At 43.2% G+C, this 115,343-nt stretch carries 90 protein-coding genes and 1 tRNA gene (2 of these 91 cut by a window edge); 32 read left to right on the top strand and 59 right to left on the bottom strand.

Features of this window, described 5'->3' with window-relative positions; genetic code table 11:
- Positions 1–916: the 3' portion of an AI-2E family transporter gene (locus AC07NA_RS20970; protein WP_494899492.1), read on the top strand. It extends 179 nt beyond the left edge of the window; 916 of the gene's 1,095 nt are visible here — the last part of the coding sequence; its start codon lies off the left edge, out of view; it ends in the stop codon at positions 914–916.
- A gap of 55 nt (positions 917–971) precedes the next feature.
- The gene (locus AC07NA_RS20965) at positions 972–1,919 is read left to right on the top strand and encodes an MBL fold metallo-hydrolase (RefSeq protein WP_494899490.1); all 948 of its coding nucleotides are present in this window, start codon (positions 972–974) and stop codon (positions 1,917–1,919) included.
- Between the two features lie 16 nt (positions 1,920–1,935).
- Here the strand turns inward: AC07NA_RS20965 and AC07NA_RS20960 are convergent, their stop codons facing one another.
- Both AC07NA_RS20960 and AC07NA_RS20955 read right to left on the bottom strand, forming a co-directional pair.
- A complete protein-coding gene (locus AC07NA_RS20960; protein ID WP_494899488.1) occupies positions 1,936–4,023 on the bottom strand; it encodes a T9SS type B sorting domain-containing protein in 2,088 nt (695 codons plus the stop codon).
- A gap of 153 nt (positions 4,024–4,176) precedes the next feature.
- The gene (locus AC07NA_RS20955) at positions 4,177–5,385 is read right to left on the bottom strand and encodes a glycosyltransferase family 87 protein (protein ID WP_494899486.1); all 1,209 of its coding nucleotides are present in this window, start codon (positions 5,383–5,385) and stop codon (positions 4,177–4,179) included.
- Between the two features lie 119 nt (positions 5,386–5,504).
- On the opposite strand from AC07NA_RS20955, the gene AC07NA_RS20950 reads away from it, so the two are divergent.
- On the top strand, positions 5,505–6,458 hold the full coding sequence (locus AC07NA_RS20950; RefSeq protein WP_494899484.1) for a glycosyltransferase family 2 protein: 954 nt from the start codon (positions 5,505–5,507) through the stop codon (positions 6,456–6,458).
- Entirely contained in the window at positions 6,439–7,227 is a 789-nt protein-coding gene (locus AC07NA_RS20945) for a polysaccharide deacetylase family protein (RefSeq protein ID WP_494899482.1), read from the top strand. The genes AC07NA_RS20950 and AC07NA_RS20945 overlap by 20 nt, the downstream gene beginning before the upstream one ends.
- Positions 7,228–7,237: 10 nt before the next feature.
- On the opposite strand, the gene AC07NA_RS20940 is transcribed toward AC07NA_RS20945, so the two are convergent.
- From AC07NA_RS20940 to AC07NA_RS20910, 7 genes are all read right to left on the bottom strand, one after another.
- A complete protein-coding gene (locus AC07NA_RS20940; protein ID WP_494899480.1) occupies positions 7,238–7,828 on the bottom strand; it encodes a tetratricopeptide repeat protein in 591 nt (196 codons plus the stop codon).
- Positions 7,829–7,891: 63 nt separating this feature from the next.
- The gene (locus AC07NA_RS20935; RefSeq protein ID WP_494899478.1) at positions 7,892–8,791 is read right to left on the bottom strand and encodes an LB_356 family protein; all 900 of its coding nucleotides are present in this window, start codon (positions 8,789–8,791) and stop codon (positions 7,892–7,894) included.
- 6 nt (positions 8,792–8,797) lie between these two features.
- Positions 8,798–10,243 carry an MBOAT family O-acyltransferase gene (locus AC07NA_RS20930; protein ID WP_494899476.1) on the bottom strand — a complete coding sequence of 482 codons (1,446 nt, stop codon included), beginning with the start codon at positions 10,241–10,243 and terminating at the stop codon, positions 8,798–8,800.
- 190 nt (positions 10,244–10,433) lie between these two features.
- The gene (locus tag AC07NA_RS20925; protein WP_494899474.1) at positions 10,434–11,141 is read right to left on the bottom strand and encodes a 2OG-Fe(II) oxygenase; all 708 of its coding nucleotides are present in this window, start codon (positions 11,139–11,141) and stop codon (positions 10,434–10,436) included.
- Between the two features lie 5 nt (positions 11,142–11,146).
- Positions 11,147–12,004, bottom strand: a complete 858-nt coding sequence (locus tag AC07NA_RS20920; RefSeq protein ID WP_494899472.1) for a methylated-DNA--[protein]-cysteine S-methyltransferase — start codon at positions 12,002–12,004, stop codon at positions 11,147–11,149.
- 299 nt (positions 12,005–12,303) lie between these two features.
- On the bottom strand, positions 12,304–12,957 hold the full coding sequence (locus AC07NA_RS20915; protein ID WP_494899471.1) for a C39 family peptidase: 654 nt from the start codon (positions 12,955–12,957) through the stop codon (positions 12,304–12,306).
- Between the two features lie 225 nt (positions 12,958–13,182).
- Positions 13,183–13,581: a hypothetical protein gene (locus AC07NA_RS20910; protein WP_494899469.1), complete on the bottom strand. Its 399-nt coding sequence runs from the start codon at positions 13,579–13,581 to the stop codon at positions 13,183–13,185.
- A 787-nt stretch (positions 13,582–14,368) separates the two neighbouring features.
- Between AC07NA_RS20910 and AC07NA_RS20905 the strand changes: the two genes are divergently transcribed.
- The 4 genes from AC07NA_RS20905 (at position 14,369) to AC07NA_RS20890 (ending at position 18,684) form a co-directional block, all read left to right on the top strand.
- The gene (locus AC07NA_RS20905; protein WP_494899467.1) at positions 14,369–14,560 is read left to right on the top strand and encodes a hypothetical protein; all 192 of its coding nucleotides are present in this window, start codon (positions 14,369–14,371) and stop codon (positions 14,558–14,560) included.
- A gap of 197 nt (positions 14,561–14,757) precedes the next feature.
- The gene (gene guaA / locus AC07NA_RS20900; RefSeq protein ID WP_494899466.1) at positions 14,758–16,287 is read left to right on the top strand and encodes a glutamine-hydrolyzing GMP synthase; all 1,530 of its coding nucleotides are present in this window, start codon (positions 14,758–14,760) and stop codon (positions 16,285–16,287) included.
- The gene (locus tag AC07NA_RS20895; RefSeq protein WP_494899464.1) at positions 16,244–17,524 is read left to right on the top strand and encodes an ABC transporter substrate-binding protein; all 1,281 of its coding nucleotides are present in this window, start codon (positions 16,244–16,246) and stop codon (positions 17,522–17,524) included. The genes guaA and AC07NA_RS20895 overlap by 44 nt, the downstream gene beginning before the upstream one ends.
- Entirely contained in the window at positions 17,521–18,684 is a 1,164-nt protein-coding gene (locus AC07NA_RS20890) for an RsmB/NOP family class I SAM-dependent RNA methyltransferase (RefSeq protein ID WP_494899462.1), read from the top strand. The genes AC07NA_RS20895 and AC07NA_RS20890 overlap by 4 nt, the downstream gene beginning before the upstream one ends.
- 71 nt (positions 18,685–18,755) lie before the next feature.
- Here the strand turns inward: AC07NA_RS20890 and AC07NA_RS20885 are convergent, their stop codons facing one another.
- The gene (locus AC07NA_RS20885; RefSeq protein WP_494899460.1) at positions 18,756–19,322 is read right to left on the bottom strand and encodes a hypothetical protein; all 567 of its coding nucleotides are present in this window, start codon (positions 19,320–19,322) and stop codon (positions 18,756–18,758) included.
- Positions 19,323–19,477: 155 nt separating this feature from the next.
- Positions 19,478–19,810, bottom strand: coding sequence for a hypothetical protein (locus AC07NA_RS20880; RefSeq protein WP_494899458.1), 333 nt, complete (start codon positions 19,808–19,810; stop codon positions 19,478–19,480).
- 213 nt (positions 19,811–20,023) lie between these two features.
- Here AC07NA_RS20880 and AC07NA_RS20875 point away from each other — a divergent pair, with 213 nt between their 5' ends.
- Positions 20,024–20,938, top strand: coding sequence for a helix-turn-helix domain-containing protein (locus AC07NA_RS20875; protein ID WP_494899456.1), 915 nt, complete (start codon positions 20,024–20,026; stop codon positions 20,936–20,938).
- A 25-nt stretch (positions 20,939–20,963) separates the two neighbouring features.
- On the opposite strand, the gene AC07NA_RS20870 is transcribed toward AC07NA_RS20875, so the two are convergent.
- Entirely contained in the window at positions 20,964–22,154 is a 1,191-nt protein-coding gene (locus tag AC07NA_RS20870; RefSeq protein ID WP_494899455.1) for an acetyltransferase domain-containing protein, read from the bottom strand.
- Positions 22,155–22,282: 128 nt separating this feature from the next.
- Between AC07NA_RS20870 and AC07NA_RS20865 the strand changes: the two genes are divergently transcribed.
- From AC07NA_RS20865 to AC07NA_RS20840, 6 genes are all read left to right on the top strand, one after another.
- The gene (locus AC07NA_RS20865; protein ID WP_494899453.1) at positions 22,283–23,248 is read left to right on the top strand and encodes an N-acetylmuramoyl-L-alanine amidase; all 966 of its coding nucleotides are present in this window, start codon (positions 22,283–22,285) and stop codon (positions 23,246–23,248) included.
- A 122-nt stretch (positions 23,249–23,370) separates the two neighbouring features.
- Positions 23,371–24,258 (top strand): dienelactone hydrolase family protein, encoded by an 888-nt coding sequence (locus tag AC07NA_RS20860; protein ID WP_494899451.1) that lies wholly within the window; start codon positions 23,371–23,373, stop codon positions 24,256–24,258.
- Positions 24,259–24,535: 277 nt separating this feature from the next.
- A complete protein-coding gene (locus tag AC07NA_RS20855) occupies positions 24,536–25,438 on the top strand; it encodes a VOC family protein (protein WP_494899449.1) in 903 nt (300 codons plus the stop codon).
- A gap of 144 nt (positions 25,439–25,582) precedes the next feature.
- On the top strand, positions 25,583–26,863 hold the full coding sequence (locus tag AC07NA_RS20850) for an MFS transporter (protein ID WP_494899447.1): 1,281 nt from the start codon (positions 25,583–25,585) through the stop codon (positions 26,861–26,863).
- Positions 26,864–26,893: 30 nt separating this feature from the next.
- Complete coding sequence (locus tag AC07NA_RS20845; RefSeq protein ID WP_494899445.1) at positions 26,894–27,823, top strand: AraC family transcriptional regulator; 930 nt, start codon at positions 26,894–26,896, stop codon at positions 27,821–27,823.
- A gap of 91 nt (positions 27,824–27,914) precedes the next feature.
- The gene (locus AC07NA_RS20840; RefSeq protein ID WP_494899443.1) at positions 27,915–28,754 is read left to right on the top strand and encodes an SDR family NAD(P)-dependent oxidoreductase; all 840 of its coding nucleotides are present in this window, start codon (positions 27,915–27,917) and stop codon (positions 28,752–28,754) included.
- Between the two features lie 74 nt (positions 28,755–28,828).
- Here AC07NA_RS20840 and AC07NA_RS20835 read toward each other — a convergent pair whose 3' ends face one another.
- Positions 28,829–29,725: a helix-turn-helix domain-containing protein gene (locus AC07NA_RS20835; protein WP_494899441.1), complete on the bottom strand. Its 897-nt coding sequence runs from the start codon at positions 29,723–29,725 to the stop codon at positions 28,829–28,831.
- Positions 29,726–29,766: 41 nt separating this feature from the next.
- Positions 29,767–30,768, bottom strand: coding sequence for an aldo/keto reductase (locus tag AC07NA_RS20830; protein ID WP_494899439.1), 1,002 nt, complete (start codon positions 30,766–30,768; stop codon positions 29,767–29,769).
- A gap of 193 nt (positions 30,769–30,961) precedes the next feature.
- On the opposite strand from AC07NA_RS20830, the gene AC07NA_RS20825 reads away from it, so the two are divergent.
- The 4 genes from AC07NA_RS20825 (at position 30,962) to AC07NA_RS20810 (ending at position 36,877) form a co-directional block, all read left to right on the top strand.
- Complete coding sequence (locus AC07NA_RS20825; RefSeq protein ID WP_494899437.1) at positions 30,962–33,316, top strand: alpha-L-rhamnosidase-related protein; 2,355 nt, start codon at positions 30,962–30,964, stop codon at positions 33,314–33,316.
- Between the two features lie 113 nt (positions 33,317–33,429).
- Positions 33,430–34,515 carry a sulfatase-like hydrolase/transferase gene (locus tag AC07NA_RS20820; RefSeq protein ID WP_494899435.1) on the top strand — a complete coding sequence of 362 codons (1,086 nt, stop codon included), beginning with the start codon at positions 33,430–33,432 and terminating at the stop codon, positions 34,513–34,515.
- Between the two features lie 52 nt (positions 34,516–34,567).
- Entirely contained in the window at positions 34,568–35,521 is a 954-nt protein-coding gene (locus AC07NA_RS20815; RefSeq protein ID WP_494899433.1) for a metallophosphoesterase family protein, read from the top strand.
- A 195-nt stretch (positions 35,522–35,716) separates the two neighbouring features.
- On the top strand, positions 35,717–36,877 hold the full coding sequence (locus AC07NA_RS20810; RefSeq protein ID WP_494899431.1) for a carboxypeptidase-like regulatory domain-containing protein: 1,161 nt from the start codon (positions 35,717–35,719) through the stop codon (positions 36,875–36,877).
- A gap of 59 nt (positions 36,878–36,936) precedes the next feature.
- On the opposite strand, the gene AC07NA_RS20805 is transcribed toward AC07NA_RS20810, so the two are convergent.
- Entirely contained in the window at positions 36,937–37,503 is a 567-nt protein-coding gene (locus AC07NA_RS20805; protein WP_494899429.1) for a dihydrofolate reductase family protein, read from the bottom strand.
- 80 nt (positions 37,504–37,583) lie between these two features.
- On the bottom strand, positions 37,584–37,925 hold the full coding sequence (locus AC07NA_RS20800; RefSeq protein ID WP_494899427.1) for a winged helix-turn-helix transcriptional regulator: 342 nt from the start codon (positions 37,923–37,925) through the stop codon (positions 37,584–37,586).
- 103 nt (positions 37,926–38,028) lie between these two features.
- Between AC07NA_RS20800 and AC07NA_RS20795 the strand changes: the two genes are divergently transcribed.
- Positions 38,029–38,772, top strand: coding sequence for an SDR family oxidoreductase (locus AC07NA_RS20795; RefSeq protein WP_494899426.1), 744 nt, complete (start codon positions 38,029–38,031; stop codon positions 38,770–38,772).
- Between the two features lie 132 nt (positions 38,773–38,904).
- On the opposite strand, the gene AC07NA_RS20790 is transcribed toward AC07NA_RS20795, so the two are convergent.
- Positions 38,905–41,151 carry a S41 family peptidase gene (locus AC07NA_RS20790; RefSeq protein ID WP_494899424.1) on the bottom strand — a complete coding sequence of 749 codons (2,247 nt, stop codon included), beginning with the start codon at positions 41,149–41,151 and terminating at the stop codon, positions 38,905–38,907.
- Positions 41,152–41,458: 307 nt separating this feature from the next.
- Complete coding sequence (gene yiaA / locus AC07NA_RS20785; RefSeq protein WP_494899423.1) at positions 41,459–41,926, bottom strand: inner membrane protein YiaA; 468 nt, start codon at positions 41,924–41,926, stop codon at positions 41,459–41,461.
- A gap of 131 nt (positions 41,927–42,057) precedes the next feature.
- Here yiaA and AC07NA_RS20780 point away from each other — a divergent pair, with 131 nt between their 5' ends.
- Positions 42,058–43,578 (top strand): hypothetical protein, encoded by a 1,521-nt coding sequence (locus AC07NA_RS20780; protein WP_494899422.1) that lies wholly within the window; start codon positions 42,058–42,060, stop codon positions 43,576–43,578.
- Between the two features lie 70 nt (positions 43,579–43,648).
- On the opposite strand, the gene darG is transcribed toward AC07NA_RS20780, so the two are convergent.
- From darG to AC07NA_RS20705, 15 genes are all read right to left on the bottom strand, one after another.
- Positions 43,649–44,686 carry a type II toxin-antitoxin system antitoxin DNA ADP-ribosyl glycohydrolase DarG gene (darG, locus tag AC07NA_RS20775; RefSeq protein ID WP_494899421.1) on the bottom strand — a complete coding sequence of 346 codons (1,038 nt, stop codon included), beginning with the start codon at positions 44,684–44,686 and terminating at the stop codon, positions 43,649–43,651.
- Entirely contained in the window at positions 44,686–45,288 is a 603-nt protein-coding gene (darT, locus tag AC07NA_RS20770) for a type II toxin-antitoxin system toxin DNA ADP-ribosyl transferase DarT (protein WP_494899420.1), read from the bottom strand. The genes darG and darT overlap by 1 nt, the downstream gene beginning before the upstream one ends.
- A gap of 133 nt (positions 45,289–45,421) precedes the next feature.
- A tRNA-Met gene (locus tag AC07NA_RS20765) sits at positions 45,422–45,494 on the bottom strand.
- A 146-nt stretch (positions 45,495–45,640) separates the two neighbouring features.
- Positions 45,641–46,456 (bottom strand): hypothetical protein, encoded by an 816-nt coding sequence (locus tag AC07NA_RS20760; protein ID WP_494899418.1) that lies wholly within the window; start codon positions 46,454–46,456, stop codon positions 45,641–45,643.
- A 129-nt stretch (positions 46,457–46,585) separates the two neighbouring features.
- Complete coding sequence (locus AC07NA_RS20755; protein WP_494899417.1) at positions 46,586–47,566, bottom strand: purple acid phosphatase family protein; 981 nt, start codon at positions 47,564–47,566, stop codon at positions 46,586–46,588.
- A 103-nt stretch (positions 47,567–47,669) separates the two neighbouring features.
- Positions 47,670–51,863 carry a hybrid sensor histidine kinase/response regulator gene (locus AC07NA_RS20750; RefSeq protein ID WP_494899415.1) on the bottom strand — a complete coding sequence of 1,398 codons (4,194 nt, stop codon included), beginning with the start codon at positions 51,861–51,863 and terminating at the stop codon, positions 47,670–47,672.
- A gap of 245 nt (positions 51,864–52,108) precedes the next feature.
- Positions 52,109–52,678 carry a MarC family protein gene (locus AC07NA_RS20745; RefSeq protein ID WP_345213303.1) on the bottom strand — a complete coding sequence of 190 codons (570 nt, stop codon included), beginning with the start codon at positions 52,676–52,678 and terminating at the stop codon, positions 52,109–52,111.
- 9 nt (positions 52,679–52,687) lie between these two features.
- Positions 52,688–53,848 (bottom strand): MFS transporter, encoded by a 1,161-nt coding sequence (locus tag AC07NA_RS20740; RefSeq protein ID WP_494899414.1) that lies wholly within the window; start codon positions 53,846–53,848, stop codon positions 52,688–52,690.
- Positions 53,849–53,939: 91 nt separating this feature from the next.
- Positions 53,940–55,499: an amino acid permease gene (locus tag AC07NA_RS20735; RefSeq protein WP_494899413.1), complete on the bottom strand. Its 1,560-nt coding sequence runs from the start codon at positions 55,497–55,499 to the stop codon at positions 53,940–53,942.
- 275 nt (positions 55,500–55,774) lie between these two features.
- Positions 55,775–56,947, bottom strand: coding sequence for a formylglycine-generating enzyme family protein (locus tag AC07NA_RS20730; protein WP_494899412.1), 1,173 nt, complete (start codon positions 56,945–56,947; stop codon positions 55,775–55,777).
- Positions 56,948–56,958: 11 nt separating this feature from the next.
- Complete coding sequence (locus AC07NA_RS20725) at positions 56,959–58,641, bottom strand: arylsulfatase (protein ID WP_494899410.1); 1,683 nt, start codon at positions 58,639–58,641, stop codon at positions 56,959–56,961.
- A 144-nt stretch (positions 58,642–58,785) separates the two neighbouring features.
- Positions 58,786–59,064, bottom strand: coding sequence for a nucleotidyltransferase domain-containing protein (locus tag AC07NA_RS20720; protein ID WP_494899409.1), 279 nt, complete (start codon positions 59,062–59,064; stop codon positions 58,786–58,788).
- The gene (locus AC07NA_RS20715) at positions 59,061–59,711 is read right to left on the bottom strand and encodes a hypothetical protein (RefSeq protein WP_494899408.1); all 651 of its coding nucleotides are present in this window, start codon (positions 59,709–59,711) and stop codon (positions 59,061–59,063) included. The genes AC07NA_RS20720 and AC07NA_RS20715 overlap by 4 nt, the downstream gene beginning before the upstream one ends.
- Position 59,712: 1 nt before the next feature.
- Positions 59,713–60,414 (bottom strand): hypothetical protein, encoded by a 702-nt coding sequence (locus AC07NA_RS20710; RefSeq protein WP_494899407.1) that lies wholly within the window; start codon positions 60,412–60,414, stop codon positions 59,713–59,715.
- Positions 60,415–60,482: 68 nt separating this feature from the next.
- Entirely contained in the window at positions 60,483–62,264 is a 1,782-nt protein-coding gene (locus tag AC07NA_RS20705) for an NPCBM/NEW2 domain-containing protein (RefSeq protein ID WP_494899405.1), read from the bottom strand.
- Positions 62,265–62,689: 425 nt separating this feature from the next.
- Here AC07NA_RS20705 and AC07NA_RS20700 point away from each other — a divergent pair, with 425 nt between their 5' ends.
- Positions 62,690–63,589 (top strand): hypothetical protein, encoded by a 900-nt coding sequence (locus tag AC07NA_RS20700; RefSeq protein ID WP_494899403.1) that lies wholly within the window; start codon positions 62,690–62,692, stop codon positions 63,587–63,589.
- A gap of 159 nt (positions 63,590–63,748) precedes the next feature.
- Here the strand turns inward: AC07NA_RS20700 and AC07NA_RS20695 are convergent, their stop codons facing one another.
- Positions 63,749–65,449, bottom strand: a complete 1,701-nt coding sequence (locus AC07NA_RS20695) for a hypothetical protein (protein ID WP_494899401.1) — start codon at positions 65,447–65,449, stop codon at positions 63,749–63,751.
- A gap of 190 nt (positions 65,450–65,639) precedes the next feature.
- On the opposite strand from AC07NA_RS20695, the gene AC07NA_RS20690 reads away from it, so the two are divergent.
- Both AC07NA_RS20690 and AC07NA_RS20685 read left to right on the top strand, forming a co-directional pair.
- Entirely contained in the window at positions 65,640–66,692 is a 1,053-nt protein-coding gene (locus AC07NA_RS20690) for an endonuclease/exonuclease/phosphatase family protein (protein ID WP_494899399.1), read from the top strand.
- A 98-nt stretch (positions 66,693–66,790) separates the two neighbouring features.
- Complete coding sequence (locus AC07NA_RS20685; RefSeq protein WP_494899397.1) at positions 66,791–67,354, top strand: porin family protein; 564 nt, start codon at positions 66,791–66,793, stop codon at positions 67,352–67,354.
- A gap of 77 nt (positions 67,355–67,431) precedes the next feature.
- On the opposite strand, the gene AC07NA_RS20680 is transcribed toward AC07NA_RS20685, so the two are convergent.
- Positions 67,432–69,666 (bottom strand): sodium-translocating pyrophosphatase, encoded by a 2,235-nt coding sequence (locus tag AC07NA_RS20680; protein ID WP_494899395.1) that lies wholly within the window; start codon positions 69,664–69,666, stop codon positions 67,432–67,434.
- A 188-nt stretch (positions 69,667–69,854) separates the two neighbouring features.
- Here AC07NA_RS20680 and AC07NA_RS20675 point away from each other — a divergent pair, with 188 nt between their 5' ends.
- The 3 genes from AC07NA_RS20675 to AC07NA_RS20665 are packed head-to-tail and all read left to right on the top strand — an operon-like array spanning position 69,855 to position 75,167.
- The gene (locus tag AC07NA_RS20675) at positions 69,855–71,315 is read left to right on the top strand and encodes an APC family permease (RefSeq protein ID WP_345212750.1); all 1,461 of its coding nucleotides are present in this window, start codon (positions 69,855–69,857) and stop codon (positions 71,313–71,315) included.
- A complete protein-coding gene (gene dacB, locus AC07NA_RS20670) occupies positions 71,287–72,699 on the top strand; it encodes a D-alanyl-D-alanine carboxypeptidase/D-alanyl-D-alanine endopeptidase (protein WP_494899393.1) in 1,413 nt (470 codons plus the stop codon). The genes AC07NA_RS20675 and dacB overlap by 29 nt, the downstream gene beginning before the upstream one ends.
- Positions 72,696–75,167 carry a hypothetical protein gene (locus tag AC07NA_RS20665; protein ID WP_494899391.1) on the top strand — a complete coding sequence of 824 codons (2,472 nt, stop codon included), beginning with the start codon at positions 72,696–72,698 and terminating at the stop codon, positions 75,165–75,167. The genes dacB and AC07NA_RS20665 overlap by 4 nt, the downstream gene beginning before the upstream one ends.
- Positions 75,168–75,271: 104 nt before the next feature.
- Here the strand turns inward: AC07NA_RS20665 and AC07NA_RS20660 are convergent, their stop codons facing one another.
- Positions 75,272–76,531: a glycosyltransferase gene (locus AC07NA_RS20660; protein ID WP_494899390.1), complete on the bottom strand. Its 1,260-nt coding sequence runs from the start codon at positions 76,529–76,531 to the stop codon at positions 75,272–75,274.
- Positions 76,532–77,549: 1,018 nt separating this feature from the next.
- Between AC07NA_RS20660 and AC07NA_RS20655 the strand changes: the two genes are divergently transcribed.
- Together AC07NA_RS20655 and AC07NA_RS20650 are read left to right on the top strand one after the other, a co-directional pair.
- A complete protein-coding gene (locus AC07NA_RS20655; protein WP_494899389.1) occupies positions 77,550–82,880 on the top strand; it encodes an Ig-like domain-containing protein in 5,331 nt (1,776 codons plus the stop codon).
- 147 nt (positions 82,881–83,027) lie between these two features.
- On the top strand, positions 83,028–84,764 hold the full coding sequence (locus AC07NA_RS20650) for a phospho-sugar mutase (protein WP_494899388.1): 1,737 nt from the start codon (positions 83,028–83,030) through the stop codon (positions 84,762–84,764).
- A 177-nt stretch (positions 84,765–84,941) separates the two neighbouring features.
- Here the strand turns inward: AC07NA_RS20650 and AC07NA_RS20645 are convergent, their stop codons facing one another.
- The 3 genes from AC07NA_RS20645 to AC07NA_RS20635 all read right to left on the bottom strand — a co-directional run bounded on the left by AC07NA_RS20645 (position 84,942) and on the right by AC07NA_RS20635 (position 88,972).
- Positions 84,942–85,406 carry a hypothetical protein gene (locus AC07NA_RS20645; protein WP_494899387.1) on the bottom strand — a complete coding sequence of 155 codons (465 nt, stop codon included), beginning with the start codon at positions 85,404–85,406 and terminating at the stop codon, positions 84,942–84,944.
- Positions 85,407–85,619: 213 nt separating this feature from the next.
- A complete protein-coding gene (locus AC07NA_RS20640) occupies positions 85,620–87,458 on the bottom strand; it encodes a UbiD family decarboxylase (RefSeq protein ID WP_494899385.1) in 1,839 nt (612 codons plus the stop codon).
- A 533-nt stretch (positions 87,459–87,991) separates the two neighbouring features.
- A complete protein-coding gene (locus AC07NA_RS20635; RefSeq protein WP_494899384.1) occupies positions 87,992–88,972 on the bottom strand; it encodes a UDP-glucuronic acid decarboxylase family protein in 981 nt (326 codons plus the stop codon).
- A gap of 295 nt (positions 88,973–89,267) precedes the next feature.
- Between AC07NA_RS20635 and AC07NA_RS20630 the strand changes: the two genes are divergently transcribed.
- The 3 genes from AC07NA_RS20630 (at position 89,268) to AC07NA_RS20620 (ending at position 92,611) form a co-directional block, all read left to right on the top strand.
- Positions 89,268–90,008, top strand: coding sequence for a tyrosine-protein phosphatase (locus tag AC07NA_RS20630; RefSeq protein WP_494899383.1), 741 nt, complete (start codon positions 89,268–89,270; stop codon positions 90,006–90,008).
- Positions 90,009–90,066: 58 nt separating this feature from the next.
- Positions 90,067–90,378 (top strand): DUF3467 domain-containing protein, encoded by a 312-nt coding sequence (locus tag AC07NA_RS20625; RefSeq protein ID WP_494899382.1) that lies wholly within the window; start codon positions 90,067–90,069, stop codon positions 90,376–90,378.
- Positions 90,379–90,718: 340 nt separating this feature from the next.
- A complete protein-coding gene (locus AC07NA_RS20620; RefSeq protein WP_494899380.1) occupies positions 90,719–92,611 on the top strand; it encodes a putative phage tail protein in 1,893 nt (630 codons plus the stop codon).
- 21 nt (positions 92,612–92,632) lie between these two features.
- Here the strand turns inward: AC07NA_RS20620 and AC07NA_RS20615 are convergent, their stop codons facing one another.
- From AC07NA_RS20615 to AC07NA_RS20520, 20 genes are all read right to left on the bottom strand, one after another.
- The gene (locus AC07NA_RS20615) at positions 92,633–93,769 is read right to left on the bottom strand and encodes a glycosyltransferase family 4 protein (RefSeq protein WP_494899378.1); all 1,137 of its coding nucleotides are present in this window, start codon (positions 93,767–93,769) and stop codon (positions 92,633–92,635) included.
- A 3-nt stretch (positions 93,770–93,772) separates the two neighbouring features.
- A complete protein-coding gene (locus tag AC07NA_RS20610; RefSeq protein WP_494899376.1) occupies positions 93,773–94,948 on the bottom strand; it encodes a glycosyltransferase in 1,176 nt (391 codons plus the stop codon).
- A 3-nt stretch (positions 94,949–94,951) separates the two neighbouring features.
- Entirely contained in the window at positions 94,952–95,608 is a 657-nt protein-coding gene (locus AC07NA_RS20605; protein ID WP_494899375.1) for a hypothetical protein, read from the bottom strand.
- Positions 95,568–96,179: an SGNH/GDSL hydrolase family protein gene (locus AC07NA_RS20600; protein ID WP_494899373.1), complete on the bottom strand. Its 612-nt coding sequence runs from the start codon at positions 96,177–96,179 to the stop codon at positions 95,568–95,570. The genes AC07NA_RS20605 and AC07NA_RS20600 overlap by 41 nt, the downstream gene beginning before the upstream one ends.
- Entirely contained in the window at positions 96,160–97,209 is a 1,050-nt protein-coding gene (locus tag AC07NA_RS20595; protein WP_494899371.1) for an acyltransferase family protein, read from the bottom strand. The genes AC07NA_RS20600 and AC07NA_RS20595 overlap by 20 nt, the downstream gene beginning before the upstream one ends.
- Positions 97,210–97,275: 66 nt before the next feature.
- On the bottom strand, positions 97,276–98,397 hold the full coding sequence (locus AC07NA_RS20590) for a glycosyltransferase (protein ID WP_494899369.1): 1,122 nt from the start codon (positions 98,395–98,397) through the stop codon (positions 97,276–97,278).
- A 31-nt stretch (positions 98,398–98,428) separates the two neighbouring features.
- Positions 98,429–99,601: a glycosyltransferase family 4 protein gene (locus tag AC07NA_RS20585; RefSeq protein ID WP_494899367.1), complete on the bottom strand. Its 1,173-nt coding sequence runs from the start codon at positions 99,599–99,601 to the stop codon at positions 98,429–98,431.
- A gap of 19 nt (positions 99,602–99,620) precedes the next feature.
- The gene (locus AC07NA_RS20580) at positions 99,621–100,811 is read right to left on the bottom strand and encodes an acyltransferase family protein (protein ID WP_494899366.1); all 1,191 of its coding nucleotides are present in this window, start codon (positions 100,809–100,811) and stop codon (positions 99,621–99,623) included.
- A 42-nt stretch (positions 100,812–100,853) separates the two neighbouring features.
- Complete coding sequence (locus AC07NA_RS20575) at positions 100,854–102,272, bottom strand: hypothetical protein (RefSeq protein WP_494899365.1); 1,419 nt, start codon at positions 102,270–102,272, stop codon at positions 100,854–100,856.
- A 52-nt stretch (positions 102,273–102,324) separates the two neighbouring features.
- Positions 102,325–102,894 carry an acyltransferase gene (locus AC07NA_RS20570; protein ID WP_494899364.1) on the bottom strand — a complete coding sequence of 190 codons (570 nt, stop codon included), beginning with the start codon at positions 102,892–102,894 and terminating at the stop codon, positions 102,325–102,327.
- Positions 102,891–104,033: a glycosyltransferase gene (locus tag AC07NA_RS20565; RefSeq protein WP_494899363.1), complete on the bottom strand. Its 1,143-nt coding sequence runs from the start codon at positions 104,031–104,033 to the stop codon at positions 102,891–102,893. The genes AC07NA_RS20570 and AC07NA_RS20565 overlap by 4 nt, the downstream gene beginning before the upstream one ends.
- Before the next feature lie 16 nt (positions 104,034–104,049).
- Positions 104,050–105,399, bottom strand: coding sequence for a surface carbohydrate biosynthesis protein (locus AC07NA_RS20560; RefSeq protein WP_494899362.1), 1,350 nt, complete (start codon positions 105,397–105,399; stop codon positions 104,050–104,052).
- Positions 105,400–105,409: 10 nt separating this feature from the next.
- Entirely contained in the window at positions 105,410–106,543 is a 1,134-nt protein-coding gene (locus tag AC07NA_RS20555) for a polysaccharide pyruvyl transferase family protein (protein WP_494899361.1), read from the bottom strand.
- Between the two features lie 18 nt (positions 106,544–106,561).
- Complete coding sequence (locus tag AC07NA_RS20550; RefSeq protein WP_494899360.1) at positions 106,562–107,755, bottom strand: cytidylyltransferase domain-containing protein; 1,194 nt, start codon at positions 107,753–107,755, stop codon at positions 106,562–106,564.
- Between the two features lie 4 nt (positions 107,756–107,759).
- Positions 107,760–108,593 carry an N-acetylneuraminate synthase family protein gene (locus AC07NA_RS20545; protein ID WP_494899359.1) on the bottom strand — a complete coding sequence of 278 codons (834 nt, stop codon included), beginning with the start codon at positions 108,591–108,593 and terminating at the stop codon, positions 107,760–107,762.
- 108 nt (positions 108,594–108,701) lie between these two features.
- Positions 108,702–110,492 (bottom strand): ABC transporter ATP-binding protein, encoded by a 1,791-nt coding sequence (locus tag AC07NA_RS20540; RefSeq protein WP_494899358.1) that lies wholly within the window; start codon positions 110,490–110,492, stop codon positions 108,702–108,704.
- Positions 110,476–111,537, bottom strand: coding sequence for an NAD-dependent epimerase (locus AC07NA_RS20535; protein ID WP_494899357.1), 1,062 nt, complete (start codon positions 111,535–111,537; stop codon positions 110,476–110,478). Before AC07NA_RS20535 ends, AC07NA_RS20540 begins: the two co-directional genes overlap by 17 nt.
- Positions 111,538–111,589: 52 nt before the next feature.
- Positions 111,590–112,153 carry an ArsR family transcriptional regulator gene (locus tag AC07NA_RS20530; RefSeq protein WP_494899356.1) on the bottom strand — a complete coding sequence of 188 codons (564 nt, stop codon included), beginning with the start codon at positions 112,151–112,153 and terminating at the stop codon, positions 111,590–111,592.
- Positions 112,154–112,505: 352 nt separating this feature from the next.
- Entirely contained in the window at positions 112,506–114,911 is a 2,406-nt protein-coding gene (locus AC07NA_RS20525) for a GumC family protein (protein ID WP_494899355.1), read from the bottom strand.
- 28 nt (positions 114,912–114,939) lie between these two features.
- Positions 114,940–115,343: the 3' portion of a polysaccharide biosynthesis/export family protein gene (locus AC07NA_RS20520; protein ID WP_494899354.1), read on the bottom strand. 379 nt of this gene lie beyond the right edge of the window; the window shows 404 of its 783 coding nt (coding positions 380–783); its start codon lies beyond the right edge, outside the window; it ends in the stop codon at positions 114,940–114,942.

The following is a 115,343-nucleotide window of genomic DNA, read 5'->3' as shown; positions in this document are numbered from 1 at the left end:
GCTGCCGCGCAGCGCTGCCTCCTTCCTATCTATCATCGTTTTTGTGGGCGTAATAGGCGGCTTACTTTATTTGGTGGGCTCGCAAATATCATCGCTGGCCAACGACTGGCCTATGCTGAAAACACAGGTTACGCAATCGCTCACCAGCATACAAGATTGGATAGAACTTACCTTCCATATCAACGCCAACAAACAACTCAACTACGTACACGAAACCACGCAGAAAATAATGGAATCGGGCACTGCGGTACTGGGCACTACCTTTGGCGCGGTGTCGTCTCTCCTGTTGTTCTATATTTTTATATTGATATTCACCTTCTTCATCCTGTTTTACCGCACGTTGCTGTTCCGCTTTATTATGTGGGTATTTGACAAAGAATACTCAAAAACGGTATTTGATATTGTGGAGAATATACAAAGCATTTTGCGCCAGTATATTTTAGGTTTACTGCTGGAGATGATCGTGGTGGCATTTATAGCCTGTACGGCATTCTGGCTTATCGGTATTAAGTATGCTGTGCTATTGGGCATTATTGTAGGGTTGTTCAACATCATCCCGTACATAGGGATATTTACCGCGTTGCTGCTAAGCTGCATCATCACTTTTGCCACAGGTACTATTCCACATACGGTTACAGTGGGTATTGCCGTGGTAGTGATCCACGCGGTTGATGCTAATTTTTTGTTGCCGGTTATTGTGGGCTCAAAGGTGCGGCTCAACGCGCTCATTACCTTTATCGGCATTATCGTCGGCGAAATGATATGGGGGCTTTCGGGCATGTTCCTTTCCATACCTATGATCGCCATTATGAAGATCATATTCGACCGGGTAGAAACCCTCAAACCGTGGGGCTATATCCTCGGGGGCGATTACGAGTATAAAGAAAAGGCCCAGGAAGAAATGAAAACCGAATAGTTACCTGCTTAAACGTACAGGAATACTATTTTTGCAACTCATTAAACTAACAAAGATGCGCCTGCTATATACATTTTTATCGCTGCTGTTATTACCGTTATTAGGCATTGCGCAAGGCAAGCAGGCTCCTGCATTCCGGATAGTACCCTTGGGTGTGAAGGGCGGCATTGATGAGAGTAACTTATCAGCCTATATGGTAGCTGCCAAAGGCAGCGATAATTACATATGCCTTGATGCCGGTACATTGCATTTTGGCATTGAAAAAGCAGTAAAAAAACATGCCTTTAACATAAGCGGGGATAAGGTACTGAAGCAATATATTAAAGGTTATTTTATATCACACGCGCATCTCGATCATATTTCTGGCTTGATCATCAACTCTCCTGAAGACAGCGTGAAGAATATTTACGGTTTGCAAAGCACGCTCGAAACCATTAAAAAAGATTATTTTACCTGGGAGAGCTGGGCAAACTTCGCCAACGAGGGCGAGAAGCCAACGTTAAAGAAATATACCTACAAACCTTTAGAACCGGGTATTGAAACAAATATTGATAATACCAACTTGCAGGTAAAAGCATTCCCGCTGAGCCATTCCAACCTTACCAGCACCGCGTTTTTAGTAAAAAGCAATGAAGCGTACCTGCTTTACCTTGGCGATACCGGGGCCGATGAAACGGAGAAAAGCGATAAACTGCAAGCACTTTGGCAGGCTATAGCACCCCTGATAAAAAGCAAACAGTTAAGGGCGATCATGATAGAGGTATCCTTCCCGAATGAGCAGCCTGACAAAACCCTGTTTGGCCATTTTACACCCAACTGGCTAATGAAAGAGATGCAGGCATTGGCCAAAGTAGCAGGCAATCTGCAAGGCGTTAACGTGATAATCACCCACGTAAAACCACCTGAAGCCAGCATTAAAAAGATAAAGGAACAGTTGAAAGCCAACAATCCGCTTGGTTTAAAGCTCACCTACCCGCAACAGGGGAAAAGTATCGAATTTTAGCGCGTTTGCTATTCAACTAACGCAAAATACTTATATACCCTTTACGCCGCTGAATATTATCGGCTTCAATGATGTAATAATAAGTACCGGCGGGGAGCTCCTTTCCGTTATAGGTTCCATTCCAGTTATTTGAATAATTACGGAAAGATCTGAGCAACACCCCATAACGGTTATAAATGTAAAGCCGGTTGTTTTGTGTAGTTTCGATATTTGTTATTACCCAAACATCATTTACACCATCGCCATTTGGCGTAAAAGCATTGGGTATACTTAAAGGTTTATAAGCACAAGCTTTAATATTGATAGTATCGCGCTGCACACGGTTACCGTATTTATTAGTAATTTCCACCCAATATGTACCGGGTTCAGTTACAGTAATAGACGACTCCGTACTGCCGGTTGACCAAATGTATGTAGCCCCCGGAAGCTCAGGGTTTAGCACTATGGTTTGCCCGTTGCAAATTTCGGCGTCTGATGGCAACCTTACATCAATAAGCTGATCATAGGTTACGGTAATAGCATCTTCAACCACGCATTTATCGCCGTTATAAACCTTTACATTATAAGTTCCCGGGTCGGTAACTATTTTCTTTTGCGTACGGGTACCATCGTTCCATAAAAATGAACTTTGCGGATTGCCTGCATCAAGTGTTAAAGTTTGCCCATAAAATAACGTAACGTCACTGCCGAGGTCAACCTTCGGAAAATCGTTAATGAGCACATCTATCGTATACACGGCTGACTGCTCCGGCAAAAAAGGCCTTTCTTTGTAATAGTAGGTAACCTTAACCGTATAATTGCCCGGTGTAGAGTAATAATGCTCAGGGTTTCGTTCGGTTGAAGTGTTTTGCGGCCCCGATTGCGGGTCACCAAAATCCCATACCTGCTTTGTAATATCAATACCGGTATTTATAGTGAACTGCGAAACGTCGCCTATACATGCACCGGATTGCGCAACTCCAAACCTGTTGAAAAAAGTTTGAATAAAAGTGGGAAGCCCAAGCGCGCTTTTAGCCAATAAATGAATACTGTTCAATGTAAAATGACAGTCGGGTCCTTCTTTATCGGGTTCATCAATACTATGCAGGTAATCACCATTATTTTGCGCTACATATATTTTTCCATTACTGGCCAGTTGCAGTGCTCCATAAATATAACCTTCAGTAATTTTAATACCCTTATCAGGTAAATCACCACGGGTAACGGGCAATTTAACCTGATACAGGCCCTCCGGCTTATTATTTGAGAATAAACTCACATATAGCAAATTTCCGTTCGGTGAAAATTCAATACCATAGGCCTGGGCCAGGGGTGTTGCACTTATGTTACCTAATCTTGCCGGGTTTGATACCCTGCCTGTATTTTTATCAAAGTCATATACCTCCACAAAAGAACCGGCATTTTCAACGTCAGTAAGCTCGCCGCTGCCCACGGCTGCTGCAAGTTTTTTACCATTTGGCGATGCCTTGAGGTATCCTCTTGTAGCATCGGCTTTTCCACCCATATAAGATCCTACTGCTGAAATAATGGGTTCGGGATTTACACCATCAGCCGTAACCCTATAACTATAAAACTCATTGTTGCCAAACTTATGCCCTATTACCCATATATCTATACCATTTTGATGCGCTACCGCTGTTACCTTTTCGGTGCTAATATCTAATAGTTTTACATTTTTGGTAATCACCTCGCCCATCCCATCAAACTTTGAGATGTCTACAATAGAGTATTCAAGCCCTCCCCTGCCCTCTACAAAAACAGTGAAAATATAAAACAATTGCGGGTTGTTCGGGTGTGGTACAATAACGGCAGATTGTGTTGAAGAAGGCGCTCCATCTAAACCGGTACCATTTACCATGGTAGTGTGATTTTTACTGTAAACCCTTACACCATCTGTATAAAAAAGCAAATTGCCATCTTTGTCAGCAATGCTTGCGCAGCCTTCATCCGTATTTAAACTACCGGTTATGGGAGTGGGCGTATCTGTATTAAAATCAACACCGGCATTTCTGCCGAAGTACCAAAAATTGCTTTCCTTTTGCGCATAGCTACGCATAGATGCAGCACATAACAACACAAACAGCAGCGTTAAAACTTTGTACATGAAATTAACCTCAATAAATGGTTAAATCACCAATTAATAGTCTTTTAAAAATACATAAAAAATTATGGGTTACAAGCCCCGGAATGGCAAACTTTACAGTAATTAGCAATTTAGGCCTATCTCTTATAATCGTTATCTGTTAGAAATAACTAATTAGGTATGTGCTGCTTTTAAGTACTTACTGAAATCAATGTCAATATCTTTTATATTCAGAGGATCCGCGTTAAAATCTTTAAACAGCAGTTCGTAAGTTATTTTACACCATATTATTATACATGGCCAGGCTTTCATGGCAAGGTTCTGCATCCAATCGCGCATAAAACGCGGAAAAGCGTCTGACGGGCCAAGCCCCGTGATCACGATCAGCAATATCAAAAACACCATATTTAAACCGATGAATGGCCGTGGCTGCATCATGATATAAATTACAGCCCCGGCAGTTGCAATGATAAAGGTAGGATGCTCAGACCCGGTACTAAAGATCACCACCATCAGCAATACCGAACACATTACCTGCAATTGAAATTTAAGCGAGCGATACTGCTCAAAACGCAGTAACGCCAAACCAAATACCACAGCGCCGCCAAGTAAAAAAGGCCAATTAGGCAAAGCAGCGTTTTGCGTTAAACGACGGGCTACTCCCATTACACACCAATCCTGTCCGCTGGTAAGGCTTTCGTTGAGCAGGTTCTTAGCGCTTAATGCGTCAAACCAATCCCGGTACGATTGCAGTAGAAAACCAGGGCCCGAAATAAGGGCGGGCAAACAGATGCATACTACTATCCAAAACAAACCCCAGCCTATAAATTTTCCTTTATGCTTTGAAAATACGAAAAAGGCCAGCCCCGCTATGGGGTAAACCTTCATGAAAGCGCCGAAAATAGTGAGCAGCGTAGCCCAATGGTCTTTCTCCTTTTTTACCATAATGAATGATAGGATGATGAGTGCCGCTATCACCGGGTTAAACTGCATATAGTGTACCGAATTGGCAAACTCAACCACACACAACAGCAAAATAGCTGTTTTTATCTTGTTATTAAACGGCAGCAGGTGAACGGCCAGCAGAAACGCGGCGGCATTGAACACTTCCCAAAAAAAGAAGCCCACCACTTCGGGCAGCACAGCGAACGGTGCTACAAAAAAAGTAAAAAGTGGACCATACAGAAACACATCATAATATTCGGCCGGATAATGCTGGTAAAGATTAAGATGAGCTTTAGCGTGATAATATGATTGGCGAAAAATGAGGTAGTTGTTATCTATATGCCTGAAATATTTCAATTGCCAGCAAAAAACGGCCACAGCGACGTACAAAATGCACGTCCATTGATAGCCGTTAAGGCGAAGGAACTTCTTTGTCATTAAAGATTTAAGTTTTAAAACGCAATGTTAGGCAAAATCTGTCATCTGGCAGAAATCTTTGTAACAATTAATTTACACTTGCCAATAAGTATTATATTTGCAATCTATCACGTGGTAAAATGAAAAAAATATCTATCGTAGTGCCTGCACACAACGAAGAAAAGAATATTGCTGCGCTGGTGAGTGAACTGTACAAACTCTTCAGCAATTTAGCTTACGATTTTGAATGTATTTTTGTAGATGACGGCAGCAAAGATAATACGCTGAACGAAATAAAGATCCAAACGGAGATACATCCGGAAGTACATTATGTAGAACTTGCCCGCAACTTTGGTAAAGACCAGGCCTTACAGGCCGGTATACAAATGGCTACCGGCGATGCCGTAATTACAATGGATGCCGACCTGCAACATCCGCCCCAACTGATCTCCGAAATGGTAAAGTACTGGGAGCAGGATTATGATGTGGTTTATACCTATCGTGAAAAGACCAACGCGCATGCCAAAACCTACCAAAAGGTATCATCAAAGCTATTCTATAAAGGTTTGAATATGCTGTCGGATATTCAACTGGAAGATGGCATTGCCGATTTCAGGCTGCTGGATAAAAAGGTGGTACAGCAATTACGCCAGCTGAACGAATACGAAATATTTTTCAGGGGGATGGTAAAATGGGTTGGCTTCAGGCAAATAGGGATTCCTTACAATCCTGCCGAAAGGTTATCGGGCGAGGCCAGTTATTCCTTTTTCAAACTGTTCAAACTGGCTATTAACAGCATCATGTCTTTCAGCGTGAAACCTTTGTACATGGTTACCGGTGTAGGCATTGTGTTTTCAGTGGGTTCGCTGCTGTATATCCCTTATATCATTATCAGCTATTTGCTGCATATCAATGTATCGGGCTGGGCATCAATAATAGCCACTATAGCCTTTTTTGGCGGCCTGCAATTATTTGTATTGGGTATAATAGGCATGTATTTAGGCAAACTATTTATGCAAGCCAAGCAACGGCCAAGCTTTATTATCCGTTCTGCAAACTTCATCAAAACCGACTATGATCTTGTTAAGCTTTGATGTAGAGGAGTTTGACCTGCCATTAGAATACGGTAAAACGCTTGATTTTGAGAGGCAGTTGAACGTATCTACCCAAGGCACCATTACCATTTTGGATATGCTACAGCGAAGGGGTATAAAAGCCACCTTCTTTGTAACGGCCAACTATGCCGTGAATTGCCCCGAAATAATAGCCCGGATTGTAAACGAAGGGCACGAACTGGCATCGCATGGCTACTACCATTCCGATTTTAAGGATGAACACCTGCTGCAATCAAAACTGGCTTTAGAGCAGCTTTCGGGCGCAACGGTGAGCGGTTTCCGGATGGCGCGTATGATGCCTGTGAACCTTGCCGAACTTAAAAACAGCGGCTATACCTACAATTCGTCTATTAACCCTACATGGTTGCCCGGCCGCTACAATCACCTGGATAAGCCCCGGACCCGTTATATGGAAGAGGGCACCTTGCAGCTGCCATCATCGGTAACACCAAGTATGCGTTTCCCGCTTTTTTGGCTCAGCTTTCATAACTTACCCATGTGGCTGATAAAGCAAATGAGCTATCGCACCTATAAAAAGGACGGCTACTTGAACATCTATTTTCACCCATGGGAGTTTACCGATCTTAAGAATCCTGACTACGGACTACCCTCTTACATTTCACGCAACTCGGGCAACGCGTTTACAGAACGAATAGAAGGTTTCATTAAATGGGCGCAGGAGAAGGGTATTGGCTTTGAGCGAACTGATGTTTTCAACAATGATATGATTGCCGCTGAAGCTGTGTAAACAGTTCAGGCTATTGGTCGCTCAATATATCTATACAGGTTTTGCTTTTTTCTTTAATGCGTTTATTAAGCGATTGTAAGCCCTTATTATCTTTCATATTAGTATATAAAGATTTGATAAGTTCCAGCGTTTCATCACTTGGGTCGCAGGCCTGGGCTTTTTCGAGGTGGGTTGCAGCCAGTTGGGCTTCGGCTTTGTATTTAGTAAAAGCTTCGGCTTTTTTATCGGCACCCGCTGTATTTAACTCGTCGAACAAACGCTTGGCCCTGTCGGCATAAATATAGCCCAAGGCGCGGTGCACCACGTAATAATCGGGCATGGCTTCGGCTACCTTTTTGTAGTATAGTTCGGCAGCATCGGGCTGGTCGCTATCTTCATATACCTTACCAATACTGTTGTAAAAACTGATCTGTTCTTTAGGTGCCAGTTTATCTACATTGGGCAATATCTTTTTACCTATTTCAAAAGCTTTAGGCAGGTCGCCATCCAGGCGGGCAAGGTTAAAGTCGAGATAGCGGTCGTAAACCGTGGTATCAGCCTGTTGGGCATTGGCTTTAAAAGCAAAAGCGATAAACAATATAACAAGTGCAGGTATCCTCATAACGGTTATGTAATTAGGAAACTCCATATTTTCTTAATTATTGCTTATCGCTTTTATGCTGATCTATTTTTGCGGATCGCGCAACTTTTGATCTAACAAAATAGTGAATTTTTTAGCCCCTGCTGAATTCAGGTGATCCACATCCCTAAATTCATCATCGCTGTAAGGCAAGTCATTATAATCCCACAGCGGGATATTTTTCAAATGCGTGTTATAATACTCGTAGTATTTTTTTGTGTTGAATAACATCAACCCGCGCTTATTAATAGGCGTATTTAGCAGAATCACCGTTTTACCGGCATCTTTACAGGCAGCGATTATCTTGTTAAGATAAGTTAACTGGTATGTTGAATACCCTTCAAAGTCGGCTTTCATTTTAGCAGCCTTGCTTCGTATTTCAATATCCTTACCCAATTTGCTTCCTTTTACGGGTACATAACCACCCAGGTGCAAATCCCTCACTTTAAAGCGGTTGGTAAGCAGGTTAAAAAGCGCCTTTTTATTTTCATAAGGCATTTTAAATATGGCACCGTAAAAAGCAGTACGGCATTTAAACACATCGTACTCATCGGCACCAAAAAACGGCAGATAATGAGGTATATGCCCGGTTATGTAGCTATCGCCGATAGTCCATTCATCCCTTGCTTTATAGATACTGTTAAAGTTGAAAGATAGTATCACCGTATCGATATGCTTGTTGGCAGCCAGCATTTTTTTCAGTTTAAGATAGGTATATATGTAACCCTCCCCTTCTGAAGACATATTGATACCCTGCGGCAGATATTTATCATTTACAGCGAGCGTAGTATGCGAATCGCCTATTACCAAAACGTGTTTCTCCTTAGGCAGTTTGAACGATACATTGTTTGATACCGCAAATATAACCCCAACAATAACGGCGTTTATCCCTAAAAACACCAATACAAACAATGCTACTTTTGTTAAAAATTTCTTAATGGCCATTGTTATTTAGAATTGGAAATAGATAAAACTTTGTTGCTGCGCGCCTAACCATAAAATAAGCCATATCAGGGTGATGTAATAGCCCCACCTTACATAGCTCTTTTTAAAGAATTTCATATCGCCCAGGTTTTGCAAGGCGTGTGGTTTAGTGCGGTTGGCCCATTCAATTACCAACAGTACTATGATCAATATCGGCAAAAACACATCGCTGCCCGTGTTAGTTGGCGGCGTTAGTATTGATTTTGAGAAGATATGCCCGATGTACGAAAAGGCCTCTGCTATGCTGGCAGCCCTGAAAAAGATCCAGGCGAAGGTAGTTAAGGCAAAGGTACCCAGTATTTGCAGCACTTCGCGAATGCTCGGTATCATACGCCCCTCGGCAATGCCATTCAGGTTTTTGCGGTTTTGCTTGGCCAGTACCAGCGGTAAAAAGTACAGCGCGTTCAGGAAACCCCATGCGATGAATGTCCAGTTGGCGCCATGCCAAAAACCACTCACTATAAATATGATGAAGGTATTGCGCACTACAGTATAAGTAGTACCACGGCTGCCACCCAACGGGATGTACAAGTAATCGCGGAACCAGGTAGTAAGCGACATGTGCCACCTGCGCCAGAACTCGGCGATATCACGCGCAAAGTACGGATAGGCGAAGTTTCGCAGCAATTCGAAGCCGAACAAACGGGCGCAACCCAGCGCGATATCTGAATAACCGGAGAAATCGCAATAGATCTGGAAGGCGAAATACACCGCGCCCAATACTAATGTACTGGCGGGCAGGTGCTGGTAATTATCAAAAATTTGGTTTACATAGATGGCGCAATTATCGGCCACTACCATCTTTTTAAAAAAACCCCAAAGCATTTGCCGTATACCATCCAGCGCTTTTTCGTAGCTGAACTCACGTTTCTTTTCTATCTGCGGCAGCAGGTGCGTAGCCCTTTCAATAGGCCCGGCCACCAGCAGCGGGAAGAAACACACGAAAGCCGAATAGTTAACAAAGTTTTTGGTTGGGATGGTATTGCCCCTGTAGATATCAACCACGTAAGACATACCGTGGAACGTGTAAAACGAGATACCCACCGGCAGCGCGATAGCCAGCATATACGGGTGCACCTGGAAACCTATGCCATTCAGGAACACCTCGGCCGAACCGGCAAAGAAGTTATAGTATTTAAAAAAGCAGAGAATAATGAGGTTATTAAATATGCTTAGCCAGAGAAACAGCTTCTTTCGATTGACGGACCGATAGATGATGAGCCCGAAATAAAAATCGATACAGGTGGACAGAATAAGCAGAAATACAAAGCGCCAATCCCACCAGCCATAAAAAATATAGCTCGAAATAAGGATAAAGATGTTTTGATATTTAAGATTTTTGCTGAACACAAACCAGTACAAGAGAAACACGACCGGCAAAAAAATCAAAAACCCAATAGAGTTAAAAAGCATAGGTAAATAAAATTTATATTCTCTTAACAAACACAGCTAAATGTGGCTTTTATTGCGACATATTAAAAAAACAACGAAAATTAGTAATAATATCGTAAATGAGAAATATATTTTTTATAAATTTTAAAATGCAAGCCTACTTAACTATAAGTAGAAATTGCAAAACCAAGGGTTGTAAACGAGCTTTTTACTACTGTGCGTCGTGAAAAATGACGCCGAGGGTATACCTGTTGCCGCTTGTAATTTCGCTTACGCCATGGCGCATGTTTACCCGGTGATAACCACGACTGCCCGCAACCGGCCTGAAATTGGTGGTAAACATCAGCAGATCGCCTTTGCGCGGTTTTAATACCATCGCTTTTGACTGTGCTCTTGGTCGCTGCTCTACCAATACAAATTCGCCGCCTTCAAAATCTTCGCCGGGCTGGCTCAATATGATCACTGCCTGCATCGGGAAGAAGATTTCTCCATACAGATCCTGGTGCAGGGCATTATAACCCGTTTGGCCATATCGCAATATGAGCGGTGTAGGTTCAACTTGTCCGTTTTGATGGCAGTAGCTGATCAATTCCTCATGTGTGCTTGGAAACTGCTTATCTATACCCAATACCTGCATCCACTTGTTGGCAATCGGTGCAAGCAAAGGGTAAATATTTTCACGTAGCTGCTGCACTATTGCTGGTAGCGGATAATTGAAATATTTGTATTCCCCTATGCCATACTGATGCCGCTCCATGATTACCGTTTTCCGGTAAAGCTTTGTTGCAGAATAATTACTAATCAGCTCGTCGCATTCAGCGGATGTTAGCAAACCGCTTACCTGCGCGTAACCCGTACGGTTAAGGTCATCGGCAAGAGCTTCTTTATCTATGCCGGATATTTTTTGTTGCAGATCCATTTTGCTTAGCCGTTTATGGTGTTCAACTCCGCGCCTGCCGCTTCCCAGCCTATCATGGCTGTTTTGCGGGTTGCGCCCCAATGGTACTGGCCGAATTCTCCTGTAGACTTGATCACCCTGTGGCAAGGGATTAAAAACGCTACCGGGTTATCGCCAACCGCGGTACCTACTGCACGGTAAGCCGCCGGCGATTGTACGTCCTGCGCTATCATGGCGTAGGTAGATAAGCCACCTGCGGGAACCCTTAATAATGCCTGCCATACTTTTAGCTGAAAGGCGGTACCTTTTAGATGGAGCTTTACTTCGCTGAGTTCGCTCCAGTCACGCTTGAAGATGAATAGCGCGTCTTGCTGTAGCTTATCAGCAAACTGATGGTATACCGCGTTCGGGAATTGCGCCTGCAATTGCTTAAATGCTTCTTCCCTTTCATCGGCGAAAGCCAAGTGGCAAATACCTTTTGAGGTTGAAGCCACAATGACATCCCCGAACGGGCTTTCGGCGAAACTGTAATTGATGGTTAGCGCGGCGCCTCCGTTCTTGTATTCGGCCGGGGTCATGCCTTCGAGGTTAATGAACAGATCGTGCAGGCGGCCTGTGCCTGACAGACCGGTTTCAAAGGCGGTATCAAACAGCGTGGCCTGCTGTTGTTTCAGTATTCCCTTGGCGTGCTCAACGCTAAGGTATTGCATAAACTTTTTCGGACTGATACCGGCCCATTCCGTAAACATACGCTGAAAATGAAACGGACTAAGGTTTACCTGTTCGGCCACTTCATCCAAATTAGGCTGTGCCTTAAAATTGGTTTTGATATAATCTATCGCCCCTGCAATTCTTTGATAATTAATTATTTCCTGCGTTTCCATAGTATTAATTTATATCACAAAAGTATTGCAGGACGTAATGGTATAAAACCCGGTTCTTGCTAAAGTTAGGAGATCCTGGAGGGATCTAATTAGTAATTTAAATAATGATTAATTTTAATGCTACTTTGAAAAAGCGATAGAAAATCTCTTCAACCCTAACTCTAAAGAATATAAGGACAAGAATGCTACTTGCGCCGTATTAAACAAAAAAACGTGCAAAGAACAGTTTTAATTTGGGGGAGATTATTTTGAAAGGACTTGGAAAACAAGTTGAATAAATACACCATCATTTTACAAATTTAATACCTTGTTACCCAAACCTTAACCGCCATAAAACAAGTAGCTTGAAAATCAGCCCACGACATTTCCTGCCTGGATGGATTGGCTGGCCATGGGTCGCGCAAAACCACTTTATCGGGCACAACACCAACAAAGTTCCCATACTGATCGTATTGATTATAATAATAAATAGCTGTTAATACATTTGCATGCCCTACACCACCGTTTGGATTTTTAAGCCCGACAATTAATGGCCATTTGCCTGACAGACTATTTATAATTTCCTGCACTGAAGTAAAACCACCATAAGCATTAATACCTGAATACCGACCTCTGGAGTCTGGTGCCCATCCACTTAAAGCCTGCAGAATTTGATATTGATCAGCAGGTGCATTTACATAGGGTGACCCATATATTTTTGTTACTACATCCATTTGTGACACATATAAACCATGATAATTTAATACCATTTGAATACAAGCAGCCCAACACCAATTTGATTGTACTTGGTAACCATAATTTACAGATTGAGCTCGCATGTATTGAAACTCATTTGATGGAATTCCACAAGTAAAGTAATTTTGTTGAATTTGATAGCAAGATTGAGGGAATGCTACAAGTTGAAAACACAACATCATTACACTTAATGCATAAGGTTTAAGGTTCTTTTTCATGTGATTGGTTTTACGCGATCAAACTTTCGTAATTCACTCTAATATAGCACTTTATTTAAATAAATGCAAAATATATTATTATTAATCCAATTAAAACATCCCTCACTTTCAAGAAACAAATTTATTGTCATAGAATTACTCTTAAAAAAAGAAATGCATTATGTACACATGCCGATTATATATAATCTTTTAGCAATTGATAAATTTATCAAACCAATCCCACCCCTACTTCTGCACAAAATTAATCAGCTCTGAAGAAGTTTCATAGCTGATATTTTTATAGCGGGTAATAGCGCTGCCAAGGCATATAGTATCAATTTTTCCGTTGGTATTGGTGAGCATAATTTGGGCGCGCACATCGGGCTGTAGGCCGTCGTCTACCCGCTTTAATGAAAAAAGGATACTGGTGAGCTGGTTGATATCGTTTTGCAGGGTAAGCTTTTTCACCTTGTTCTCTTTGGCGTAATAGCTTTCGTAATTATTGCAGGTGATGGTAAAGGCGGTTTCCGTTTGAAATGGGATATATTTTATAATGGCTTCTTTAACTTCTTCGGTTTTTTGGGTTTGACAAGCGGTAAAAGCAACTGCCACACTTAGTAAGAACAGGTTAGATAGATGTTTCATTTTTACATTGGCGTTAATAGACTTATCAAAAATAAATATCCTTTTCCTAACCGCGTATATCAAAGCTGTTACGAATACATTTATTCATCGTAACATGCAATTTATCAATCCAATAATAAAAATTCCATCAGTTGATATGCATGACTTTTTTTAACCGCGGAGGACGCAGAGGTTTGCACGGAGTTATGCGGAGTTTTTATGGTGGAGGGAGAGCGTTTGTGTTAGGAGCTTTGTTGCAAGCCATGATGCAATCAGCTGGTTTGAGATGCATGGTCGTTTTTTAACCACAGAGTACGCAGAGGTTTGCACGGAGTTACGCGGAGTTTTATGGAGGAGGGAGAGCTTTTTCTCGTCAGCAAATAGCTTCGGGCGAAAACGGGCAGAGCTTTGGTGGCCTGGAGCGCAAAGGCGGGTATAGTGAACTTGTTGCATGTGGGTGGGGATGGCGGGGCGGGGCAAAAGTTCCAGCCCAAAGTTCTGACTGTTTTGCAGCGCAGAGGCCCTGTGCGGCAAGAAGCATTTTGCTAGACAAGGGTTTATTCGCTGTTGTTTTTTATAGGTGCTCATGAGATCGCTTCGCTTAGTCTGTTACTTTTGCCCTCAAAAGTAACGGGGCCCTGCGCCCAAGAGCAGACCAACGTTAACTACAGCATAACCCAAAGCCGCCAAATACTATTTTATATTACTGTATAACAATACATTATATACAAAATCACAGTAGTATTGTAGCACAAGCACTATCACCTGCGTATTGTATTACTGAAACCAACATTGTACTATAATACCCATGAGCGAGAAACCCGAACTTACGTGCCGTAAATGCAATATACCGTTCCATTATCCTTTACAACGCAACTGGATAGGCCGCAACGTTTTATTCTTTTTACCCATCAGGGTTTTCTTTTGTGCCCGCTGCCTTACCAGCAGGCAACTTTGGCTTACTAATACCGAATACCGTAAATACAAACGTGTGATATAATATTAGATACAGGCTGCTCACCCCGTCGGCAACAGGATTTGAGGGGTTAATTCCTGCCACTCTGTTTGGTAATTCAGGGAGGCGCGGGGGTGAGTAAACCTGTATACTTTGGCATTGCCTGTTAAGTCCCGCTAATTTCCTCTGCACTAATTGCAATCTCATTTAGTACATCTCGAATCAAAAACCTATCTTTGCCCATGCAAGAAAAAATCCTCATTCTTGACTTTGGCTCGCAATTCACTCAACTTATAGCGCGCCGTGTCAGGGAGCTTCGCATATATTGCGAGATCCACCCGTTCAACAATTTTCCGGAAATTGACAGCAGCGTTAAAGGTATCATACTTTCGGGTTCGCCTTATTCTGTTCGTCAGGATGATGCACCGCATTTCGATATCGCTAAATTTCATGGTCAGCTGCCTATTTTAGGCGTATGCTATGGTGCACAGTACCTGGCGCACTTTAACGGTGGCGAAGTATTACCATCAAGCACCCGCGAATACGGCCGTGCCAACCTGCAATACATCAACCACGATAGTCCGCTATTGAAGCTGATCCCGGCCGACTCGCAGGTATGGATGTCGCATGGTGATACCATTGCGCGCCTGGCCGATAATTATGACGTTATTGCCAGTACCGATAGCGTAAAGGTAGCCGCTTACCACGTTCGCGATTCGCAAACTTATGGTATACAGTTTCACCCCGAGGTAACCCACAGCAGCGATGGCAAGCAATTACTGCACAACTTTTTAGTTGATATTTGCGGTTGCCAGCAAGACTGGACACCCGACTCGTTCATTGAAACCACCATTGCCGCGCTTAAAGAAAAACTGGGCGACGATAAGGTAGTATTAGGTCTTTCGGGCGGTGTTGATTCATCGGTAGCGGCGGTATTGCTGCACCATGCCATCGGTGCCAACCTGCATTGCATATTTGTTGATAACGGCTTACTGCGTAAAGATGAGTATCAATCGGTACTGGATTCGTACCAGCACATGGGCCTTAATATAAAAGGTATTGATGCCAAGCAACGTTTTTACGACGCGCTGGCAGGCTTAACCGATCCTGAACTGAAACGTAAGGCGATCGGCCGCGTGTTCATTGAGGTATTTGACGATGCCGCGCATGAGGTACAGGATGTTAAATGGCTTGGCCAGGGCACTATCTATCCCGATGTTATTGAGTCGGTTTCGGTTAAAGGCCCATCGGCTACTATCAAATCGCACCATAACGTAGGCGGATTGCCCGATTTTATGAAACTTAAAGTGGTTGAACCGCTGAATACTTTATTTAAAGATGAAGTACGTAACGTAGGTAAAGCCCTGGGTATAGATCCGAACATACTTGGCCGCCACCCTTTCCCGGGTCCGGGTTTGGCTATCAGGATATTGGGTGAGGTAACTCCCGAGAAAGTTGCTATTTTACAGGAAGCCGACGCGATTTATATCAACAATTTAAGGTCGGGCGGTGTTTATGATAAGGTTTGGCAGGCCGGCTCTATTTTCCTGCCGGTACAATCGGTAGGTGTTATGGGCGATGAGCGTACTTACGAGAACGTGATATGCCTGAGAGCGGTTGAATCATTAGACGGGATGACGGCAGACTGGTGCCACCTGCCTTATGACCTGCTGGCCAAGATCTCTAACGAGATCATTAACAATGTAAAAGGAATTAACCGGGTAGTATATGATATCAGCTCAAAACCACCGGCCACCATTGAGTGGGAATAAGTGGTTACTCTTATTAGTTATAGCATTTTTAGCAGGCGCGTGTTCACCAAAAATACGGCCTGTTACTAAACCTGTACCTGATACCGCTACAAAAACTACCCAAAAACCCGAAAAGGAAAACAAGGATAAGGACAAAGAGAAAGCCAAGCCGGAGAATAAAGTATCTGACAGGTTTTCAACTATTGCCCTTATCCTGCCCTTCGGGCTCGATCATTTAAATCCCGGTGCTACCTATACCGCCGCCGGACTTAAAAAAGCGAGTCTCGCGCTCGATTATTACCGGGGCTTTAAGCTCGCGCTTGATTCACTTACCGAGCAGGGCGCTAATTATAAGTTACAAGTATTCGATTCAAAAGATGAACCTGCAACATCGCACAGTTTAGCGTTAAATCCGCAGATCCGCTCAAGCGACCTGATCGTTGGTCCGGTATTTCCGGATGGTATAAAATCTTTCATCACGGTTCCTAATCCTGCCAATAAACTGGTATTGTCGCCGCTTTCGCCGGCCTCTCCCCTTACATTCAAAAACTCCAACCTGGTTACCATTATTCCGCCTTTGGAATACCATGCCTGGCGGGCTGCCGAATTTGTGATGAGTAAGAGCAAAACCAAAAAGGTTTTCATACTTACATCGGGCTACAGCGATGAAAGGGATTATATCCGTTACTTTAAAAAAGGGCTGGATAGCCTGAGCAAAAAGAAGATCAAAATTATACCGCTTACCGTGGTACGCGGCGATCTGAAACCGATACTGGCGCAGCTAACTAAGTTTGATCAGAATTTCTTTTTAATCCCCTCTACCAAACAAGCTTTTATACAGGTTACGCTTCATTCGCTGGATACATTATCTCGCCGTTTCCCGGTAACGGTAGTGGGTCACCCCAATTGGGAAAAGTACGCCTACCTGAAGGCTGACCTGCTGCAAAAGCTGAATACGCACATTACCTCGGCCGATAGGGTAAATTATAAAGCTGCTGCCACCATAACTTTTGTGCGTGTCTACCGTAAAACGTACCACTCCGAACCATCAGATTATGCCATTAAAGCATTTGACGAAGGTTTGTACTTTGGCCAGCTGCTTGCCGATGGCACTGATAATTTGAAAAAGCTCGATGATAACGAGTTTACTGGGCTTCATAACAGCTTCAGCTTTATCAAAAAAACCGGGCAGGGCTGGGTAAACACCCATGTTAACATATTGAAGTATACTAACTTTGAACTAAAGCAGGTAGAATGAAGGCACTGAATCAGCTGAAAACATTTCAACGCATATTGGATGAATATCCGGCTGACACACCCTTAGGTAAGTTTTTACCGGGTTTTTACCGCCAAAATAAACAAATGGGCTCAACCGACAGGCGCATTGCCGGCAGGTTGGTATATAACTATTTTCGCCTGGGCAGGGCGCTGCCCGATGCGCCGGCCGATGAACGCCTGTTTATCGCCGAATTTTTGTGCAATACACAGGTGAACTCTTTTTTGCAGCACTTTAAGCCCGACTGGGCGGCCTGTATAGGTTTTACAGTGGAAGAAAAGATAGCCCTGATAAAGACTACTTATCCCGGTTTCCGCCTGAAGGATGTATTTCCGTGGACGGCTGAACTTTCCGGGGAGATTGATCAACAGGTATTTCTTAGTTCCTTTTTCACCCAGCCCGATTTGTACATCAGGGTAGCCAAAGGCTTTGAGCAGCAGGTGAAGGCCGAACTTACCAAGGCCAATGTGCTATTTAAGGATGAAGGTAATAACTGCCTGTGCCTGCCCAATGGCACCCGTTTAGAAACCATCTTCCCGAAACAGCATTGGTTTGAGGTACAGGATTTTTCATCGCAGCAAACAGCAAAATTATACAAGCCTGAAAAATGGGATAAGTGGTGGGATGCATGCGCGGCATCCGGCGGTAAATCGCTCTTGCTGCACGATATGCAACCTGATATTAAATTGGTAGTATCGGATATCCGCGAATCTATATTGGCCAACCTCGACGAGCGTTTTCGCCAGGCAGGCTTGATGAAGTACCAGAAAAAGATCCTCGACCTTACGCAAAATCCCGAACAGGAAATGCACGACTACGAGTTCGACGGCATTATACTGGATGCACCTTGCAGCGGCTCCGGCACCTGGGGCCGTACCCCCGAAATGATCAGCCAGTTCAATCCGCAGCGGATAGCGTTTTTTCAGCGCTTGCAGCAAAGCATTATACGTAACGTGGTAAAATACCTTAAAACGGGCAAACCCATCATCTACATCACCTGCTCGGCATTTAAAGCCGAAAACGAAGAAGCAGTAGATTTTATGGTGAACGAATTAGGCCTCAAACTTGAAGAACAAAAAGTACTGAAAGGCTACGAACGCAAAGCCGATACCATGTTTGTGGCAAGGTTGGTGGCGCAGTAGAACTTTCTAATAATATAATACAAAGGGCTCCTTATTAATTAAGTAGCCCTTTGTATTATAAAGAAATTCGGTTAATAATCGCCGTTCGAAATTTTAGTAATTACAGATGTTGCCGGATCATACAGCACTTTCAAAAAAGTATCTGTAACCACGCCCTCTGATTTAATAGTGGCAACAAACACACCATCCTTTTCATTTAGCTTATAATTTGGTATAGCGGTTAAAAGCGTATTTAACTTAGCACCAACTTTAACATACGGCCCGCCTTTTGGGCCAATAGCCCAATCAGCACCGGTGATTTCGTAACTACGCATCTTCCCTTTTAAATAGTGTATTACAGCACCTGTGTAATGATAAGTAGTAGCGGTATCATCTTCCATTTCCCAAAAGTCTTTGGTTATAGAGTTTGGCTTGCCAAACTGGTTTTTAGCCAAAGGGTGACCGAAAGAAATACTTTTTGCGCTATTCCCTTTATGCAAAGTAAGCTTGGTAACATCTATATAGTTTTCGCTGGTTAAAGAATCTTTTATAATACTGGAGTGATTGATGCTTCGTGATGAGTGACCTATAGCGTTTAAGCTGCCGACAACAGCTACAGCTATCAATAGTACCGGGAAGGTAATTTTTGTGAGTTTCATTTTTTGATAGATTTAGGATGTTTTGTTTTTATAGTATAAAGCTACAATTAGCTTTTATAATTGCAAATAATTCATCCGATAATTTGCGTATGTACTTTTCACTTCCTGTACTATCAGTGGATGATAAAGGCAAAATCGGAAATATGGACAAGAATCTAAAAGGCGAAATAATTGCCGTTGGACACATAAATATCTACAATAAGCCAGCTTAAAAGAATTGCTATTAATACCGGAACTATTAAAGGAATAAAACTATAACGTTTATGCCATTTCCAATGCGTTATTGGTGATATAAGGCTTATAAGAATGAATCCAAAAACAGCGACATTTAATGTATGTGCCAAAAGAGTAAAAGGCCTTTGTGAGCCACCGGAATAACCAATACTCAATAACGGTATCCCGATACAGCAAAATAAAATCAATATGATGATCCATAAGGCATATACCCCAAAAGGATTTCGGATAAGCTTCAGTAAACGTTTTTTCATAAGGTATTAATGCCTTGCAAACATAAGGTGTTTACAAACGAGTTCTATCGGTAAATATAAAGGCATTATATGATATGCGAGCTATCTCAATTCCGGCTACAACAATAGTGGATTTGGTTATGAACTATACTTATTTATTGCTGAATTTTGGAGTATCAAAGCGAACAGAAAGCACACGAATCTGTTTTCAATTAAAAATAATGATATTGTAACATGGCACAGCCCCATCATATCAAAACTATCAGCGAGTATCACCAGGTAATGGGCTTACCGAAACCAGAGCATCCTTTAATTAGTGTAATCAACCTGGAAACTATAACACACGGACCCGGTAATGAACCGACCAACTGGATGTTTGATTTCTATTCCATTTCGCTGAAACGTAATTTCAACGCCAAAATAAAATACGGACAACAACAGTACGACTTTGACGAAGGCATCATGTTCTTTATTTCGCCGGGGCAGGTTTTTGGCATTGAAGTGAAAAAGGATACCATATTGCAAAGAACAGGCTGGATGTTACTTATTCATCCTGATTTTCTATGGAATACTCCTTTGGCCAAAACTATCAAACAATACGAGTTTTTTGATTATGCTATCCATGAGGCGCTGTTTGTTTCTGATAAGGAAGAAGCCACCATTATCAGCGTGATGCAAAACATTTCGCAAGAGTACCACGATAAAATTGACAAGTTTACCCAGGAAGTGATGATAGCCCAAATTGAGCTGCTACTCACTTACGCCAAAAGATATTACGAGCGCCAGTTCATCACCCGTAAAATTGCCAACCACCAAATACTCACCCGGCTGGAAGATCTGTTAAACAGCTGTTTTGAAAGCGAGGATATCGTCACCAATGGCTTACCCACTGTAGCGCATGTTGCACAGCAATTAAATGTTTCGCCAAGTTATTTAAGCAGCCTGCTCAAAGTTTTAACAGGGCAAAGCACCCAACAACATATCCACCTTAAACTGATTGATAAAGCGAAGGAGAAGTTATCAACCACCACCCTATCCATAAGTGAAATTGCTTACCAATTGGGCTTTGAGCACCCGCAGTCGTTCAGTAAGTTATTCAAAACAAAAACCAACTTTTCGCCGCTGGAGTTCAGGCAGTCGTTCAATTGATACAAAGGTTCCGCTTAACTCTATTTTACAAGTAGCTTAGCCACCATTTATCTTTATGCGTTTGCTTATATCTATCGTACCGTTTGCATAAGGGGTACATGCCCACAACAAGAAGTATCCATATAAGATAGGCAACAGGCAGCGAGAATCCGTAACCTTTCAAATCCCGGGTAAACCATATAGGTTGGTCGAGCATCCATATCTTCCAGTTTTGGCCGGGCAATATGGCTGATGATAGCATGGCGATTAAATGGATCACATAAATATGCACGAGGTAATAGAACATGGGCACCCTGCCATAAACCGAAATCACATCTACCACGGCCCCTTTCAGTCGCTCGGTAAAGGAGAGAAATAAGAACGCCCCACCCAATGTAAGTAACAGATAAAGCAGCGATGGCGGGTATTTATTTACATTAAGGAACGACAGGAAAGTAAAAAAGGCATCTTTCTGCACACTCCACTTTACAGGGTCGCCGTATACATTACTGTATCGCAACACTACAAATAAAACAAGGCAGCCTGCGCCGAGCAGTAACAGATTCTTCTTCCGTTTATCGGCACTATAACCGGTAGCGTACCATTGGCCCAGGCAATAACCCAGCGGCATCACCCCTATCCATGGTACAAGCGGATAGCCTACCAATAGTGCCTCGCGGTGCCATATAAAAAAGTTTTGCTGATGCAATAAAGCCCAACCGAATGCAGGTAAAGTATTGCCGGTTATAGTCGTACTATCTAAAAGGTTATGACCAAATACCAGCACCAGTCCAAATAACAATATCAGTTTTTTAGGCAGATGGATCACAGCCGCCAGTACCATCATACTCACCCCGAGTGCCCATATCGTTATAAAAAAGAACATTGGAAAGGTGAGATTAAAGTTCCAGCCGAGGTTTACCACGAATAGTTCGAGCACAATGAGCCACAAGCCACGTTTTACCAGGAAAACGGACAACTCCTTTTTACTCTTCTTTTGCTCTATCAGAAATGCCGATGTACCGGCCAGCAGCATAAATATGGGCGCGCAGAAATGGGTGATCCACCGGGTAAAGAACAGCACGCCACTGGTTTTACTGAAATCGAGCGGATCATAATAAAACGAACCCGAAAACAGGTAATCGCGCACGTGATCAAGCGCCATAATGATCATGATGGTACCGCGAAGAAAATCGATAGAGGTTATCCTGGTTTTGGCGATTGCGATGGAGGTCATGATCAAATATAAGGAAATCTATATTTACAACTACCAACCAGCAAACTGACTTTCAATTTGTTAAAAACAATTTAACTTGTAATTTAGAGATATCAATCTTTTTGAAAATATCTCCATAAGTCACCATAATGAAAGATCAACCTATAACCAACAACGATATTGATTCAAACGATTTGCAAAAAATAAAATTGCAAAACGAGATTGATCTGCAAAGGTTGGATCTGAAACTCAAAGAGAAAGAGCTTACCAAAAAAACAACGTTCAGTTCTACCTTTGTTACTATTTTGGTAGCGGTTATCGGGTTGATCGGAGCCGCTTTTTCATCATCGTTACAGCGTAAAAACGAACTTGAAATTGAGGAAAAGAAATTTCAATACGGAATTTATGCCAAAGCCTTTGAATCGGGCGATAGCGTGAACGTGGCCAAGATACTCGATTTTTATATCAAAGCAGGCTTACTGCCCGGCGAAAAAGGCAAATATGCCAAGCTGATTAAAGAAGGCAAGGGCGATGAGATCCCTACTACCTACAATACCACAAAATATCCGGACATTTATAAAGGCGTTGCAGTACCTGCGGTAAATAAGGCGGCACACTTTTCGGTTAACAATAATTTTTTAGAAGGCCAGGGCACCACGTACAACCTAACAGCTAAAGTAAGGCAAGGCTTAAATAAGGATGCTGTAAAAGCGATTGTAATACACTATACCGGAGTTGGATCATTTGCTGCCGCTACAAATATCATGACGGACACCGCTTTTGCCGGCACCGCGTCAACCCATATCCTTATTGATAAAACCGGACAAGTGGTACAATTGGTTCCCTTCAATTTTGTAGCCTTTCACGCAGGGATGACCGACCCGGCTTTAAAGATCAATAACAGTACATCAATAGGTGTTATGTTTGTTAACGATGGCAAAGAGAAATATACCGATGCCCAGATCAACGCGGGCATTGAAATTTGCCGGGCACTGATAAAAGCCTACCCGATAACTCAAATAGTAGGCCATTCGGAAATCGCTGTACCTAAAGGCCGAAAAACGGATCCGGGACCGTTATTTCCGATTGATAAGTTTAGGGCTTTGGTTAAATGAGCGCATGTTATTGCATTTTCTTTTCAATAAGGTAACGATTCTTTTACAAGGCATATAGCTTACCGTTTAAGGTAATCCTTACATTTGGAGCACGCCTTCCATCTACTATTTTTCATCTACCTATGGAAAACATTAATAAAGACGACATCAGACAGGAAGTGTTCGATCTGTATGATGATTATGCACACAGTCGTTTAAACCGTCGTGATTTTGTACAAAAACTTTCTGCCTACGCTGTGGGCGGTTTAACCGTACCGGCACTGATGAGTTTCCTGATGCCTAAGTATGAGACGAACATTCAGGTTAAGGCTGATGATCCCCGATTAAAATCTGAATACATTAATTATCCATCGCCCAAAGGCGGCGGAACCATAAAAGGACTATTATCAAAACCGGCTGACGCGAAAGGCAAGCTTGGCGGTATCATAGTAGTGCACGAAAACCGCGGACTAAATCCTTACATTGAAGATGTAGCCCGACGGGCTGCCCTTGCAGGGTTTATCACCCTCGCCCCTGATGCGCTAACTCCACTCGGTGGTTACCCGGGTAACGACGATGAAGGCCGCACCCTACAGGCCAAACGCGACAAAGGCCAAATGGAAGAAGATTTTATTGCAGCATACGAATACCTCAAAACCAATAAAGATTGCAACGGAAAAGTGGGTGTTGCGGGCTTTTGCTTTGGCGGAGGTATTGCCAACATGATGGCCGTGCGCATCCCCGATCTGGCTGCGGCGGTACCTTTCTACGGCGCGCAACCGGCGGTTGAGGATGTACCTAAGATTAAAGCCCCTCTGCTACTGCATTATGCATCGTTAGATACCCGCATCACCGGTGGCTGGCCTGCTTATGAAGCAGCCTTAAAACAGAACGGCAAAAAATACCAGGCCTATATTTATGAAAACGCCAACCACGGCTTCCATAACGATACTACTCCCCGTTATGATAAGGCCGCCGCAGAACTGGCCTGGAAACGTACGATAGATTTCTTTACGACGAATTTGAAGTAAACTTCAGCCAGGATAACAAAGATAATATGAGCTTCAAGTTGAAAGATTTGAGGCTTTTTTGTTTATAAAATAGATTCCGAAAGCCGCGGTGTGCACATTTTTAATTCGGCTAATGTTTCACCGCGCGTTAATCCTGTCGTAATACACCTCCTAATATGTCCTGAATGCCTCTACTCCGGGGAGCAAAAAGCAATTAATTTTGAGATAGTTAATGATATGATCAAAACAATTAACGCCTACGAATTTTAATTATATACCAACATCAAAATTATTACCTATGTTACCCATCAAACCACACCTCTGGTTCGACCAGGATGCAAAACAAGCAGCTGAATTTTACGCATCATTCATGCCTTATTCAGCTATCAATTATGCCAATCACTTCCCAATGGGCGGCGGTGAGTGTGAAGTAGTAGAGTTTACCATTGCGGGTCAGTCGTTCTTCGGCATCAGCGCCGGGCACAAGCTTGGCATCAATCCGTCTATTTCTTTTATGGTCAACTTTGATCCTTCGCGCGATGCGGATGCTGCCCGGCATATCGACGAAATTTGGAACAAGTTAATTGAGAATGGCAAAATAATGATGCCATTGGATAGCTACCCCTTCAGTAAACGTTACGGTTGGGTTGAAGATAAATATGGCGTATCCTGGCAACTGATACTAACCGACCCAAGCGGTGAGGAAAGACCCGTGATTGTTCCTTCGCTGTTATTTACCGAACCCGTGGCGGGTAAAGCCGGTGAAGCGATTGACTTTTATTGTTCTGTATTTAAGGATGGCAAACGTGGTACCACGGCACCTCGCCCCGAAGATATGGGGCCGGATAAAGCAGGTACGCTTATGTACGCCGATTATTATATCGATCAAACATGGCTGGCCGCTATGGACAGCGCGCATCAGCATGGTTTCAGGTTTAATGATGCTGTATCGTTATTAATACCATGTGAAACACAGGAAGAGGTAGATTACTATTGGTCGGCACTTACAGCTGGCGGCGAACCCGGGCAATGCGGCTGGCTAAAAGATAAATACGGTGTATCATGGCAGGTGGCTTCCACTGTTATGTTCAACGCGCTTAAAAACGGCACTCCCGAACAGATAGAGCGGGTTACACAGACCTTTACGACAATGAAGAAAGTAGATATCGCTACCCTGCAGCAAGCTTACGATGGTAACTAATCAATGAGGATAATAAAATAAACAAATCCCCGGATCTTCCAATCCGGGGATTTGTTGCTTAATCAGCACAAACCATTGGCCGCGCATAGCAATACCATTAAAATCTGATTTGCACATTCGCTCAAAATCAATAAGTTTGGCATCATGAATGAGCAAGTCCCCCCCGCTAATCCTGTAGGCCGTATACTTACCGCGAGCCTTATTGGTACCACCATAGAGTTTTTTGATTTTTATATTTATGCCACTGCCGCGGTACTGGTATTCCCCAAGTTGTTTTTTTCGGCTGCCGACCCAACTTCGGCTACGCTGGAATCATTGGCTACCTTTGCACTCGCCTTTTTTGCACGACCATTGGGCGCTGCCTTGTTTGGTCACTTTGGCGATCGTAAAGGGCGTAAAGCTACGCTGGTTGCCGCCTTATTAACTATGGGGCCATCAACCATCGCTATCGGGCTTTTACCGGGCTATGCCTCAATAGGTATAGCGGCACCTATACTATTGGCCGTATTCAGATTCGGGCAGGGTTTGGGCCTTGGCGGCGAATGGGGCGGCGCGGTGTTACTGGCCACAGAGAACGCGCCTCCGCATAAAAAAGCTTGGTATGGTATGTTCCCGCAGTTGGGTGCGCCCATAGGTTTCCTTATTTCCAGCGGTACATTTTTCATTCTTAGCAAAACCATGTCTGATAATGATTTTATCAGCTACGGATGGCGTATCCCCTTTATCGCGAGCGCGGTATTGGTTTGGCTGGGCCTTTATGTGCGATTAAAGATCTCCGAAACACCGGAATTTGTGAAGATCATCGACAATAACGAACGCTCAAACGTACCCTTTGCCGATGTATTTTTAAAACACACCAAAGCCATTACCTTAGGTACGCTGGCTACCATTACCACCTTCCTGCTGTTTTATTTGATGACGGTATTTACCTTGAGCTGGGGCACATCGGCACTGCATTATACCAAAAGTAATTTCCTGATCATACAAATGATCTCGATGCTGTTCTTCGGGTTAGGCATACCACTGTCGGCTGTATTGGCGGATAAGTACGGGCGCAACAAAATGCTTGTTGTCGCCACTGTTTTAATTATGCTGTTCGGGCTTGTTTTCGCGCCATTGTTTACTACAGGCAGCTTATTTATTACCGCGATATTCCTGTGCCTGGGTATGTTTTTGATGGGGCTTACCTACGGACCGATTGGCACCGCGCTGGCAGGTATTTTCCCGGCGTCGGTACGATATACCGGCGCGTCGCTGGCCTTTACACTGGCAGGCATTTTAGGCGCATCGCTCACCCCTTACCTGGCAACTACCCTTGCGCACAATTACGGCCTTGCCTATGTTGGCTATTATTTAACGGTAGCATCGGGCGCTACGTTGCTGGCTTTGCTTGGCGCACGAAAAATGATGAAGCAGCAAGCATAGTGATCAGCAAAAAATCATTTAACTTTAGGCATGGATAAATTGGTAATTCCGCGTTTAGATCTTGAAACTTTTGCACAGGTGGGCTATAAAACACCCTTGCTAAATGTTGAGCATTATCCGCTGGATGCTAACCACTTCATTATAAAAAACCGGAGCAATTACCCTGTAAAAAGCTATATATCACCCAATCGAAGGCAGTTTTACAAGATCTTTCATATTACATCAGGTACCGGTACGCTCACAGTTGGGTTGCATCAATACGCTATGAAGCCAGGCGATATCGCCTTTTTAGGTCCGGATGAGATCATGTCGTGGCAAACAACTTCAACTGATCCGGATGGGCACTTCTGCCTTATCTACCCTGATTATTTTGAGCATGCCGATCATATGGTGCAACTGTTCAGAAGTTACAAATTCTTCAATCCATCAAAAGCGGTAGTTCAACTATCAGAAGAGCAATCGGCACAAATAAACCGCTATTTTGAATTGATACTGGCTGAAGCCGACGGCCCTAACGACGACAAAAAGCAAGCGATATTACTACACCTGCAAATGATACTGCTGGAAGCACAACGCGCCGGTAAAAACATTGCCGAGGTACCCGTGCCCGAAAGTTACCGGCACATACATGGCTTTTTGAAATTGCTGGAATCGAGCTTTCAGATACAGCGGCCGGACGATGTGGTAAAAATTAAGAATGCCGGCGAATTTGCCGATCAGCTGAATGTGCATCCTAATTACCTGAACTCGCTTGTTAAAAACCAAACCGGTAAAACCCTGCGCGAACATATACAGGAAAGGTTATTGTACGAAGCTAAAAGCCTGCTGCTGCAAACCGACTGGGATATAAAAACCATCAGTTATGTTTTAGGCTTTTCAGAACATGCCGCCTTTACTACGTTCTTCCATAAAAAAGAGAAAATATCGCCCTCCATATTCAGGGAAAACGTAGCGGTATAGCCCAATCTTTGAAACTCACAAGTATTCCTTGGATTTGATTAAGCGCGCGCCCGCTTATTGTGGCTTCCTTTGTATCATAAATTTAAAAACAATGGAAACTCAAACAAAAACATGGTTTATAACAGGTGGTTCACAAGGCATTGGCCTTTTATTAGTTAAAAAGTTACTGGCCGAAGGCAATAATGTAGCGGTAACCGGCCGCAACCTCGATACGGTAAAAAACGCCATCGGCGATACATCGCCCCGCTTCCTGGCATTACAGGTTGACCTGCCCAACGAAGAAAGCGTACGCAAAGCAGTTGACGAAACCATAACCCGCTTTGGCGCTATCGATTTTTTGGTTAACAATGCCGGTTACGGCTTAATAGGTGGTATTGAAGAAACATCAGCCGCCGAAGCACAGGCTATATTCGACATCAACGTATTTGGTTTATTAAATGTAACCCGTGCCGTATTGCCACACATGAGGGCAGCAGGATCGGGCCATATCTTTAACCTGTCTACCGTATTCGGTTTAATCTCAGGCGCATCATGGGGTTTATATTGCGGCACCAAGTTCGCTGTAGAGGGCTTATCGGAGGCTTTGGCGCAAGAGGTACAGCCATTTGGCATTAAGGTAACTATTATTGAACCGGGCTATGTGCGCACCAACTTCCTGAAACCGGGTTCGATAGCTCATCCTCAAAACCCGATAGCCGCTTACACCGCCATACAGGAAGAAAAACGCAAACATCTTGAAGAAGTACCGGGCACTCAACCGGGCGACCCTGAAAAGATAGCACAGGTCATCATCAACACTTCGCTATTGGCAGATGCACCACTTCGTTTATTACTGGGGTCAGACTCCTTACAGTTTGCCAATTACAAAATAAAAATGCTGCAAGACGGCATTGAGGCCAACAAAGAGATCACCCTTTCTACCGACTTTTAATTAAGGCTTATACTCAAAACAGATCACAAAAAACAAGCCTGTCCTTTCTTTATGAGAGAGGACGGGCTTGCTTTTTAGTTATAGGAATGCCTGAATTGCAATGGCGAATATTGTGTTTTGGTTTTGAAGAGTTTATTGAAAGATTGCGGATATTCAAAACCCAAAAGATAGGCTATCTCGCTCACCGACATGGAAGTGGTAAGCAACAATTCCTTTGCTTTTTCAATCAGCATGGTTTGCAGGTGCTGCTGGGTGCTTTGCCCGGTATGCACGCGCAGCATATCGCTCAGGTAATTGGGCAACAAATTTAACTGATCGGCAAGGTATTGCACCGTTAGCAAGCCGTGCTCCTGCGATTTGTTGCGGTCAAAGTAATCTGTTACTACGGCTTCAAACTTCACCAGCAAATCGGTATTTACCTTTTTGCGGGTGATAAACTGCCGCTCGTAAAAGCGGTTTGAATAGCTTAAAAGCAGATCGATCTGTGAAAGAATAATGGCTTGGGTATGCCTGTCAATATGTTGATACTCCCGGCTGATCTTTTCCAGTATCATGATCATATCCTCCTCTTCTTTTTCGGATAGGTGCAGCGCTTCGTTTACCGCGTAGGAGAAAAATCCATAAGATTTTATGGTATTGGCAAGCGGGTGCCTCACCATAAAATCGGGATGGAAAGCCAAAACATAGCCGTTACTCTTTTCAATAAGCGCCGGATCGAGCGATTGCACTTGTTTTGGCGCAGTAAAGCTCATTACCCCCTTATCAAAATCATAATAGTTTTGCCCATATTTCATTCTGCTTTGCACTTCCCGTTTCAATGCCACGCAATAAAAGGTGGCAAAAAAATGCTGCCATACATCGTCCTTTATAAAGGTAGCCTCTTCCAGCCTGATCACGCTCACCAATGGATGCGACGGCGACGGAAGATTGAGCAGACGGTGAAAATCAGAAATTGAACTTATCGTGTTCATTGGGCATCGGGTTATGGTTACTGGCCGTTTTGTATTTCGTGTTAATAATCATTCAGCGCCATGCCAAAATCATCATACGGATTGCCGGTATCTGTACCCAAAGGTACAATTCTTTCTAACTGATCTATTTCGGCGGCATCAAGTACAATACTTGTCGAGGCGATATTTTGTTCAAGGTATTTCCTTCTTTTCGTTCCGGGAATAGCTACCGCGCCTTTTGAACGTACCCAGGCTAAAGCCAGTTGAGATGGCGTAACCTCTTTTTGTGCTGCCATTGTTTCAATAGCCTTAACCAGTTCAACATTTTTAAAAAATTGCTCGCCCTGAAAGCGGGGCATCGCATGGCGAAAATCATCTGCGGGCATATCTTCAGGCTTGCGGATCTGGCCCGATAAAAATCCCCTGCCCAGCGGGGAGTACGCCACAAAACCTATCCCCAGTTCATTTAAAGTTTGCATAACGCCCTGCGATTCGGCAGTACGTTCAAATAAAGAGTATTCACTTTGAACAGCAGTAATGGGATGAACACCGTGCGCTTTGCGTATCGTAGCAGACGACACTTCCGACAAACCTACGTAACGTACTTTCCCTTCCTTAACCAAATCGCTCATAGCACCTACGGTTTCTTCAACCGGGGTGTTTTTATCTAAGCGATGCAGGTAATACAGGTCGATATAGTCGGTACCCAGGTTTTTGAGGGAGCGTTCTACCGATTTACGTACATAGTCTTTACTGCCGTTTATTGCCCATGTTAAAGCCCCGCCGTCGTCAATTTCCCACCCGAATTTTGTGCCGATGATGTATTGAGAGCGGTTACCGCCAATCGCCTTTTGTATCAGTTGTTCATTTGCGAAAGGGCCATACATATCTGCCGTATCCAAAAAATTGCCACCAAGCTCAAACGAGCGGTGAATAGTAGCGATAGCTTCGCTTTCATCGGCCTTGCCATACATATCGTTACCTTGAAAACCCGTCATCCCCATGCAGCCTAAACCCAGTTCGGGTACTTGCAGGCCCTGGCTTCCTAAATCTATCTTTTTCATTTGTTCCATATCTAAAATGATTACCAAACAAAAGTAGACCTGCCAGCTAACCAAAAAGTATCCCGATCCCTGAATAGTGTAGCCATATCAACGAGGGGATGGATATTATAGCTATCCGCCTAAATCGATTTAAATTTTAGCCCTTAAATCAATTAATCTTAATAAATTACAGGCTCAAACCAGTTAAGCCTTAATGAAACACCTTTTCACTGTAGTATTAGCCCTTGCCGGTATTTTATTGGTAAAAAACAGCAATGCTCAATCGCCCGAATTTGCATACAGTCGCCCATGGAACGCCAACTGGATAGCCGCCGCCGGCGATACCGGTAAAAATTATGGGGTTTATTATTTCCGCAAAAGCGTAGAACTGGCCGAAAAGCCTGCGAAATTCATCATCCATGTATCGGCAGATAACCGCTATAAATTATATATTAACGGCAGGCTGGTATCGCTTGGCCCGGCACGTGGTGATACTTATTACTGGAATTACGAAACGGTTGACCTGGCGCCACACCTCACCACCGGCAAAAACACGGTAGCAGCCCTCGTTTTCAACGAAGCTGACTACCGGCCCGAAGCACAGATTTCGGTGCGCACAGCCTTCATTATCCAGGGGGATTCGCCCAAGGAAGAAATATTGAACACGGGTGATAACTGGAAGGGCATTCGCGATACCGGCCATCAACCCATCCCCGGTTACTTCTTTGCAGCCAGCAAAGGCGAAATGGTAAACATGAATAAAACCCTTAAAGGCGACTGGACAAGTGTAGCCTATGACGACAATGCCTGGCCCGTAACCACCAAGGTGACGGAGGGAAGGCTAAAAGGCATGGCTTGGGGTATCGACTGGGCGTTGGTCCCCTCATCGCTCCCACCTATGGAAATGACCTACCAGCGTATAGCCAAATTACGCAGTGCCGTCGGGATAAATGTTCCTCCGGCATTTCCGCAGGAAAAAGCGCCGCTAACCGTACCTGCCAATACCAGGATAACGCTATTGCTCGATCAAACTTTCGAAACCAATGCATATGTAACCTTAAATTTTAGCGGCGGTAAAAATGCAGGCATTTCGTTGGGCTATGCCGAATCGCTTTACCAAAAAGGCAGTAACGGGGTAAACAAGGGTAACCGCAACGAGGTGGAGGGCAAAGAGTTTGTTGGGCGAAAAGACAGCCTCATCTCTAACGGCAGCGCGGGGCAATCATTCACCACACTTAACTTTCGCACCTACCGTTATATTCAACTGGAGGTAAACACTAAAGACGAACCGCTGGTGATCGACGATCTTTATGGCACATTTACCGGCTACCCTTTCAAATTGTCATCTGTATTAAACACTGATAATACCGAAATAAAACAAATACTGGATATCGGCTGGCGCTCTGCCCGGCTCAACGCCTGGGAAAGCTATACCGATTGCCCTTATTACGAACAACTGCAATATATTGGCGATACACGCATACAAGCCATGGTATCGTACTACAACACCAGCGATGACAGGCTGGCGCGAAATGCCCTCACCCAGATTGACCATTCGCGCCTGGCAGAGGGTATCACCAAAAGCTGCTACCCGTCAAAGGGTACGCAAATCATATCGCCCTTCTCGCTATGGTACATCGGCATGCTGCACGATTACTGGATGTACCGCAACGATAATGCCTTTATCAAAAACAAACTGGTTGGCTCAAGGGCGATACTCGATTTTTTCAGCAAGTACCAGCAAGCTGATGGCTCTTTAAAAAACACACCCTACTGGGCCTTTGTTGACTGGGCAGGCAATTTATGGGGCGAAGTAAAAGGCTCGGACGGTAGCGCGGCCATTTACGACCTGCAATTGCTTTGGGCATACCAATGGGCGGCCGAAATGGAAGCCCAAATAGGCATGCGCGACTATGCGACTGTATACAATCAGAAAGCCGCGCAGTTAAAGGCTACAATACGCCGTAAATACTGGAACCCGGCTAAAAAACTTTATGCCGATACTAAGGAGCAAAACGGCTACTCGCAACATGTTAATTCGCTGGCCATACTTACCGGGCTTGTAAATAATGCCGATATGCCGGCGGTGATCGGTGGTTTGCTTAATGATAAAAACCTGACCCAATGCTCGGTTTATTTTAAATATTACCTGAACCAGGCGCTGGTAAAAGGAGGCAAAAACATTGACTATATGAACCTGTTGGGCATTTGGCGCGAGAACATCGCCATGGGCCTAACTACCTGGGCCGAATATTCTGACGTTAACACTTCGCGTTCTGATTGCCATGCCTGGGGCAGCAGCCCGAACATTGAGTTTTACAGGATAGTGTTGGGAATTGACAGCTACGCACCGGGATTCGGTAAAATAAAGATAGAACCCCGCTTAGGCGCTTTAACTAATATCAGCGGCGAAATACCTCACCCTAACGGCAAGGTTTCGGTGAGTTACAAGCTGGACAAAGGTAAGTGGAAGGTAACCATCAACCTCCCCAAAAAAACATCGGGAAAGTTGGTTTGGAAAGCTAAAACCTACGCGTTGAACGCGGGCGCTAACTCTTTCCTGATTTGATGTAAATGATTTTAAACTCATCAGTTGAGTATCACTTTTTACAAAATCTTAAAACAGAGTTAGTTTATCTTTAATAAACAATATTTAGTTTTACTAAACAAAATATTGTAAAAATGAAAGCTATCCTTGCTTTGCTTTTGTGCACCCTATTCGTATTACGGGTTGAGGCACAACATAAAAAAACTCAAAATGTTATTTTTATTTCTATTGATGGTTACCGCTGGCAGGAAATTTTCAACGGTGCGGATACATCATTACTAAGCAATAAAAAATACCGCAAGCAAGATTCGGCAGAGGTATACAAGAAATACTGGGCGGCAGATACGGCAGCGTGTCGCGAAAAGCTGATGCCATTTTTTTGGAAGTATATTGCCAAAAATGGCCAGCTATATGGTAACCGCAATGTGGGTAACCTGGTAAACCTGCGCAATAAATACTGGTTCTCTTATCCCGGTCGTAGTGAAACCATTTGTGGGTATTACGACCCGAAGATCAATTCAAACAGCTATCCTGATAACCCTAACGAAAATGTGTTTGAATTTATTAACAAACAGCCCGGCTACAAGGGTAAGGTAGCTACCATTGCCGGTTGGGATGCGGTAAAGCACATTGTTAACCGCAACCGTAACCATATGCCGCTCATCAACCCGTTTGAGGAGGTACAGGGTGCACACCTTACCGAAGCGCAGCAACTGGCTAATGAAATGCAAAATTACCTGCCTAATTATTTCGGTACATCAGTTAGGTGGGATGCAAACACTTATGCCATTGCCAAAACTTACCTTTCGGCCAATCATCCAAAAGCAATGTATATTGATTTTGTTGACCCTGATGATTTGGGCCATGCCGGTCAGTATGATTATTATCTGGATGCCGCGCACTACCTTGATGCCATGATAGCCGGCTTATGGAAATATTTACAAAGCGATAGTTTTTATAAAGACAAAACTACTTTAGTGATATGCCCCGATCACGGGCGCGGAGTTGGCAGCCAGTGGACCGGTCACGGTTCGGGCTCGGCGCATTCCAACGAAACCTGGTTGGTAGTAATGGGTCCGGATACACCTGCTTCGGGCGAAATTAAAACCACCTCGCAAATTTTTCAGGACCAGATAGCCCAAACCATAGCCAACCTGTTAAGTTTTGAATTTAAAACAGACCACCCCGTAGGCGCCCCTGTTAAAACCGCCATAAAATAATCACTAAACAGGTCGCTTTTAAAACGGCGGCCAATAGTATATCAGCTTAAGTATGGTACAACGCAGAAAATTTTTAAAAGGTATAGGCATCGCTTTAGCGGGCATACCCTTTGCTTCCAATAAATTACAAGCCGCAACGCAGCATGAGAATTATAAACCTAAGGCGCTGTTCAGTTTTGGTGTACTTACCGATTTACATCACGACCTGATAAAAGACGGCCCGCGGCGTGTTGAAATGTTCATTGCCGAGATGAACCGGTTGAAACCCGATTTTGTAATTCAAATGGGCGATTTCTGTGTGCCCAAACCGGCTAACCAGATAGTAATGGATACATGGAACGGCTTTAAAGGGGCTAAGTATCATGTTATTGGTAACCATGATAATGATGGCGGCTTTAGTCATGATGAGGTGGTAAGCTTTTGGAATGCCAAAGCCAAGTATTATTCATTTGATTTAAACGGCTATCACTTCATTGTATTAAACGGCAACGAACGCGTGCCCGGCAGCGCAGCTAAAGGCTACCCCAATGCCATAGGCGATGAACAGCGCGATTGGCTAAAACACGACCTTGACAGCACCGCTTTACCGGTAATTGTTTTTTGCCATCAGGGTATTGATGATGATATGGACGGCTTAAAGGAAGGCGCTTTGATCAGGCTCCTGTTTGAAAAGGCAAATCAAAAGGCAGGCTTTCAAAAAGTACGGCTGGTACTGAGCGGGCATCATCACGAAGATTACCTCAATGTTTATAACAACATCAACTACCTGCAAATCAACAGCGCCTCTTACCAGTTTGCACGCCTCAAGAATGGTTATGATTTTGAACTGACTGTAGACCCGCTATGGGCTTTTATTTCTGTTTATAATGATGGAACTATACAGGTAAAAGGCAAAAAATCAACATACGCCGCCCAAAGAGAGCCTGCTGATCTGCGGGAGTACGACGGCTATCCAACAGTCCCTTATATATCTGACAGGGTAATAAAAACGGAAGCCCGACAGTGATAGGGCATTTGGGATAACTGTTGTCTGATTTCGCTTAATCACTTGCTCTTGGCGTTGCTGTCATTGTTGCAATGTCGATTTACTTAAATTTCTAAATAAATTAAACCAATTCCAATAGTTTTATTCTATAGTAAAAAGTTGTTCAAAAGTGTTGAATTAGCAATCAATTTAAGAAACGCACTTTTTACTAAACCTATGAAACATCTTATCCGTCAGCTACCGTTCATTCTTCTAATTTTTGTGAGCTTTAACGTGCTTGCGCAGGAGAGTTACTCCATCTCGGGAACGGTTATCGACGAGAAGCGTGAGCCGATGCCGGGCGCCACTATATTTATCAGCGGTTCTCAACAAATAACAGCAACCGATAAAGATGGCCGCTTTACATTTACCGGGATGAAGGCAGGAAACTATTCGCTTTCGGTAAAAATGCTTGGTTATTCTGCCCCTTCTCAAACTGTAACTATTCATGATAAATCGGTTGATATAAGCTTCGCGCTGGAGGTAAAGTCGATAGTACTCAATGAAGTTAAGATAGGCGTTAATAAAAACAGGGAAAAGTATTATGCCATATTTAAGGACCAGTTTTTGGGGACATCAGACAATGCAAGGAATTGTGTAATACTCAATCCGGAGATCATTAATTTTAATGGGCAAAAAATAGCGGGGGATAATATCATATTAAAGGCCGGTGCCGATGATTTCCTGATCATAGAGAATGAGCAACTGGGATACCGGATAAAATACCTGCTCAAAACATTTGAGTACAACTCTGTAAAACAGCTTACTTATTATGATGGTGACAACAGCTTTGAAGAACTGGAGGGCACCGACAAGCAGAAAAAAAACTGGGCACAAAACAGACTAACGGCTTATAAAGGTTCAATGATGCATTTTTTGAGATCGGTATTTGCCAATACAATGACCGAAGAAGGGTTTATTGCCAACAAAATATATAAAAATAGCAGTTGGTACGATCAAAAGGTTTACACAGAGGCGAACCCTATAAAATTTGATGATGCTGTAACTGTAGTAGACAGCTCTTTTATTTCGCTCAAAATTAAAGCCTTAAATATTGTTTACAATCCCAAAAAAGCCGCGCGGTTAAAAAATGATGAAATTAAAAAACAGCAAAAAGCAAATGATATACAGGCCGATACTTCAAACAACGAAAGTGATTTCGTTAAGCTAAATCAAACTAAAAAAGATTCACAATTACGGCTGTATTTAAAAGAAGCGATAATTGATGCAAGGGGAAGTGTTCCTGCCGGTACTTTCTTAATCAGGGGTAAATGGGCCAAGGAACGTATAGGCGACCAGTTACCTTTTGAATATGAGCCGCCCAAACCAATAGATTAGCTTACAAAGCTTATCGCATTTGATAAGCTTTGTAAGGATGATATATCTCCAGCAATAACTTACTTGATCGGCTTATATTCGAGTATAAGCGCGCCGTTATCCATTACCTGCGAATGCTTCAGTTCAAATTTCTTTAATTCCCTGTTGTCATCAAAAATCTTCAATCCACCGCCAATGGAAATGGGGAATACCATGAGCCGCAACTCGTCGATAAGATTGTGATGAAGCAGGGCTTTTACGAGCGTGGCACTTCCGTAAACAAGGATATCTCCCCCGTCAGTTTCCTTAAGTGCGGCCACATCCCGGGCTACATCGCGCAGAATATGGGTGTTGTTCCAGTCTGTTTTTTGCAACGTTCCCGATACCACATATTTGGGGTAGCGATTAATGCGGTCGGCAAAAGCTTCGCCGGTTTGGGTTGGCCAGTAGGCGGAGAATGTATCATACGTAACCCTGCCAAGCAATAAGGTATCTACAGCGGCCAGCTCATCTGCTTTATACTTTCCGCTATCAGCCGAGCGATATTGCGCCTGCCAGCCACCATGAGGGTGAGGCGTTTCATCACCACCGGGTGCCTCAACAACACCATCAAGCGTGATGAATGAACTAACGATAATTTTTCTCATGATCCTTTTTTTAATAAAAGTAGCGGATACTACTTGTACCTGCGAGGGGAGAAAAAGACATTGAGCAGGGGCAATTACGACTATTTGCCGGTAATAACTCTGCGGTGTTCTATCCCCCACTCGGCCAGGTTGTTAATAATGGTTTGGAGTGTTTTACCATAATCGGTAAGGTTGTACTGAACGGTTACGGGTTGGGTATCTAAAACCGTACGCTTAATCAATTTATTTATTTCCAGCTCTTTTAGCTCTTTGCTCAGCATTTTGTTTGATATGCCGTCCACATCATTCAAAATATCAGAAAATCTTCTTTTGTTATAATAACAAATAGAAGAGATGATGGAGATCTTCCACTTTCCGTTCAGCACGTCCATAGCATCATGTACCGCCATGATCTCTGTTTTATGGCATACGTTGTCAGTCATAAGTTACCTGGTTACTCAAAAGTTACTGTTACTTTTGGTTACAAAGTTACCAAAATAAATTAAAGTGCCCTAAGTTTGCATGGTAAACGATAATAATTTAACCATGAATTTTACAAACAAAAATGTAGTTATAACAGGCGGCACAACCGGAATTGGGCTGGCCACAGCAAAAGCATTTATTAATGCCGGAGCAACCGTATGGATAACAGGCAGAAATGCCGAAAACTTACAAAAGGCAGCCGACGAGATCAACAGCACGAAGTTGAAAACCGTAGTTTCCGACACCTCAAAACTGGCTGATATAGCACTATTGGAAAATGCTATCGCAGAAAGCGGAAGCAAATTAGATGTACTGTTCCTTAACGCGGGCATAGCCGTATTCGCGCCAATAGCGCAGGCTACCGAAGCAGATTTCGACGCGCAGTTTAACACCAATATCAAAGGCCATTTCTTTACCCTGCAAAAGCTATTGCCTCATTTGGCAGATAGATCGGCGGTATTGTTCACCTCCTCAACCGTTGCGACAGCATCAGGCTTAGGCACGAGTGTGTACTCCGCAACTAAGGGAGCATTAAATAAAGTTGCCCAGATAGCCGCCAACGAACTGGCTGATAGAAAGATCAGGGTGAACCTGGTTAGTCCGGGGCCTATTCAAACACCCGGCTTAGAATATGCCGTACCTGCCGAAGCAAAACCGGTTTTAGCAGCCGCTACCGCACTGCAAAGATTAGGCAATGCCGATGAAGTTGCCAAAACAGTATTGTTCCTGGCATCTGACGATGCAAGCTTTATCACCGGAACCGAAATACTGGTTGACGGTGGCTTTATCAACTACGCGTTGAAATAAACCGGTAATTACTTTTCTACAAACAGAACAAGCGGCAAAATGCCGCTTGTTCTGTTTTATAACTAATCTGTCTTATTCTCTTTGTCAACATCGTAAAAACAACCGGATACCGGCCTATATAACTAAGCCGGATCAGTTAGCCCCATCTATCAATTTGATGGCCTCTTCCAGTAATTCGTCCCGCCCTGATTTTATACCCTGTAAGGTAGGTTTAACGATATTATCTATCTTAACACCTTTACGTTGCGCGCATGTACCATCGGGATAATATACTCCTAAGCCCGATATATAGGTATTGAAATTTCCGGGCAGGCTAATCTGCGAAATATTGCCATCGGCCCCTGCGCTTTTGCTGCCAATTACTTTAACGCCGGGTATAGTTTGTAGCGCCATGGTTACAAACTCGGCGTTGCTTTGCGTTAACTCGTTAACCAATACTACAACTTTACCCTTATAATGCTCTTCAGATTTATTGCTGCCATAGCTTGATGTAAATGTATAAAACATGCCGGGGTAAGCTACCGAACCTGCGGTGAAGTTTACAAATACCGATGAATCAGATTTTAAATAGTTACCCAATGTATGAATCACATCATCTGAAGGATAGCAACGCAAATCAATGATTATACCCTTTGTTGGCGAAAACTTCTTCTTAATATCGTCCAACATGGCTCTTTTATAAGTTCCGGCGAAAAAATAACCTACTCTTTCATTGAGCAGTGAATAGGCCGGCTTTGCCGGGTCGGCATTAAAATCGAGTTTGTAAGTATCAACTTTAGCCATATCTACCGCCCTGAATTTCACTTGCATATAACCATTATCACGTATCAGCTTAAACGTAAAATCAGGCTTTTGACCTCGCAATAAAAAATTTCCGGTAACGTCTCTTAGCTTGCCCTCGTAATTTGATGCAGGCACCATTGGCAGGTAGGTATTTAATAATTGAGCAATCGTATTTCCGTTGATCTCCGTAATAACATCGCCAATTTTAAAATGCTCTTTCACGTTAAGCGTATCTTTATAGTAGCCGGTAACAACCAATTTATTTTGTATGAACCTCGCCTGAAAGGGCAAACGATAACGGCCTTTATAAGCTTCAAACGCTTCATTCTGTATAAATGCATGCGTATCGTTAATGCAGGCTATCAGTTGAACCATTGTTTTGGCGTAATCGGTTTTGTTCTTGTTCTTTACAAACAGGGGGATATACTCGTCTAATACGCTACGCCATCCACCGGTAACTAAATCACGGTTAGGGTAAAAATAATTAATCATGCTCCAGTAACGATAAAGCGCCAGGAGCCGGTAACCTGCATCAGGATATTGCATGTTTACATATTCCTTTTCGTGCCGGAATTCAGGATTATTGGCACCCGTAGTCTCAAGATCTACATAATAATGATCATCGGTATTACGATTAGCTATTATGTAACGTAATTTTTCAATCAGCGATTTACTGAATACCTTGTTATTAAATAATGTGCCGTAATCGGGCTTACTGTACAAATCTTTAATTTTATCAATTACGGTACAATTTTTACAAATGGGCGGTTTTCCTAAACGATCAACCCACTGCTCTAATGCCATAGAGAATTGCTTGTCTGATTTGCTTTTTAACACCGATGGCATCACCCTGAATAATTCGGCATCCCAATTATGTTCCCCGCTTGCTACCGCGGGGTGATAATACTTTACAAATCCCCAAAGCTGCCCCAATAAACTTAAATATTTGCCGTTTTGCTTGTTCAATAAAACGGTGTCTATTCCTGACTTTACAGCGAAAGCGGTGTCTGTAACAGCACCGTACTCATGGGTTGAAATAGTGGGTACATTTTCAATTGGGACTTCATCCAAATACAACCTAAAGCTATCTATCCACATTTTTCCTTTTCCTACCAACAAGGCGCCCACGTTAATCTGTACTGCTTCTGTCTCGTCGTAGGGTACCTGGATCATGTATTCCTTCCAGTCATTTGTACCGGTTATGCCGTTATTTTGCATATTATCGAAGCCGAGTACTTTTTCGTCTTTTCCATCACCACGCAACCAGATGCCGGCCCAACCGTCGGTAACATTTTCGGTTTTTATGTTGCCAACCAACCATAATTTTTTTCCGTGAAAGGATTTCCTTATAGGGAAATTAATAGCGCTAAACCCAATTTTACCATTACCCGGACTAATGGAGACAGCATACTTCCCTTGTTTTATTACCAGGCTATCAACTTTAACATCGTAAGTATTTTGGCCGTTAAAGGTGAGGTCCCAGCCGATAGGGTTACCTTTGTCGTCAATTTTTTCAAAGTCTCCGTTAAATTTTATTTGTGCTTCAACAGCCGTACATGAAATTATAAATAACAATATTAGAAACAGTTTAGGCATAAGATCAAAAAATAAGCAATATCCTTTTGGGGGTTAAAATAGAACGTTTTTAATCCAGCCCAAGTTAAACAATATTGAAATATGCCTTAAAATTTTAACATACGTTAACCAACCCGTTCCGATTATTGAAGCGACATAATTAACCAGATAAACTTTAAACACAAAAAAGCCCCTCAAATTTCTCTGAGAGGCTTTACAGCAACAAGGTTAGGTATATCTATTTATACAAAGGAATAAGAGATTGTAAACGTTTAAGTAAACCCCGCAGGCTTGCCGGGCAAGGCACTGCGGGGTGGTAACCGCTACGTTACAGTTCTTTATCTCCGAACATTTTGGCGTCGCGGGTGTTTTTTTGTACGGCAATGGCCGAGAACATGCTCAGGCAGAATGCCATAGCGTAAAAGCCTTTTTCGCTTCGGGCGATATCCGCGTTCCACAGGCCTATCGTTAACAGGATCATTGCCGCGATAGTGGCAAACCAGCTCAGGCCGTAGTACAGATCGGTCACCACAAGCCCTTCTGCCCTGTCACGTACGCTCTTTTGTACGGAGATTACCGCGAATAAGCCAAATAATAAAATGGTGAAGTAATAGCCCTTCTCGTTTAATTCCATACTTGCATTCCACAAGCCGATGCAATACCCCACCATTCCGGCTAACAGGGCAAACCATGAGGCGCCTATAAACGCGCCGGTTGGTTTAAATGGGTTTCTAATTTTGTCACCATAATTTACCATGGATGAAATTTCTTCTGTTTTGTGTTGTAGCGGTTCCATATTGTTTTTGTTTAATGATTAATATGAAAGCGAATGTCGGCTGTAAAACAGATCTAAAAAAGGAAGAATATGCAAATTACTGACGATATAAATTTTAATATATGTATCTTCAAACACACTGAAACATCACTATGGATTCACTTTCGGAACTGATCAACTTACTTAGTAATAATGATAAAAAGCTTTTCAGGCAATTTTTGAAGCACAAAAACAAAAGAAACGATGTAAAGAATTTGCAGCTACTCAATTTGATAGAAACTGACGATATAGACAACCTAAATAAACTTTACGAGTCCAAGAAAAATAATGATGCCTACCATGCTTTACGCAAAAGGCTGCAAGATAATTTGCTGCTATTTTTATCGCAGAAAACCTTTGAGAGCAATCATTCTGACACCTATGACGCGCTACGCCAGCTTGTGGCAGGTCGTTTTTTGTTAGAGAATGATGTGCATAAGATAGCGTTCAAATGTTTGAATAAAGCCGAACGGCTGGCTGAACACCTGGAGCAGTTTAACCTGTTGAACGAACTTTTGCTCTTGAAGCTACAGTATGCCCATCTGCCGGGAGCAGACGACCTTGAAGTATTGACCGCACGTTTCTTTACCAACCAGTTGAATATGCAACGGGAGGCTAAACTCAACATGGCTTATGCCTTTCTGAGGCAGGAATTACAGGCCATACACCTGAAAGGTAAGATTGTTAACTTAACTACCCTGATGATAACAACGATACGGAAATATAAAATTTCCGTACAGGATTTGATGACCTATAAGTCCATCTACCAAATTCTCTTCATCGCCAATGAATACGCGGCCATACAGCAGAATTATGGATTGATAGCGCGCTATATTAACCGAACTAAACAGTTTATAGAAAACCAGGCGCATACGAAACAACCCTATCTTTTTTACCATATATCTATCTTGTATCTTTTGGCGAACTTTCATCTACGCCAAAAAGATTTCACAAGGAGTGCCTCCTATCTTACAGAAATGATGGATTTAATGATGACGGATAACCGTTATTACGCGCTGTTTTACTTACGCCATCAGTTACTATTGGCGCTCAATCTTTTCTATACAGGCTTTGCTAACGATGCTATCACGCAATTGCATAAAGCGCTCACCAATACAAAGCAAACCGCCAAGCCGGAAGATATTGAGGATTTACGAATATGCCTCGCCATGTTTTTAGCCCTGCGTAATGATCGTGACAGCCTGAAGCAGCTCACTTTATTAACGCGCACTGATGCCTGGTACGAAAAAAAGATGGGTATGCTGTGGACCATTAGAAAGAACCTGATGGAAATTTTGGTTCAGACGCAGTTTTCCAATATCGAGCTTGCCATGTCGCGCCTGAACAGCTTCCGGCGGAGATACAAGAAGTATCTGCTGAATACTTCGGAAGAACGCGTACTCTCGTTTCTGAAGCTGGTTGAAAAATACCTGCTAAAACCCGATGTGGTTTTTGACCCCACGTATAAAAAAGCAGTTTTAAATTTGGCAAGCAGTGCAGAAAATGGTGATATTTTTACATTAAGTTTTATTGCCTGGCTGATAGCGCGGTGGGAGAAAAAAACAGCTTACAAGGTAGTGCTAACACTTATGCAGAGGGATAGAAATCAAGTTAGTGTATCTGATGAAGGGTAAAAATCGAACAAGACTTGATTTTCAAGCCTTTCCGATTCGAGAGTAGAACTCGGCCTATGAATTTGGGGATTTATAAATTATGACCCTCAAGCCTCGCTATCGCCTGTTCAACAAATTTTTTATTAGAAAAGAGTGTTTGCTTTCTATTACTCCAGCCGTGAAGATGATTTAATATTTCATCCAATTTTTTGGTGTTGTGCTTAACCGAAAGAAAATCTATGGTAGATAGCAACTCCAATCCAAAAGCAGAATAAAATCCGGATAAAAAACTTTTGGTTCTATTTACGATGTCAAGAAAAATAAGGTTAGAATCCAAGCTAAGAAAAGCAAAAACATCATCTTCTGCATCCATCATAATACCCAGCTCTTCAAAAGGCTTTTTATCCATAGCACTATATCCGGTAATATAACTTCCGTTTAGATAGTAAAGGACACGCCTTACCTTACCCGAATAAGGGCCATAGAAATTCGGCTCAAAGGTTAGCTTAAACTCGTCTTTTGCTCCAAAACGTTGTAAAAAATAGGCGACTTTTTCGGCTGCAAACTCTGATACAAATTCCCCGCTTTTTGCTAAGTCAAATAAAACTGCAAGCAACATAGCCCGCGCAGGTGTCAATTTAGCGCGTTCTTCTTTCATTGCCTCCTTTATCACAGCATTAGGCAAATACACCTGAATATCAATATCGATATTTTTTAACGCTGATTCTATCAAATTTTGCACTTTTGCCCATTCCAATCCGCCGTGCCCTGTACCTAAAGAGGGTATTGCAATAGATTTGATCTGTTTCTCACTTATAATCGAAGCCAACCGTTTTAAACCAGCCTCTATATAAACATATTCCGATGGCTTACGCCAATCTGTTTTAGTGGGCAAATCAACAATAATCTTTTTACCATATAGCAATGATTCTTCTTCAGTAACTATCAAATCGCCTATTTCAAAATCCTTAGCTTTGCAAGCTTGCTGATAAATTTTAAAATTATAAGGAAACTCCTTTTTGAATTGAAGAGCCAGGCCTTTGCCCATCACACCAACAGTATTAACGGTATTAACCAAAGCCTGTGCTTTACTTTCTAATATGTTACCTTCTTTGTAAGTGATCATCATCAAAAATAATATCCTTTTTCAATAGCTATCTTATTTTTATCAATACCTAATTTTAAAAGTTTTTGCTCAACAACTTCGTTGTTTACAACAAATCCTAATATTGCGCCCGCAGGAATATCACCCAATACTAAAAATTCAGCTTCCTTCCTCCTTTTTAGGTCAAGGTCTTTATCATCCCGCCAATACCGGGCCTTTATTGCTTTCACATCAATAATATTTAGTATATCCTCCACATCAGTTTCATCGAAAAAATCAGTAAAAGCATTCACTGCATGTCCGTTTGAAAATACAAATTCAAGTTTATGCATCTTAATCTGCTCAACACTTGTAATACAATAGATCACGTCTTCCAAAGATGTTTGCTGTAAATTATATTGTATGCTTTGCGTACCAAGTTTTATTACATAAAGCATTGGCATTCTTGGGCCAAAATAAAAAGGGATATAACTTCCCAAAGTATTTCCATTAGGTAAAATGGAACTTTCTCTTTTTGATATTAAATCTCCGGCTCCAATAGAAACGTAATTCTTGTTACTATTCAATGAACGTTGATGAGTAATTCCATTTATAAGAATATGCGGAATATTCTCGATATGCGTCATCCTGTATAGATATATCTTTTTCAGTCTTTTTTGTTTTAGAGTATTGATAAATATAATCAATACTCTAAAACAAAAAGAAAACCAAATAAAAAAGCCTTAAATTTTTCAACTTAAGGCTTTCATTTTACTCAGGTAGCGGGAACAGGACTCGAACCTATGACCTTCGGGTTATGAGCCCGACGAGCTACCAACTGCTCCATCCCGCACTGTTTTGGATTACAAATGTACGATTTTTTTCGGCATAAGGGCAATGTTTTTACCGTATCAAGCCAAGCACCTATCAATCAACCTTATAAAATATAATATGAGCCTTTTATTAATATAGCAATAAGGCTTAATTATCATTTATGTTTTAACCAAACAGGCGTTTAAAGAATCCTTTCTTCTCCGGTTGTGGGGCAGGCGGCGGCGGCATGGTTGTTTTTTGGTAGGTGGCATTGCGGGCTATTTCACCTTCGGGGAGGTTTTCGCGTGTTTCATATTCACGCAATTGCTCCTGCGCGGCTTGCTGGTAAAGGATGGCACCTTCAATATCACAATTCAACAAATTAGAGTAGCACACCGTTTGGTTCAAATCGAGCGGATTAGGCTCTACTACTTCGGTAGCTTCCAATATACCGGCATTGCTGTGCATGGCATATTCCAAAGCCTTCATAAAAATATCTACACGACCGTGCGAATAGAAGTTATCCATGTCCCGTTTGATGTTTTCGTCGGTATTATAATCGTGCAGTAGCTTCACCACCATGTCTGCTGGGATGTATACGCCCGAGCTGTAATTCTGGTTAATCTGGTTATATGTCGGGTTCTCGTATTTATCGGTTAATATATCTGCCCAGGGTTTGGTGTAGGCCTTAAAGTAAGGCATATCCTGCATCATAAACGAATAGGCCGATCCTCTCGTATAAAAATACTTATCCATTAACCCTTGTATCACGGCCATATAGTACCCATAAGAATTCTCGAAGGAATCGTCCGGCAGGGTTTGTACCGCTACACCCAAAATATCCTTGTATTTATCAATAAAAAACTCGTCGAGCTGATATTGCTTCACAACAAGTTCGATGCCGCTAAAATCATTATCAACGATGGCTGTAAAATCTAAATCAAAAAACCAGTTACGCATATCTGATTCTTTTACCGGGTGGTAGCTGATGTCAAATCCCATAATGTTAAGGAGTTAGTTATACAATCTGTTTACAAAAAGCAACCACGACGGGTTATAATTGTTTGTATAATTTAAAGCAAAAAGCCTCCCATGTTACCACGGGAGGCTTTCCATTATGTATTCCTTAATTTATGCTTTATCGATATTGGTATCGTATATCACCTTGCCATCTTTGTTAATGGCCTTTACGTTTACACGGCCTGCCCTTACAGAGAAATACATAAAACCATGCTCTGATGCCTCAAATTTACTGTAAGGGATGCCCGTACTTACCGGTGTAAGTTCCGAGCCTGCACCCGAAATAAGTTGATGCGTATAACCATCAGGTTTCAAATGTTGCAGCGAGTGATCGTGGCCGGAGAGATAAATGTCGACCTTATGTTTTTCAAAGACCTTGGCCAGTTTTTCGCGCATGGTGAGGGTATCGTAATTTTTGATGCGCGGGCCTACGGTGTAATATGGGTGATGCCCTACTACAATTTTCCATTTTACATCGGGCTGCAATTGCTCCAGTGTTTTATTGAGCCATACCATTTGCTGATCTACCTGCTCTTTCAGGTTTTCATGCAAAAACGGGTCAGTATCCATCATAATAAAGGCAACCTTGCCCTTATCCTTCCCTAAAGAAACCTCTTTGGTATAATACCTTGCAGGCATGTTCCAACGGCGGCTTACCTTGCTGTAGCGAACCTGCGCGTCGGGGTCACCATGGTAATCGTGATTGCCCATTACTACGTGCCAGTCGCACTGCAAAGAATGCGCGGTATAAATATTCTCAAACGAATAATGAAACAAAGGATCCTGCTCGCTGATCACGCCATTGGGGTAAAAGTTATCCCCTACCGATATCACAAAGTTATTAGGGTTGTTAGCTCCCCAAATGCCCATTTGTTTGGCCACCTCGGTCTGATCGTACTCGCCGTTGCGACCCCAATCGCCAATGGCCATAAAATGCAGCGGGTAATCATCGGCCAGCGCGGCACGGGGCGATATATCTTCACTCTCTAAATGGGTTACTCCCCCATCGGCCAGCGCGGCCACCGGGGCACCAATAATAGCAGCACCAAACGCGGTAAGCGCAGTTTGCTTAACAAAATCTCTACGTTTCATTCGCTTATAAAATTAAGGCAATATATAAACAAGACAAGCAATTGCAACAATGTTGCACATTAAGTTTTTGTTATCTTTTTCTGATGCCGATTGCCAAAATTGACTACACCACCGGTGCATCTGTACCTTTACCGTATTTCTCCAGCACTGCAATAATTTCGGCCAGTTTCATGGGTTTGCTCAGGTAACCATCCATACCGGCGTTCATGCAATTCTCGCGGTCTTCTATCATGGCATTGGCGGTCATGGCTATGATTACAGGCTGGCGACCTTCCTGCTGCCTTATCAGGCGGGTAGCTTCAAGGCCGTCCATCTCGGGCATTTGCACATCCATAAAAATGAGGTCGTACTGCTTTTGGGCCACCGCGTTTAATGCCTCTTTACCATTAACAAACATATCGGGGTGATAACCCATCTTTTCGAGCACGTGCAGCGCTACCTTTTGGTTCACAAGGTTATCTTCGGCAACTAAAATATTGGCAGGATACTTTTGCGCCATATCTTTTGGCAATATATCCTTTTCGGTACGATTGCTTTGCAAATTGCCGTCTTCATGTTTTAACTGGCTGATTATATGATTGTACAACAGGTTATGCTTGGCAGGCTTGGTGAGTACCACATTAAACAGGTCGCCGCGCTGCCTGCTCTGCTGGTTATCCACCGAACTCAATAAGATGATCGGCAATGCCGGGAAGTCTTTTTTAATGTTACGTGCCAGCGTTACGCCATCCATAAATGGCATATTAAAATCGGTGATCACGAGGTCAACAGGCGGCTCAGATTTCAGCAAGGCCAGTGCCACATCGCCCGATTCTGCCATTACCGGCACAAATTTCCATTGCTTCAGTTGGTTGTTCAGTATGCTACGGTTAGTGGCGTTATCGTCTACCACCAAAATGCGTTTATTTTCAATATCAGTAGTATTTACGCTAATGTAGGTTGGCAGCGGTTTTACACCAATGCGGGTATTGATACTGAACGAAAACACCGTGCCTACTCCCACCTCGCTCTTTACATCAATGTTGCCGCCCATGAGGTTGATGAGCTTCTCGCTGATCACCAAACCCAGACCGGTACCGCCGTATTTGCGGGTGGTGCCCGAATCAACCTGCGAAAAGGCCTTGAACAAACGGTTCAGTTTATCCTCCGGGATGCCAATACCGGTGTCGCGTATGGTGAACAACAGATCGAGCTGTTCCTTATCACGATGCACGGCGTCAACCCCAATAAATATCTCACCGGCACTGGTAAATTTAATGGCATTACCCACCAGGTTAATCAATATCTGCCGCAGGCGCATGGCATCGGCAATAATATTGGCGGGCACGTTCAGCTCCATTTGGTACACCAGGTCGAGGTTGAGCTGGGAAGCCTTTTCCGCGAACAGGTCGAGCACGCTTTCCAAACAATCGCGAATATCAAAATCGCTTTCGTCCAACTCCAAATTTCCCGATTCTATTTTGGAAAAATCCAGTATATCGTTGATCACCGCTAATAGTGCATCGCCCGAACTTTTAATGGTTTCGGTATATTCCATTTGTTCGGTGGTAAGGTTGGTATTGGCCAGCAATGTTGCCATACCTATTACCCCGTTCATCGGCGTACGGATCTCGTGGCTCATTGTCGCCAGGAATATGCTCTTGGCCTTGTTGGCCTTTTCGGCCTCTTCCCTCGCCTGCTCGGCCAGTTCGCGCGATTTGCGTTCTTCGTTGGTAAGTTCTACAATACTCTTGGTACGTTCTTCCACCACTTTTTCGAGGTTGGCTTTTTGCTGCTGTATGGTGCTCATCCGCAATAAAAACAACCCGTAAATGATGGCTACAAGTGCCGCTATTGCCAACGCGGTAAACCACCAGGTTAACCAAAACGGCGGCACAATAACTATAGTGAGCGGCGTAGCCACCGGCGACCAGCGCCCCTGGCTATCCATATAGCGCAGCTTCACCTGGTATTCGCCGGGAGGCAAATTGGTGTAATAGGCCGCGTGGTGGTTACCTATATAGTTCCACTCCTTATCAAAGCCCTCTAAAAAGTAGGCGTATTGTTTTTTATCTATCGAAGCGTAATCTAACGCGGCAAACTCAAACGAGAAAACCGATTGCTGGTGCTGCAAGGTTAGCTTGCGGGTTTCGCTGATATCCTGTTTCAGCGGCGAAGGGTCGGAAGCATTTTTGGCGATGGTTAGTACTTTGTTAAACAACTGGAACGAAGTGATCACCAATGGAGCAAAACCCACAGGCTTTTGAATGCGCGAAGGCATAAACTCGTTAAACCCGTTGATACCGCCAAAATACAGCTTACCATCATGGGCTTTTAGTGCCGAGTGGGGTTTGTATTCGTCGCTCTGCAAACCATCCTCTACCGTGTAATTGGTAAAGTGTCTCCGTTCCGGGTCGAACCGGGATAAGCCGCCGTTGTTGCTTATCCAAAGCATGCCGTTGTTATCCTCCCTCAAGGCATAAATAATATCGCTTGGCAAACCATCCTCGCGGGTAAAAACGGTAAAATGTTCCTTCACCGGGTCAAACAGATCGAGGCCAGATAATGTAGCCAGCCACAGCCTGCCTTTACTATCCTCAAAAATATCGGTTACGCCGTTGTTACTGATGCTGTTATGCTTTTCTTCGTGCATATAACGCTTAAAGGTACCAGTAGCAGGTTCAAAAAGGTTCAATCCCCCGTCAGAAGTACCTATCCAAAGGTTGCCTTTCCTGTCTTCGGTAAAAACGTAAGCCCTGTCACTGCTTGGGCTTTTGGGATCGTTGGCGTTAAACTTATAATGCTTAAATATATTGGTTTTAGGGTCGTAGCAATCTATCCCATCGTTAAAGGTACTTATCCAGGTTTTGCCGTCGCGGGTATGCAGTATGTTATAAACGTTGTTGCCCCCTATTCCGTTGGGCTTGGCCGCGTCCCGTTTATAATTTTTAAAGATATTGGTAGCAGGATCATAAATGCTCATGCCATCGCCCCAGGTACCTATCCACAGCTTGCCGGTGGCATCGGGCTTAACGGCGAGTACATAATTACCGGTGATACCGTTTTTGCCGTTCACAGGCTGCTTAAAGGCGGTGAACAAACGTGTTTCCGGGTCGAACTTATTGAGGCCGCCGCCATCGGTACCGATCCAAAGTTTATGCTCTTTATCTTCGGCAATATCCAGCACAAAATTATTCGACAGGCTGAAAGGGCTGCTGTTATGCCTGTACAAGGTAAAGCTTGCCGAAGTTTTTTTGTACAGGTTTACCCCGCCGCCAAACGCGCCCACCCACATGTTGTTCCGTTTGTCGCGACAAATGCCGTAAACCGAATTTCCATTAAGGCTGTTATCGTCTATCTCATCGTGCTGATAGGTGGTAAACTTGCCGGTTTGGTGATTGAGTATACACAGTCCGCCGTTTTCGGTACCCAGCCACAGGTTGCCTTCCTCATCGGCATTCATGCAGTAAATGGTATTGCTGGACAGGCTGCTTTTATCGGCCGCATCGTGCAGGTAACGTTTAAAGGTTTTCTTCTCCCTATCGAACAAGAATAAACCACCCGCCTGCGTACCCAGCCATAAGCGCCCTTGCTGATCTTCAAAAATAGTGGTTACATTATTCCCGATAACTGCCCCGGTTTGCGGATCGTGGTACAGGTAACTGATAAAGGAATCTGTTTTTTTATCGTAAAGGTTCAGTCCGCCGTTGGCGGTACCTACCCAAATACGTTGCTGCGCGTCTCGAAAAACCGTTCGCGCGTTGTTATCGCTGAGGCTGCCCCTTCCTTTACCTGTGGGACTATGGTGGTAAAAGATGTTCTTTTTAAGATCGTATCTATCAACCCCGCCGGTTTGGGTAGCTACCCAAAGATCGCCATGCTCATCAAAGGTAAGGTGGCTTACCACGTTGCTTGCCACACTTTTGGGGTTGGCGGCATCGTGTGTATGGCGAATAAACCTGCCTGTAGTTCGCTGGTACATATTTAAACCGGCCTGCGTGGCCAGCCAAAGGTTACCGTCTTTATCTTCGGCAATATCATTCACCATGTTATTGCTTATGCTGGTACTGTCCTTATCATCGTACCTGAACGATATAAACTGGTAGCCATCGTAACGGTTGAGGCCGTTGCGGGTACCTATCCATATAAAGCCGCGGCTATCCTGTATTATAGTGTTTACATTTATTTGCGAAAGACCTTCGCTGGTGCCAACATGCACAAACTGTAAGCTTTTGTTTTGCGCCAACACCACGTAAGGAAGCATAAGGCCTAAGAAAGCGCCAATGCCAATAAAAAACATACATATACGGTGCCGCATACACTTAAAAACTAAATGCTAAAAACTGCTTAAAGTACTTACCTTATTAATTATAGGTTTACGCCTCGTTGTACGGTTATAATGGTTTAAAGTTGCCCCGGCAGGCAATAAAACTATAGTAAACATAAGCAAAGCATTCATAAAAAACATGATGCACGCTTATTTATACTATTTCTTCAGAAGAAAATCGATTGCCGTTGAAAAGACGGAATTTGCGCCTGTATAAATGATCTCTGTTATTTGAACTACAGGCCCGAGTTACTCCTGAACAATTTGATGGCGATAGCCAGCAGGATAATACCAAAAGCCTTGCGCAAAATATCGAGCCCGGTTTTACCGAAAAGCTTTTCCAGCCATTTTACGTTTTTAAGTACGAGGTAAACAAACAGGGTATTGATAATGATACCCACCAGAATGTTTTGTGTTTGGTATTGCGATTTAAGGGACAGCAAGGTCGTCATGGTACCGGCGCCTGCTATCAGCGGGAAGGCGATGGGTACGATAGATACCGTTTCGGGCATTTCCTCTTTAAAAAATTTGATACCGAGTATCATCTCCATCGCGATGATGAAGATCACCAGCGAACCGGCTATGGCGAAGGAGGAAATATCCAGCCCGATGACATCCAGCAGCTCATTACCCACAAACAGGAAAGCCACCATCAATACCAGTACCGCTATACTGGCCTTTTCCGATTCGATATGCCCTGCACGTTGCCTTAATTCGATAATTACGGGGATTGCGCCCAGTATATCAATTATGGCAAACAATATCATGGTTACCGACAGGATCTCTTTAAATATAAGTGGCTGCATAGGGGTATTTTATGAGGCGTTTTGTGACTTCAGCTTAAAACACAACAAAAATGCAATTAAAATATAGAAAGATGCTAAAAAGAATATACTATGAACAGAAATTACAGTAATAAGACCGGCGGTTACAGGTCCAAGCGTTTGCCCGATGGAGGTATATGACTGATTGATGCCCAACACTTTGCCTTGTTCTTTACTGTCGCTGTTATCGGCAATAATTGCGTTGAGCATGGGGTTGCGCAGGCCGTTGAACAAGCCATACACGCAAACCGCTACCGCGAACAATACAAACCCGGTAGCAAAACCACTTAAGATCATGGCGCCGAGGCATATCAGCGTAGATATCAATAATATGATTGCTTTTGAGCTGAATGCCTTGGTGAGCAGCGGCACCAGCAATTGCATTACAATCCCCGTAATGGCAAAGCCCGCGTAAAAGAGGCCGATTTGCGTGGGCGATAGTTTAAGCTGATCTACGCTGAAAGTTTGGAAACCGATGATCATGCTGAACTGCGCCATGGTAAGCATAAAACCGATGAAGATGGATACACCCACTATGGGTTGTTTTAACACGGCAATGAGCCAGGCATAGTTGAATTGGTATTCCTGCTTGTCTTTCCTTTCGGTATTGGTTTCTTTCAGGAAGAACATCGTGATCAGGATACCTGCCAAAGCGATCACCGAGGCAAAATAAAACGGCACCTGCAAACCCATTTTACTCAGCAAGCCACCAATGGCAGGCCCGGCCACAAAGCCGAAACCGAATGCCGAACTCAAGATCCCGAAGTTTTTGGCGCGGTCTTTAGGGGATGAAATATCAGATACCATGGCTTGCGCTACGGAGATATTGCCGCCTGTTAAGCCGTCCAATATCCGCGCAGCGAAAAGCATGATAATACTGCGTGCCTGCGCGAACAGGATAAAAGAGATACACGTCCCAATAAGGCTAATCACCAATACAGGTTTCCTCCCCCATTTATCAGACAATGCGCCCAGCACCGGCGTAGCAAAGAATTGCGCTATAGAGAACGCTGCCGTAAGCAGCCCGATGGTATGCTCGGTAACACCAAACTTTTTGCCGTAGCTGTACAGCAGCGGCACCACAATACCAAACCCCATGGAATTGATCACACATATTACAGCAAGTATCCACAGGCTTTTATTGGCTTTCATTTATTGGTATCGCTAATTCATAATAAGCCGTAAAAACAAAAAAGGTTCTGAATGCTCAGAACCTTTTTTGTGATGTATCAAGATTGATATATTATTCAACAAATTTAGGGTTGATAGGATCAGTAGCACCTTCAACTTTACCATGCCTAACGTGTGAACGTTTAACACTGTAACCGAAGTAGATCACGAAACCGATCAGCAACCAGCCAATCAATCTCAACCAGTTCTCTAAACCTTCGCTGGCGATCATACATAAACAAATAGCAGCGCCAAGCGGACAAACAACCTGGTATATAGGTGTTTTGAACGGACGAACCAGGTTCGGATCGGTTTTGCGCAGGATGAAGATACCAAGGCAAACCAGTACGAACGCGAATAAGGTACCGATACTCACCATGTCACCTACAATCCTGTCAGGAATAAAACCTGCGAACAACGATACGAATACAAAGAACAACCATTGTGATTTGTATGGCGTACGGAATTTAGGGTGCAGTTTAGAGAAGATCTTAGGGATCAAACCGTCAGTACTCATGGTATAGAATACACGGGTTTGGCCCATCAGCATCACCAGGATAACCGAAGAGAAACCTGCCAAAATAGAGATGGTTACCAAAGAAGCTAACCAAGTGTAGCTTGGACCCATCGCCGCTTTTATGGCATAAGTTACCGAAGCTTCTTTACCTTGGATTAAAAACTCTTTATAAGATACCAAACCGGTTAATACGTGAGCGAATAAGATGTAAAGCGCAGTACAGATCACCAAAGAGATCAGGATACCTTTAGGCATATCTTTTTGAGGATTTTTGGCTTCCTGCGCAGCGGTTGATACCGCATCGAAACCGATGAAAGCGAAGAACACCACACTCGCGCCGCGCAATACGCCAAGCCAGCCGTGGTTAAATGTAGCACCGTAATCAATTACACCTGTACTCACCTTTACCTGGCCCGCATCAGCAGGGATCAGGTATGGGGTGTGGTTAGCAGGGTTAATGAACTGCCAGCCTAAGCCGATGATCAATAACACGATAGCAACCTTTACAATAACGATAACGTTGTTCACACCTGCCGATTCAGCGGTACCGCGAATAAGCAGTAGCGAAAGCAGGAACAAGATAAGTATAGCAGGCAGGTTGATGATACCATGCGAGCCTAACTCGGCAGCGTACATGCCTGTAGTGGTATTTGATACCTCCCACGGGCCGTGCGACCACGCGTAGGGTATGTGCACATTGGTGAAAGTATACAGGGCCTCATTAAAGTACTGCGACCAGCCTATGGATACCGTTGCTGCGCCAAGGGCATATTCGAGTACTAAATCCCACCCTATGATCCAGGCGATGAACTCGCCCATGGTGGCATAAGAGTAAGTGTAAGCCGAACCAGCGATAGGGATCATACTGGCAAATTCAGCGTAACATAATCCGGCAAGGGCGCAACCCGCTGCCGCGATAAGAAATGAAATGGTAACGGCCGGACCGGCGTGTTCACCTGCAGCAGATGCAGTACGCACAAAAATACCGGCTCCGATAATTGCACCAATACCTAATGCTACCAGCGATACAGGACCCAGCGTACGCTTAAGCGAATCTGCTGTCTCTGCCGTGGCGGCCATTAGTTGAGCAATAGGTTTTTTAATAAAAAGCTTCATTTTTTAATTTGTAAGATCAGTTAAATAAGTACAAATACTTCCCCAAACGTACTTAAATTTATTGAAATCGTAAAGTATAGATTACAACAAACCATTTATTATAAATTTTGTATGCAATATTTTATAAATGCAACAATATAAACAGTATTTAAAACCCTAAACAGCCAAACGCTTATTTAAAATCACAACCTTTTAGCTCCTTAAAACAGGCACGTGGCTTTTTAAACCCACTTTAAGCGAAAACGCGCACGTAAACTGTCTTTATAACAGTAAAACTATCGCGCGGCCACACATCTGAAGCCCAAATGCTCCATTCCGCTGTCTTCGGTGCTTTTCATACGCCGGGCTACACGGTACCCCGAGCAATAACTATCATTACACAAAAACGAGCCGCCCCTGATCACCCTTTTCTTAGCATTTGGCTCTTCGGGATCATAACTTGTGGCCGGGCCTTGCGGGTCTTTTACGCCGTTCGGCTTATTTACCTCGCTGTAATATTGGTTGTGATACAAGTCGGCACACCACTCCCATACATTGCCTGCCATATCGTAAAGTTTATAGTTATTGGGGCTAAAGCTTTTTACGGGTGCAGTGCGATAGTATTTATCCTTCACCGTATTCTTCCAGGGGAAGCTGCCCTGCCAGCTATTGGCCTTGGGCTTACCGGCATCAACCGCCTCGTTTCCCCATGGGTAAATGTTATTCTTTAATCCGCCCCGCGCGGCCCACTCCCATTCGGCTTCGGTTGGCAAGCGTTTACCCGCCCATTTGCAGTAGGCCAGGGCATCGTAATAAGAAATGTGTACCACCGGGTAATTTTCCTTACCCTTGATCGTACTCGCAGCCCCTTGCGGATGGCGCCAGTTGGCCCCCTTTTGCCACGACCACCATTGCGCGTAGTTATCTAAAGCTATTTCATGATCGGGAGGGGTAAACACCAGCGATGCCGGTACCAGCAGACTTTCATCGGGCTTGGGTGTGCCCGGCGGCAGTTGTTTCTTCAGTTCTTCCCAATCGGGTTTCTGCTCTGCGGTAGTGAGGTAGTCGGTAGCCTTTACAAATTTTTCGAACTGCGCGTTGGTCACCTCGGTAATATCCATCCAAAAACCCGATACCTCTACTTTATGCTTTGGATACTCATCTTCGGCAGCCTGCTCATTATCGCCTCCCATCTGGTATTCCCCGCCGGGGATCCAAACCATACCTTCATGGTTTTTCAACGTACCCGATGTTACATTACTGCTATCCGCCTTCACAGCGCCATAGCGCGATGGCAAATTCGATTCGCAATACACCGCCTTTTTTTTACGCGATGCAGCAAGCGTATCTTTTTTCGCTGCCGGTTTATTGCCGTTACCACAGGCCGATGCCAGCAAAGCCAGCATGCCCAGCATAACTACGCTGATCCGGTTCGTTTTACCCGCTATCGTTTTTTGAATTGATCGCATGCTTTAGCCGCCTATCTCGGTTTGGGGTATACTTTGTTGTTTTTGGCCCAGGTATGCCACAGGCTGCTTAACTGGCTCACCTTTTCAGGGTATTTACCGGCAACATTATTTATCTCGGTTTCGTCGTCGTTAATGCGGTACAGCCTCCAGGTGGTATCGTTTGATAAGGATACCATCTTCCAGTCTTTAGCCCTTACATAGCGTGCACGGAAATGTTCGTTAAACAGTACCTCATCCTCTGCTGCCTTGCCCTTAAACGAGCTTACCATGCTTTTGCTTTGCGATGGCAATACCTTGCGGCCCTTGTATTCTGTTGGATATTTAGCTTTGGCTACCTCGATAAAAGTGGCCATAAAATCTTTCACGTGCCCCATCTGCGCGGATACACCGCCCTTTTTAGTGGTAATACCCTTCGGCCAAAAAGCGATCATCGGGGTATGCACCCCACCTTCGTACGATTCGGCTTTCCAGTAGCGATATGGCGTATTGGCCACATTGGCCCAGCGCTGCCCTATCGACGCATAAGAAGTTTGCTTACCCGGAATGATCTGTTTTTTCAGATCATAAACTATCTTTTCGCCGGTGCGTGTTTGGTTGGGGCGGTCAAAACCGGGGCCATAGGCGGTACAGTTTTCATTGCTGGCGCCGTTGTCACTCAAGAAAACGATCAGCGTATTTTCCAGCTGACCTGTTTCTTTCAGAGCTTTGATAATGCGGCCTATGCCCTGATCCATACGATCAATCATGGCAGCATGTACGGCCATGGCGGCGGCATCCCATTCTTTATCGGGGTTATCTTCCCATTTCAGTTTATCATTAACACGTTCAGACAGCGGCGCTTTTTTCGGATCGATGATACCGGCCTTCACCAGTCTGCGATAGCGGGCCGCACGTATTCTGTCCCAACCCACTTTGTAGGTGTCTTTGTATTTGGCAATATCTTCGGGCAGTGCCATCAGCGGCCAGTGCGGCGCGTTTTCGGCTACGTATAAAAAGAAGGGTTGATCACTTTTACTCATCTGCCTGATGTAGGAGGCGGCAGTATCGTTAATGGCATCGGTATGGTAATAATTTTTAGGTACTGTTTTCACAGGCTCGGTACCGTTAACCAAACTGAATGGGTCGAAAAAATCTACCACGCCCCAAATAGTACCATAAAACTTTTCAAACCCGCGACTGGTTGGGTACTGCTCTATCGGCGAAAATGTAGGGTGGTACGACTGATGGTTCAACCATTTCATTTGTTCCTGGGGATCTTTTTGGCCTATAGTATTTGATACATGCCACTTACCCGTCATAGCGGTATGGTAACCGGCCTGCTTCAGCACCTCGGCAATGGTTACCGAATTTTCAGACAGGTGGCCAAGGTAGCCCGGCTCGTCTTCAACATCCGTCATGTTACCGATACCTGCCTGCTGGTTATACAGGCCCGTTAAAAGTGAAGCACGTGTAGGGCAGCAGCGTGAAGTATTATAAAAGCGGGTATATTTTATCCCCTGCGATGCCAGGTAATCGATGTTAGGCGTACGGATCTCCGAGCCGTAACAACCTACATCAGAAAAGCCCAGGTCATCAGCCATAATGAGTACGATGTTAGGCCGGTTATCTTTCGCCTTTGGCGGGGCCGGTCGTTTAAAGAACACAAAAAGTGAAGCTATCGCGATAGCGGTAATGGATAAAAAAATCTTCTTCATAGTTTATGTGGTGACAGGTATACTTCGCGCTCCGCTACCGCGGGAAATGCAAAATCGATTAACCAAACGCCCAATATAACCACAAAAATTAAAGCCTGATAATTAATCACAAAAATGTGGCAAAAGGGATGGATGTCATACAACTTAATAAAGACGAACACATTCTTGTGCCGCAATAAAATTTGTTTCAACTTCTTCTTGATGAGTTAAAAAAATAAGATGAATAGGCATGTACCCCAAGTTTTTTAAAAGTTCTCTTATTTGGGGAGGATGAGTTAGATCATCATAAATGATTAATATATCAATATCATTAGGCTTCACGCCGGGACGAATAACCGAACCAAAAACGAATACTTTAATTATATCAATTTGCTGAAAGTTCTCTTTAAGTGTATGAGCTATGGCATCTATTTCATATATCATTTTCTATTAAGTCTACCGAGTAATCCACGCCATACAAGAATATCTACCCCAATTTCTTCTGCTGCAGAATAAGCATTTCCAGTTGGATTACCATTAGGGTTTGTTTTTAAGACCGCGTCAAAATTTCCGTATGTTCTTTTTGCATGTCTAATTTCATCTCCGTTTAACTCATACGAATTTATCAATACTATAATCATAGGGGGAAGGCCGCTATTCCTATGAATTTTGAAAACACGATCATATATACGCTCTAAACGCGTTACTCGAGAATGATTTAAAAGCCCTTCTTCTACAAATCTATATTCTCTTTTTTGGACTCTTGCATAATCGTCGGTATCAAAGGTATTAGAGATTTCACCTAATCCTCCCCAACCCATGCCTTGTTGCCGTGAATAATCAATTGCACTACCATTCCAAATTGCGGCAGTTTTTGCAACCATAATGTTAGGAAATTTTGATCCACTTATATAAACTTTGTAAACATCATGATTGGTAATGTTGGCAGTATAAATAGTACCGACAACTACAGTTTTTCCTTTCTTAGTTTGGATTTCAATTAAGGAATCGTCGAGTGCCGTGACGCTATCTATTTCTTGATTTTCTTCAGGTTCTTTTAGCTTTGATACCAACCAATCTCTGTAACTCATATTAACTCTTTAAAATATCATTCAATTTTACTGGAAACCTACTCGCTATTCCCAAATTATCGCCAAAATGTCGTTCAATTAAATCATCAACATGCTGCCGGAAATTTTCTACTGTGATAAGTTCTTCTTCGTAAAGTAAGTGGGCATTCATATCCAAAAACAACAAAGCTTTTTGGTTGTTAGGAATAATTTGTGAAAGCATTTTTCTTTTCCAAACTACCGATTCTTCTGCTTCGGGATTCTCACGATATGACAGATCAGGATTCCACTTGTCAAAAATCACTTTATTTGTACGCAAAATTTGGGTGATATAGGTTCTGGCTTCTTTTCGATTATTGTACTCTGGAATACCTATAGTTTCGATAATGCGTTTCTTGTGATTAGCTTTCCAATCGTGGACGAGTTCGACTGAAAACACTTCTGGCGCTTTATCAATCTCCGTATGGCATGAGGGACAAAGGAGTATTAAATTGTTATATTCAGCTTTATCTTCTACATCAAGATTTTTGTTGGCTCGTGGCCCCTTGTCTGATGCAGCTATTATATGCGCCATTTCCCCAATATGATAGTCAGCAATGTTCAGATCGGAGAAAAGATAACGATGACATCCAGGTCTATTACAATAACCTGCGGAATCAGCAAATAACCGCAATTTTGTGTCGGCGTTAGGATTAACCCTGCCGTTGATACAACTTTCAGACATATCAAGAATTAAATATTTAAAATATCATAGAGTGTTCAAGTTAATATTTGATTCCAGCCCCAGCCCTCTTACCTCCCCAGCAAAGGATTGAACCAGCTTGCCCACGAATTGAAATTATGCCCTTCCGTACCGTTGGCCTTAAGCTCAATTACCTTCACGTTTTTAATATCGATATTAACATTGGCACGCTCCCCTACCCGCAACGCGGGCGACTCGTACAGCACCTTGCCATCGCCAATAACGGTAAACTTTGCCGAACCCTGCTGATGTGCAAAATCGCGCAGACCAACAACCGCCGAGAACCTGTTCCATTTTTTATTTAAGCGAAATGTGTAGGTAGAGGGCGAATGCGCGAATATTCCCTTTTCAAATAGCTGGCCCTGATTTTCAAGAAAAAATGTCTGTTCCGCCTCTGTTGTGAAATAGTTACGTGCAGGCTTTTCCCAGCCAACATTGGCAACTTCCCATTCAGCATCCGACAGGTAAAGACTGTCGCCCTTAAAAGCAGTCGCGTCAACCGGCAGCGCATCTTTGATGATATCCTCCAATATTTTGAGCTTTAGCTTTATTTGAGGCGTTTTTTCACTTTTAGAAAGGCGCGTATAATATTCCTTAATATCCACCGTGCTTACACCCGGTACATTCAGCAATTCGGCACCGCTGCCACTAACATTAAAAAGTTTATTAAACACCTGCAAAGTGCCGTTAGGAAATATAAACATAAGTGTTGCGCGATAAACCCCGGCCGGCCACTTTTTCAGCAGTATGTTTAATGGCCCCGTAGCTGTTATGGGGTAAATGGAACTTTCGTTAAAATATTCGTTGGCATTAACCGAATGTACCAATACTGTTAACACGTAAGGCGACTGGCTGCCACTGATATTGGCTTTAAGCTGTATGCCATTATCCTGATTTTGAAGATTGATATCGCTTAACGTGAGCGATGTATGCGTATTGATCTCCCTGCGCGATTTAGTGAACACCGGGTGACTAAGCAATTGCAATATACCTGCCGCCGAAATGCGAGAGGTTTTGTCGCCCCAAAGGTAACCACCGAAATGGCGGCTGCCATACTCGCCCATCAGCGAGATGGTTGATGCGGTGAGTTCGGCCGGGTTACCAAAATCATGGTATAAACCAAACATGTGCCCCATCTCGTGCGCTATGCCGCCAATGTACCAGCTGTTAAATTCGGCAACACCGCACTCTTTAAACATGTTGGCCCGTTCGGTAAACCTCATGTGGGTAACTGTATCGGTAAGTAATTTGGGGTCGAGCAACTCATTGTCGGAAGCGTAGCACACGCCCCTTTCTGACGAGCCTGTACCCATGTAGGGCGAATGAAATACATAAACCCCGTCATCCCGCTGATAGGTAAGCCCGGTTAAAACCAGTACATGATCGTTAGCGAAATCTATTTTACCGGCGGCTTTCCTGGCTATTTCCGATTGAATCAGCGCCCCCGAATTAACATCGTAGGCTTTAGAATATTGGTCGCCCGCTATAACGGTGATCACATATTTTTTACCCGATTTTTCAAAGTTAACACCATCGGTTTTAATACCGAACCGTTTAAATTCTTCTATATAAAAATTATTTACGGCAGTAAGGGTACGGTCTAAACGCTCGCTCCAGTTAGCGAGGGGTTGGCGATCGCTACCGTGAAAGTAAACCACCTTAACCACGTTATTCGCCTTGTCGGCCCCGGAATGATATTTTTTTATCACCTTTTCTGCCCCTGCAATGATCTCCTTATCGCCCGGTTTTACTTGCGAAAAGCCGGATATTGGCAATAGCGTTAAAAAGAATAAGATTATTCGTGTTAATGGTTTAGAAAGAGGGCTGTTCATAAGGTTAATTGGTGTGGAACCGAAAGTATAAAAAATAAGGTATATAATATCTATCCTGAAATTATTACGTATTGCATATTGAGAAATAACAATTCCAAATATCGCAATCACTCTTTTTTATTGGATCAAACGATGATATAATTAAGTGTAATAACTTTCTCACTCAAAGAGAGAACAATAGATAACAAACATCTGACTATTTGATATTTATGTAAAAAAAACATATATTTAAGTCTATATATGATTTATATTCATCAAAGCCAATTTGACATTATATCATTTATTATTAAATAAATGGAGATTACAGATACTTATTTAATCATCCGGATACTGATATGGATTTTATATTGGATATAACGACTTTGATTTAGTAATAAGCAGACCTCGTTCGGCAGCATTTTTAACTTAAACCAAACCTATTAATCATGCAAATTATTAAAAAAAATCAGCTGTTTTTGTTACTCACCTTTTTATTTATAATTTCAACAACAGCGTGTAGTGTTAAGAAAATCGGCAAACAATTCGGCGAGGGGATAAATGAGAATACGGATTCAATAGCCCAAAACGCCCTTATTGGCTTGAGAAAACAATTAGCAAACCCAGAAACCAAACGCGTGGTTTGTAAACTACTATATTCTATTATTACTTCACTGGATAAAACATTGGAGCCTGCCTTAGATGGACTGGTAGGAAGGGTTATAAATCCAAAAGTTTTGCGTTGGACAGATTCACTCGTGTATTCGTTAACAGGAAACAAAGCTCAGAATAACATTAAACAACTACAATACAATTTAATAGGTAAAAGCAAAGAAGATATCATAGAAATACGAAATGCATTTAAGGACTTACTAGAATACATCTTAAGCGACGATACAAAAGAACGTGTTGGAAGGCTAAGAGATCAGCTTTTGGGAGAAAAGACTGATACCGCAATTTGCCGTATTATTGACCATGCAACAAAAAAGATTATTGCCAACATACATGAACCACTAAAAAACCAAGTTCACACCTTGAGCGACGCTGTAATATCAATATTAATTGTTACGGGTTTAGTTGTTATATCCATTATTTTTGCATTATGGTGGACTCGTAGAAAATACGCAAGAATGGTCACTTTGCTGTCCAAGCATATTAACGATATACCGAATCGTAAAATATATGATCATATGACTAAACAAATAAAGGCAGAAGCTATTACCGCAGGTATAGAACCCTCACTTCGAAAAATACTAACCGAAAATGGCCTACTTAATACTGATAACTGGCAAGAAAAAAAACTTATTGCAACCAACAATCAAACAAGATTAAATGACCCCGACAAATAATTTTCTAATCCTAAAAGATCGGAGTTATTATTTTCTGATCATGTGTTTGGTCATGTTCAATTTTTCGCACAAATATATAATTCAAGTCCCCATATAAAACATTCAAGATCTATTTAGGGTAGCTTGTCACACACAAATGCCCGTGTTTCAAATCTCTATCTAAAGCTTCGAATTAACCCTAAATATATCTAATGTAACTCCTAATTGAGCTTGTATAAAATTTAATCTTGTATCACTGTTTTGTTGATTGAATGAGCCCCTTACAAATAGCTTTGAACTATCGGAAGTTTTAAAATATCCATCAATCCAAAAAATACCAATCCCCTTGCCTTGAGTTTGTAAATAATTATTGTCCAGCATTTTGTTTGCGAGCCAATGATACCCAATATTAAATTGATACCTGGAATCAGGCAAAAATTTAAAAAACAAATTAATTCCATAGTTCATTACATTTATGGTATTCACAAACTCAACCGGCCCTTTTTTTAACTGCCCTTCTGAAACACTCAAACTATCCGCTATAGGTGTTCTGTAAGCACCCAATCTGCCATCAATCAAAAAATTTAGTTTCGCCTGAGGGAAACTAAAACTGAATATATTGAGATTTAATTGAAAACTAGCTTTTTGATAACGATACAAATCAATAGTATTTACATTTAAAACTTTCTTCCCATAAGTCACAAAGTTTTTTGCACTCCCGGCACTATCTGGAAATAAATTTTTGTTGTTATTGTCAATTTTAGAGTACCTTACAACAGGTTCTACATAACTCAACCCACCAAAATAAGAGTATTCCCCGAAAAGCTGAGTTCTGTCTTCCAATAAAAATATCTTTTTCCTTGCTTCAATTTGAATCAAGCCATTGGGACTTTTGCCATCAATTCCTACAAGATCAGTATAAGACCGAATTTCGAATATTTTCGAGCGTCGATCTTTCTTTACTGTTACTTTATCATTTACCGGCGTAAGCGTAATCACCTGATTAGCAGGGCCATAATCTTCCTTATCCGATTCAAGGATTGGTCGAAAATCAATAAGCTCTGCAAGATTAAATTTTGCAGAGGACAATAGACATCCGCTATCGTCAGTTTGATCGTTAAGCAATTTTTGATAATTATTGATTTTTGAACTGGTTAACGCTTCTACACGACATGGATCATAAGCAAACATAATGTTATCTCTTAATCGTTCGGGTGAAAATTTACCACTCATCCCTATCGGAAAATTATTCCTAAATAACAAAACGCCATCGTCCATGTTATCTGTTTTATCATTTCTATCGACCTTAACAGTCAAAGAAAAATTCTTGATCGCTCCATCCTCAAACTCGATATCTACCTGTTCTACATTCACTTCCACTTGTTTAGTACTCGCGTGATCTTTTTTCGTTGAGTCGGACTTATATACTATTGTAATTGGCAGCTTTTTTCTCAAAAGTTTAACAATAGCGGTGTTGGGCTCATCATCCTTTATTTCAATCCTACCGTCAACTTTGGATAAAATGCTTATGGCTGTTTCTCGTATGCTTTTGCTTGAAATATTGGGTAAACCCTTAAAAACAGCGGCAAACGAAGCATAAAATGGAGATTCGGCTTTAGAAAACAACGTAAATGTACTATCAAGGGCAGGAGTCCCTTCTACATTAGTGATGTGTGTAATTATCTTACCGGATCCTTCAATCGTGATTTTATAATTGTAAGAGTAATCCTTATGGGCAACCGAATCCATCACGGTAAAAGATCCGACTAAATCTTTACTAGATCCCGAAACACTAGTAGTCGCTTGGGAAAATCCCTTTGATGAAAAAGCGACCAGAAAAAAGAGTAAAATTAAACACTGAGAGATTGAGTGAGTTTTCATGGCAATAAGTTAGGTTAACTCTCTAAATATATGAAACTTACGTCATAAAACATAATAAAATTATATGTTTTTTTATTGATGTATTCAAAGCAATAATTTAGGTCTGCGCCTTACTCATTTACAGCCCGTCAAGAACATTTTAAGTATTGAATTGTATATTCATCGTTCACGCCCATAATTACTATTGCTGATGCCGCTAAATGTCGTTTTCTACGCCACCCTGTTTATCATTTTCACTACACTGATTCCCCTGATCCGTCACGATTTTTGGATCTTTCGTGTTTTTGAATATCCAAGGCTTCAAAAATTATTTTTGAACGGCGTTTTATTGGTCGCGGCATTATTTATCATTGATTACCGGCACATTAACGATTTAATACTGCTTGCCGCGATTGTGGCTAATTTCGTTTATCTGACACGATTGGTTTTCCCCTTTACCCGCTTTGGTGAAAAACAATTGATAGATAGCCGATTTCCGCCGGGTGAGAATAATATCAAGCTGCTTATCGCCAATGTTTACCAGGAAAACAGGCAATCGCGCGCCTATCATCAACTCATAAAAGAATGCGATCCGGATGTGATATTAATGGTGGAAACCAACCATTGGTGGCAAAATGAAATGGACGACATCAGGGCCAAATACCCCTACACGCTGGCAGCCCCGCTGGAAAACACGTATGGCCTGTTGTTGTATTCCAGACTGGAACTGCTTGACGGGGCTATCAATTATTTGGTTGAAGAGGATATTCCCTCTGCGGAGGTCAATGTAAAGTTACTTTCGGGCAAGCTAATTAAACTGTACTGCCTGCACCCGCAACCTCCTGTACCGCAGGAGAACCCGAGATCGACCGAGCGCGACAAAGAAATACTAATAGTTGCTGAAAAAGCAAAAGTGAGCGATATCCCGGTACTGGTTATCGGCGATCTGAACGACGTGGCCTGGAGTTATACTACCGACCTGTTTTCGAAGATCAGCGGCTTATTAGACCCCAGAAAAGGCCGGGGCTTTTTTAATAGTTTTAACGCGAAATATTTCTTTCTGCGGTTCCCCTTAGATCATATATTTTGCTCGGCCGACTTTACCCTAACCAGCATTAAGCGAATGAAAAGCTGCGGATCTGATCACTTCCCTATGTGTATCAGCCTGCAATATGATGATAAGGCTACCCATCTTCAGGATGAGCCTGTAGCTACTGCCGAAGAGCAAGAACTCGCAGATGAAAAAATCACCGTTGAAACGTAGTTTGAAAAATAAATTCAACATAAAACCAAATACCGCGTCAGGGTAAAAGCCAACTCAGGTGTTTTAGGGGAAATAATTGATAACATTAATTCCCTTTTATGAAAACGCTTAAATTTTTAATGGTTTTATTTACCGCCCTGGTATTCGCACAAGTTAGTAAAGCGCAAACAGGTATTACCCTTGGTCTGCGCGCAGGTACCAATTACAGTAACTTGTACGGCAATCCCTCCACGTTCGACCGTAAAGGCAAAACAGGCATTGTTGCGGGCGTGTTCACCCGCTTAGGCGATCGCTTATACATTGAACCCGGTGTAAATTTCATTTCGTATGGTTCAAAGTTTGATTTTCAGAACCAACGCTATGATGCCAAATTCAATCAAGTGCAGGTGCCGTTGTTAGTCGGCTATAAGTTTATTGACCGGGAAAGTTTTAACGTACACGCGGGTGCAGGTGCCGAATTTGGCTTCAACCTTAACAAACCCGTTAAGGTGCAGAACTTCGCGTACAAAGATTTCACTACTGCCGGCAAGATCGCCGCAGGTGTCGACTTTAAAAACTTTTTGATCGACCTGGGCTATAGCTACAGCATTGCCAAGGTAAACAAAAGCCTCGACCAAAGGGCAGGTATTTACAGCTGCACTATTGGCTATAAATTCTGGTAAAGGCTGATCAATAATCCTGTTAAAACAAAACGGGCAGCTTTGAGGCTGCCCGTTTTGTTTCTTATGAATCAATTTCTTTATAATTTATGACCACGTTGTATCGTCGGCTTTTCCATTGATTGCTGTTTCAGCTCGCGCTGGATGCGTGGATTGGTATCTACCTGGTGATTTAAATGCGGCGCTATCACCAGCGATACGATAGACATCAGCTTGATCAAAATATTCATCGACGGGCCTGAAGTATCCTTAAACGGATCGCCCACGGTATCACCTGTTACCGAAGCTTTATGCGGTTCTGATTTTTTGTAATAGATCTCGCCGTTGATCTCCACCCCTTTCTCGAAAGACTTTTTGGCGTTGTCCCACGCACCACCGGCATTGCTCTGGAAAATGCCCATCAGCACACCCGATACGGTAACACCAGCCAGCAAACCGCCCAATACTTCCGGCCCGAAAGCGAAACCGATAATGATGGGTGTAATGAGCGCGATCAATCCCGGGGCTACCATCTCGCGGATGGAGGCTTTGGTGGAAATATCCACGCACTTTTCATATTCAGGCTTTGCCTTATATTCCATAATGCCCGGTATCTCGCGGAACTGGCGGCGAACCTCCTCTACCATCGCCATAGCCGCGCGGCCTACTGCCGAAATAGCTAATGCCGAAAAGATGAAAGGGATCATCCCGCCCACAAACAAACCGGCCAGTACATCGGCCTTGTAAATATCGATATGCTCAATACCCGCAACCCCCACAAAAGCCGCGAATAGCGCCAGCGAAGTTAACGCTGCCGAAGCAATAGCGAAGCCCTTACCTGTTGCGGCGGTAGTATTACCCACGGCATCCAGGTTATCGGTACGGTGCCTTACCTCTTCGGGCAGGCGGCTCATTTCGGCAATACCACCTGCATTGTCGGCTATCGGTCCGAAGGCATCGATGGCTAACTGCATAGCGGTAGTAGCCATCATACCGGCGGCAGCCACGGCCACACCGTACAAACCTGCAAAATGATACGAACCGTAAATACCCGCGGCCAACACCAGGATCGGCAACACGGTAGATTCCATCCCGATGGCCAAACCACCAATTATATTGGTTGCGTGCCCTGTTGACGATTGCCTGATGATGCTCAGTACCGGGCGTTTACCCATAGCCGTGTAGTATTCGGTAATGATAGACATCAGCGTACCCACAATCAACCCCACAATAATGGCCAGGAAAACACCTGTTTTATCGAATACCAATGCACCGGGCTTAACTACACCATCAACCACATCACGTGTAAGAAAAAGCTGTCCGGTTGGCAGCATCCACTGCACCACAAAAAATGTAGCGATAGCTGTTAACACAATTGAGGCCCAGTTACCAATATTTAAAGCATTTTGCACGCTGTCAGTCTCGTTTTTAATTTTAACCAGTGACGCGCCTACGATAGAAAATAACAAACCTAAACCGGCAATTACCATAGGTAACAATACCGGGGCAATACCGCCAAAGTTATCGTGCGATACGATCTCGCGACCCAATACCATCGTTGCCAGCATAGTAGCCACATACGAGCCGAACAGATCCGCGCCCATACCGGCTACGTCGCCCACGTTATCGCCCACGTTATCGGCAATGGTGGCAGGGTTACGCACATCATCTTCGGGGATACCGGCTTCTACCTTACCTACAAGGTCGGCGCCTACGTCGGCAGCCTTGGTATATATACCACCGCCAACCCGCGCGAAAAGCGCGATAGACTCGGCACCTAATGAAAACCCGGCCAAAACATCCAGGGTTTTCGCCATGGCTTCGCCGTTTACATCACCACCTGTATTTTTAACATACATGGTATAGAACACAATAAATAATGATCCTAAACCTATAATAGCTAAACCGGCAACGCCAAGGCCCATCACGGTGCCACCGGTAAAAGATACTTTTAATGCTTTAGCCAAACTGGTACGTGCGGCTTCGGTAGTGCGTACGTTAGCTTTGGTAGCTATACGCATACCAATAAAACCGGCAAATGCCGACAGGAACGCGCCTATCACAAAAGAAACCGCGATAACCGGGCTTGATGTAGCTACGGTAGTACCCGAGTAAGCCAGTAAAATACCGGCCACTACCACAAAATAGCTCAGCACTTTCCATTCCGCACGTAAAAAAGCCATTGCCCCTTTGGCAATATAACCCGCAAGCTCGGTCATGTTAGCATCGCCTGCCGGCTGCTTTGTAACCCATGCTGCTTTTACGGCCATTACCAGTATACCCACCAACCCAAACAGGGGAATCAGATAAATTAAGTATTCGTTTAATAAGTCCATATTAATTATTTAGTTTATAAAAGGTGTAAAGCGTAATTGGTATCGCGATAATTCAGGGGATGCAAAATAGTAAATTAATTTATTTACAAGTAAATGATAATTATAAAGTTTTTTAAATAGATTAGGTGCACAGATTTGCCTCAACGGGCGAAACTGTATTTTAACTGACACCACCTCAAAACAATTAAATGGAAGAAAACCCTACTCCCTCCAAACTCAAACACGAACTCGGCCTGCTCGATGGCACCATGCTGGTAGCGGGCTCCATGATAGGCTCCGGTATATTTATAGTTAGTGCCGATATTATACGCAATGTAGGCTCGGCAGGTTGGCTTATCGCTGTTTGGCTCATCACCGGCTTCATGACGCTCACCGCTGCCGTAAGTTACGGCGAACTCAGCGCTATGTTCCCCAAAGCAGGCGGGCAATACGTTTACCTTAAAGAAGCATACAATAAGTTTGTGGCCTTTTTATACGGCTGGAGCTTTTTCGCCGTAATACAAACCGGAACCATCGCGGCCGTTGGCGTGGCGTTCTCTAAGTTTACTGCTTACCTTATTCCGGCGGTTAGTGAGGATAATATATTATTGACATTCAACATCGGGTTTGATGTTAAGATCAGCGCGGCGCAAATCGTGTCTATTGTGGTTATCCTCCTGCTTACCTACATCAATACCAAAGGCGTAAAAAACGGAAAGATCATACAAACCACCTTCACCCTTGCCAAACTGCTTAGTTTATTCGGATTGATCGTTTTCGGGATACTGGCGTTTAAAACCGAAATATGGAACGCGAACTGGAGCAATGCCTGGGAAATGAAAGGCATGGATAAGGACGGCAATATATTAGGCAACCTCACGCTCGCTACCGGCCTGGGTGCTATAGCCGCCTCACTGGTAGGTTCTATTTTTAGCAGCGATGCCTGGAACAACGTTACCTTTATAGCGGGCGAAATGAAAAACCCGCAACGTAATATCGGCCTTAGCCTGTTTTTAGGTACGCTTATCGTCACCATTATTTATGTATCGGCCAACGTAATGTATACCGCGGTATTGCCTTTGCATGATATTGCCACAGCCAATAAAGACAGGGTGGCCGTAGCCGCCTCTACCGTTATATTTGGCGGTATCGGCACTAAAATTATCGCCCTCATGATCATGGTATCAACCTTTGGTTGTAACAACGGCCTCATACTCGCAGGCGCGCGTGTTTATTATACTATGGCGAAGGATGGCTTGTTCTTTAAGAAAACTGGCACGCTTAATAAAAATTCGGTACCCGAATTTGGTTTATGGATACAGGCATTTGTAGCATCCATACTATCATTAAGCGGCCATTACGGCGATTTACTGGACATGATATCATTAGTGGTGGTAATATTTTACGTGCTTACCATTGTGGGTATTTACATATTACGGGTTAAACGCCCCAATGCAGAACGCCCTTACAAGGCGTTTGGTTACCCGGTATTACCCGCCATTTATGTATTGATGGGTTTAGCATTTTGTATACTGCTGCTTATTTATAAACCGGGCTATTCAAGGCCGGGACTTGTTATTGTATTAAGCGGTATACCTATTTATTTTGTAGCAAATTATATAGCAAAACGAAACGGGAAGGATGAAGAACAAACGGACGTGGTTAGTTAGTTTATTTTTGCTTGCAGGCCATGCTTATGCACAAAACCTGCAACAACAGTTAAAAACAGCATTTGATAAGTTACAGCAGGATAGCCAGTGCCGTTACGCGTCGGTATCGTTAACAGTGCTCGATGCCAAAACCGGCGAACAGGTATTTGCCGCCAACCCAAATATGGGCTTGGCTACGGCATCTACCTTAAAGGTAATTACCTCTATTACGGCTTTTAACCTGTTGGGGAAAGATTTTCAGTACCAAACCCAATTGGGCTACAGCGGTACCATCGCTGCCGATGGCACCCTGAACGGCAATATCATTATTAAAGGCGGCGGCGACCCTACCCTGGGCAGCTGGCGCTACACTACAACTAAAGAAAGCTACGTGCTCAACCTGCTGGTTACCGCCCTGCAAAAAGCAGGCATCAAAAAGGTAAACGGCAGCATTATCGGCGACGATGGCGCTTACGGCACCCAGGCCATTCCGGATGGTTGGATATGGCAGGATGTGGGCAACTATTATGGGGCCGGTGCCAATGCCCTTTCGTGGCGCGAAAACCAGTTCGATATTAAATTGAAGACCGGCGCGGTAGGCAGCGGCATCAGCGTATTACGTACGGTGCCCAACATGCCTTACCTCAACTTTATCAGCGAGTTAACTAACTCCGCTGCTGGTACCGGCGACAGGGCGTTTGTATACCTGCCAACGGGCGGAAAGCTCATGTATCTGCGCGGTACTTACGCTGTAGATCAAACCAAGAAAACCGTATCCGCCGCCGTGCCCGATCCTGCTTTTGAAGCAGCGTTCCGGTTAACCGATACCTTGCATGCGCTGGGCATTAAGGTAAGCGGCGAACCGCAGTCGACCATTACTTATGACCTGAAAGGTCAGCAGATCCCGGCGATAGGTAAGCTGATTACCACCATAGCATCACCCGACCTGGGCAGGATAGTTTATTGGCTCAACCAAAAAAGCGTGAACCTGTACGCCGAGCAGCTGTTAAAAACCATAGCCATGAAGGCCGGTAAAGAACCCACCACACCCAACGGGGTAAAAGTATTGCAGGATTTTTGGAAGACCAAGGGCATCGACCCATATACCCTCAATATTTATGATGGCAGCGGTCTTTCGCCCGGCGACAGGGTAACCACCCTTACCATGGCGCGCATACTGCAATCGGCAAAAAAGGAAAGCTGGTACAATAGCTTTTACGAGAGCCTGCCCATTTACAATGATACCAAAATGAAAAGCGGCAGCATCAGCGATGTACTTACCTACGCTGGTTATCAAACCTACAAAGGCCGCGAACTTTGCTTTTCTATCATGGTGAATAACTACAATGGCAGCACCAAAGGCATTAAGGAGAAAATGTTTAAAGTTTTGGATGAGATGAAATGATACGCCACCGGAGATTACTTATTTGTATCCTGCTGATCATTGGATTTAAGATAAACGGTTACGCGCAAAAGAAAAGCGTATCTGATACATTGTTAGCCAAACTTACCCTGTACGATATAAAGAAAACATCACCGGTGCTTTTTCTGCATTTCGATAAAACCATTTATACCAATAGCGAATCGGTTTGGTTTACAGGCTATGTGTTTAATTGTGATACAGCCATACTTGCTGCGCATCGCATATTATCGTTAGCGCTGGTAAACGATGCCGACAACAGTATTATCGCGCAGGAGAGTTTTCCAATTCAAAATGGCCTGTGCTTTGGCAATATGGTAATTCCGGATACCATACTGGCCGGCAATTATACTTTTACAGCCGTTACCGATCTACTTAGTAATAATCAGCCCGAACTTGTTTTTAAACAAGCCGTCACTTTAAAAAACACTGCCATACCCGAAATTAAACTGGCACTTAGCCTGGCCGATACCCCGGCACTATCAGGCACCATAAAAACTACGCTGCATGCAGCAAACATTACGGGCCCACTTACTGATGCCGATATTACTTATAGCATGGGTGATATATTGCAACCGGCGTTAGCGGCAAAAGCCAGAACCGATAATACAGGTACTAATACATTCAGTTTCGACGCGAAAAAAGTATCGTCAAAGGGACACGTATTAAAAGCCCGGGTAAGGAAGGGCAAACTTATTGAGGAAGCGGATATCGACATTGTACCTGCCCGTAAAATTGCCATAAAATTTTATCCTGAAGGCGGCTATCTGGTTGCCGGTAAAACCAGCAAGGTAGGCTGGGAAGCGAAAGGGACACATGGCGAACCTTTAAGAACAGATGCCGTTCTGTTTAAAAACGACAAGCCGGTGGATACCATTGCTACCGATAGTTATGGCATGGGTACCTTTTCGTTAACACCGCAAAAAGATGCTTTATATAAGGTAAAAATAAAGTTGCCCGGTGTGCGCGACACTGCCTACAAGCTGCCGGTTGCCTTATCGCAAGGGGTTGTTGTAAATGTAGAAAACGCGCTTGACGAAGAAAGCCTTACGCTTAAAATTCAGAGTAATTCGCCGCAAACTTATCATGTGTTGGTACACAATTATCGCGAGGTTTTTTACAGTTTTGATGCGGATAAGTCAATAATAAACAAGCCCGAAAAGATCGACCTCAGTACTATTCCGCGCGGATTGGCGATAATTACGGTACTTGATAATGCCGAACGTCCGGTTGCGGAGCGGCTCTTCTTTCCGCATTTTTACCGCAAACCCAAACTGGAGATAAGTACAGATAAAAATGCTTATAATACCAGGCAAAAGGTATCGCTCAAAATAAAACTCAACAGTTCAATTGAGGGCAGCGCTCTTTCTTTAGCCTGTATACAGGATAACCGCATGGCTATAGGTAAAGAGAATAATATTGAAGGCTATTATTACCTCAACCGCGAGATAAATAATTTGCCACAGGTAGACAACATGATGGATGCAGGCCTTACAGATAAGCATTATGTTGAAGAATTATTGCTGATAAAAGGCTGGACAAGATATACCTGGCCCGAATTACTTGGCACAAAACCTGCCGATACCGTTAAAAACTACAAGCACCTAAACTATAGCGGTAACGTAACGTATGCTGATAAGCCTCTAAAAAAGCCCATGGAACTAACGTCTATAAGAGATACGTTAACGGGCGTAATACATACCGACAACAGCGGAATTTTCACTTTAAAGCCTGAAGAAATGCTGGTTACTCCGGGCAAAAAAGCAGTATTCTTCATGTCGGGAAAAAGCAAAACAGACCCTTATGTAATCCACATAAACAACCCTTTCACAAAAACCATTGAAGATTTGATCCGCAACGATCAGCAAACCAACACAGCACCAATTTTACCGGCATTAAATAACCAAACCCCTGTGCTTGAAGGCTTTGAAAGGAGCATAAGTTTAACTGGCGTAAAAATAACCGACAAAAAAGACAATTCTCTTTTTGCTACTTCAGCCAACAATGGTGTTCCGGTTGAGGTAAACGAATGTGGTGATTTTAAGTGTGTAAATAATATACTTAACTGCGGATACCACGGCAAAATAGGCAGTTTCGGGCTTCCTAAAAAAGGAGAGTATGTACGCGTGTTTCAAAATGGCAAACTCGTAGATATCATATACCGCGGATGTATTATCTACGAAAAAAAGCAATACAGCAACATATTTATAACCAAAGGCATATATACCGAAAAAGAATTTTACGGAGCCAGCTTTGATGATACCAGCAGTTCGGTGCCCGAGTACCAGTCAACACTGTTCTGGAAACATAATGTCACCATTAATACTTCGGGCGAGGCGGAGTTTTCATTTTTCACCAACGATGTTACCGGGAAGTTCAGGGTAATTGCGCAGGGTATTACTAATGAAGATGTGGTTTACGGGCAGTACCTCTTCAACGTTAAGGGCAAATAAAATGCCCGGCTCCTCTGTTTTTATAACATTGAAACCCTTAATAACAATAAACGCCTGATTGTATGATCAGGCGTTTATTGTTGTTGATTTTATTTATTATTAGTTTAAACAGCAGAGGCTTTACTTTTCGGTTTACTCAAAAGCTTTGTGATAACATCACCAAAATCAAAATCAGTACTACTCTGTCTCATTTCGGAGTTTAACAAGGCCAGGGCACTCTTTTGGGTTTGATACTCTTCGGAACCAGGGTTTAGAAGACTTTCTGCCGCTTTTTCGAATTTTGCATACCACAGGTCGTCGCTTAGGTCTGCTGAAATAAACACCGCCGCATTCTTTTTATCCAGTTGCTTCGCCACATCATCGCGATCGTAACACCTGCTGCCCAAAATAATGGCAGGTACCTCGTGTAGAACCTGGTAGTTATAAGTTCCGCTGCCGCAGTGGTGTATCATCAGGTTAACATGGGAGCAAATGAATTGCATTGGTAAAACAGGCGCTGCAAAGATGAGCTTTCTCTGCTCCTCGCTGATACCGCTGTTATCCTCAAAGTTGGTGATTACTGCAACGCCTTTATTTAATAATGACTTGATGATAAACTGCGCCTTATTGGTGATCTCCGTTGGTTCGGTTAGTCCGTGTGTGAAATATACAATTGGCCTGTCTGCATGAGCATTAACAAAGGCTTCTACCTTAGCCCTGTTATCTTCATATTGGGCGCCTAATAAAGTGAGGCCTCCCATCAGGGCATCGTCTGCCAGGGTTAACGCGCCTGAGTACACATAAGAGGCATCTTGCTTAAGCTGATCGGGTAATTCTTCAATGGAGGCAGAAGAAGGAATGATATTGACATCACCGATAAACAGGTCGGCTATGCTTTTCGGGGTCCACATGCCTAAGCTTGGCAGGTTTAATTTTTCGATAGACTCTAAAAATTGTATGGCCTTTGAACTGTGTTTATAACCCGGTGTATTAACTTCATAAGGAATAACGCCCCTCCTCACTACCGAGATCCGCGGAATTTGACCGAAACGGGTAGAGAAAGCCGTGGTATAACTCAGGTCGTCAACCACCACATTGGGTTTAAACTTAGAAAAGGCAATCATTTCCGGCGTGGTTCTGTCCTCTGCTTTTTTGTCAATATCAAGCACATTAAACTTAAAGGCCCTTACATAAGCGTGGAAAGCCTTTGGTAACAGGAAGGCCGTTTCAAAGTTATCCTTGTTTAATTTATTTGCCAGCGCGATTAAAGGAATAATGTGCGACGGCATCGGGTTAGGAATAAACAATACTCTGACAGGATTAATTGATTGCTGCTTATTTTCGAAAGCGTGGTTTGTAACAGTTGGAGTAATTGGAGTGCTCATTTAATGATAAGTCAGTTTTGACCATGCAATATAAAACAATACTTAAAGTAACACCGGTATTTTCATATATTATTGTTAGTTTAAATATTTGTAACCTAAAACGTTTATCGATTCGAAAAAAAGGCACAAAGACTCCTCCTCTCCCTAACATTTTAAAACAAAGGCGATTAATATTGATATTCCCAAAAGTAGTATACTTATAAAACCCTTTCCATAAAGTATTATGCCTTTTATGTATTATCTTAGTGGCTTATAAGTATTAGCCTTAAAAGTGGTTTGACGCTTATAAGACCTTGACTTTATAACAACAGCAGGAAACATAAAAATTTCAGGCTAAAGTCCGGCAGGTTTTTACATATGCGCGGAGAAAAAAGATTTTGTTTAATGCCGTTTTATTCGTGATTACGGCAATTATATAAATAGTGCAGCAAGGGATATCTTCTTCACGCTTGTAACGATATAAATTATCGAAAAACAGTAAAAGCGTTCCGGTTTAAAGTCAGCAATAATTTAATTTATAAAATCAGCGATTGGCGAAAACAAACCCGGTCGTTTGAACTTTATATCAGCGAAAACAGTCAACATATTTCACACCAGCTTATAGCCGCAGACCTGTAGCTTGTAAGCAGGTTAAAAAGATGCCTGATCCGGCCTTAAACCAATTACTTTCCCTAAGCGGGTATGCTCGTACCCCAAATACAATACGCTTTAGCAATGCCTGTGGCAATGCTAAAATAAGCACTGTTAACTTATTGTATCCTTAGTATTTATCAAATAACAAATAACGGCAGCCATGGTGCTTAAACCCGGTTATTGCAATTATGTGTGATAAATCTTTTCTAAATAATTAAACATTTCAATTTTGACTGCGTATAACTGGCATTATTACAAATGTTTGCCTGCCACACCAAACATCAAAAAATAATTTTTTGCGGTTAAGCAGGCGAAAAACTATGGATCGAAGTAAGGCTTCATTGATCAATTTAATTTATAGCAGACGCAAAACAGATATCGGTTTATGAAGAACCTTCTACTCGTATTTTTCTTTCTATTTCTATCACTAACGGGGTATAGCCAATGTGCTACCAGCGTAAAAATCGACGCGCCGGTAACCGCCATTTGTGCCGGTAGCCCTGTTAGGTTAACCGCCAATGTTACAGGAGGAGGCAACTATGCCTATGCCTGGAGCACCGGCGAAACTACGCCTTATATTGATGTAAACAGGGCAGGTACATTCACAGTTACCATAAATAGCCCGGGCTGCCCGCCTATAACCAGCAAAGCAGTTACCACTACAACACTAACACAGCCAGACCGCCCGGGGGTAAATAATCCGGGTTTAATTTGTCCCGGGTCATCAACAACCTTAACTGCTACAGGCCCGGCGGGAGGCGTTTTTGAGTGGTTTGACGCACAAGATGGCGGTACTCTTTTACATACCGGCAAAACATTTACCATTGATGCCGTTACCGAAAATAAAACATATTGGGTACAAGTAACCCTTACCGGTTGCCCAAGCGTACGCTCAAGCGTACAGGTAAGAATTATTACCCCGCCTGTTGTTAACAGCAATTCGCCGGTATGCGCGGGTGGTAGTGTTACCTTTGAGGCCAATGCCGGGGCAGATTCTTACGCATGGTATGACAATGCAGCCGGAACAGGAACTCCGCTATCAACCACCACTACTTTTACAACACCGGCTTTAACCCAAAACCAAACCTTTTATTTAATAGCAATGGTTAACGGTTGCCGCAGCCCAAGACAGGTTACGGCCAGGGTATTACCGCAACTAACACCGCCTGTAATTACCGGCACTAAAACTATATGCGCGGGCAGCGGCGCAGAGTTACATGCTACCGCGGATGGCGTAGTAAAATGGTACGAAACTCGTAACAGTACCGTACCTATAATTTCGAGTTTAGATTACTCGACAAAGATATTAACCGCCAACACTACCTTTTGGGTAGAAACCACCGTTGGCGATTGCAAAAGCGACCGTGTGCCGGTAACGGTAACCGTTATACCGGTACCTGTAAAACCTGCCGACCAAACCATTACCGTTTGCCAGGGCGAAGTAAAAACCTTAGTAGCCGGACCAGGTAATTACCAGTGGTATGACGCTATAGGGCGTGCGCTTACATCAAATGCCGATGGTAGCTATACCACACCCGCATTAAGGCGCAGCACCAGTTACTTTGTACAGGCCAGCAACGGCCAGTGCGGCAGCGACAGGGCCGAAATAAAAATTACGGTAAACAACACCCCCGATAATCCTTCGGTAACTGTACCGTTGGTGTGTAATGGCACACCGGCTACCTTAACCGCCACCAATCCGGGTGGTAGCTACGAGTGGTTCACTTCATCAACCGCGACTACCCCTATTGCCCGCGGCGATGTATTTACCACGCCGCAGCCTTTAACAGCTACTACAACATACTATGTACAAACCACCGTTAACGGCTGCGTAAGCAGGCGTGTAGCGGTACGTGTAACCGTATTGCCGGCCGTAGGTACGCCTACAGCAAATAACGCCACGGTATGCTCAGGCAACGGAACAAGACTCATCGCATCGGGTGTTGATGACGCGGCTTTTGAGTGGTTTGATGCCCCTACCGGCGGCAACTCCCTATCAACAAATGCAAGCTACAATACACCGGCTTTAAACGCTACTACAACTTACTATGTGCAAGCCACGGTTGATGGTTGTACCGGTCCGCGTAAGGCGGTTACAGTAACGGTTAACCCTACGCCGCAATTGCCAACCTCATCATCATCGGGTACGCTGGTATGTTATAATAACCCTGCCGACCTGCAAGCTAACTCACCTGATGGCGGAACCATTACCTGGTATGATAGCCCTACAGGCGGCTCACCATTACACACGGGCAATACCTTCCGTACAGGTAACCTGCAACGAAATTCTACCTTTTACGCGCAAAATAACTCGAGCAGTTGTACAAGTGAAAGGCTGGCAGTAAGGGTTAATGTTAATCCAGAATATAATACCGGATTCCTTTACTCATCAGGAACGTATGATTCTACCAGCCCCGATCCTACTCCTGTTAAGATAAATCCGGCACCGGGTATATTCACTTCGGCACCGGCAGGTTTAGTATTTGTTGATAACACCACAGGTAAGATCGATATAAGCGCTACTACACCGGGCTCATACATTATCACTTACACCTATCAGGGGCCATGCCCGGGTAGCTACAGTGCACCTATACTTATTAATACTAACCCCAAACCGGAGTTTGCCTACAATGGCCCATATTGCCAAAATCAGTCTAACCCTACCCCGGTTTTTAACCTCGGCACCGGTCCGGGTGTATTTTCGGCTACACCGGGTGGGCTCGTATTTGTGAACGTTACTACCGGCCAGATAGACCTGCGGGCAAGTACACCGGGCACCTACCAGGTAACAAATACCGTTACACTTAGCGATGGCTCTACCAAAACTTTTACTCAACCTGTAACTATTAATGGTGTGGTGGATGTAAATGCCGGACCCGATCAAATAGTTAAGCCCGGAGATATTGTTCGCTTAAGCGGAACAGTAAGTAACTCATCCGGACAAAGATGGAGCGGAGGCCTGGGTGTTTTCAGTAACCCTACCGGCAAAACAACAAATTACACCCCGGCTCCAGGTGAAACTGTGGCTACGCTTACTTTAACATCCAACGATCCTCCGGGGCCATGCGGCCCTAATGCCGACCAGGTGGTGATCCGTATTAACCCTATTCCGCCTAAACCTACGGTACAAGATCCGGGAGAGATTTGCTATAATACATCAACTATATTGAAGGCAACCGGGCCGGGCGGCGTATACCGGTGGTTCAGCACTATTGATGGTACAACTCCGCTTCAGGAAGGTGCTGAATTTATCACACCTAACTTAACAGCCACTACCAAGTATTATGTACAAACTTCCATTGGCAGCATTACCGGTGAACGCACAGAAGTAACCGTTACCGTTAAAACGGCCGTTGCCAAACCTGTTGTACCGGCAGTAGTAACAATATGTAAGGGCGGTCAGCTGGAAATTACGGCTACGGGCTCGCCAACCAGCTATAAATGGTATAACGCACCGGTTGGTGGCGTACCTATATCATTAGATGCTACCCTTGTTGTAACTAACTTTAATGCTAATGATACCTATTATGTACAAACCACTGTTAACGGTTGTACCAGCGAAAGAAGCAGAGTAGATGCGCGTGTTACAGCCGTACCAACCATCACCAGCGCGAGCGAAGCGGTAGTGTGCAGCGGCAAATCATTGCCTTATACCATTACTTCGGTAGTACCTACTGCAACATTTAAATGGAGCCGTGCCCAGGTACCCGGCATCAGCAATGCCCCGGTTATTGATCAAACATCAAACACTATTGATGAATTGCTGATCAATACCAGCGCCGCTGCGGTTGATGTGGTTTATACCATTGTATCAACTGATAATTCGTGCTCGGCAGTGCCATTCGAGTATACGATGACCGTATACCCAACTCCAACGTTAATCAGCGAGCCTACCCGTACGCTTTGTAATGAAGTACAAGCCGGCTACCAGATAGAGTTTAATACACCTACCGTATTCAGCTGGGCGCGTGAGGCTGTACCGGGTATTGATAACCCTGCCATATCGGGCCAGCACAGTAAGAATATCGGCGAGTTCTTGTCGAACACTTCTGACGCGCCTATTGAAGTAACTTATACCCTCACCTATGCCACCGCTAATTGCGAAGGCGGGCCATCAACTATCCGCATGACGGTTAACCCCGATGTAAGGGTAACAAGCGCGACTACCGGAACGGCATGCAGCGGCAATGCATTGGGCTACGACATTACATCCAATGTACCATCAGCAACGTTCAGCTGGTCGAGAGGGGCTGTTTCAGGTATTGACAACGCGGCGGCTACAGGTACAACCAACCGCATTGATGAAATACTCATTAATAATACCGGTTCAGCAATTACTGTAATATACGATATCACGCCGATTGCTTTTGGGTGTACCGGTAAAACTATACAATATCGGGTTACTGTAAACCCATTACCAGGCAATCCTGATCCACATGCCCTTACCCCGGTTTGTATGGGTAGCGAGCTTAAGTTAAATGCTCGTGTTCTGCGTACCGGTGTTACTTATTCGTGGACCGGCCCTAATGGCTTTATTTCGGCAGAACAAAACCCTGTTATAAAAAACGTTACGGGTGCAAACGCGGGTAAATACTTTCTTACAGTTACTAGCAATGGTTGCGTAAGCCAGGTTTATGAAACAGAAGAGGTTGTAGTAAACGAACCGCCTGCGCCGCATGCCGGAAACGACGCGCTGATATGCCCGACTGATAATGAGATACAGCTTAACGGAACAATGGAAGGTGGTACCACTACCGGTGTATGGAGCACTAACGGAACCGGCACCTTCTCACCTGCAGCCAACATACTTAACGCTAAATACATACCATCGGCACAAGATAAAACTACCGGTAAAGTGATACTAACCCTTACTTCAACCAGTGCAGATGATTGCGCCAAAGCTACCGATGATGTTGAATTTACTTTCGGGTTAAGGCCGGCATCTGATGCAGGTACTGATATTGAAACTTGTATAGAAGCTACCACTGTTCAGTTACATGGCAAACCCGGCACAGACTTTACCGGCACCAGCTTTACATGGAGTACTACTAATGGAACCGGAACATTCAGCCCATCGGCTAATGACCTCAATGCTGTTTACCTGCCAACCGAAGCCGACAGAAAAAGCGGCGCATCAATAGGTATCAAATTAACGGCGAGCAACCCGGGTACATGCTTCTATGCATCAGATGAAACCGTTATCAAATTCACACCGCCACCAAGCGTTAACGCGGGCGGGGTACGTTATGTATTGGAGGGTAAAACCATTACCCTTAACCCAACAGTAAGCGATGAAAATGTCACTTACCTGTGGACACCTAATATTGGCCTGAGTGATAATACCGTCAAAAACCCAATACTCACCGGCACCGGCGACCGTGCCTATACTTTGCTGATAACCGATAGTCGTGGTTGTACAAATACCGATGTACTTAGCGTAAAAGTATCACCTGACATTACCATACCAAATACCTTTACCCCTAACGGCGATGGTATAAATGATGTATGGCAAATACGCGGGTTGATAGCTTATGAAGATGCTATAGTAGATATATTCAATCGTTACGGTCAGCCGGTATTTCACTCTATTGGTTACCCTACCCCATGGGATGGTACCTTTAGCGGAAAAGGCCTGCCTGCCGCCACTTATTACTATGTAATAGATCCGCGATCAGGCGGACCAAAACTCACCGGTTACGTCACTATTTTAAGATAATAATAATGCAGTAAGCTTTTAGCCTATTGCATTATTATGGCTTTATTAAAAAATCAACAAAATATGATAATGTAAAATGTATCCTCACATTTTATTGACATATTTGTTGTAATACAAGTTCAATATCTAAACTAAAAATAGTTACCAATGCAGGAATTAGATCCATCCGTTCTTCAGAAAGTAAATACATGGCTTGAAGGCAACTACGATGCTGAAGTGAAGCAACAAATACAGAAATTGCTTGATGATAAGGCTTACACAGAGTTAACCGATTCGTTTTACCGCGATCTTGAATTTGGTACCGGCGGCTTGCGTGGTATCATGGGTCCGGGTTCAAACCGTATTAATAAATACACCATTGGCGCTGCTACCCAGGGCCTAAGCAATCACCTTAAAAAAAGCTACCCTAACGAGCAGATAAAAGTTGCCATAGCACATGATAGCCGTAACAACTCCGATCTGTTTTCAGGCGTAACCGCCGATGTATTTTCGGCCAATGGTATCCATGTTTACTTTTTCGAGGCGTTGAGGCCTACTCCCGAACTATCATACGCTATACGCGAACTGGGTTGCAAAAGTGGTGTAATGCTTACCGCGTCGCACAATCCTAAAGAATACAACGGCTACAAAGCTTATGGTGCCGATGGCGGCCAGTTCGTTTTCCCGGAAGACGAGGCGGTAATGAAAGAAGTAGCGGCAGTAAGCAGTGTTGACGATATTAAGTTTGACCGCATTGCCGAGAACGTAGAGCTGATAGGCGCTGATATTGATAATTCATATCTTGAAAAGATCGTTAAACTATCGGTATCTCCTGATGCTATCAAACGCCAGAAAGACCTGAAGATCGTTTACTCGCCTATCCACGGTACCGGTATCACTTTAGTGCCTAAAGCATTGGAGCTTTTCGGTTTTGAAAATGTGATAGTTGTTGAAGAACAGGCTACACCGGATGGTAACTTCCCAACGGTAGTATACCCTAATCCTGAAGAAAAAGAAGCCCTTACCCTTGCCCTTAAAAAAGCGCAGGAAGTGGATGCCGACCTTGTGCTGGCTACCGACCCTGATGCCGACCGTGTGGGTATTGCAGTTAAAAATACCGATAACGAGTTTGTATTGCTTAACGGTAACCAAACCGGCAGCATGCTCATCAACTACCTGCTTACCGCATGGCAGGAAAGTGGCAAACTTACCGGTAACGAGTACATTGTTAAAACCATTGTAACCTCAAACCTGATAGAGCGCATTGCCGAAGCTAAAAATGTAACCTACTATAACACCTTAACCGGCTTTAAATATATTGGCGAGCTAATGACCAAATTTGAAGGCAAACAAACCTTTATTGGTGGCGGCGAAGAAAGCTATGGTTACCTGATTGGCGAACTGGTTCGTGATAAAGACGCGGTGGTATCGAGCGCGTTCATTTCTGAAATGACGGCCTTCTATAAAGATAAAGGCAGCAGCTTGTTTGAAGCCTTATTGGATACCTATATCGAGTACGGTTTCTTTAAAGAAAAACTGATCTCCATCACCAAAAAAGGTAAAACCGGTGCCGAGGAAATTGTAGCCATGATGGAAAAATTCAGGAACAACCCTCCTGCTACCCTGGGCGGCTCAAAAGTTATCGCGCTGAAAGATTACGAGAAGAGCATAGAAACTGATTTGAACAGCAATACCACTAAGGCTATTGAATTGCCTAAGTCGGATGTATTGCAATTCATTACCGAAGATGGCAGCATCATTTCTGCCCGTCCGTCGGGTACTGAACCAAAGATAAAATTCTATTGCAGCGTAAACGGCAAGCTGGAAAGCAAAGAAGCCTACAAAGCAACCGATGAGCAACTGGATGCCAAGATCAATGCGATAATGCAGGATTTGGGTGTGTAAAACTCATTCGCTAAATATTACAAAGCCTGAATAGTTAAACTATTCAGGCTTTGTTGTTTATGATAACTAACTATCATTCTCAGTATGGCGAATAAATTTTTTCACTATATAGGTGGGCAATTAGATGCTTCGTACCTAAGCATGACAGCTGCGACTATGAATTATAAAGGAGACTTCTTATTGATCAGAATGTTTCAACACCACTCGTTCAATATAGTTATCGGGCCATATTTCAATTTTATAAAGATCAACGGCATCATCCTCGTCAACGGTTTCGTCTTCAAGTCCTAATGAATAGACCCTTGCGCGGTATATACCCGGGTTGATTTTTATTTCTAATTCTATATTTGAAGATGGACACTCTAATATTTGTAATACACCTGAAGGCACATTTAACCCACCCTCAACTACATGTCTGTATTGCGAAAGACCCATTTCAGTTGCCGCTTCAAGTAAGTGTATCTCGCAACTTATCTGCGGATAAACATCTATTCCTACACCCAATATCCCCTCTTCCAGTGCCAGGCGGTCGTTAAACGCAGTCTCTGTCCAAAAATTATCACTACTTGTGTCACCGAATGATATTTTATCACTAATGTAAAACTGACCGTAATACGTATAAAATTGAATTTTATGATCCATGCTGTGATTGTTAGGAGGCTAATAATACAAAAAAATACGAAGACAAACAAACCTATCCCCCGCCGCCGCGAGTTTAGCAAAGCATAAGTCGCGACTCACTCACTCACTCACTCACTCACTCACTCACTCACTCACTCACTCACTCACTCACTCACTCACTCACTCACTCACTACTTACTCACTACTTACTACTTACCTACATCACTCACTTACCTAAATAATCCCATACAAAGCACCGCCCTTTTCACCCATCTTATCCACCAGTTTTTCTGTTGCCGGGTCTTTTTCAAGTATGGGTGCATGGTGTGGTTTAATGCGGGCATCAATGATCATTGGGCCCTTGCAACCCCAGTGTTTATGCTCGGTAAAGCTATTGATGCCATATATATCGTGCGACGGGTTGCTGCGGGTAAAGGTTACCCAAACCAGGTTGTTGATACTTTGCGCTACAAAATCGGCATCATCGCACATTATTATTAGTGGCAGGCCTTCCATGTTTTTATTCGCCAGTTCTTCTTCCAGTATTTCCAGCACTATTTCAATGTCGCTGCCTTTGATATTCTTGGGGATCTCAATCGCCAGTACACCCGGCATGGCCACTTTGTAATTAGCTATCGGCCTTGGTAGGCTGAATCCGGCAGGCAATTCGTTCCATAGTTCGCGTTTAATTTCACCCGCAACGGTTACCGCTACCTTACTGCCCGAGTTTAACCCATTGCCGCTGTAGTCAAGCGTATCTATAGTTGTCTTGGTATAAAAGTGCAGATCGCGGGTAAGATCGATCCGCTGCAAAATATGTTTCAGGAAAGCGCCGATATCATGTATATCCAGTTTAGGGTCATCCTCATGCGCTGCTATGAACAGGAACTTGGCTAAACTCAACTGATTTTTACCAAGGATGTGATTAGCAATGGTCAGGATTTCCTGCGGTTTGCGCTCTTTCAGGTATGGTGTATAACGTTCGCTGCCGATAGCGAAAAGTAAAGGGTGCACCCCTGCCGCGTCAACCGCGTTAACGGCTTTTAATCCCGGAATTTCCTGGGGCAATGCCGAACCTGCTATTTCGTGAATAAGTGCCCCAAAACTGGTATCCTCCTGCGGTGGGCGACCAACCACCGTGAACGACCATATCGCGTTTTTACGATGGTACACATTATGCACTTTCATCAGCGGGAACGGGTGGGTAAGACTGTAATAGCCGAGGTGATCACCAAAAGGTCCTTCGGGTTTATTGTCGTGCGGCATTACGGTTCCGGTGATCACAAAATCGGCATCGGCAGAGATACAGAAACCTTCTTGATCGTAAAAATAACGAAACCTCTTGCCGCCCAAAGCACCGGCAAAGGTCATTTCGGATAGACCTTCGGGCAATGGCATTACCGCGGCAACCGGGTGCGATGGCGGACCGCCAACAAATATGCTCACCTTTAATGGTTGACCTTTCGCGTTGGCCTTGGTTTGGTGCACACCTATACCACGATGTAATTGATAGTGTAAACCAATCTCCTGATTTTGAATATACTCGTTACCGCCCAACTGAATACGGTACATACCCAGGTTAGCATTCATAATACCGGGTTTATCGGCATCTTCGGTGTATACCTGCGGCATGGTAACAAACGGGCCGCCATCCATAGGCCAGTTAACAATTTGGGGCAATTCGCTTATTTGTGTACGACCAAAACTGATTGGCGCTTTGTTACCCACACGCATCGGCAAAGCCGATAATGCTGTAAGCGCTACGTTAGCGTATTTTAACGGATTTTTGATTGCCCTGATAGGGTCTGATTTAATATCGACCAGGGTTTTAACTTTATCCAAGCTATCCCTGAAGATGAATTTTGAGCGCTCAAGCGTACCGAACAGGTTAGATACCGCCGGGAATTTACTGCCCTTAACGTTTTCGAATAAAATTGCAGGCCCTTCATTTTCAAACACTCTTAGGTGTATGGCTGCCATTTGCAGATAAGGGTCAACTTCTTCTTTTATTCTTATTAAATGACCATTCTTTTCAAGGTCGGTAACGCAGGCTTGTAAACTATTGTAGCTCATTGGCGGTAAAATTACGCACAAATAATGAGATGATATATTTGCATATGGTCAGAAATGGTTTAAAAACTATTTCGCAGGATGGTTTCTAAAAACCGCGTCATTTAAACGAGTTGTCCTCCTCGTCAGCGAACAGCTTCGGGCGAAAACGGGCAGAACTTTGGTGGCCAATGAGCGCAAAGGCGGGCATAGCGAACTTGTTGCATGTGGGGAGGAAACGAGCGTTGGGGCAAAAGTTCCAGCCCTAAGTTCTGAACGGTTTGCAGGGAAATGGCCTTGTGCGGCAAAGAAGCCTTTTGCTGGACAAGGGTTTTGTTACTTTTGCCCTCAAAAGTAATGGGGCTCTGCGCCCAAGAGCAGACTGACGTTAATTACAGCACAAACCTAAGTAGAGATTGCTTCGTTCCTCGCAATGACGATGGTGGATAAAGCACCGATATCAAACACAATTTGAAACCCCATATCAAAAACAGCCTTAACATAAAAAATCCCGGATGTATTGAACATCCGGGATTTACTATGCAGTATCGTATCTACTATTTATTGTAATAGGTGAAATCTTTATGGCGGATCTCAGCATCAGGCAATGACTTAAAGTAGTCCAATGTGATCTTCAAACCTTCGCTACGCGATACCTTCGGCTCCCAGCCCAGTATGGCTTTGGCTTTGGTTATATCCGGACGGCGTTGTTTCGGATCATCAACCGGCAATGGCAGGCTGATCAGTTCCTGATCGGTTCCCGTTAATTTGATGATCTCCTCACCAAACTGGCGGATGGTGATCTCATCGGGGTTACCAATGTTCATTGGCTGGGCATAATCGCTGAATAGCAAGCGGTAAATACCTTCAACCAAATCATCTACATAACAGAACGAGCGGGTTTGTGAACCATCACCAAACATGGTTAATGATTCGCCCCTTAAGGCCTGACCGATGAATGCAGGTAATACACGGCCATCATTCAACCGCATCCTTGGGCCATAAGTATTGAAGATCCGGATGATGCGGGTTTCTAAACCATGGAAGGTATGATAAGCCATGGTAATAGCTTCCTGGAAACGTTTGGCTTCATCATATACACCACGCGGACCAACAGGGTTTACGTTACCCCAGTATTCTTCGGGTTGTGGGTTGATGTTCGGGTCGCCATATACTTCTGAGGTAGAAGCGATCAGCATTCTCGCGCCTTTTACTTTGGCTAAGCCTAATAAATTGTGCGTTCCTAATGAGCCTACCTTCAAAGTTTGGATAGGGATCTTCAGGTAATCTATCGGACTGGCCGGTGATGCGAAATGCAGGATGTAGTGCAGATCGCCGGGTACGTGTACAAAGCTGGATACATCGTGGTTATAAAACTCGAAGTTCTCCAGTTTAAACAGGTGCTCTATGTTACGCAGGTCGCCCGTAATCAGGTTGTCCATACCAATTACATGGTAATCTTCTTTGATAAACCTGTCGCACAGGTGCGACCCTAAGAAGCCCGCGGCCCCGGTGATCAGTATACGCTTTCTTGACATATATTTTTGTTTAACTCAACTTGTTAAATATGTTATGTGATTGTTAAAAAGAACAAAATTCGATGTGTTTTTTATCGAAATTTCTAAAAACCTCCACAAAGGATAAAAATATAACAATATTTCTGTTTTCGGGCTTATTAATTGAAAATGGTAAAATATAATCAGCCAAACACTAAGTCATCCTTCGGTTAGCTGCTCAAACATAGCAATTTAACCGGCATATAAGCGTACAATATTGAAGCTAATTAAATATCTTAGGCAAGTTTTGTTACCTTTATAGCTTGTATTTGTTTATATGTTTAATTTCTTTAAAAAATCTCCTGTACAAGTAGATTTTGATTTTATTGGCACGGATATCCACTCTCACTTATTACCCGGACTTGACGACGGATCACCGGATGTGGAAAGTTCAGTTAACTATATTTCGGCACTGCGCAACCTCGGTTTTTCATCATTTATATGCACACCGCATATTTTTATGGAGCTGTATCCTAATAACCGCCAAACCATTAGCGCCGCGCTTACCCAACTGCAAAGCCATCAGTTTATAAAAGATAATAACATAAAGATAGCCGCGGCTGCCGAGTACATGGTGAACATGGATTTTGGTCCGCTGGTAGAGCAGGGCGATATGCTGCTGCTGCCCAATAAACATATACTGATAGAAATGTCGTACCTATCAGAAACGCCGGGTATTGAAGATTATGTATTTGAATTGAACCTGCAAGGTTACAAACCTATACTGGCCCACCCCGAAAGGTATACCTTTTACCATGCAAAACCCGAGCGGATAGACCGCTTTAAGGATATGGGTTGCCTGCTGCAACTCAACCTGCTTTCGGTAACCGGTTATTACGGGCGCGATGTAAAGCACACCGCGTTAAAACTGCTCAAAAACAACGCTTACGATTTGGGAGCGACCGATTTTCACCATCAGGATCACCTGAACGCTTTTCAAAGCCAGCGTTTATGGAAAGATACTTATGACCATGTAAGCAAATATCCATTCAGGAATAAAGAACTTTTCGGATTATAACGCTGTTGTAAAGCGACACAACTATTAAAAATCAAGACTAAAAGAAATAACATATATCATGGAAGAACAAAATGAGAACCAGTTAAATATTGAACTTTCGGAAGAAGTTGCGGAAGGCATTTATTCTAACCTTGCCATTATTACGCATTCAAACTCCGAGTTTGTGCTCGATTTTATACGCCTGATGCCGGGCATCCCGAAGGCTAAAGTAAAATCAAGGATTATATTAACGCCGGAGCATGCCAAAAGACTGCTGACCGCTTTAGAAGATAATATTGAAAAATTTGAAAGTATAAACGGTCGTATTAAAATACAACCCGCCCACCCCGAGTTCCCGATAAACTTTGGCGGCACTATGGGTGAGGCATAATATGTATACCCTCCTTTAACGAACAGAAAACGCCGCACTTAACATACGCGGCGTTTTTTATTATAATAAAACGCTTTTTAGGCCACCCTTTAGAATATACTATAAACAACAACGTTAAATTGCTGTTGAGGTAGTTAGAAGTTATTGAGGATTTTTTTGTCATTGCGAGGTACGAAACAATCGCGTAACATACAGAGCAAACATACAGAGCTACGGGATTGTTTCGTACCTCGCAATGACAAGAGCCCTTTTTCCGGGCAACTTATAATAAACGCGATTAATCTTTTACAGGTTATGACCGTCGAACACTTTTAAACGAACGTTTTAAACATCAGATACAATGAAATTTATATTATCTGCCATAGCCACCGGTTTATTGTTATCGCCCTTTTATAGCGATGCTAAACTTGTTAATACCGAAAATCATCCAGCTGCAAAACATAGCAATACCGCTGTAAAAACAGTTAGCTTGAATGACTTACGTGCCTTGAGCGGGAAAACAGACATTCTTAAATACCATACCACCGATTTTGGTAGCGGCGACTGGGTGTATGATCCTAACGACCATACATCTGCCGACAATACTGGAACTATTGTGGTAACCGCAACCGGCGAACGTTACAAACGTGTTCTAAAAGATTCCACCGTGAATGTGACCTGGTTCGGCGCTGACAAAACCGGCAATACCGATTGTGCCGCTATTGTACGCAAGGCGCAGGCAGTTGGTAACGTTTACTTCCCGGCGGGTACTTATTTAATGGCTCCTGTGGATGTGGTATCGAACCGTAAATATTATGGCGACGGGATGGGTAAAACAACCATAAAAGCCAAGCGCCAAACAACCCGCATGCTTTTTGGTGTAGCTACTTACGATGCCGACAAGAGCAGTCACCCGGCCATGAACGTGGAGAACGTGGTATTTTCAGACATGACCCTCGACTTTAACTTTGTAGATACCTGGACGGATTATTTCACCATCATAGTTTTCAAGGGCCGCAAAGGCAATTACATCCGCAATATAAAAATACAAAGGATAGAGTTTATCGATAACGCCAAGCGTGTACACCCCGATGTAGCAGGCGGAAACGGCAAAGATGCCTGGTGCATTAACTTTAGCTCGTTTGCTGATTCTACCACCGATGTACTGATAGATAACTGTGTTTCAAACGCGCAATCGCACCAGTTTGTGGCAGGTGGAGGCAGCGTATTAAAACGCATTACTGTTTCAAACAACGTGATAAACAAGCCGCAGGCCAATGGAATCGCCTTCACCACGGTATCTGACGAAGAAGCCGACTTTGAGGACTTTACCGTTACCGGCAATACCATTAATGACGCTTTCGGCAGCGCTATACTGTTCGGGCACGATCCGGGTACGGCTATAAAAGATGGCGGCGTGCAAACCTTTTCGGGTTTGCATGTATTCAAAAACAAGATTACCGTGAGCGATTATAATGTTTACGGCACCAGTTACCGCAAAGGCAGCTCGTTCCCCTTCATTATTAACCTGAGCGGCGCCGAACCTTACATGAAGGATATCACCATAGAAAATAACGACATTACCGTTGATGCCAAATACAGCGGCAACGCCATAGCCTTTGGTAAAATAAGATCGTACGCGTTTAAAAGACTACCTACCGCTACCACACAATCCTTTACTCAACCGGCAATAAACGCATCGGTAACGGTGCAGGTAGCCAACAGCGCGCAGGGTAACAAATCTATGTTTTTGAAAGGTAGTTTTGTGAAGATAGACAACGCGGGCACTTACGAAATATTAAATATAAACGGACAAACTGCTACACTTAAACTTGCCTCGTGGACAATCAAAAGTCAACCCGGCAAAACTATTCCACAGGGTAGCGCGGTAAACTTTTTAGGCGGAAAGCTGGATAATGTACAGTTTTTGAATAACCGTGTAACGGGCAGCAAAAGCATCCGTATTATCCCGAGCGGTATTATCACCAACCTGGTGGTTAAGGGTAACGACATGACCAATTTTACCATGCCTTATGCCAATTGCATTATTGACAATGCCGATGTTTCCAACAACAACAATTTCACTTTTGATAAAAAGGCGGGAATTATAAACGGTGTAATGTCGGGTAACAGGCTGATGAGGCAGGTTGGTTCAGCAAAGAAAGCGATGAGTATTATTGATTCGGCGGCCGATGGTATAGGTTCATCCGGCAAGAGCAACCTTAGGTTATTAAACAATCAGCCCGGAAATTAATTCCCGGGCTGATTGCCTTTTTTATTTCTTAATTACTTCAGCTATTAATTTGGTATAGGCCGATACTACTTTCTTTTCATCGAAACGGGTAGCGGCAAGCTCGCGTGAGGCTTTGCCCATAGCTTCTTTTTCTTCGGTAGATAAGTTGATGAACCTTTCGCAGGCGGCGGTTAACGCTTCGGCATCTTTTACAGGTACCAGGTAACCATTCACGCCATCCTTAACTACTTCGCGGCAGCCCACGTTATCAGTAGTAATGATTGGGCGCGACATTGCTGCCGATTCGATCAGCGATTTTGGGATACCTTCGCGATAATACGACGGGTAAACGATCACATGTGCCTGGCTGATCTCTTTCTGTATAAAATCAGATACGCCAAGGTATTCTATAACGCCTTCTTCGTGCCAGGCATCTATTTCCGTTTTGCTTAAAGCCAGCTTATCACTATCAAAAGGACCAGCCAGTTTAAATATCACATTAGGATATTTAGCCTTTATAGCCTTTGCGGCCTCTATATAGTACTCCACTCCTTTCGCTCTCGATAAACGCGCGAACATCAGGAATACCAGTTTATCAGCAGGTGGCGTACCGTAAAGTTCCGAACGGAATTTTTCCATATCCACACCCGAACCTTCAACCAATAAGGTTTTATTAGCAGAGGTAATACCTTTTTGCAAAAAGAAATCGCGGTCTTCGTTATTCTGGAAGATCACTCTATAGCTCTTTTTAAGCGCGCGTGCGTACAGGCGCGTTACAATACGACCGATAAGCGGGCGATTACCCGAAAACGGCCCTGCCAAACCCGTAATTGACGGAATGTAAGGTATGTGCAGCTTTGTAGCCGCCAAACTCGCGTAAACCAATGGCTTGGCATTATAGTGCAGGCCACATTTAATGTTGTATTTGCGGTACAGTTTTACAAACTCTTTGTACAGCATCAGGTCTTTCAGCGGGTTCATACCGGTTCTTTCCAGGTGGTGTACGGCTTCAAATATCCATCCCTCCTGAATCAGCTTCTCCGAATAGGCGTCGGGCGCTGCCATTAATACCGGTTCATAACCGGCCTCTCTTATCGCCGTAGCCAATCCGCGCCTAAAGTTGTAGATGTTCCAGGCTATGTTGGTAACTATGGCAATACGAGGCTTTGTTTTACTCATTGTTTATGTAGTTAGATGCGCTTTATACTGGCTCCAAAAATAGCTTTTCCTTGCCTTTATTTCAGTATAACTGTAAGCTTTTGAACGATTGAAGTTTTCTAATGCCATTTCGCAAAGCAAATCGGTGTTATTCAGCACTTTTTTTATTTGCGTAGCGAGGGTTTTATAGTCGCCGGGCTCGTGTAAATACTGGGCCGGCAACAGTTCAGGGGTACCTGCAATGGTCGAGGCCAGCAGCGGACAAGCCCTGCTCATGGCCTCAATAGCTGCCCTTGGCAAGCCCTCATGCTTTGAGGGATGCATATACAAGTCCAGGCTATCAAAGAAATCAAACACCGCGGTGCCTGATGCTATTTTACCGATGATCTTCACATGCTCTTCCATCCCGGCGTTTTTGATCACACCTTCCAGCCAGGTAGTATCGCCCTTACCTATAAATAATAGCTCGAAAGGCGGTATGTCATTAATTACTTCTTTCAGCGCGAGTATGGCTTCCTGGTGACCTTTGTAGTTCACATTCATGGTACCGGCCAAACCTATACGCAATTTAGCTTTAGGCTGTTTTAGCAGGGCGATATGCTTTTCGGCGATATCGGCTGTTAAAGTATCGGGCAGTATTACGTTTGATGCATTATAGGTGAACCCGTTGGATGGGTAACGTTTCTGCAAGAAATCCTGTGTTACATATATAGCGAAGGGCGCTTCCTTTAAAGCCTTTTTCATACGGCTAAAAGTAATTTGCGCCATCAGTTTGCCTTTTAACGAGCCATGGTACCAGTATGAATCCCAGGCACAGCCTACTACCTCAACGGCGTAAGGCTTTTTCAGTTTTTTAGCGATATTAATAGCGATTAAACCCAGCTCGCTTGGTAAACGTACGGCAATGGCATCGTACTCTTTTATGGCTTCTACCAGTTTGGCATCATCTACCACGTAGCTTTTCAGGTAATTGGGCAGTAACCTTTTGTTATCAACAAACTTAAAGTTAACCCCTTCGCGGCCGGCTATGTCAAACTTGCTTACGTCGGCATCGGCATCATCGCTAAGGTTAGCCAAAACCGTTACCGAATCAAAGTGCATGAGGTAAGGCTCCCAGGCCTTCGAGCCAAATACACCCGAGCTGTAATAATTTCCGTCCTTAAAAAAATAGGTATGATCGTATATATGTAAAAGCTTCATAATCTATAGTATGTTGTATAATAGCGAGAGGTTGATACCGCTATATTTAAAATTAAAACTATCAGGTATGTAGTAACCAACACGACCGGCCAGTTTGCCGCCGCGCAATACCACACCGGTGTTCAGTTCATCTTTAAACGACAGGAAATTTACAGAGGGCCCGTACATAGAGTAAATGGCTACATCATCGGCAGCCTGGTAATATACGCTAAACCGATTAGCTATTTTAAATTTATCGGCATCTTCTTTCTTGTAGCCGTAAGCACCGTAGGCAAATTTGAAGTCATCGGCCTTTAGTTCAAAATCGATATTGCCCCATACACTCCGCCTGTCGAAAGCGTAATTGCTGAAGGCATACACCCTCGGGCTGATGTGAAAGTTATCGCTCACCTTTAGGTTATAGCCTAAATCGAGCTGTACCAGTTGCGTGCTCAACTTTTCGCCGTAAGTGGTATTACGAAGATTAATATCGAAATTATTGGCTGACCGGTAACCGGCAAAAATGTACTTATTATCCTCAACGCCCAGGGCAAGCTTTGTGTTGTATGATGAGAAGTTCATAAAAGATTGAGCGTAGGTATTGGCGCTCAAAAAAAGCATGCCTGCCAACAGGGTCAATTTAAAGAACAAATGCCCTTGTAGCGTTGCTGAGTTGTTCATAACCTTTTAAATTCAAATGTAAACCATCCTGAGTATATATCGCTTCGAGGTAATCATCGTCGCCCGTTAGCGCTTCATATATATCAATAAACTGGGCGTTGCTTGTAGCGCTCACTTTTAGTCTCAGTTCGTTATTAATGCGTTTATAAATTGCCGCGGTGCCTTTACCGCTGTTATAATTGCTGCGTGGTATTATGGCAATTACATATACCTTTTTAAAGCGGGCCGTTGTTTTGGCAAGCAACTTATCGTAGTCGGCTAAAACGCTGGTTACAATTTTCTCCTCGTCATTACCACGTGAAATATAATTGCGGATATCATTTGTACCTGCTTCAATAAAGCATTTACCAAAGCTGCCTGTCGTTTTATTGAGGTCGCCCGCCACAGCGTTAATTACCGAACCGCTTACACCGGCGTTGGTAATATTTACTGCCGGAAAATTGGTAGCCAGATCCCAGCGCTCAATGTGCGAGTCGCCGATGAAGATCACCTTACCATTGTCTTTCTCCTTGGCGCAGCCCGAAATGATAACAATAAGCAGCAAGCCAATACTAACTAACCTTTTTAACATACTTATCAGTAAGTGTATTTATCTTTTTTTGCAGAACAACCTCAAGGAGATATGATAGCACGATAACTATTACAAAACCAACAAGATATGTGAGCAATTTATTTTCGAATACAAATAAAGGATAATTAACCATTAACGTAAAATGCAGAATATAAACCGCGTACGATATTGGCGCGAATACCACAAATGGTTTGAGGATGTATTTATAACCGATGAAATGATACTTGTGCCATACAATACCGCCAAAAACGATCAGAAAGCCATATATGTAGTGCCTAAGCTCGATATAAGGGTGATCGCCGATGACGCGTTTGCCCTGATAAAGGAACACCTGTAAGCCTAAAAGCAGGAACATTACGGCGTAACCAATTAAAAAATATTTTTGCACATGCTTAATTACATGGGCATTTTCTATCCAGGTGCGGGCAATTTCTACACCTGTCCACCACAAAAAGAAGTATTCGAGGATGATAGATATTTTGTTGGGGTAGATCCAGAACGTAGCGAAACCGATAACCGAGATGGCCAGCGCCCAGTACTTTTGCTGATCGTTCTTTACAAACTTTAACAGCGGGAAGAACATCATATAAAACCACCACTCGTAAGAGAGCGACCACAATGGTGTATTGATCATATAAGGGCTTACCCAATTGCCGGGCAGGCGATCCATATCCTGTAAATTGGCTAAATTACCTATCAATGAATCCCATTTAGGGTTTACTAAATGCCCAATAAATAAGCTTTTGGCAATATAAGAAATAGCAAGAGCGGCTATCAATACCGGGTAAATGCGCCTGAAACGCTTTATAAAGTAGGTTTTAAATTGAAACGTTCCCCTGTCCTTCAGCTTATGGCTGGAGAAATAGATCACGAAACCCGATAGCACAAAGAACAAAATCACGGCGAACTGGCCTTCTGCAAAAATGTAACCTAAAATAGATTTTTGTCTGAGTGTTGCATGGTGGATAACAACATATATTGCCGCTATGCCACGCAAGGCCTCTAAAATTTCTAATCTGTTTTTTTGCATTACCAAACTGCGTTTTATAGTTTAAATTATAGGGTCAGTGTTAACAAATTACGGTTAAGCAGGGTATTACAATACGCCGTTGATAGCTGTAAAGTAAAACTCGCTTATAGCGCCCATTGTAAAATCTTTAGCGCGCTGGTTGCCGTTTTTGCTTAGCTTTTCTTTTAATTCGGGGTCAGATAATAACTGACCTATCTTTTCCGCAAGGTCTTCTGCCGACTCTACTTTGGCCAGCAAGCCATTTACTCCATGGGTAATGATCTCGTTCGGGCCGAAATCGCATTCGGTGGCCACAACAGGCGTACCGCATATCATTGATTCGGTGATCACATTACCAAAACCTTCCCACCTTGATGACAGCACAAAGGCATCTGCCTTGGCGAAAAACTTATACGGGTTATTTTGAAAGCCTAAAAAATCTACTTGATCTGTTATTCCAAGGCTTTGCGCTTGTTCCTGCAAGGCGTTTTTATCGCTTCCTTCGCCTAATAACCACAGGTATACATCCAGCTCCTTACGTAAAAGCGCGATAGATTTCAGCAGGATATCAAAACCTTTCTGCTTGTATAACCTGCCGCAGGCTACCAGTTGCAGCGGGTGCTTAACCGTACCTTCGGGCAAGGCCTCGTGCATTTTGGTTTCGTACCCATTATCAAAACCGGCATTGTAAATTACCTCAACATTGGTTTTGATATTGAGCGATTCTACCAGCTCACGCTTAACGCCTTTTGATATAGCGATGATCTTATCGGCGCTGTTGTAGCAGCTTTTAATGAGCGAGAAGATGAGCTTATTTTTGAGGTTGCCCGTTTTCAGGTTGATCTCGATAGCGTTTTGGCAGCAGAGTATTACCGGCGGGCATCCTTTGCTGAATTTTTTTATCAGCGCCAGCACCACATTCTGCGGATCCATAAAGGAGATGATGGCAGCCGGTGCCAGTTGCTTAATGAGTTTCTTTAACGGGAATATTGATTTTACCCAGGCCGCGGTAGATGATGAGCTGTTGCCCAGGTGATGAACCGTTACCTGTGCAGGTAACTGGGGCTCGTAACCTCCCCCGCCACGGGTAACGGCAAGGTGAATATCGTATTTTTCAAAATCAGCACAATTAAGTACCCGCAGCAAGTGCATTTCGGCACCGCCGCCACCAAATTTCGAACAAAAAAACAATAACCGAACCTTAGCCATTTATTTGATATTTATAATTTTACCGTTAAAACTATGACAAATTATTAACAGTACTGTATATTTTTTTATATTTCTCTAAAACAACTTCCTTTTTGAATAAACGGCTTGAAAGTGCCACTCCGTTGTCGTGGTACAGTTTCATCGTTGCTTCATCGGCTTTTAAACCTGTTATTTTTTGGTAGAAAGCATCGTAATCTCCCATCTTAACTACCTCGCCGCATTGCTCGCCGTTCAGTATCTCATGGGCGCTGCAAACATCAAACGAAACCACCGGTGTACCGCAGCTAACCGACTCTATCATACAGCGGGCCAAGCCCTCTTTGGTAGATGCGATGGCTACCAAATTGCTCACTTTGTACCACCTGTCAATACGGCTATCGTGCCCTATAAACTTTACCAGGTGCTCAATACCTAATTGCTTTACGGCATCAAGGCATTGCTGCGCGTAAGGATTGGTTTCGGGCGAAAAATCACCAATGAAACAGAACTGTACATTAGGCTGATCTTTAAACCGCGCGATCAGTTCAGTAATAAAAGGCAGCTGGGCTTTCTTCTCGTTAAAGGCGGCTACATAGCTAATGATGAAGTCATCGGGGTTTAAGCCCATGTCTGCACGCTCCTGTTTAATTTCGGCCTCGCCTATCGGGAAGAATTTTTGCTGGTTAACGATGCTGTAGGTTACAAACACCTTTTCGCTCCCCTTGCCGCCAAGCAGCTTGGTTACCACAAAGTCTTTCATCTCTTCCGACAGGACAATAACCACATCGGCATTTTCGGCAATGAACGACCATTTTTTTAACGATGCCAGTTCCTCTGCCGATTTGGTATCGCGCAGGTTGAACAATACTTTGCGTTTGGCCATTTTGCCGCCGTAATAAGCGCACCAAAAGCCCTGAACATCGTTACAGTATAAAAATTTGAGTTTCTCTTTTTTAAGCAGTTTATAAGCCAGGTAATTTGACTTTACCAAATCAAGCACCTTGCCTATTTTACCCTGACGCGCTTCTTTACTCCCCCAGTTGATATTGCTGTTGAATATCTTCCAGCCTTTTTGTTGCCAGCGCACGTTGAACGGGCCGTTGCGGTTGGTTAATATTACCGGGTTAACAGACTGGTCTTCCTCCAGTATCTGGGTCATGCTGTTTACCCCGCCGTTAGAGTGGTTGGTGGTTTGGTAAATAGAGAATAATATATTTTCGGGCATTATCAGGACTTATTTTTAGTTAGGCACTTTCTTTTTCGGTAACCAACTCTGTATTGCGGTTCCATTTAAAGAATTTCATAAAATTTTTCCTGTTCACCTTATCCTTCAACTTCAGGAATTTCGATTCGTAATAAGTGTAAGAGATGTGCGCCAAAACAATGGTAAAGCCAAGCAGCAACACCATATATAACCATGGGTAAGCTACGATCAATGCTTTGAACTTGCCGAACTTAGCGAAGCTGAACAACAGCACGTAAGCGATAAACGGATGCAGCAGGTACATACCGTAAGATATGGTACCGAAGTGGATGAAAGGCTTCCTCTCAAAATCGATCAGCTTATTATCGGTACATGATACCGAAATGATCAGCACCGCGAAGAAGGCCGATTGCAATACCGTACCAAATGTTCCACCCGGGGTGATGTCAAAAAACATATCGGCCAGCGCCATCAGGTATAATGCACCCTGAACGGCTTTGTAGTTAAGCACCTTTAAGATTACATCGTTCACCTTATTCTTCATACCAAAAATGATGTAGGAGAACAATACGCCCATCAGCATGTAATCAAACCGAAGCATCATTACAAAGCGTTTAATGGCAGGTGCCATTGGTATTACATCAGTTTTTACTAATGTGTAAAACAACAGGTAAATGGTTAAAACCGATAATATCAGCACGAATTTTTGCTTTACCTTATTAACGGTAACCATCAGCTGCGGGAAGAAAAGGTAGAACTGCTCTTCAACACCTATACTCCATAATAACCCCAGCGCTCCAGCGGTATCAACCCATAGCGCTTTGGCAAGGTTGGGCAGCATAAACGCGTTAAGCAAAAAGCCGCCAACTATAGGCTGGCCTATTACATCCTTTTTAAGCAACACCGGGATAATTACCGCATTGATGATATATAAGGCGATAAGCACGAAATAATATAAAGGGAAAATTCTGAGTACCCTGCGCAGGTAGAAAGATTTCAGTTCCATGGTACCGGTTTTCCTAATCTCTTTCAGCGCTATCATGGTTAACAAAAAGCCCGATAGCACAAAGAAAAAACGTACCGCGTCGCCGGCTTTAGCAAATATTGGCAGATCTAAATACCATTGCACACCCTGATCAGACAAATGCTGACGGGCATGACCAATTACAACCAGAGTAGCTGCAACAAATCTTAAGGAGTTTAACCCCTGCAAATAGCTTCTTTCCTTCATAGCAGAATGTATATCAATGAATATTATCGCCTCAACAGCAATTTATATCAGCTTCATGTATTTGAGCCCCACAACAATTAGTATCAATTGCTGAATAAAAAGGCTTAAAGACAATGAATCGAGCGAAACCCCTCTCAGCAAATAAACCAGGTATAATGCCACCACGCCGGGTGCCCAGTGATATTGCTTAAAGAAGGTGGTTACCCATCTTATTAATCGTCCCCAAAAGAAAAATACCAACAAACCAAACCACGAGAAATTCCAAAAAATTTCAGGTTCGGCAGTGATAGGCACGCTCCATGGCACACCAAATAAAACATACCCGGTATAATAAGCCCCGGTGTGAGGTTTGTTCTCCCAAATAACCCGCGGAATGAACACACTTATTATAGACGCGAAACTTTGCCCGTACAGGTAATCAGTTTTATCGGGCACGTTGGCAAATACCGCCACAGCCGGTTGATAGGCTGTACGCTTATCACCCTCGGCAACTGCCGATTCTACGTTTTCAGATATCTTATCAAAGGATAAAGCATCGGTACTGATACCATTACCCGTATAGGTTGCCGATTTTCGGATTTGCCCGAGGGTACCGAACAGCACAAAGCAAAACAAACCGATCAACACAATGCGTAAACCGGGCACTTTACGCGTTTTTAGCATCCATGCACTTAAAAATAACACCAGCACCAGGAAGATACTCGACCGGGAACCCGCACCCAGGAAGCCTGCGAACGAGAATACCAAAGCGGATACAATGAACACCGGATTTTTAAGCACTTTTTCGCCCTTACTGAGGTACCAGGCCAGCGGTATAAAATAAAGCGTGTAAAGGAATGATACGAATACCGTTTTACCCTCCATGGCCTCCCTGCGGCTACCTTTGGTTCCCCATGAATCCATATAGGCTTTGATACCACCCTGTGATATAAAGAATACCGCGAAGAACGCGAATGCCAACCCTAATACAATATTAAGCTTGACTTTAGGGATATTGATGCGGAACTGGCGATCTTTACGCACCGACATGTTAACAAAGTAATAACCCGCGTATACCGAAAGCAACGCGAAGATCCTTACCATCATGTAAGTATAATTAGCCTGAACGGTAAGGCCGTAATCTTTAACCAGGAACGAGGTATTTATATTAGAACTCGTACTGCTGACAATAGGAATGAGTGAAAATGGCGACTGCATAACCCCCTTGGCAATACCCAGCATACGCGGAAACGTAAACGGGTGAAAAAGACCAACATCCCTGAACTTGAATATAATGGGTGCAAAAGCAAGCAGATCATAAGAAGCACTGAGCAATACTACCCCTAACTCATCAGATAAAGCATACGGACCGGTTAATACTCCCAGCAATGGCAACAGAAACCTATATACAAACCAATAGACAAGAATGATCCTTCTTATCGCGGTTGGTATCTCCATATAGGGATTAAAAGCTTTTTCCATTTATAATTTCAAATGATCAATATGCGCCAAAAGTAACTTTACCTGAACGATATTAAAAGTTTGTTATGCTGAGCGATGAATTATTTTTAACAATTGAACCCGAAGGCACGTCTGTAGCTATTACGCAACCGGCCCCTACCACCACATTATCGCCAATGGTTACATTTTTCAGGATAACCACATTAGAGCCTAACCAGCAATTATTGCCTATAGTAATGGCCCCAAAAGTGAATCCCTGCTTTTCAATAGGGGTATTTTTATCACGGAAACGGTGGTTATGATCATAAAACTTAACCCCTTCCCCTATCATACAATCGTTACCGATTGTTATTTTTTGTCTGCAATTGATAGATGTACCGCTGTTAACAAACACGTTGTTGCCCAATGTTAACGAAGCATCCTGACTAACGCGTATGGTGCAGTTATCCCTAAAGGTAACTTTATTGCCCAAAACCACGCGGGCACCTGAGGCCGACATATCAATAATGAAGCGTTTGCCTAAACGTACGCTGCCAATACGAAAGCTATCGCCATAAACAAACCTTATGTAAGCAACCTTAAATGAGTTTCTTACGCCATTTACTTTACGGGATATAGAATTTCTGATCTTCAGCATTTTCATAACGCGCTTTCAATTTCAGCAACTATGTTTTTGGCCCTAACCTTCCAGGTATAATTATTTTTAAAATCGATGTAAGCGTTTTTACCTATGCGCTCCCTGAACGCGGCATCGTTGCTTAGCTTGTTAAAAGCATCAACCCATGTTTGTATCACATCCGGATCGCATAGTACCGCGTTATCATCATTAAGCACCTCGCGCAATACCACAATATCCGAGGCGATGATAGCTTTGGCATGGCCCATATAATCAAACATCTTTAAAGGCGATGTAAACTCACCGATGTTAACATTATCGTTTTTGAACATACGTACTACCTTTTTATTGGGCAGCAGGCATACATCAAAGCTATTGATATATTTACTTACTTCTTTTTGGGTTACAAACCCGTGGAAAACAATATTGGTAAGCCCTTTTGACGTGGCTTCCGCTTTCCATTTTTCAATATCGTTTTCGAGGCCGCCTACAATATTAAACCTTACTAAGGGTAATTGCGTGGCTGCCTCAATTATTATCTCCATTCCCTTACCGGCATATAGGTGGCCTACATAACCGGCCTCTAACACGTAAGCTCCTTTAGGGCCTAAGTCTACCGTTTCTTTTGTTTCCGGCAAATCAGAGCCATCATGCGCTACTACTACTTTAGCGGCATCTAAGCCGTTGGCCACTACGTTTTGCTTCAACACGTCGGATATTACAAAGATCTTGGTTAGCAACGGGCTTTTGAACATGCGCTTATACAGCGTTTTCCAAAACGATTTACCCTCAAAACCTGAAGCATTCAGCGCTACGTGCAGTTCCAGAGCGGTCTTCAATTTAAATATCACCGATGATAAAGCGGCGATATTAAGATCGCGGGTGAAAACCAACGCGCCTTTATTACGTGCATAACGCATTACATTAAGGCCGTATATCAGTTTACTGCCTTTAAAGCTGTAATGTTTAAGCCTCACCAGTTCAAAAATTGGCTTTACGTTATAAAAATCAAATATCTCCTGATCGGTGATATTATCAGTGCCTTTTTTAAAAACCAGTTTCACCTTGTTACCATTTTCGGCCAGGGCCTGGCACTGCTTCATAAAGTGCAGGCTATGCGCGGCTCTTGATGGTATCTGGGCGTTTGTAGCGTAAATAATATCCATATATCAATATTACTTTTTAGGCCCTTGATATATAGATAAACAGATCGTCAACCATATCAAACTTCAGCTTTACGCCGGGCAGCATCTTATTCATCGAATCTTCTACCTCCTCAACGGTAAGCGAAGGGAATTTACTAAGCGAATACTGGTTAGGGTTAAGCTTTTTGCCAATCACCTTACGGGCAATAGCCTTCAGGTTATTTTTGGCTTTTATTTTCAGGTTTTGTAAGTTGATCTCAAAGTCAGAGTACGTAGCGGCGGGCAGTTCGTTCATGCTTTTAACCATGGCCTCGGTTGCCAGTTCGCCACCCGAATTATGGCTTACATACAGATCAAGCAACTCCTGCTGCGATTTAGATAACACCTCGAATGTATCGCGGTGATTAACAGCTTCGTCAAGGGTTTTGATCAGTTCTTCCTGCGTAAGCACCTCTCTGCTTAACGCATTTGGCAGGTACATACCGTCGTTCTCTTGCTTTATTGGTCTGTAGGCTATAACCGGTGTACCGGCAATAGCGGTTTCAATACCTGTAGTACAATCCGTATGGATAACCGCTTTTGATGCTTTTATCCAGTTAGAGATATTGCCTTTACGATCAACAAATACGTTAGGCAGATCTTTAGTAAGATTCAACCATGGTTCGGTATTTTCCGACGGATGCGGCCTTAATACGAAGTTGATCTTCGGGAAGGTTTTCGCCATCAGCGGAACCAGCTCCATGTAGTGATCAAACAGGGTTTTGGCATATTTTTGAAAGCTGTAACGAAATTCTTCGTCTTCCTTAGTTTTAAACATCCCCTGTTTCCTGAACAGGTCGATGTAACCTTCGGGGCCTAAGCTGTGGTTATAAGCGCTCAATTTGGTGTTGATCATTACAAAATCACCATACTTGTCTTTCAGCTCATTGGCCTGCACGTCTGAATAATAATCCAGCTCTTTGCGTAAAAAATCTATACGTGAATTGCCTAACGACAATATTTTCTCTTTTTTAGGATACACCCCCAAAACAATGTTGCGGTGGTGGTTGCCCCAGGTATAAAACTGGCTGAACATATCCAGCACATCGTTATCAATGCGTTGGCTTAAGTAAATTTCGTCGCTAATGGTAACTAAGCCTTCTTCATCATTACCTACAATAAAGCTACCCCGCTCGTGAAATGGCTTTAACATAGCACCACCCACTTTCCACGCGTCTTTATAAAAAACCACACCTGGTTTTATCAAGTCGCGGTTTCTGTTCATGGCAGATTTATTGCCAATATATACCGCGTAACCATTTTTTAAAGCGTGACTTGCCAAAAGCAGTCTCGGCTCCAGTTCTCTGGCCTTTGTTTCAATCGGGAGTATCAGTATCTTGTTTTTCATCAGCAATATCTTATATTAAATGAAGCTTTTTAAAAGCGTCCTGATAGGTTTTAATAGTACTTTTTCTTAATTCTTCAAACTCGGGGGTAATGCGTTCTTCGGTTTGCGACAGCCTCGCGTTGATCTTGTCAACAACGGTTTCAAACAGTGGCTGATCTACCGGTACAACGTTATCTGAAAGCCCTACGCTTTCATACATCCTCATTACCCTGTCAAGCGCGGCCAGGCCTATGCTTGGCACTTTCATACCTATACTGCATACATTGGCATGGAAACGCATCCCTATTACCATGTTGCTGTTTTTATAGGCCGAAAAAATTTGGTTACAACCCCAATCGCCCTGCACATACGGGGTTACCGCTATGCGTGTACGGATATGGAAATCGTTAATATTTTTCAACAAGGAATCAATGGCCTTGTAGTCGCTGTAAATGTGCGGTGCAAATACAATATCACGATCGGTTTCGTTGATAATGTAGTTGAGTACTTTGGTCATCTCCGTTGTGTAAGATGCCTCATCCACCTCGCCCAGCAAACGGTTTTTCATTTGAACTTGGTCTGATGTGGTATTGATGAGGATATACTTGTTTGGTGTAGCGCGGTAAAAGCTGCCATCGTTCTCGTAAAAGAAACCATGATCAAGCACCTGCGGAATAGCCGCGTCGTACTGCGCGCCAACAACATTCTTCAGTACATCCTTCGACCCATCGTTCCGTACGGCCAAAAAGGTGTTCTCTTTAGCCAGAAACACATCCAAAAAGCTCCTGAAACGCTCCAGGTTACCTTCGGGGATGGTGTTACGCGGGTTTGAGCCTATACTTGATATAATGATAGGCGTTTTAATTTTTTCAAGGATGTTGGGCAACAGGTTAATGGTGGTACCCGTGCCGCTGCCCTTAACATCAAAATCTAAAAAACCACCGCCGCCAATAAACAACAGGTCGTATCCGTTTGCCAGTTCGGCAAACTTATCGTCAAACTGTTGTTTATCGGGCAAGCTGTAGTTATTGTAAAACTTGCGTATCTCTAACTGGGTAATGGCTACGTTATCGCCAACTACCGTGTTAAGCAATTTCCTGAACCCAATATGACTTGCGTTATCCCCGATGTTACCATCAAAAGATGCCACGTGTAGAATTCTCATTTTGTTTGTTAAGATGGTTTAGCTTTGTTGCCCGGCAATATAATTGTTATCGAACAACCATTCAACATACTCTCTGACAGCGCCGTCGCCGCCTTTACGTTCAAGATGCTTAATACCCGGTAAGGCCTTTATTACCCTTGTAGCGTTAGCGGGGCAGGCTTTAATACCGGCAGCATTTAACAGGTTTACGCAGTTAATATCGTCGCCAATATAAGCTACCTCGTCAATGGTTATGTTTTCGAGCGCGCAAATTTCAAGTGCCGCTTCCAGTTTTGAGCCGTAGCCTTTTCCCTGAAAAACGTAATCTACTTTCAACTTTTTGCCTCTCCGTTCAACTATTTGTGTATTTTCTGATGTAATGATAGCGGTTTTAATACCTGCCTCGCGCAAAATTTTAAAAGCCATACCATCGTGTGTATTAAACTTCTTCAGCTCATCGCCGTTTTCAGTATAATACATTCCGGCATCGGTTAGCACTCCGTCTACATCTGTTAAAAAGAGCTTTATCTTCTTTGCAGGGGTGCTCTCGCTGGTCACTACATCGGCAAAATACTTATGGAAAAGCTTCTCCATAATCATCCAGTCGTCGGGTTCGTCAATTTCAAAGGCGGTATATTCGGGCATTTCATAAATGGCTATCTTACCGAAAAGCCTGTTCTCGTACTCAACTATACCTGTTGCTTTTGAAATATAGAATGCGCCGTTCTCCATTAAGGTACCGTCAAAGTTCTGACGGCGCGGACGCGCTTTAAAATCGTAGTTAATGGCCGTACCGTCCTCGTTCCAAAAGAAACGTTTGTACCTTACACAGGTAAGCAACGAATCGGCACTCTGCGCATTAAGCAACGCGAAAGCATCGTCAATGTCGGCAGCTTTTATAAAAGGATTGGTAGCTTGTACAAGCACAAAGTACTCATTGGCCAGGGCATCCTTATATTTATTGATGTACTCCAGCATTACAGCTTCAGTTGAAGCCGTATCAGTAGCGTTTTCAGGGTCGCGGTCGTAAACCTCCAGCTTTGAAAAGCCAAAGGCATTTACCACATCCTTAATCTCTGAAGAATCAGTAGCAATCACTATTTTATCAATAGCCTTACTTTGCTGTAATGCCAGTGCACACCAATACACTAATGGCTTCCCGCAAAAAAGTTTAATGTTTTTCAGCGGGATTGATTTACTTCCTCCTCGTACCGGGATAAAAGCTATAGCCATATTATTATGCAGTTTCAGATTTTCTGTATTTCAATTTCTCACGTTGAACTCTTTCGATATCCAATATCTCAGTGTTTTTGTAAGTAAGCGCTTCGTGTGCGTGGTGTAAATCTCTTACCAGTTTTTGTAAACCTGATACCTCTAATGAAGCAGCGTGGTCAGTACCTTTCCAAGCACGGTTTTTGGTGAAGTGACGCTCGATCCAGTGTGCACCTAAGGTGTAAGCGGCAACATCGGCCATAATACCTAAGTGGTGACCAGAGAAACCGATAGCTTTAACACGGCTTTCGTATCTGTCGTAAAGGTTGTTGATCTCTAACAAGCAAAGATCATTGAAAGGTACAGGGTAGCCTGAAGTACAGCTATAAACGATCAAACGATCTTTAGCCTGGCCGGTTTCTTCAAAGAATTTAACAACTTCTTCAATTTCGTCTTTCGTTGTCATACCGGTTGAAAGGTGGATATCGCCTTCGTAACCGTCTCTAAGCAACTTCAACATTTCGTAGTGGTTGTTACAAGCCGAAGGAACTTTGATCAGTTCAGCGCCGATCTCGATGATCTCGCGAGCCGAAGTAAGATCCCATACAGAAGTAGCGTAACCAATGTTGATAGACTCGCAATATTTTTTCAAGTCGGCGTGTTGCTCCTGGCTAAACTCTAAAAACTCGCGGTGAGCACCATAAGTATCACCATAAGAGTTGTAAGGATTTGGGTGTGGTGCATTGTACTGCTCAGGAGTTAATAACTCTTTGTTAGTACGTTTCTGGAACTTTCCGTAATCTGCACCTGCAGCTTTTGATAAGAATAATAATTCTTTAGCAGTTTCAAAATTACCCATGTGGTTACATCCTATCTCAGATATAATTTTGGGCGCTTGGTAATTAAACTTAAACATATTTTCCTTTTTTTTATTTTTAGTACTCAGTTTATTATGAATGTAATTTGGTTATACTTCCTGCATCGAGATCATCCTTCTGAACCTTTCAGAGCTTTCTATGATCTCGTTAAATTTACCCGACGCGGTCACTTTACCTTTTTCAAGCAGGTAAATGGTATCGGCATCTTTAATGGTTGATAAACGGTGCGCGATAATGATCATGGTGTAACTGCCATGCAGCTTTTCAATATTATCCTGTATCACACGTTCCGTTTCCGAATCGAGCGCTGATGTAGCCTCATCCAAAATCAGTATCTCTACCTTTTTGTACAGCTCACGCGCTATCGAGATCCGTTGTTTTTGTCCGCCAGATATCAGGATACCATTATCACCCAGTTCGGTAAGTTCTTGTTTAGGCTGATTTGAGATAAAGTCAGTTAACGACGCCAGCTCTATCGTATCCCAAAAACGTTTGATGTTCTCTTCGGTAGGCTCATCCCAAAAAGTGATGTTATTGAAAATATTATCGTTAAAGATAACAGCCTCTTGTGATATGTAACCAATTTTATCGCGATAGCTGTTGCGGTTGTACTGGTTCATGTCAACACCATCTATCAGCACGGTACCTTCTGCCGGTTGTATCAGGCCCGATACCATGTTGGCCAATGTAGTTTTACCCGAGCCGCTTTCGCCTACCAACGCTATGGTTTGGTTTTTAGGTACTACCAGGTTCAGGTTATTCAGTACCCTGTTTTCGCCGTAGGCAAAGATGATATCCTTAAAGTTGATCTGATCGCTAAAGCTGTTGAAGCTTGTCGCGGCTTGTTCTTCCTGCTCGTTTTCCAATTCATCATACAGGGTTGATACCAGGTGCATCGAACCAATATTCTGGATAAAGTTTTGCCAGAAGTTTTGCACGATAACCAGGAAGCTTAACGCCCTGTAGAATAACAGCAAACATAACAGTATCGATCCCAGCGGCGCGTTCATCAGGTTTACCTGTATAAAGATTACCAGTGATACGATAACAATGATCATAGGCTCTTTTACGCTGGATGTGATAGCGCTGTAAAAACCCATCTTTTTGTTCAATACCTCTATCTTATCAATTACCTTGAATAACTTGGTTGAAAACCTGTTGAAATAATTGGTTGATTTAAGGTATTTATAGTTGTATATCGCCTGTGTTAATAAGCTGTTGAACTGGCTGCCTTTTTCAGATACGCCGATTGAAGCTTTTTTGGTAGCGATGTATATTTTACGGTAAAGGAAGTTTGATGCCCCCGCGCCTACCGCCACCAATATGGCAAACTGGTAGTTGGTTAAAAACGCCAGGAAGATATAGGTTAGCAACATCACCGCGGCTTGCGCGGCGCTGAAGTAGAAGTTCATGGTTTGCGATAAGCGGGCAACCTCAGATGTAAGCGTGTTTTGAATACGGCCTGCATCCAGTTTTAAGAAACCGCCATAGCTTAAGCCTTTCAGGTTATTTACCAGCGCGTACCGTACTTTACGCATAAATATGTGCCTAAGGTTTACCTGGTAACTCAGTTGTACCATTTTTAAGCCGCCCTTTATAACAAAAAGCAATACCAATACTACCAATACTGTAACAAGCGATAGCGAGAAGCCCATGCTTACTATAAAATCGGTAATGTAATGAAGCTGCCCCATTGATTTATTACTGGCGTTAGGGTTGCCATCAGTTGCCTGTAATAAAGGCATGAACATAGCAAGACCCATACCATCGAGGAAACTTACGCATACGCTTAAAAACAGGTACGCGATGAGTTTACCGCCTAATACGCCGTAATAAAATTGGAAATACCCAATAAAGCTATTTTTAAACTTCAGTTTCATTATTTATATAATAGGCAGTGTACCAATCCACAAATGTTTTTATCCCTTTATCAATGTTAACACCTTCAATCGGGCCAATCTTGCTTTCAAGTTTGGTAGTGTCGGCATAAGTAAGCGGCACATCACCCGGCTGCATCGGTAAAAATTCTTTCACCGCTTCTTTACCGGTTGCTGTTTCAATTTCGGTAATAAAATCCATCAGTTGTACCGGGTTGTTATTACCAATGTTGTATACCACGCAAGCAGGTTTCAATATGGTGCTGCCTTCTGTTAATTCAGTAGCTTTTACCGGTGGTTTGCCCAACAGCCTGAATATCGATTCGGTAATGTCGTCAATGTAGGTAAAATCGCGCTTCATTACACCATTGTTAAATACCTGGATAGGTTTACCTTCAAGTACTGCCTTGGTGAACGAGAAATAAGCCATATCAGGTCTGCCCCATGGGCCGTATACCGTGAAGAACCTCAAGCCTGTTGCCGGGATACCGAATAGGTGTGAGTAAGTATGCGCGAATAATTCGTTTGATTTTTTTGTAGCCGCATAAAGAGATACCGGGTTATCTACATTGTCATCCTCAGAGAAAGGTATTTTGCTGGTTGCACCATATACCGAGCTCGACGACGCGTAAATAAGGTGTTTTACAGGGAAGTTACGGCAAGCTTCCAATATGTTAAGGAAACCGTAAACGTTACTGTCAATATAAGCATGCGGATTGATGATTGAGTACCTTACCCCTGCCTGCGCGGCCAGGTTAATAACGTAGTCAAATTTTTCCTGCTCAAATAATTTGTTGATGTTTTCCCTGTCGCTTAAATCAAGCTTAATGAAGGTATAAGCAGGGTATCTTGTGCTGGTTACGGGTTGGTTATACTCAATTACTTCCTGAGGTATGCCGGCATCAGCCAGTCGATCGTACTTCAGGTTTACATCGTAGTAGTTGTTGATATTATCAAGACCCGTTATCTCATAGCCTTCACTCAGCAACCTGTTGGCTAAATGAAACCCCACAAAACCCGCTGCACCTGTGATTAATATTTTATTCATAGATTTTTTAGTTATGAAGCACCTATAACGCAGTACTTTATTTATACAATGTTTACATTTCTTGTTTTACATCTTTACTGTCCATTGCTCCCTCACTTTTCCAAATCAGTAAAGAACTGTTACCCTCCAAAAAACCATCCAGCTCGTGCGACTGCACAATCAGCAATCTTATTTTACGCCTGATGATGGCTTCTGTTTTCTCTATCAGCCTGTTAACGTAAGTAAGATTAAGGTTTTCGCCCACCAGCACCAGGTCAATTATTTTACTATCAACCCCTTTTGCAAAATCGCCGATAATATATGCCACTTCAAGTTCACCTATGCGGTTAAGCACCTTCGCTACGATCTCGTCAATACCTACAAACTTGAAGATGATATTGTTAATATCCTTAAACATGGAATGTTCCTTATTGGCCTGAAACATTTTCTTATTGCCCGATGTTGATGAAACCAGTAAACCGGCCTCTTCAAAGCGGTTAAGCTCAACACGGATGGCATTGCTCGACTCGCCAAACTCGCTCTCTAAGTTTCTTAAATACGACTTAGTGTCTGAATTAAGAAAAAACTTAAGCAGTAGTTTAACGCGTGTTTTAGATGTAATTAATGCTTCGAGCATGCTGTTTTTCACTATTGTACAGATGTGTGTTTTTCTGTTCACACCCGTTTTATACAGATTGAGTAACAAATCTACTCATTATTTATAAATATGCAAATAAAATAAAAAAAATATAGTTTTATTAATAACTATTCAATTAAAGAGCCTATTTAATAATATTTCGTAAACGATAACTTTACCAAGGTTTCACATACTTTCTCACAAACCGACACTTATTCACAAAACCCTGTTCATTTAATACTTTAAACGCTATCTACCTCACAACCAATAGGAATAAAATGATCTATTATATAAACAAAAAAACCGGTAGGAAATTTCCCACCGGCTTTTGATATTGTGCTATAGCTTAATGCTAAAACCTTTTCATAAAATTTTGGAATGATCGCTTGAACGAGAACTTTCCTTTAATTTGGTCATCTGAGTAATAACCATAGCCGTAACCATAGCCATAACCATAGCCGTAGCCGTAACCGTAGCCATAACCATATCTTCCGGTAGATTCGATAGCGTTCATGATAATACCCATTTTGGGGAATTTATTATTACGATACAACTGATCTACTATCTGCAGCTGGCTCTTCATGGTATAGCCGTGCCTTACAATGTAGAGGCTGGTATCGGCAAGTTTAGCCAATACAAGGGCATCGGTAACCAAACCAATCGGCGGTGAGTCAATGATGATCTCATCAAAATTAGCACGCAGGTAAGTGATCAAATCGGCCATTTCCTGTTTCTCCAGTAACTCCGCTGGGTTTGGAGGTATTGGACCCGAACCGATAACGAACAGATTTGGATTAATGGTAGTAGGCTGTATAATATCCTTAGCTTCGGCACGGCCTATCAGGTAATTACTGATACCGTTGCTGTTTTTAATAGCCAGGTATTGTGAGATTTTTGGTTTCCTTAAATCGAGCTCAAGTATTACCGTTCTGCGATTAGTGATGGCCAATGCGGCACCTAAGTTAAGCGCCACGAAACTCTTACCCTCACCCGACATGCTCGATGTAAACAGTGTTACGTGTGAGCCCTGTGCCGAACCGTACATAAATTGCAGGTTGGTACGTAACGATCTGAATTGCTCTGATATCGCGTTACGGCTCTTCTCGGTAACCACTACAGTTTCAGTACCTTTCTGATACATCAACTCACCCAGTATTGGTGTTTTTGTTTTAGCAACAATATCCTGCTGACCAACAATTTTGTTATTCAACTGATCTTTACCAAACACATAGCCAAATGGAATCAACAAGCCAAATAGAATGGCCATTGCATATACAATTGGTTTTTTAGGTGTAACCGGGCTGTTGTTTGAAAACGCCGGGTCAATTATCCTGTTGTCGGCCACGGCAGAAGCATAAGACAATGCGGCCTCTTCACGTTTTTGTAACAGGTAAGTAACCAGGTTATCTTTAATAGTTTGCTGACGCTTAAGACCGATGAACTCACGCTCCTGCGAAGGTACATTACGTATTGAACCTTCCAGTTTTGATGATGTCGCGCTCAGGTTCTTCTTGGTATCAACAATACCTTTTTTCAATACATCGATACTTTGCTTAACTGCCAAACGTGTTGCAGCAATTTGCGACTCTAAAGGCGCTATCATTGGGTTATTGGCCGTACCGGTTGATAATAACCTGTCGCGTTGCAGTTCCAGATCACTCAGTTTAGAGATCAAACCAAGCAAAACCGGATCTGACAAACCTAAAGTACTTGGTACCGCCTGCGCGTTTGTACCGTTGATGAATTTCTCGATGCTTTCAATAGTACTCAACTGAATATTGATATCGCTTAATTTAGTATCAACAACAGTTACGTTTTGCAGGTACATTTGAGCCTCCGATGTTAAATCGGTAAGACCTTTGCTGCTCTTAAACGTTTCCACGTTGCGTTCGGCAACATCCAATTCTTTAGTTAAAGAATCTAAACGGCCTTGTACAAATTGCAGTGTACGCTCGGTTTCCCTGTTTTTATCTTCAACCGCTGCTTTGTTATACTCAATAACCAGGCGACCTAATATATCCATACCACGCTGCGGAACAGCATCGGTAAGCGAAATTGAAAGTACAGTTGATGATGGAGAGATGAGCGCTACAGTAAGACTGTTCAATATCCTATCGGCAACTATACCTACCGGAGCGATATTGACAATTATTTCTTCATTTTTATAGTATCCTAAGCTCGCGGTATTATCTAACTTCCAGGTACCAAAAAATTTGTTGTAAATTTTACCGAACTCACCGTTAAACTCGTCACCGTTTTCGTTAACTACTGTATAACGGTTAGCGCCTTTGTATTTAAATGTTAATTGATAATGAGTAACCTTATCATCCATATCAATAACATATAATTTGATTGGAGGATTTTTATAAAGTGGCTGCTCAATTACCCTGCCCGGGGTTGAGTAGCTAACGTTTACATTAAGGCCACTTACAACGGCCTGCATAAGCGTTTTCGACTTTAATACTTCTATTTCGTTCTCAACTACTTTATTATTATTCATAAGCTCCAACTCACTCAATAAAGGGTCGGAAGCTGATTTTTGACTGTCTTTTATCAATAAAGAGGCCTCTACCTTGTAAACAGGTAATGTATACCTTAAGTATACAACCGCTATACTTAATGCTATAATTATACCTACAACAAATAATGGCCAGTGGTATAGGTATACGCTTATTATTGCTTTAAAATTGAACGTTTCTTCTTCATTACTAACCGACTGCTGGTTAAAAGAAGGATTGCTGTTTGGATCCTGATGCATTAGAATTTGATAGGTAAGTAATTTTATGCTATAATAATCTCGTGATAACCACGGTTATAACTGTAAGCACACTTGCTACGATAGATATATTACGATATACGTTGTCCTGAAGTTGCAGGCGTTTAACACTTGGTTCTACGTATACCTGGTCGTTATTCTGCAAATAAAAATACGGAGAGCTGAATGTATTTTTTGAACGCAGATCGAGCCTTGCAAACTGTAACTGGCTGCCATTTTGAGCCTGGCGGATCACCAATATATTTTCACGTTTACCGGTTATCTTCAAATCGCCGGCCATACTTAAGGCTTCAATCACATTCACTTTACTGTTTGGTATTGAAAATACGCCCGCATGTGCTACCTCACCTATAACTGATATTTTAAAATTAAGCACGCGTACCACAACAGTAGGGTTGTTTACGTATTTAGCGG

The organism is Mucilaginibacter sp. GW821-FHT07G05, from assembly GCF_059418565.1.
The sequence above is the reverse complement of the archived record's forward strand: the minus strand, read 5'-3'. Positions and strand labels throughout refer to the sequence as shown.

Bases quoted from the DNA above. Each gene is read 5' to 3' on its own strand.
- AC07NA_RS20965 (WP_494899490.1), top strand. From the start codon at position 972: ATGCGCCTGCTATATACATTTTTATCGCTGCTGTTATTACCGTTATTA.
- AC07NA_RS20960 (WP_494899488.1), bottom strand. From the start codon at position 4,023: ATGTACAAAGTTTTAACGCTGCTGTTTGTGTTGTTATGTGCTGCATCT.
- AC07NA_RS20955 (WP_494899486.1), bottom strand. From the start codon at position 5,385: ATGACAAAGAAGTTCCTTCGCCTTAACGGCTATCAATGGACGTGCATT.
- AC07NA_RS20950 (WP_494899484.1), top strand. From the start codon at position 5,505: ATGAAAAAAATATCTATCGTAGTGCCTGCACACAACGAAGAAAAGAAT.
- AC07NA_RS20945 (WP_494899482.1), top strand. From the start codon at position 6,439: ATGATCTTGTTAAGCTTTGATGTAGAGGAGTTTGACCTGCCATTAGAA.
- AC07NA_RS20940 (WP_494899480.1), bottom strand. From the start codon at position 7,828: ATGAGGATACCTGCACTTGTTATATTGTTTATCGCTTTTGCTTTTAAA.
- AC07NA_RS20935 (WP_494899478.1), bottom strand. From the start codon at position 8,791: ATGGCCATTAAGAAATTTTTAACAAAAGTAGCATTGTTTGTATTGGTG.
- AC07NA_RS20930 (WP_494899476.1), bottom strand. From the start codon at position 10,243: ATGCTTTTTAACTCTATTGGGTTTTTGATTTTTTTGCCGGTCGTGTTT.
- AC07NA_RS20925 (WP_494899474.1), bottom strand. From the start codon at position 11,141: ATGGATCTGCAACAAAAAATATCCGGCATAGATAAAGAAGCTCTTGCC.
- AC07NA_RS20920 (WP_494899472.1), bottom strand. From the start codon at position 12,004: ATGGAAACGCAGGAAATAATTAATTATCAAAGAATTGCAGGGGCGATA.
- AC07NA_RS20915 (WP_494899471.1), bottom strand. From the start codon at position 12,957: ATGAAAAAGAACCTTAAACCTTATGCATTAAGTGTAATGATGTTGTGT.
- AC07NA_RS20910 (WP_494899469.1), bottom strand. From the start codon at position 13,581: ATGAAACATCTATCTAACCTGTTCTTACTAAGTGTGGCAGTTGCTTTT.
- AC07NA_RS20905 (WP_494899467.1), top strand. From the start codon at position 14,369: ATGAGCGAGAAACCCGAACTTACGTGCCGTAAATGCAATATACCGTTC.
- guaA (WP_494899466.1), top strand. From the start codon at position 14,758: ATGCAAGAAAAAATCCTCATTCTTGACTTTGGCTCGCAATTCACTCAA.
- AC07NA_RS20895 (WP_494899464.1), top strand. From the start codon at position 16,244: ATGATATCAGCTCAAAACCACCGGCCACCATTGAGTGGGAATAAGTGG.
- AC07NA_RS20890 (WP_494899462.1), top strand. From the start codon at position 17,521: ATGAAGGCACTGAATCAGCTGAAAACATTTCAACGCATATTGGATGAA.
- AC07NA_RS20885 (WP_494899460.1), bottom strand. From the start codon at position 19,322: ATGAAACTCACAAAAATTACCTTCCCGGTACTATTGATAGCTGTAGCT.
- AC07NA_RS20880 (WP_494899458.1), bottom strand. From the start codon at position 19,810: ATGAAAAAACGTTTACTGAAGCTTATCCGAAATCCTTTTGGGGTATAT.
- AC07NA_RS20875 (WP_494899456.1), top strand. From the start codon at position 20,024: ATGGCACAGCCCCATCATATCAAAACTATCAGCGAGTATCACCAGGTA.
- AC07NA_RS20870 (WP_494899455.1), bottom strand. From the start codon at position 22,154: ATGACCTCCATCGCAATCGCCAAAACCAGGATAACCTCTATCGATTTT.
- AC07NA_RS20865 (WP_494899453.1), top strand. From the start codon at position 22,283: ATGAAAGATCAACCTATAACCAACAACGATATTGATTCAAACGATTTG.
- AC07NA_RS20860 (WP_494899451.1), top strand. From the start codon at position 23,371: ATGGAAAACATTAATAAAGACGACATCAGACAGGAAGTGTTCGATCTG.
- AC07NA_RS20855 (WP_494899449.1), top strand. From the start codon at position 24,536: ATGTTACCCATCAAACCACACCTCTGGTTCGACCAGGATGCAAAACAA.
- AC07NA_RS20850 (WP_494899447.1), top strand. From the start codon at position 25,583: ATGAATGAGCAAGTCCCCCCCGCTAATCCTGTAGGCCGTATACTTACC.
- AC07NA_RS20845 (WP_494899445.1), top strand. From the start codon at position 26,894: ATGGATAAATTGGTAATTCCGCGTTTAGATCTTGAAACTTTTGCACAG.
- AC07NA_RS20840 (WP_494899443.1), top strand. From the start codon at position 27,915: ATGGAAACTCAAACAAAAACATGGTTTATAACAGGTGGTTCACAAGGC.
- AC07NA_RS20835 (WP_494899441.1), bottom strand. From the start codon at position 29,725: ATGAACACGATAAGTTCAATTTCTGATTTTCACCGTCTGCTCAATCTT.
- AC07NA_RS20830 (WP_494899439.1), bottom strand. From the start codon at position 30,768: ATGAAAAAGATAGATTTAGGAAGCCAGGGCCTGCAAGTACCCGAACTG.
- AC07NA_RS20825 (WP_494899437.1), top strand. From the start codon at position 30,962: ATGAAACACCTTTTCACTGTAGTATTAGCCCTTGCCGGTATTTTATTG.
- AC07NA_RS20820 (WP_494899435.1), top strand. From the start codon at position 33,430: ATGAAAGCTATCCTTGCTTTGCTTTTGTGCACCCTATTCGTATTACGG.
- AC07NA_RS20815 (WP_494899433.1), top strand. From the start codon at position 34,568: ATGGTACAACGCAGAAAATTTTTAAAAGGTATAGGCATCGCTTTAGCG.
- AC07NA_RS20810 (WP_494899431.1), top strand. From the start codon at position 35,717: ATGAAACATCTTATCCGTCAGCTACCGTTCATTCTTCTAATTTTTGTG.
- AC07NA_RS20805 (WP_494899429.1), bottom strand. From the start codon at position 37,503: ATGAGAAAAATTATCGTTAGTTCATTCATCACGCTTGATGGTGTTGTT.
- AC07NA_RS20800 (WP_494899427.1), bottom strand. From the start codon at position 37,925: ATGACTGACAACGTATGCCATAAAACAGAGATCATGGCGGTACATGAT.
- AC07NA_RS20795 (WP_494899426.1), top strand. From the start codon at position 38,029: ATGAATTTTACAAACAAAAATGTAGTTATAACAGGCGGCACAACCGGA.
- AC07NA_RS20790 (WP_494899424.1), bottom strand. From the start codon at position 41,151: ATGCCTAAACTGTTTCTAATATTGTTATTTATAATTTCATGTACGGCT.
- yiaA (WP_494899423.1), bottom strand. From the start codon at position 41,926: ATGGAACCGCTACAACACAAAACAGAAGAAATTTCATCCATGGTAAAT.
- AC07NA_RS20780 (WP_494899422.1), top strand. From the start codon at position 42,058: ATGGATTCACTTTCGGAACTGATCAACTTACTTAGTAATAATGATAAA.
- darG (WP_494899421.1), bottom strand. From the start codon at position 44,686: ATGATGATCACTTACAAAGAAGGTAACATATTAGAAAGTAAAGCACAG.
- darT (WP_494899420.1), bottom strand. From the start codon at position 45,288: ATGACGCATATCGAGAATATTCCGCATATTCTTATAAATGGAATTACT.
- AC07NA_RS20760 (WP_494899418.1), bottom strand. From the start codon at position 46,456: ATGGGATTTGACATCAGCTACCACCCGGTAAAAGAATCAGATATGCGT.
- AC07NA_RS20755 (WP_494899417.1), bottom strand. From the start codon at position 47,566: ATGAAACGTAGAGATTTTGTTAAGCAAACTGCGCTTACCGCGTTTGGT.
- AC07NA_RS20750 (WP_494899415.1), bottom strand. From the start codon at position 51,863: ATGCGGCACCGTATATGTATGTTTTTTATTGGCATTGGCGCTTTCTTA.
- AC07NA_RS20745 (WP_345213303.1), bottom strand. From the start codon at position 52,678: ATGCAGCCACTTATATTTAAAGAGATCCTGTCGGTAACCATGATATTG.
- AC07NA_RS20740 (WP_494899414.1), bottom strand. From the start codon at position 53,848: ATGAAAGCCAATAAAAGCCTGTGGATACTTGCTGTAATATGTGTGATC.
- AC07NA_RS20735 (WP_494899413.1), bottom strand. From the start codon at position 55,499: ATGAAGCTTTTTATTAAAAAACCTATTGCTCAACTAATGGCCGCCACG.
- AC07NA_RS20730 (WP_494899412.1), bottom strand. From the start codon at position 56,947: ATGCGATCAATTCAAAAAACGATAGCGGGTAAAACGAACCGGATCAGC.
- AC07NA_RS20725 (WP_494899410.1), bottom strand. From the start codon at position 58,641: ATGAAGAAGATTTTTTTATCCATTACCGCTATCGCGATAGCTTCACTT.
- AC07NA_RS20720 (WP_494899409.1), bottom strand. From the start codon at position 59,064: ATGATATATGAAATAGATGCCATAGCTCATACACTTAAAGAGAACTTT.
- AC07NA_RS20715 (WP_494899408.1), bottom strand. From the start codon at position 59,711: ATGAGTTACAGAGATTGGTTGGTATCAAAGCTAAAAGAACCTGAAGAA.
- AC07NA_RS20710 (WP_494899407.1), bottom strand. From the start codon at position 60,414: ATGTCTGAAAGTTGTATCAACGGCAGGGTTAATCCTAACGCCGACACA.
- AC07NA_RS20705 (WP_494899405.1), bottom strand. From the start codon at position 62,264: ATGAACAGCCCTCTTTCTAAACCATTAACACGAATAATCTTATTCTTT.
- AC07NA_RS20700 (WP_494899403.1), top strand. From the start codon at position 62,690: ATGCAAATTATTAAAAAAAATCAGCTGTTTTTGTTACTCACCTTTTTA.
- AC07NA_RS20695 (WP_494899401.1), bottom strand. From the start codon at position 65,449: ATGAAAACTCACTCAATCTCTCAGTGTTTAATTTTACTCTTTTTTCTG.
- AC07NA_RS20690 (WP_494899399.1), top strand. From the start codon at position 65,640: ATGCCGCTAAATGTCGTTTTCTACGCCACCCTGTTTATCATTTTCACT.
- AC07NA_RS20685 (WP_494899397.1), top strand. From the start codon at position 66,791: ATGAAAACGCTTAAATTTTTAATGGTTTTATTTACCGCCCTGGTATTC.
- AC07NA_RS20680 (WP_494899395.1), bottom strand. From the start codon at position 69,666: ATGGACTTATTAAACGAATACTTAATTTATCTGATTCCCCTGTTTGGG.
- AC07NA_RS20675 (WP_345212750.1), top strand. From the start codon at position 69,855: ATGGAAGAAAACCCTACTCCCTCCAAACTCAAACACGAACTCGGCCTG.
- dacB (WP_494899393.1), top strand. From the start codon at position 71,287: ATGAAGAACAAACGGACGTGGTTAGTTAGTTTATTTTTGCTTGCAGGC.
- AC07NA_RS20665 (WP_494899391.1), top strand. From the start codon at position 72,696: ATGATACGCCACCGGAGATTACTTATTTGTATCCTGCTGATCATTGGA.
- AC07NA_RS20660 (WP_494899390.1), bottom strand. From the start codon at position 76,531: ATGAGCACTCCAATTACTCCAACTGTTACAAACCACGCTTTCGAAAAT.
- AC07NA_RS20655 (WP_494899389.1), top strand. From the start codon at position 77,550: ATGAAGAACCTTCTACTCGTATTTTTCTTTCTATTTCTATCACTAACG.
- AC07NA_RS20650 (WP_494899388.1), top strand. From the start codon at position 83,028: ATGCAGGAATTAGATCCATCCGTTCTTCAGAAAGTAAATACATGGCTT.
- AC07NA_RS20645 (WP_494899387.1), bottom strand. From the start codon at position 85,406: ATGGATCATAAAATTCAATTTTATACGTATTACGGTCAGTTTTACATT.
- AC07NA_RS20640 (WP_494899385.1), bottom strand. From the start codon at position 87,458: ATGAGCTACAATAGTTTACAAGCCTGCGTTACCGACCTTGAAAAGAAT.
- AC07NA_RS20635 (WP_494899384.1), bottom strand. From the start codon at position 88,972: ATGTCAAGAAAGCGTATACTGATCACCGGGGCCGCGGGCTTCTTAGGG.
- AC07NA_RS20630 (WP_494899383.1), top strand. From the start codon at position 89,268: ATGTTTAATTTCTTTAAAAAATCTCCTGTACAAGTAGATTTTGATTTT.
- AC07NA_RS20625 (WP_494899382.1), top strand. From the start codon at position 90,067: ATGGAAGAACAAAATGAGAACCAGTTAAATATTGAACTTTCGGAAGAA.
- AC07NA_RS20620 (WP_494899380.1), top strand. From the start codon at position 90,719: ATGAAATTTATATTATCTGCCATAGCCACCGGTTTATTGTTATCGCCC.
- AC07NA_RS20615 (WP_494899378.1), bottom strand. From the start codon at position 93,769: ATGAGTAAAACAAAGCCTCGTATTGCCATAGTTACCAACATAGCCTGG.
- AC07NA_RS20610 (WP_494899376.1), bottom strand. From the start codon at position 94,948: ATGAAGCTTTTACATATATACGATCATACCTATTTTTTTAAGGACGGA.
- AC07NA_RS20605 (WP_494899375.1), bottom strand. From the start codon at position 95,608: ATGAACAACTCAGCAACGCTACAAGGGCATTTGTTCTTTAAATTGACC.
- AC07NA_RS20600 (WP_494899373.1), bottom strand. From the start codon at position 96,179: ATGTTAAAAAGGTTAGTTAGTATTGGCTTGCTGCTTATTGTTATCATT.
- AC07NA_RS20595 (WP_494899371.1), bottom strand. From the start codon at position 97,209: ATGCAAAAAAACAGATTAGAAATTTTAGAGGCCTTGCGTGGCATAGCG.
- AC07NA_RS20590 (WP_494899369.1), bottom strand. From the start codon at position 98,397: ATGGCTAAGGTTCGGTTATTGTTTTTTTGTTCGAAATTTGGTGGCGGC.
- AC07NA_RS20585 (WP_494899367.1), bottom strand. From the start codon at position 99,601: ATGCCCGAAAATATATTATTCTCTATTTACCAAACCACCAACCACTCT.
- AC07NA_RS20580 (WP_494899366.1), bottom strand. From the start codon at position 100,811: ATGAAGGAAAGAAGCTATTTGCAGGGGTTAAACTCCTTAAGATTTGTT.
- AC07NA_RS20575 (WP_494899365.1), bottom strand. From the start codon at position 102,272: ATGGAAAAAGCTTTTAATCCCTATATGGAGATACCAACCGCGATAAGA.
- AC07NA_RS20570 (WP_494899364.1), bottom strand. From the start codon at position 102,894: ATGAAAATGCTGAAGATCAGAAATTCTATATCCCGTAAAGTAAATGGC.
- AC07NA_RS20565 (WP_494899363.1), bottom strand. From the start codon at position 104,033: ATGGATATTATTTACGCTACAAACGCCCAGATACCATCAAGAGCCGCG.
- AC07NA_RS20560 (WP_494899362.1), bottom strand. From the start codon at position 105,399: ATGAAAAACAAGATACTGATACTCCCGATTGAAACAAAGGCCAGAGAA.
- AC07NA_RS20555 (WP_494899361.1), bottom strand. From the start codon at position 106,543: ATGAGAATTCTACACGTGGCATCTTTTGATGGTAACATCGGGGATAAC.
- AC07NA_RS20550 (WP_494899360.1), bottom strand. From the start codon at position 107,755: ATGGCTATAGCTTTTATCCCGGTACGAGGAGGAAGTAAATCAATCCCG.
- AC07NA_RS20545 (WP_494899359.1), bottom strand. From the start codon at position 108,593: ATGGGTAATTTTGAAACTGCTAAAGAATTATTATTCTTATCAAAAGCT.
- AC07NA_RS20540 (WP_494899358.1), bottom strand. From the start codon at position 110,492: ATGAAACTGAAGTTTAAAAATAGCTTTATTGGGTATTTCCAATTTTAT.
- AC07NA_RS20535 (WP_494899357.1), bottom strand. From the start codon at position 111,537: ATGAATAAAATATTAATCACAGGTGCAGCGGGTTTTGTGGGGTTTCAT.
- AC07NA_RS20530 (WP_494899356.1), bottom strand. From the start codon at position 112,153: ATGCTCGAAGCATTAATTACATCTAAAACACGCGTTAAACTACTGCTT.
- AC07NA_RS20525 (WP_494899355.1), bottom strand. From the start codon at position 114,911: ATGCATCAGGATCCAAACAGCAATCCTTCTTTTAACCAGCAGTCGGTT.